Raw genomic sequence first — 87818 nt, 5'->3', positions numbered from 1 at the left:
GTTAAGATTCAGGTTGCGTTGGCGCGGGTGGGGGGGGGGTGGGGGGGGGGGGGGGGGGGGGTGGGGGGAAAACCCAAACCCCCCCCCCACGACCCACCCGCGCCGACGACTCGGATAGGTCCGTTCGGCCCGGAATTTCACCGACGAACGGACACTGCCGCCCGTCCCCCGGACGGGTAGTGTGCCGTGGCATGCATGAGGGGCAGATCGACCTCCTTCCGGGCGAACGGGTCATCTGGGCCGGGCAGCCGGTGCGCAGGCCCCTCTTCAATCCCGGTGACCGGTTCAACGTCCCCGTCGGACTGCTCTGGCTCGGTGGCGTCACGGCGTTCTTCGCCGCCAACCACGACACGGCGTTCCACATGGCCGCGTGGGTCGTGCTCACCGCCGCGGGCGTCTTCCATCTCGCCGGCAGGCCCCTGATCCGCTACCTCAGGCTTGCTTCGACGACGTACGCCGTCACGGACGGCAGGGTCATCGCGACCAGTTCGCTCGTCCGCCGCAAGGAGGAGTCCGCGGCGCTGGCCGGACTGGCGGATCCCGTCGTCACGCCCGGGCCGGGCAAGACCGGGACGATCACCTTCGGCAGGCTCGGCGTGCTGGCGTGGGCGTCGGCGAACTTCGGCGCGGGTACCGGGAAGGACCGCGAGCCGCCGGTCATCCTCGTGGGTGTCAGCGACGTGGCGAAAGTGCGCGAGAAGCTCGCGAAAGCCGTCGACGAGGCACGACAGCGCCAGGGATCGATGGCCGGAGAATGACCCGACTGTGTGCTATACAACCGTGCGGCTGATGTTACCGGCCGGTACACTCGGGCGGTCGTCCAGCGCCGGAGGTGCACCGTGCCCTATCCCACGGACCGTGAACGGGACCGCCCCTGGGTGATGCGGACCTACGCGGGCCACTCGTCCGCGGCCGCGTCCAACGAGCTGTACCGCCGTAACCTCGCGAAGGGGCAGACCGGCCTCTCGGTCGCCTTCGATCTGCCGACGCAGACCGGCTACGACCCGGATCACCAGCTGTCCAAGGGCGAGGTCGGCAAGGTCGGCGTCCCGGTTTCGCATATCGGCGACATGCGGCGCCTCTTCGACGGCATCCCGCTCGCCGAGGCCAACACCTCGATGACGATCAACGCGCCCGCCATGTGGCTGCTGGCGCTCTACGTCTCCGTCGCGCGCGAGCAGGCCGAAGCCGAGGGCCGTGACGTGGACGAGGTGCTGGCCAAGCTCACCGGCACCACGCAGAACGACATCATCAAGGAATACCTCTCCCGAGGTACCTACATCTTCCCGCCGGGCCCGAGTCTCCGCCTGATCACCGACATGATCGCGTGGACCGTGCACCACGTGCCGAAGTGGAACCCGATCAACATCTGCAGCTATCACCTGCAGGAGGCCGGCGCGACGCCGACGCAAGAGGTCGCGTACGCGTTGTGCACCGCCATCGCCGTCCTCGACGCGGTCCGCGACTCCGGGCAGGTCGAGCAGGCCGACATGGCCAAGGTGGTCGCGCGGATCTCGTTCTTCGTCAACGCCGGTGTGCGGTTCGTCGAAGAGATGTCGAAGATGCGCGCGTTCACCGCGCTCTGGGACGAGATCACCCGGGATCGTTACGGCGTCACGGATCCCAAGGCGCGACGGCTGCGCTACGGCGTGCAGGTCAACTCGCTGGGCCTGACCGAGGCGCAGCCCGAGAACAACGTCCAGCGCATCGTGCTGGAGATGCTCGCGGTCTCGCTTTCCCGCGGCGCCAGGGCGCGCGCGATCCAGCTGCCCGCGTGGAACGAGGCGCTCGGCCTGCCCCGGCCGTGGGATCAGCAGTGGGCGCTGCGGATGCAGCAGGTGCTCGCGTTCGAGACCGACCTGCTCGAGTACGAGGACATCTTCGACGGCTCGCACGTCATCCAGGCCAAGGTCGACGAGATCATGGCCGGCGCGCGCGAGGAGATCGCGCGCGTGCAGGATCTCGGCGGCGCCGTCGCGGCCGTCGAGAGCGGCTACATGAAGTCCCAGCTCGTCGCCTCGCTCGCGGAGTACCGGCGCGGTATGGAGAACGGCGAACGGATCCTGGTCGGGGTCAACAAGTTCGAGACCACCGAGCCTTCGCCGCTGCAGGCCGAAGGGGCCAAGGCGATCGAAACGATCGACCCCGCCGTCGAGAAGCAGGCCGTCACCGCGATCGAGGAATGGCGGACGCAGCGCGACAACGCGGCCGCCGAGTCGGCGCTGGAGAAGCTGAAGGCCATCGCGAAGACGTCGGAGAACCTGTTCGAGGCCACGATCGACTGTGCCCGCGCCGGGGTGACCACCGGCGAATGGTCGGGCGCGCTGCGCGAGGTGTTCGGCGAATACCGCGCTCCCACCGGGGTTTCCGCGTCGGCGGCCGCGGGTGAGGGCAACGAGGAGATCCGCCGGGTCCGTGAACGGGTCAAGGCGACGAACACCGAGATCGGCGAGCGGCTGCGGATCCTGGTCGGCAAACCCGGCCTAGACGGGCACTCGAACGGCGCCGAGCAGGTGGCCGTGCGGGCGCGCGACGTCGGTTTCGAGGTGGTGTACCAGGGCATCCGGCTCACCCCGGAGCAGATCGTCGCGGCCGCCGTCCAGGAGGGCGTGCACGTCGTCGGGCTTTCGGTGCTCTCTGGTTCGCATCTCGAGGTCGTGCCGCAGGTCGTGGACGGTTTGCGGGCCGCGGGCGCGGGCGACATCCCGGTCATCGTCGGCGGCATCATCCCGCCGGACGACGAGAAGCTCCTGCTGGAGCGGGGGATCGCGAAAGTGTTCACGCCGAAGGACTACGAACTCACCGACATCATGGACGGAATTGTCAGATTGGTGCGGGAGCGCCACGGTCTGAGCACATAAGGTCACCGTAAATCTCGGTACCGTAACGGCAGGTGGTTCGTCACCCGCTCACACTGCCCGCGCCAAGGTACCCACCTACGTTTCGATTAAAACCGATTAATCGAAAAGAGGTGCCGCGATGGTGCACGGCGAGTGGTCGAGGCGGGAGTTCTTCCGGCGGTCAGCGGTTCTGGGCGCGGTGACGATCGGTGGTCCGGTGCTGCTGTCCGCGTGCACGTCCACGTCTTCCGGGGACGCGTTGCAGGCGGCCAAGGACGCGAAGAAGATCAGGATCGGTATCGCGAACGAAGCGCCGTACGGTTTCACGGACCAGGGCGGCAGGGTCACCGGTGAGGCACCCGAGGTCGCCCGCGCCGTCTTCAAGGCCATGGGCATCGACAACGTGGACGCCGAAGCGGTCTCCTTCGACCAGCTGATCCCCGCGCTCAACGCCAGGAAGTACGACGTCGTCGCGGCGGGCATGAACATCAAGAAGGAACGCTGCGACGCGGCGGCCTTCTCGATCCCCGACTACTCGGCGCTGACCGCTTTGCTGGTACCCAAGGGGAACCCACAGCAGGTGCTGAAGTTCGAGGACATCGCGGCCAAGAAGGTCAAGGTCGCCGTGCTCTCGGCGGCCGTGGAGAAGGGGTACGCCACCGACTCCGGCGTCGCCGAGGACCAGATCGTCACCCTCGATTCGCAGGACAACATGCTCCGCGCGGTCACCGACGGCCGGGTCTACTGCGCCGCGCTCACCGACATCTCCCTCAAGGACGTCCTGGCGAAGAGCCCCGGCGCGGCCGCCGAAGTCACGCCAGGCTTCGACCCGATCAAGGACGGCAAACCGGTCGTGTCCGCCGGCGCCTTCGTCTTCCGCAAGGACGACGACCCGTTGCGTGAGGCGTTCAACGTCGAACTCAAGAAGCTGCAGGACAGCGGCGAATGGACCAGGATCGTGACACCGTTCGGGTTCTCGGCGGACAACCTGCCGAAGCCCGGTGTCACCACCGAGACACTCTGCGCGGTGTGACGGGGCGAACCACATGTCCTCGTCGGTATCGCATATCATCACGTCCGTCCTCAGTGGACTGACCGCGACCGTCACCGCGGCGCTCGGCGGGATCGCGCTCACCGTGGTGCTCTCGCTGGCCGCCGGGCTGGCGCTGAGATCCCCGTCCCGGCCGGTGCGGGGGATTTCCCGGGTCTACGTCGAGATCTTCCGCGGCACCTCGGAAGTCGTCCAGCTGTTCTGGCTCTACTTCGTGCTTCCGGTGCTGGTCGGACTCCAGCTGGTGCCGATGTTCGCCGGGATCCTGGTGCTGGGGCTCAACCACGGGGCCTACGGCGCGGAGATCGTCCGCGGCGCGGTGAATTCGGTCCCGCGCGCGCAGTTCGAGGGCGCCGTCGCGCTCAACCTGAGCCCGGCCCAGCGGATGCGGCGGGTGATCCTGCCGCAGGCGTTCGCGGAAATGCTGCCACCGTTCAACAATCTCTTCATCCAGTTGCTGAAGAGCACCGCACTGCTGTCGTTCATCGGGGTCCCGGAGATGGCCCGCCAAGGCGAACTGCTGCGGCCGGTGTTCAGTGCCGAGATCGGCTGGATCTACGGCACCGAACTCGTGCTCTACCTCCTGCTCGCGTTGCTGATCACGAGCGGGATGCGGCTGCTGGAACGGCTCGCCGCGCGGCGTCTCGGCCGGGCCCCGGCCAAGATGACGGCCACCGCGGGAGGTGTGTGATGGATTGGAGCTGGGAATCCGCCGCGAAATCGGTTCCCCTTCTGCTGGAAGGGCTTCTCGTCACCGTCGAGATCACCCTGCTGGCCTCGGTGGTCGCGTACGCGCTCGGCCTGGTGTTCGCGCTGATCCGCCGGACGGGGATTCCCGTGTTGTCCCAGGCGGTTCTGCTGTTCATCGAGTTCGTCCGCAGCACGCCCTTGCTGATCCAGGTGTTCGTGCTCTACTACGTGATCCAGCCGGTGGGCGGGATGACGTTGTCCCCGTTCACCACCGGTGTCATCGCGCTCGGCGTGCATTACGCGACGTATGCGGCCGAGGTCTACCGTGCCGGGATCGAGGCTGTCCCGAAAGGACAGTGGGAGGCCGCGACCGCGCTGAACCTCCCGAGGTCGCGGGTGTGGACCGCGGTCGTCCTGCCGCAGGCGGTGCCACGGGTGCTGCCCGCGCTCGGCAACTACACGATCTCGATGTTCAAGGAAACGCCGTTGCTGCTGGCGATCGGCGTCGTCGACGTCCTGGCGAGGGCGAAGGAGGTCGGCGCCGACACGTTCCGCGTCGTCGAGCCGTACACCCTGGCCGGGGTGCTGTTCCTGCTGGTGAGCCTGCCGGCTTCGATTCTGGTGAGAAGGTTGGAGCGACGTGCCGCCCACAGTTGATTCCCCGATGATCCGGTTCTCGCAGGTGGTCAAGTCCTACGGAGACCACGTCGTGCTGCGCGACCTCGATTTCACCGTCGCGCCAGGGGAGTTCGTCTCGCTGATCGGGCCGAGCGGGTCCGGGAAGACGACGATCCTGCGGCTGCTGATGACACTGGAGAAGGTCGACGGCGGCACCATCGAGGTCTGCGGCGACTATCTGAGCCATATGAAGCGCGGCGAGAAACTGGTACCCGCGGACGAGAAGTACCTGCGGGAGGCGCGCAAGCGGATCGGCATGGTGTTCCAGCAGTTCAACCTGTTCCCCAACATGAACGTGCTGCGCAACATCACCGAGGCGCCGATCCATTCGCTCGGCGTCGCCAGGGACGAGGCCGAGGCGCGGGCCGCCGAACTGCTGGAAATGGTGGGGCTCACGGACAAGAAGGACGCGCACCCCACCCGGCTTTCCGGTGGCCAGCAGCAGCGCGTCGCGATCGCCCGCGCGCTCGCGATGCGGCCGGACGTGCTGCTGCTGGACGAGGTGACGTCGGCGCTCGACCCGGAACTGGTCGCCGACGTCCTGCGCGTGCTGCGCGAGATCGCGACGTCCACCGACATCACGATCCTCTGTGTCACGCACGAAATGCAGTTCGCGCGGGACGTCTCGGACCGGGTGATGATGTTCGATCAGGGGCAGGTGCTGGAGGACGCCACGCCGGACAAGCTGTTCAACGACCCGGAGCACGACCGGACGCGGCGGTTCCTCAAGGCGGTCATCGACCGGGCGTGAGGCTCACGACCGCGTCGGTACAACTGGTCGTGAGTGGCGATTCGGGTTAGAACACGAATCGCCACTCACGACCAACTTGACCCAGTCCGGCCCGGCAGTCTCAAAGCCTCCCGAGGATCTCCTTCGTCGAGGTGACCGTGGCGAACCCGCCCCCGTGCAGGTTCGTCGCGGTCGCCTTGGAGAGCTCGTCCGCGGTCAGGACGCTGCCGTCCGGCCCGGCGAGGTCGAAGGTGAAGGTGGCGTCGAGCGCGAAAGTCACGTCGTAGCCGAGGTTCCCGCCGACGCGCGCGGTGGTCTCGCAGCAGAAGTTCGTCTGGATACCGGCGAGCACGAACGACGTGATGCCGCGCGTCTTCAGCCAGCCGTCGAGATCGACGTCGCCGTGGAAGGCCGAGTTGACCTTCTTGCCGAACACCAGGTCCGCGCGCACGCCGTCGAGTTCGGGCTTGAAGTGGTTGCCCTCCTGTCCCGGCTGGAGCGACGAGCCGGGTTTCACGGAGTCGTGGTGCACCAGCACGATCGGCAGCCCGCGCTCCTGGTAGGCGTCGACGAGCGCCTTGATGTTGGCTTCCGCGCCGGGGTTGTTGCGCGGGCCCCAGACGGGCTTGTCGAAGCCGCGCTGGACGTCGATCACGAGCAGGGCCTTGTTTTCAGTGGTCATGGCGTCGAGTTTCACGCGTTCCGCCGTCGTCGGGGAGTGGCAGAAGAAGCGCGATGCGGTACTTTCCTGCCATGCGAACCGTGGGTGTGCTCCTCCTGCCGGGCAGCCGGTCTTTCGATCTGGGTGTGATCGGCGAGGTCTGGGGCGTGGACCGGACCGACAGCGGTATCGGTCCCTTCGAGGTCCGGCTCTGCGCGTCCGGCCGCGGCTCGATCGCCGTCCATCCGTTCGGCCGGATCGAGGCCACCCATGGGCTGAGCGGGCTGGCGGGCTGTGATCTCGTCCTCGTGCCCGGCCGGGTTGACCCGCACGCCGGGGTGCCCGCGGCCGCCGTCGCCGCGCTGCGCAAGGCGCACCGGGCGGGGATCACCGTGGCGTCGCTGTGCTCCGGGGCCTTCACGCTGGCCGCGGCCGGGTTGCTCGACGGCCGCTCCGTCACCACGCACTGGCGGCTGCTGGACGATCTCGAAGCCGCCGCTCGCGACGCCGTCGTCCAGCGGGACGTCCTGTTCACCGACGAGGGCGACGTCCTGACCTCCGCCGGGGTGGTCGGCGGGCTGGATCTCTGCCTGCATCTGGTGCGCCGCGAGCACGGCGCCGAGGTCGCCGCCGCCCTCGCCCGGCGGCTGGTGATGCCGCCCGCGAGGGAAGGTGGCCAGCGGCAGTACGTCGACAACCCGTTGCCACCCAAGCCGTCGAGGCCGAGCGTGTCGTCCACAATGGACTGGGCGCTGGAGCGGATCGCCGACGACATCGGCGTCGACGACCTCGTCGGTCACGCCGGGCTGAGCGAGCGGACCTTCCATCGCGAGTTCGCGGCGGCCACCGGCGTGACACCGGGGCGGTGGCTGCGCGCGCAGCGGGTGCGGCTCGCGCGGCGGCTGCTGGAGACCACCGAGCTCCCGGTCGAGCGGGTCGCGCGGCGTTCCGGCCTCGGCACCGCCGCCAACCTGCGGCGAAGGCTCCGTGCCGACGTCGGTGTCGGGCCCGATTCGTATCGCCGGACGTTCCGGTCGGTTACCGTCGAAGCATGGCCGAGTACGAGCACATCCTCGTGAAGCGGGACGGCGACACCGTCACGATCACCATGAACCGCGCCGCGCGGCGGAACTCGCTGTCGGCGGACCACCTCGCCGAGCTCGTCGCGGCGTTCCGCGAGGCCGGGGACACCGACGCCACCGGGATCGTCCTGGCGGGCGCCGGGCCGGTGTTCTCGGCGGGACACGACTTCGGCGACGTCGCCGCGCGCGACCTGATGGGCGTGCGCGAGCTGCTGCGGCTGTGCACGGATCTGATGGGCACGATGCGGTCCGTCCCACAGGTCGTCGTCGCGCGGGTGCACGGGCTCGCGACCGCCGCGGGCTGCCAGCTGGTTGCCTCGTGCGACCTCGCCGTCGCCGCGGAGTCCGCCGGGTTCGCCCTTTCCGGTGGCAAGGGCGGCTGGTTCTGTCACACGCCCGCGGTGCCGGTGGCGCGCGCGATCGGGCGGAAACGCCTGATGGAGCTGGCGCTCACGGGCGACGTCGTCGATGCCGCGACCGCACTGGACTGGGGCCTGGTGAACCGCGTCGTGCCGGACGACTCGCTGGACGAGGCCGTCGCTTCGCTGCTCGGACGTGCGACGCGGGGGAGCCGGGCCAGCAAGGCGATGGGCAAGCAGACCCTCTACGCGCAGCTGGACCGGCCCGAGGCCGACGCCTACGCGCTGGCGCTGGAGGTGATGGCTTCGGCTTCGCAGCTGCCCGGTGCACGTGAGGGGATGGCGGCCTTCCTGGAGAAGCGTTCCCCGGTGTGGCCCGACTGAGCCACGCTGGGCGTGCCATGAAGGACGCTTTCATAGCAAAATTTGCTATGAAAGGCCCCTTCATGGCACGCGCGGGTGGGGGTCAGAGTCGCTCGCGCATGAGCAGAAGTGTGTAGGCGGCCAGCGTCTGTGAGTCGGTGATGTCGCCCGAAGCGATCATCTTCTCGAACTCCCCGCGCTCGAACCACGCCGTCCGCATGTCCTGCTCCTCGACCTCGCGCTGGGCTTCACCCTGCGTGAGATCGGTGGCGAGGAACACGTGCCCGCGCTGGCTCGAAAACCCGGGCGCGACGTCGGTCTTGCCGAGGTCGGCCATCGAGCCCGCGATCAGCCCGGTCTCCTCCCGCAGTTCGCGGGCGGCGAGTTCGAGCGGCGGGACGTCGGCCAGCTCGGGCGCGGTGCCCATCGGGAACTCCCAGCGCCGCATCCCGACCGGGTAGCGGAACTGTTCGACCAGGTGAAACCGGGCACCGTCGAACGGGATCACCACGGCACAGGTGGGTTTGTCGACGACGGCGTAGATCCCCTCGGAACCGTCGAGCCGCCGGATGGCGTCCTCGCGCAGGGTCATCCAGTTGTTCCGGTACACCTCGCGGGAGCTGACACGCTGAACGGGGTCCATGCGCACAGTATCGCCGTGCTTGTCCTACCCTCGCGGGGTGCGCCTTGTGATCGCTCGCTGCCAGGTCGACTACGCCGGCCGTCTGACCGCCCATCTGCCGATGGCCACCCGGCTGCTGCTCGTGAAGGCCGACGGCTCGGTGTCCGTGCATTCGGACGACCGCGCCTACAAGCCGCTGAACTGGATGAGCCCGCCGTGCTGGCTGATCGAGGACGGCAAGCTGTGGATCGTCGAGAACAAGCAGGGGGAGAAGCTCGTCATCACGATCGACGAGATCTTCCACGACCACCCCCAGGAACTCGGCGCGGAACCGGGACTGCAGAAGGACGGTGTCGAGGCGCACCTTCAGGAACTGCTCGCCGAGCACATCAAGACCCTCGGTGAGGGCTACACCCTGGTGCGGCGGGAGTTCCCGACCGCGATCGGGCCGGTCGACATCATGGCCCGCGACGCCGACGGGGCCAGTGTCGCCGTCGAGATCAAGCGGCGTGGCGAGATCGACGGCGTCGAGCAGCTGACGCGGTACCTGGAACTGCTCAACCGCGACCCGCTGCTGGCGCCGGTGCAGGGCGTCTTCGCGGCGCAGATCATCAAGCCGCAGGCGCGGGTGCTGGCCGAGGACCGGGGGATCCGGTGCCTCACGCTGGACTACGACGCGTTGCGCGGCATCGAATCGGACGAGTTCCGCCTCTTCTGAGTTTCGCGAGTAGTCCTCTGGATGCGGTAGTTGAACGCGCAACCACCGCATCCAGAGGACTACTCGCGTCGGCTCCTCGCGGCGAACAGCCGATATCGAATCGAGTCCTTCGATTTGTATCTGTATTCTTTCTCGCGCCACAGAATGCCCAAAAGGGCGGCGAGAAATTAACGAACTCGCGTTCTCCTGCAAAAGAACCAGCTATTTCTGTGCCATTCGGGTGAACGCCGGATTGCCCGGTCTCGCGCTGTGTCACACTCGATTTCCGCGAGGGTTATCGCCGACATACGGCGGTCGCGGGTGCAGGGGTGATGTGCCATGGCTGATTCTCGGAAGAACGTCGATCTCGTGCTGGAAGGCGGCGGCGTCAAAGGTATCGGGCTGCTGGGCGCGGTGCTGGAGTTGCACGAAGCCGGTTATTCGTTTCCCCGGATCGCCGGGACGAGCGCGGGCGCGATCGTCGCGACACTGGTCGCCGCGTATCAGAAGGCGGGCAAGGATCTCGGTGGTCTGGAAGCGGTGATGAACGACTTGGACTGCCGCCGTTTTCAGGATCAGTCCCTGCTCGACAAGGTCACCGGCCCGATCGGCGACGGCGTCGATCTGCTCCTGCACGACGGGATGCACTCCGGTGAGTATCTCACCGAATGGCTCACGCCGTTGCTGGAAGAGGTCGGAGTGCGCACCTTCGCCGATCTCGCCATCGAGGATCCCGAGGGTACTTTGCTTCCGTACCAACGGTATTCCCTCGTCGTCCACGTCAGTGACCTGACCCGTCGCGTGCTCGTCCGGTTGCCTTGGGACTATTCCCAGTACGGCCGCGATCCCGGTGCGGAGAAAATCGTCGACGCCGTCCGCGCGTCGATGTCGATCCCGCTCTATTTCCGGCCGGTGCAGTTCGACGTCCACCCCGAGGGGACCGTCACGTGGGTCGACGGCGGCCTGCTGTCGAACTTCCCGATCACCGTCTTCGACCGGACCGACGCGAAGAAGCCGAGGTGGCCGACCTGGGGCGTGAAGCTGTCCGGGGAACCCGCGGGCGGCAACGACAAACCGGTGAAGAGCGCGTTGCGGATCGCCATCGGTTCGCTCGAAACCCTGCTGTCGGACTGGAATCGTTACCGGTTGCACGAGGAAGGTGTGAACCGGCGGACGGTGTACGTCGACACGACCGGGGTTTCCGCCGTCGACTTCGGGCTCGGCGAAGAGGAGAAGAAGCGCCTCTTCGAAAGCGGGCGGGAGGCCGCGCGGCGGTTTCTGGAAAAGATTGTGCCGCAGTGAACTCGCCGGCGGTATTCCGGTGGGATGAGGGATAGGAGGATCCCATGCGTTATCGCCCGATCGGCAGCGACCCGGCGGACGGCCGCCTCGGCCGGTTCGTCCCGGACGACTGGCGCCACGTCGAGCGCTATCCGCTGACCGCGCTGGCCACCGAGGACCGGCCCACCCGGTCGCCGGTCGTCATCGGTGTCAACTGGTACAAGGAATTCGACGTACCGGAGAAGGACGAGAAGTCCGGCGAGTTCTTCGTCGCGAAAGGCGGAGCGAAATCGCTCACGAGGATCCGCGGCGGGCACTGCGTCTGCCTCGAACCCGGTGAATCGACCGACGGTGACACCCAGTACGCCTTCTACGACCAGGGCAAGGAAGGCGCCTGCGTCGGCTTTGGCTGGTCGCGCTGCATGACGATGTTCAACGGCGACCTGTACGCCGCGCGGTGGCTGTGGGACCAGTCGAAGCTCCGTGACGAATGGGGCGAGACCAACCCCGGCGACAACAACGGCACGTCCGTCCGCGCGGCGGCCGAGGTCCTGCTCGAACTGGGCCACGTCCCGTGGTCCGAGACCTACACGGACGACGACCACGTCAAGCGGGCCGCCTACACGCCCGACGTCAAGAACGGCATCCAGGCCTATCGCTGGGCGAAGACGGTCGACGAGGTGCACGAGGTCCTGGGCAACCCGCGTGCCGACGAACTCGGCGCCGTGCCGTTCCTCAACTCGTGGGGCTCGGGCTACCCGCACCGCACGTACCTGCCGGACGACGTCCTCGCCCGGTTGATCGAGGAGGACGGCGAAGTAAGCCTGCCCACGGACCGGTAAACCCCCACCGGTCACGGGAAAGGGCCGTTCCCGGCGGAAGCCCGGAGCGGCCCTTTTCGTGCTGCGTCCTAACGGTCGAAGGTGATCCCGGTCCGCACTCGCACCTCGGTTCCGGGACAGCCCGAGCCGGCGGGACGTTCCGCCGTGAACGTGTACCCCTGGTCGCTCGCCACGGGGAACTCGACGCGCACCAGGCTGTCGCGGGAGACGGCCTCGGCGGCCACCGCGCCGCCGACCGAGACGTGCCACCGCACCTCCGCCTCACAATCGGGCAGTTCGACGGACAGCATGCCGGTACCTCGTTTCGACGGCCGGTGGACTCCCGCGAACCGGGTCTCGACCTTCCCACCGGGAGCCAGTTCGTAGATGTGCATCGGTGCGCATAACGTCGCTTCGCCCGCGTTCGGGCACTCCTGCACCGTCCGGGGTGCGTCGCCACCCGCGACCGTGGTCCGCACGTGATCCGGCAAGGATGCCAGCACGAGCGCGATCACGCCGGCGGCGGCGAGAAACCCCGCTGCCGAGGTTGTCGTGGCCAGTACGGCGCGCACCCGCTGCCTGATGGTCTCGACCCGCTCCCGTGCGGCGGCTTCCACTCGCTCCAGCACCTCGGGTTTGTCCGTGGCCGCGGAGATGAGCAGCGCGAGATCGCGGGTCGTCCCCTTGGTGGCCCGGTATGCCAGCCAGGCCGCGATGACCGCCAGCAAGGCGCTGACGATGCCCGCGATCCAGGACGCGCGCTCGACAAGGGTCCAGTCCATCGAGGCAGCCAACCGGACTCGCCGCGGCGCCGGGACGGCAGTTCTGCCGATAAGCGGACAGGAATTGTCAGGAACTGTCCCGAAACAGACACGTCAGGGCGGTCGCCGCCCACCCGTACTGCCGCTCCTGAATCCATGCAGTATGGTCCGCGATTGACGCGATACCGGCGTTTCTCGTGGACATTTTCACTATGGAGGTGGGTCGGTTGCACGTGCTGGCCGATGCGAACCTGCGGCTCGACGCAAGTCCGATCGACTACGTCCTGCTCGCCTTCTATTTCGCACTGGTGCTCGGCATCGGGTACATGGCGCGAAGGTCGGTCTCGAGCAGCCTCGACTTCTTCCTCTCCGGCCGCTCGCTGCCCGCCTGGGTCACCGGTCTCGCCTTCATCTCGGCGAACCTCGGCGCGGTCGAGATCATGGGCATGTCGGCCAACGGCGTGCTCTACGGCCTGCCGACGGTCCACTACTTCTGGATCGGCGCGATCCCGGCGATGCTGTTCCTCGGCATCGTGATGATGCCGTTCTACTACGGTTCGAAGGTCCGCAGTGTCCCGGAGTTCATGCTCCGCCGGTTCGGCAAACCCGCCCACCTGGTCAACGGCATCAGCTTCGCGAGCGCGCAGATCCTCATCGCGGGCGCGAACCTGTTCCTGCTCGCCAGCGTGGTGAACCTCCTGCTCGGCTGGCCGCTGTGGGTGTCGATCATCGTCGCGGCCGCGGTCGTGCTCTCCTACACCGCGCTCGGCGGCCTCTCCGCCGCGATCTACAACGAGGTGCTGCAGTTCTTCGTGATCGTCGCGGCGCTGCTGCCGCTGACCATCGTCGGCCTGGTGAAGGTCGGCGGGTGGCAGGGCCTTGTCGACAAGGTCACCGCGAGCCCCGGCGGCGAAGCGCAGCTGCACTCGTGGCCGGGTGACAACCTCACCGGCTTCGGCAACAGCTTCCTGTCGGTCCTCGGTCTCGTCTTCGGTCTCGGTTTCGTGCTGTCCTTCGGTTACTGGACCACGAACTTCGTCGAGGTCCAGCGCGCGATGGCGTCGAAGAGCATGTCGGCCGCGCGGCGGACGCCGATCATCGGCGCCTTCCCGAAGATGCTGATCCCGTTCATCGTGATCATCCCCGGCATGATCGCCGCGGTCACCGTTTCCGAGTACGTCCAGGACAAGCAGGTCCTGCTCGACGGCGGCGACGCGCCGAGCGGCGTGACCGCGAACAACGCCATCCTGCTGTTGATGCGCGACCTGCTGCCCAACGGCATGCTCGGGGTCGCGCTCGCCGGTCTGCTCGCCTCGTTCATGGCCGGGATGGCCGCGAACCTGAGCTCGTTCAACACCGTGTTCACCTACGACATCTGGCAGTCGTACGTGAAGAAGAACGAGTCGGACGGCTACTACCTCCGGCTCGGCCGCCTGGTCACCGCCATCGGCACCGTGCTCGCGATCGGCACCGCGTTCATCGCGTCGAACTCCGGGAACATCCTGACCTATCTGCAGGATCTGTTCTCCTTCTTCAACGCGCCGCTGTTCGCCACCTTCATCCTCGGCATGTTCTGGAAGCGGATGACGCCGACGGCGGGCTGGGTGGGCCTGGTGTCCGGTACCGCCTCCGCGATCACCGTGTGGCTGCTGTCGCAGGCCGGAGTCCTCGGGCTCACCGGGCAGGGCATCAGCTTCGTGGCCGCCGGTACCGCGTTCGTCGTCGACATCGCGGTCAGCGTCGGGGTCTCGCTCGCCACCGCGCCGAAGCCGGAGGCCCAGCTGGTCGGCCTCGTCTACTCCCTCACCCCGAAGGAGTCGCTGAAGCACGACGAGACCGGCGACGACGCGGGCTGGTACCGCAAGCCGGGACTGCTCGCGGGCATCGTGCTGATCCTGACCATCGTGCTCAACATCATCTTCTAGGAGGCCGGAGATGGCTGCGTCGCAAGCTCCCAAGAAGGCCGGCGTCTTCGACATCCGGCTGATCATCGCGCTGCTCATCGGCGGCTACGGGCTGGTGCTCACGATCATGGGGCTTTGGTTCACCACCGACGAGGAGCTGACCAAGGCCGCCGACGTCAACATCAACCTGTGGGCGGGCATCGGCATGCTGGTGTTCGCGGCGCTGTTCGTGCTGTGGGCGAAGCTGCGGCCCATCGTGGTGCCGCCCAGCACCGAGGACGGGGAATAGCCGGGTTGTCCGGACACCGGCGAGGGGCTCCGGCTACCGTGCACTTCGTGCTGTTCAACGCTCGACGTCGCCGGATCGCGTCCGTGCTGGCCATGGTGGCCGCGCTCGGCGCGGTGTCGGCCTGCGGTCAGAACCTCGGCAAGTCCAACTTCGCCCGCACCACCGTCGCCGCCGAACCCGGCTCCGGTAACGGCTCGGTGCCCGACGGGGACATCAACGATCCGGCGGTCACCCCCGCGGTGCTGCGCACGATCGACCCGTGCGGGCTGGTGAGCAAGGAAGTCATGGGCGGCCTCGGCACGCCGGAGGACCCGACGGCGAACCTCAGCTCGTTCGGCACCTGCCGGGCGAAGGCCGTGGACGCCGGCGGCAAGGCACTCACGGTCAGGGTCGAGATCGGCGCGTCGATCTACTCCTCGATCAACGGCGTCACCGTTTCGGCGGTCGACGGGCTGCCGCAGATCGAGCGCAAGGACAAGGACGGAAAGACCTGCGACGTCGGCATCATGACCCTGCGCAAGCCCGAGCGCGGGATCAACTTCTCGGTCACCTACGACGGCGGCGACCCGTGCGCGACAGGCCGTGCGGTGGCCGCGAAGGCCGTGAAGAGCCTGCACGCGTCACCGGCGAAGTACCCGGCCGTCGCGGGCACGCTCACCGGTGTCGATCCGTGCACCGCCGCCGACACCGCCGTCCTCAACGAGGTGGTGCCGCACGGCGCCGCCACGCTGAACTCCTTCCACTTCTGTGACTGGACACCGGGCTCCAATCCGCGGATCTCGATCGGCTTCCGCCGCGCCCTGCCGCCGGCGGAACGCGACGGGAACAAGAAGATCGACATCGACGGCGTCGCCGTGTACCAGAAGGTCGGCAGCGGCAGCGACGCCGAGTGCAAGCTCGAGTGGCAGCACAAACCGTGGGCGGACGACGAGGTCGAAATCGTCAGCGTCAACTACAAGAACTACGACGAGAAGAAGGACGAAGCGGCGTCGTGCGGCAAGGCGGCCAAGGTCGCCAAATCGGTGATCTCCAAGCTGCCGAAGCCCTGACGCTGGCGGCATCCGGCCGGGCGAGGTAGGAAGGGGACACCCCACCCGCCGACGGCCGGAGGCCACCCGTGAAGAAGATCATCAACGACCCGAAGACGGTGGTCGCGGAATCCCTGCGCGGCCTCGCCGCGGCGCACGCGGACGTCCTGCGCGTGGAGGACGACCCGGCGCTCGTGGTGCGGGTGGACGCGCCCGTGGCGGGCAAGGTCGCGGTGATCTCCGGCGGCGGCTCCGGGCACGAACCGCTGCACGGTGGCTTCGTCGGGCAGGGCATGCTCGCGGCCGCCGTCCCGGGCGCGGTGTTCACCTCGCCGACGCCGGACGCCGTGGAGGCCGCGGTCAAGGCCACCACCGGGGACGCGGGCGCGTTGCTGATCGTGAAGAACTACACCGGCGATGTGCTCAACTTCGAGACCGCCGCGGAACTCGCCGCCGCCGAAGGGCTGGACGTGCGCAGCGTGGTGATCGACGACGACGTCGCGGTCAAGGACTCCACCTACACCGCCGGCCGTCGCGGGGTCGGCGGCACGGTACTGCTGGAGAAGATCACCGGTGCCGCCGCCGAACGAGGCGACTCGCTCGACGCGGTGGAGGCCTTGGCGCGCAAGGTGATCGGCCAGGTCCGGTCGATCGGGGTCGCGCTCACCGCGCCGACCGTGCCGCACGCGGGCGAGCCGAGTTTCGACCTCGCCGACGACGAAATCGAGTTCGGCATCGGCATCCACGGCGAACCCGGTATCGAACGGACCGCCGTGATGACGGCCGACGAACTCGTCGCGCGCATGGTCGAAGCGGTGGTCACGGATCTGCCCTTCGCCGAGGGCGACAAGGTCCTGCTGTTCACGAACTCGATGGGCGGGACCCCGCTGGTCGAGCTGTACCTGGCCCACGGGATCGCCGAGCGGCTGCTGGCCGAGCGTGGGATCGTGGTCGAACGGCGGCTGGTGGGGCCGTACATCACCAGCCTCGAGATGCAGGGGATGAGCCTGACGTTGCTGAAACTGGACGACGAGCTGACCGAGTTGTGGGACGCGCCGGTGAACACCCCGGCCCTGAGGTGGGGAGTCTGATGGCCTGCACCGCCGAGACGCTCGCCGCCGCCTTGCGGGCGGCGGCCGTGGTGATCGCCGAGCATCGGGTCGAGCTGATCGAACTCGACCGCGCGATCGGCGACGCCGACCACGGCGAGAACATGGACCGGGGGTTCACCGCCATCGTGTCCGCTTTGGACACCGCCGTCCCCGAAACCCCCGCCGCGGTCGCGAAGCTCGCCGCCACGACGCTGATCTCGAAGGTCGGCGGCGCGGCTGGACCGTTGTACGGCACGGCTTTCCTGCGCGCGTCGGTCAAGCTGGGCGACGCGGCCGAAGTGGACGGTCCGCTGCTCGTCGAGGTCCTGCGCGCGGCACTCGAAGGGGTGCAGGCGCGAGGCAAGGCCGTCGGGGGAGACGCGACCATGGTCGACGCCCTGATCCCCGCCGTCTCCGCCGCCGAGGAAGCCTCCGGATCCGGCATCGCGGAGATCCTGTCCGCGGCGGCGGACGCCGCGGACAAGGGCGCCGAGTCCACTGTGGAGCTCGTGCCGCGCAAGGGCAGGGCCTCGTACCTCGGCGAGCGGGCGGTCGGGCATATGGATCCCGGTGCCCGTTCGACGGCGCTACTGCTGCGCGCGTTCGCGGAGGCCGCCAAGTGAGCGTCGGAATCGTGCTCGTCTCCCACAGCGCCAAACTCGCCGAAGGGCTCGCGGAACTCGCCGCGCAGATGGCGCCGGACGTCACCATCGCGGCGGCGGGCGGCCTGGCCGACGGCGGGATCGGCACGGATTACGACGAGGTCGTCGCCGCGACACAGCGCGCCGAGTCGGGATCGGGCGTCGTCCTGCTGTACGACCTGGGCAGCGCGCAGATGACCGCGGAACTGGCCGTCGAATCGCTCGCCGATCCGTCGGCCGCGGTCGTCGTGGACGCGCCGCTGGTCGAAGGCGCGATCGCCGCCGCCGTCGCGGCGCAGGGCGGGGCGGACCGCAAGGCCGTCGCCGAAGCGGCCGCGGCGGCGGGCGCGCCACCGGACCTGACGTTCGACGAAGGTACGCAGGACGGCGAGAGCAGTGTCGAACTCACGCTGCGGAACGACGTCGGACTGCACGCGCGGCCCGCCGCGGTCCTGGTCCGCAGTATCGCGGGGCTGGACGCGCAGGTCACCGTGCGGCTCGGCGACGAGACCGCGGACGCCAACAGCGTGCTCGCGCTGATGGCGCTCGGCGCTCGTCAGGGTGACCGGATCGAGGTCCGGGCGAAGGGGGCGCAGGCCGAGGAAGCGCTCGCCAAGGTCAAAGATCTCGTGGACCAGAACTTCGGCGAGTGAGCTGACGTCTCATGCCGTGAAGGCCTCCTTGCCTACTCTGAGGGTAGGGAAGGAGGCCTTCACGGCATGTGGGGCCGCAAAATGTCCGCCTCGGCCTTCGTCCGCGAGTGACACTTACTCGATTCGGAGGGTGACAGCCGCTGCTTTCCGCGCCCTGGCATGGCACGATCGGAGAAACTACCAGCGAGTAACCTCCGGAGGCCGGTTGTGGCGCGGGAAATCTCGAGTGTGGGAGTCATCGGTCTCGGCACCATGGGTGCCGGGATCGCCGAGGTGCTCGCGCGGAGCGACGTGTCCGTCGTCGCGGTGGAGATCGACGACGACGGCGTTCAGCGTGGCCGGGGCCATCTGGAGCATTCGACCGAACGGGCGGTGACCGGCGGCAAACTCGACGCCGACGGCCGGAGCGCGCTGCTGGACCGGATCCGATACACCACGTCGCTGACCGAACTGTCCGATGTGGACCTGGTGATCGAGGCGATCCCGGAGAACCTCGAAGCGAAATCCGACGTGTTCGCCCAGCTGGACAAGATCACCGGCCCGGACACGATCTTCGTCTCGAACACCTCCTCCTTGTCGATCACCGAGATCGGCGTGCACACCGCGCGGCCGGGCAAGGTCGTCGGGATGCACTTCTTCAACCCGGCGCCGATCCTCAAGCTGGTCGAGATCGTCCGCACCGTCGTCACCGAACCCGAGGTGGTCACCGACGTCGTCGCGTTCGCCGAACGCCTCGGCAAGACCCCGGTGGTGATCGGCGACCGCGCCGGGTTCATCGCCAACGCCCTGCTCTTCGGGTACCTCAACCACGCCGTGCGGATGTACGAGCAGCGCTACGCCACGCGCGAGGATCTCGACGCGGCGATGCGGTTCGGCTGCGGGTATCCCATGGGGCCCTTGGCTTTGCTCGACCTCATCGGGCTGGACACCGCGTACGAGATCCTCGACACGATGTACCACCAGTCGCGCAACCGGCTGCACGCGCCGGCGCCGCTGCTGAAGCAGATGATCACCGCCGGACTGCTCGGCCGGAAGACCGGCCGGGGTTTCTACACCTACGACGAGCCCGATTCGCCGACGGTGACCGACGCGGTCACGAAGTCCACAGTGGACAGCGTGGCGCCTCGTGAGGTGCGCAAGGTCGGCGTCGTAGGGACCGGGACCATGGCGACGGGCATCGTCGAGGTGTTCGCGAAACGCGGTTACGAGGTCATCCTGCGGGCGCGGAGCGCGGAGAAGGCCGCGGCGTCGGTCGCGCGGGTGAAGAAGTCGCTGGACAAGGCCGTCGTCAAGGGCAAGTTGTCCGAGGAGGACGCCGCCGCCGCGCTGGGCCGGATCTCGCCGGCGGTGGAGCTCGAGGAACTGGCCGACGTCGACCTCGTGGTCGAGGCGGTGGCCGAAGACCTGGCCGTCAAGCAGGCGGTCTTCGCCGCGCTCGACGATGTCGTGAAACCGGGCGCGGTCCTGGCGACGACCACGTCGTCCCTGCCGGTCATCGAATGCGCGGCCGCCACCTCGCGGCCTTCGGACGTGGTCGGCGTGCACTTCTTCAATCCGGCGCCGGTGATGAAACTCGTCGAGGTCGTCTCGACCATCGCCACCGCGCCCGACGTGATCGCGACGGTCGACGCCGTCTGCGCGGCCGTGGGCAAGCACCCCGTGCACTGCGGCGACCGGGCCGGGTTCATCGTCAACGCGCTGCTGTTCCCGTACCTGAACGACGCGGTGAAGATGCTCGAGGCGCACTACGCGGAAGCCGACGACATCGACACCGCGATGAAGGTGGGTTGCGGCCTGCCGATGGGCCCGTTCGAACTGCTCGACGTCGTCGGGCTGGACGTCTCCCTGGCGATCCAGCGGACTCTGTTCAACGAGTTCCGCGAAGAGGGCTTCGCGCCCGCGCCGCTGCTGGAACACCTCGTGACCGCCGGACGGCTCGGCCGGAAGACCGGAAAGGGGTTCAAGGACTACTCGGCCCGGTAACTTGGTGGCATGCCGGTTTCCTCGGGGGTCAGGAAGCGGATCAAGGAGCTCCTCGATCCGGACGACGAGATCCACTACGTGTTCCCGGCCGACATCCTCGGCAGTACCAATCCCAGCGTGTTCTTCGCGGTGACCCGCAAGACGATCACGGTCCTCACCACCGGGTACCTGAGCCGGAAGACCCCGAAACGGGTGGTCGCGACGACACTGCGGAATCACCGGATCGGACCGGTCGACACGTCGACCGTCCCGTGGTTCAAGTTCAACGGCGTCGACTACGAGATCGACGACGAGTACATCTCCGTCGTGCACGCCGCCGATGCCGAGATCATGCAGGCAAAACCTGAAGATCCGCTCCCGGACCTCTAAGCTCCCGGGAGTGCGTCAGCTCACCTACGACGGGGTGCCCATCCCCGGTCTGAACGACCTGGTCCGGACGGCCATCCGGCTGCATCCCGCGCCGGGAGTCCCCGGTCCGGACGAAAGCCACTTCGGCGGCCCGCTGCTCTGGCCGTCGGACGAGCCGTGGCCGGAGTGCCCGGTGACCTGGCCGCCCGACCCGGACGCGTCCGACGACGCGTGGACGGGCGGGCATCCGCTCGACGAGCCGGTCCCGGCGATGGTCGTCGCGGCGCAGTTCTTCCGCGACGACTTCCCGGAGCTGCCCTTCCCGGAGGGCACCGACGTCCTGCAGATCCTGTTCTGCCCGATGGACCACGACAGCCCGCACCAGCAGGGGCCCGCGGTCCGGCTGGTCTGGCGTGACGCGGGCGAGGTGCGGGACATCGCGGACCCGCCTCCGGCCCCCGAGAACGCCGAAGCCGCCTACGTGCCGGATCCCTGCGTTTTCGAACCGTGCTCGATCGACGAGCTGCCCCGGCTCTGCGACTTCCCGGCGGAGACCCGCGCCGCGCTCGGCATTCCCGAGGGCGCGGGCGACGACCCGGAGGGCTGGCCGGAGCTGGACCAGTACTCGAAGATCGGCGGCTGGACCGCCTGGGACGCGACCGATCGGCACGAGCTGGGCTGCCGGGAGTGCGGCGCCGACCTGCGCCAGACGATCGCGCTGGCCTCGGAGGAGCACGAGGTCGGCTGCGGATGCGAGGTCGCCGAGGGCGAGGCGGCGGGCTGGTCCTTTCACCGCCAGGGGGTGCTGAACGTCTTCACGTGCCCGACCGACGTCACGCATCCCTTCAAGGTCCGGATCGATTAGCCGGGCGGTAGCAAAGGTCCCCCGCTCCAGTGCTGGAAGACCAGGTTCGTGTGCACCCGGGCGACCTCGTCGCGGGCGGTCAGTTCGTCGAGCACCAGCCGTTGCAGCTCGGTCGCCGAAGCGGTGGCGACGTGCGCGAGGAAGTCGTCCGGGCCGGTCAGGTGGTAGACGGCGCGGACCTCGGGCAGGGCGAGCAGATGCTCGACGAACGAATCGACCAGCGCGCGCCGGTGCGGACGGACCTGCACGAACAGGAGCGCTTCGAGCGGGCGGCCGAGCTTGGCCGCGTCCACCTCGGCGCGCTGGCCGATGATCACCCCGAGCTCGCGCAGCCGGTTGACGCGATCGAGACAGGTCGAGGGCGCGACGCCGACTTCGGCCGCCAGATCCTTGTTCGAGATCCGGGCGTCGTTCTGCAAGAGCCGCAGAATTCGAAGATCAACCGTACTCAGTTCGACGGAATCCGACATCGGCGAATGATATCCGAGGATATTGCGGACGATCCGAAGAAAATCGCACTATCTGGGGTATGACCGCAACGCTGCGCACCCGAGCCGTTCACGCCGGCCGTGACGATCTCACGGACCTCGGCGTCCACGCCGCTCCGCTCGACCTGTCCACGACCTACCCGTCGCGGGACAGCGTCGAGGAGGCGGGCCGCATCGACGAATTCGCCGCCTCGGGATCACTGTCCGGGCTCCCGGTCTACGGGCGGCTGAGCAACCCGACCGTCGAACGCTTCGAGAAGGCGCTGGCCGAACTCGAAGGATTCGACGACGCCGTCGCGTTCGCCACCGGCATGGCCGCGGTCTCGGCGTCGCTGCTCGCCGCCGTCGCGCAGGGCAAACGGCATGTCGTCGCCGTCCGGCCTGTCTACGGCTGCACCGATCACATGCTCACGTCCGGTCTGCTCGGCACCGAGGTGACCTGGGCCGATCCGGAAGGCGTCGCGTCGGCGCTGCGGCCCGACACCGGGTTGGTGCTGCTCGAAACCCCCGCGAACCCGACCCTGCGCGAGGTCGACATCGCCGAGATCGTGCGTGCCGCGGGCGAGGTCCCGGTGCTGGTCGACAACACCTTCGCGACTCCCGTGCTCCAGCGGCCGGGGCGGCACGGTGCCCGATTCGTCCTGCACAGCGCGACCAAGTTCCTCGGCGGGCACGGCGACGTCATGGGCGGCGTGGTCGCTTGCAGTGCCGAAGACGCGGGGATGCTGCGGCAGATCCGCTTCGCCACCGGAGGCGTGCTGCACCCGCTCGCCGGGTACATGCTGCTTCGCGGCCTCTCGACTCTTCCGCTGCGCGTCAACGCCGCGTCCGCGACGGCCGCCGAACTCGTCGAGCGGCTTCGCGGCCACGCGAACGTGAGTGCCGTGCACTACCCGGCCGTCGGTGGTCCGTTGATCGCGTTCGAGGTCGAGGGCGATCCGCACGCGCTCATCGGCGCGGTCCGGCTGATCACCCCGGCCGTCAGCCTCGGCAGTGTGGATTCGCTCATCCAGCATCCCGCCTCGATCAGCCACCGGATCGTCGCCGAGGCCGACCGGCGCGGCGCGGGGGTCACCGACCGGCTCATCCGCATGTCGGTGGGACTGGAGGACGTCGAGGACCTGTGGCACGACCTGGATCAGGCCCTCAAGTCTTGCTGAATTCTGCGATCGTCATCACCGGGATGTCGACAAATCGTCCGGCCTGGCTAACCTGGTCGGGTGAAAGATCTGGTCTCGTCCTGGGTGGAATCTTCGGCTCGTAGCACGCTTTCCCGGCTGCACCAGCAGATCGGTGTGGCCGGGCTCGCCGCGGCGGCGGCCGTGCCCGGGCTGTCGGCCGTCTTCGATCAGCACTCCGCCGCGGTGCGGGACATCCTCGCGGCGGGGGTCGAAGGTTCGGCGGCGGTCGCCGGGGTCGTCCTTCTCGCCGGCTACACGCGCGGGCTGCTCGACGAGGCGAAGGCCAAGGGGTGGACGTTCCGCATCCCGGCCGATCTGCCCGCCTGGACCACCAGCGACTGGATGACCGCGCGGCTGGTCGGCGTGTGTTCGCTGGCCGCCTCGATGGACGACCGGCGGACCCAGCCGACCGGGAACGGGTAGGGCGGCCGGACGCCCCACCCGCTCCCGTGGAAGGTCAGCGGTACTCCGGCGGAGGGGGCATGTTTCCACCGGGGGGCCGCTGGCCGGGATCCTGGTGCTGGGGCATCTGACCCTGGCTGGGCGGGAACTGCTGGTGCTGAGTCGGCGCGTTCGGGTTCGCGGCGTGATGCCCGGCGGACACCGGCTGGTGGACCGTCGTCCGCTCGGCAGGCACCTCACCCGAGCGGCCGGCGTCCTCGCGACCGCGCTGGTAGGCCTCGGCCTGCGCCTTCGCGGCGGGGATCTCCGCCTCGGCCCGGCCGAGCCAGGTCTCCCAGCGCTGCTGCATCGGCTTGATGAGACCACCACCGACACCGACGACGGCGATCCCGCCGACCGTGGCGAGCACGGTGATCAGCACCGGCATCGTGACCGCGGTGGCCACGCCGATCTGGTTCAGCGCGGCGATCGCGCCGAGGCCCCAGATGAACACCGAGGCGATGGTGGCGAGCACCTTGCCGTAGGAGACACCGCCGAGGGCGTTGCCGATCAGGTCCTTGACCGCCTTGGCGACCGCGCCGGCGATCACCATGATGACGATCGCGACGATGGCGCGCGGCAGCCACGCGACGATGTCGTTGAGCAGCGCGCTCACCGGGTTCGGACCGAACACGCCGAACGCGAACTGCAGGGCGATCAGCAGGATCGCGTAGTAGACGATCTTGCTGATTATGCTCGACGCGTCGAACTGGCTGCGCGCGAGCATCTGCTTGAAGCCCCCGCGTTCGAGGAGCCGGTTGAACCCGACCTTCTCGAGCACCATGCTCACGGCCTTCGAGAGCGCCTTGGCGATCAGCCAGCCGATGAACAGGATGACCAGGAACGCGAGCAGTTTCGGGACGAAGGTGGCGACCGAACTCCAGGCGCTCGACACGCCCTGACCGAAGTCGACGGCCGCCAGTGCTGATGTGGCCACTGGACTTTCTCCCTTCCCACCACTGGAGCTTCCAGACTGGTGGGAAGGGGGTACCCGCCGTTCGGGCGATCACACGTTGCGCCACCCGAACGGGTGGGTCAACTGCAGCAGCCGCCTCCGCAGCAACCGCCTCCACCTGCGGGAACAGGGGCGGGACCGGAGGCCGACCCGGTCAGCGCGACGGTCGTCAGCAGTTTGACGGTGTCCTGGTGGCCCTCCGGGCACGGCGCGGGCGCACCGGACTCGCTCATCGGCCGCAGCAGTTCGAAGGTTCCGGCGCATTCGCGGCAGCGGTAGGCGTAAGTCGGCATGCCGGCATTATCCCATCTCCTTCCGGCCTCCGGGATGGCAAGCTGGCCGGGTGGAACTGCCTGTCGCGGCGCATGTGCCGCACCTCGGCCAAGTCGTCCCGTCCGTGCTCTCCGCCCTCGGCGCCGACGGGTTCGTGAACTCCCTGAGCCTGGCGGAGGCGTCCAGTGCCTGCGTCCTGCTCATCGACGGTCTCGGCTGGGAACTGCTGGCCGAGCACGCCGCCGACGCGCCCGTGCTCACCCAGCTGGCGAAGTCGCCGCTGCGGGTCGGTTTCCCGGCGACGACGGCGGCCGGTCTCGGCGCGATCGGCACCGGGCTGGCGTCGGGGGAGCACGGACTGGTCGGCTACAGCTTCGAGGTGCCGGGCACCGGCGTCCTGAACGCGCTGCGCTGGAGCAGTCATGTGGACGGCGGCGATCTCCGCGGCGCGCTGCCGCCGCGCGAGGTGCAGCCGCTGCCGACGACGTTCGAACGCGCGGCGGCCGCCGGGATCACGACGAGCGTGGTGTCTTCGGCGAAGTTCGCCGACACCGCGCTCACCCGCGCGACGCAGTCCGGTGCGCGTTACGTGGGTGTCCACGCGCTCGGCGACCTCGCCGCCTGTGTCCTGCACTGCCTCGAAACGCGGCCGGCGTTCTGCTGGGGCTACCACAGCGAACTCGACATGCTCGGCCACATCTACGGGCCGGGTTCGGCGCCGTGGCGGATGCAGCTGCGGCAGGTCGACAGGCTGGTGGAGTCCATTGTGGACGGATTGTCACCCGGTGCGCTCCTCGCCGTCGTGGCCGACCACGGCATGGTGACGGTCGAGGGTGCGCTCGACATCGACGAGACCCCCGCGCTGCTCGGCGGCGTCCGGGCGATCGGGGGCGAGGTCCGGGCACGGCACGTCTACAGCGAACCGGGTGCGGAGGCCGACGTCCTGGCCGCCTGGAGCGAGGTCATCGGTGACCGGGCGTGGATCCTCCCGCGCGACGAGGCCATCGAGGCGGGCTGGTTCGGGCCCGTCTCCGACCGGGTGCGCCCGCGTATCGGCGACGTGGTCGTGGCGTCGAAGGGACGGTTCGGGCTCGTGCGGGAACTGGCCGAGGCCGTCGAGTCCTCCTTGGTCGGCCAGCACGGCTCGCTGACCCCGGCCGAACAACTCGTCCCGTTGGTCCTCGCGCGCCGTTGACCCGCATTTGGTCCTCTGAATGCGGTAGTTGCACACGCAAGGACCGCATTCAGAGGACCAAATGCGTCAGGCGGGCTTCCTGGCCGAGAACTTCACGGAGCGCTTGGGCACGTGGTCGACCTTGATGTCGGTGAACCCGGCGTCGGTGAGCCGGGGCCAGAGCGAAACCGGGTCGAGGGCGTTCATCGTGTCGCCGATGTGGAGCAGCCGGAACGGCAGACTCTCCAGGCTGTCGATCGCGCGCAGAACGCCGCCGGGGCGGAGCACGCGGAACGCCTCGGCGAAGATCGCGTCCTGCAACGCCGTCGTCGGCACGTGGTGCAGCATCGTGAAACAGACGACCGCCGAGAACTCGCCGTCCTCGAAGGGCAACGCCGCTCCGTCGCCCTGGACGATCCGCACCCGGCCGTCGAACTCCCGTTTGAGGAGGTCCGCCGACGCTTCGTCGATCTCGACGGCCGTGAGCCGGGGAACGAGCCCGACGAGCGCGCGCGTGGTCGCGCCGAAGCCCGGGCCGATCTCCAGTACGGAGTCGCCGAGGTCGAAGCCGGCGACGTTGCCCGGCATCTCGTGGGCGACGGCCTGCGCCCACAGCGCGGAACTGCAGAGTTTGCGGTGCACCAGGTTCATCGGCATGAACCCGAAGCTAGCCGTGACCGGTAGGCGATAGGCTGCCAAGTGATGTCGCAAATCGGACTCCTGCCACCGATGTCGACGGCGATGGTGCTCGGCGAGATGGATCTGCCCGCGGGCACCTGGCTCCCATGGCACGAGCACGACGGCCACCAGCTCGCCTGGGCGGCCCGGGGGATCTTGAGCGTGAACGTCGGTGAGCGGCACTGGGTGCTGCCGCCGACACGGGCGCTCTGGATCCCGGCAGGTGTCGTCCACCGAACCGGCGCCACCGCGCAAACCGTGCTGCGGGGGATCTACGCCGCCCGGGACCGCTGCCCGGTGCGCTGGCCCGAACCGACGCTCGTCGCCGTCCGCCCGCTGCTGCGGGAACTGCTGGAGCACCTCGGCGCCGCCGACCTCGGCGACGACGCGCGCCGCCGGGCCGAGGCCGTCGCCTTCGATCTGCTCGAACCGGTGGACGTCGTGCCGATCACCGTGCCGATGCCGTCGGACGGACGTGCGCTGACCGTCGCGCGAGCGGTGATCGCCGATCCGGCGGACCGCCGCGGCCTCGCGGACTTCGCCCGCGACGCGGGCGCGAGCGAACGCACGCTCGCGCGCCTGTTCCTCACCGAATGCCGTACGACGTTCGGCGCGTGGCGCGTGCAGGCACGGCTGCGCGCGTCCTTGCCGCTGCTGGCCGAGGGCATGCCGCTGACCGCGGTCTCCCGCCGGATCGGCTACTCCTCGCCGAGCGCGTTCGTCGCCGCCTTCCGCCGCGCGGTCGGTGTGACGCCGGGCGCTTACTTCGGCGGCTGACCGTGGCGTGATCCGCCTTCAGTCACGCGAGATCCGCCTTCAGTCACGCATGATCCGGCGGACGACACGCGTGATCGGATGGACGGCAACCCGCGGCACGGGGATCTCCGCGTGTCGTCCCGCTGATCACGCGAAACCGCCGCGCGCTCCGTATCCAACGTCGAGCGAGCGGGATCACACGGCACCTCGCCGTATACCGTTTCGGCGTGCCACGACGTAACCGGCCCGAACGCGGTGGACGCCCCGACCTCGGCGCGTCGACCGGCTGGGCGCGCTCCGAATCCGCCGCCGACGGCGACTGGCTGGTACGCACCGTGCCCGGCGCACACGCCACCAAGGACTATCGCTGCCCCGGTTGCGATCACGAGATCCGGCAGGGAACCCCGCATGTGGTCGCCTGGCCCGCCGACGACACCGGCGGGGTCGCCGACCGCCGCCATTGGCACAAGGCGTGCTGGGGCGCGCGGTCCCGCCGCCGCCCGGGCCGCTGGTGATTCAGCGCCGCAGGTGCAGTGAAGGTTCGCCCGCGAATTCCTCCTCCGTGTGGATCGTGAAACCGAGCCGCTCGGCGACCCGGATCGAAGGTTTGTTGGACACCATGATGTTGGCGATCACCGGCACGTCGGGGATTTCCCGCTCCGCCCATGCGACGACGGCGGCCGCCATCTCCGTGGCGTAGCCCTTGCCCCAGGTGAACGGCCAGAAGCGGTACGCGAGGTTCAGCACGCGCTCGCCGTTCCATTCGTGATACCGGACGCCGCCGAAGCCGAAGATCGTCTCCGGATCGTCCAAAGCGGACACCGTGAGATAGCCGAACCCGTGCTCGGCCCATTGCTTCATCCAGGCGTCGTAAAGCTCGTTCGCACCGTCGACGGTGTGCGGCTCCGGGTTGAACCTGTTCGTCTCCGGATCGGCCTGCAGCGCGACGATGTTCTCGCGATCCGCCTCGCGCAGCCTCCGCAGCAGCAGCCTCTCCGTCTTGATCTCTGTCAGCACGGATCTGACGGTAGCGCCAGGGTGCGACAGAATTGCCGCCATGAACGCTCTCCCGCTGGTCCTGCTGCACGCCTTCCCCGTCGACGCCCGTATGTGGGACGCGGTCCGCGCGCCGCTCTCGGAACGCCTGCGGCTGATCACGCCCGACCAGCGCGGCCTCGGCCGCAGTCCGCTGCCCGAGACCGACCGGGAGCCGGATCTGGCCGACGCCGCGCGCGACGTCGTGGCACTGCTCGACCGGCTCGGCCTCGACAAGGTCGTCCTCGGCGGCTGCTCGATGGGCGGCTACCTGACGATGGCGGTGCTGCGCCTGGCGCCGGAACGGGTGGGCGGCCTCGTGTTCATCGACACGAAGGCGACGGCCGACACTCCCGAGGCCGTGCGGACCCGGCACGATGTCGCGGCCAGGGTGGAAGCGGAAGGCACCGGCTGGATGCCCGAGGCCGTCACACCCGGATTGCTCGCCGAAAAGGCCCGTCCGGAGGTGGCAGAACGACTTCGCGAACTGATCACGACGCAGCCGCCGTCCGGTGTCGCGTGGGCGGCGCGCGCGATGGCGGCGCGGCCCGATTCGCTCGAAACGCTGCGCTCGGCGGACGTGCCGGCGCTGGTCGTGGTCGGCGAAGAGGACGGCCTGACTCCGCCGGAGGAAGCGAACATCCTGGTGGAAACGCTGCCGGACGCGACCTTGGTCGTGCTTCCCGAGGCCGGGCATCTGACACCGCTGGAGGATCCGGCCGGAGTCGTCGAAGCGATCTTGGGCTGGTACCCCGCTTAAGAAACGTTTCCCTCGCCCCTTCCAAGGTATAGCGGACCCCGGGGCTTGCGGCAAGCCCCCATTCCCGGTCCACAATTCGTGCCTTCACGTTTTGCCGAAGGGGGATTCCCATGCGTGTACTCCTGTCCACTATCGGGACGAGGGGTGAGGTGCAGCCACTGGCGGCCTTGGCGGTGCGATTGCGGGAACTCGGCCAGGAAGTCCGGCTTTGCGCACCGCCCGATTTCCGTCACTGGGCCGAAGGCCTTGGGATCTCTTTCGCTTCGCTGGGGCCGGAACTCCGGTCGACCGCGAAGCCGGATTCCGCCATGACCAAGGCGATGGCCACACCCGAGGGGCGGCGCGCGATGGCCGAGGCCATGGTCGTCGGCCAATTCGAGACGATGCCGGAGGTGGCCGAAGACTGCGACGCCGTCGTCGCGGGAATGGCCTTGAACATCGCCGCCCATTCGGTGGCCGAGCGAAAAGGAATTCCCTATTTCTTCACCGCATACTGCCCGATAACGCTGCCTTCATTGCACCATCGTCCGCCCGTTTTCGCGGGATGGGCGCCGGAGAATCCCGACGCCGCCATCCCGGCCTTGTGGGCCGACGACGCGCGACGATGGAACGAGCACTGGGGCGGGGTGCTGAACGCGCAGCGGAAAATGCTCGGTCTCCCGCCCGTCGACGACGTCCGCGGGCATGTCTTCACCGAGCGTCCGTGGCTGGCCGCCGATCCGGTGCTGGCGCCGTGGCGGGGACCGTCGGCGCTCGACGTGCACCAGACCGGCGCCTGGATCCTGCCTGACCACAGTCCGTTGTCCCCGGAACTGGAGGCGTTCCTCGACGACGGCGAGCCCCCGGTCTACTTCGGATTCGGGAGTATCCGCGCCCCTGAGGAGATCGCGAAGGCGATGATCGAATCGGCGAGGGCGCACGGGCGGCGGGCGATCGTGTTCCGCGGCTGGACCGAGCTGGCGCCGATCGACGACGAACCCGACTGCCTCGCCATCGGGGACGTCAACCAGCAGGCGCTCTTCCCGCGGGTCGCGGCGGTCGTGCATCACGGCGGTGCCGGTACGACGACGGCGGCGATCCGGGCCGGGGTGCCGCAGGTGCTCGTCCCGCAGATGTTCGATCAGCCGTACTTCGCGCGGCGCGTCGGGGAACTCGGGCTGGGGACGTCGATCACCGGGGAGCCCTCCGCCGAAGCGCTGACCCTCGCTCTGGGCGAGGTGCTGCGCCCCGGCGTCGCCTCGCGGGCGCGTCAGGTCGGCGGTGAGGTGCGGACGGACGGCGTCGACGTGGCGGCGAAACTCCTGATGGACGCCGTCTGACCCCCTGCATTTAGTCCTCTGAATGCGGTAGTTCGCATCGCCAACGACCGCATCGAGAGGACTAATTGCGGGAGAAGTAGCGCTCCAGGGCGGCTTCTGCCTCCGGTAGCCGCTCCGGGAACCGCCGCGCGATCACGAACCGCCAGGGGACCTCGAACAACCGCCGCAACGCGATGAACGGCTCCAGCGACGAGGGCGCCACATCGGCCGGGTACGCGTCCAACGTCGCGTGCCCGGCCTCCGCGAAGAGCACGCCGAGGTCCCAGCCGAGCGGCCCGCGCCAGGTGTCCTCGAAGTCGAGCCAGCACGGCCCGGCCGCCGTCGCGACGACGTTCCCCCGATGGGCGTCACCGTGCAACGGACGCGCCGCGGTGTCCGGCAGCGCGGCCGCCACCCGTTCGAGTTCGTCGTACAACCGGGGCGCCGCCCCGCCCATGAGGGCACCATGCCGGTCCAGCAACGTCCGGAGCTCGCGGACGGGCCCGAGTTCGGGCAGTTCACCGGGGTAGTCCGCGAGCGCGTCGTGCACCCGGGCGAGCGAAAGCGCGACCTCGTGCGGCGACAGCGTGTGCCCCGGCTCGTGCGGCGTGTAGTGCCAGAGAGTGACCGGGAGGCCGTCGGCGAAATGCGGTCCTGCCGGGGGATCCGTGGTGGGTGAGACGACGAGCACACCACGTTCCGTGAGGTACTCCGACAGCTCGACGTCGCGTCTGAGCCAGTCCTCGGGCGAGGACCGCGCGAGGCGCGTCGTGCCGGGCACCCGCGCCACCACCGGACCCAGTCTCACCAGCACGTTCGACTTGAAATGCAGGACATCGGGGGCGCCGGTCGGGAGCCCGTACCGGGCACCGACGGCGACCGCCGCGGCCACTCCCGCGCGGGTGTGTTCGTCGGTCACGGCGCGATCTTGCCAGCCGGTGCGCGCGACTGTCGGTAGTGAGGGCTACGATCCCCACTAGCCGCCGGAGTGGGTCCCGAACCCGCCCGGCGACCGCAAATTGACCACCACAAGGTTTGAGTGTTGGAGGCAGGAGTGACGGCCGTAGCCCCCAAGCCGATCGCCACGCGCCCGTATCCCGCGCGCGAGTCGGTTAAGGGTTCGTACCTGCTGCGGTTGTTCCGCACGACGGACCACAAGCAAATCGGCATCATGTACCTGGTCACGTCGTTCGCCTTCTTCATGGTGGGCGGCGCGATGGCGATGCTGATCCGCTCCGAGCTGGCGCGTCCCGGGCAGCAGTTCCTTTCGCAGGAGCAGTACAACCAGCTGTTCACCATGCACGGCACGATCATGCTGCTGCTGTACGCGACGCCGATCCTCTTCGGTTTCGCGAACTTCATCCTGCCGCTGCAGATCGGTTCGCCCGACGTCGCCTTCCCGCGGCTGAACGCGTTCTCGTACTGGCTGTACCTCTTCGGCGGCCTGATCGTGATGTCCGGCTTCCTGACCCCGGGTGGCGCCGCCGACTTCGGCTGGTTCGCCTACACCCCGCTGTCGGACGCCATCCACTCGCCCGGTGTCGGTGCCGACCTGTGGATCTCCGGTCTGGTCGTGTCCGGTCTCGGCACCATCCTCGGTGGCGTCAACATGATCACCACGGTGGTCTGCCTGCGCGCCCCCGGTATGACGATGTACCGGATGCCGATCTTCACCTGGAACATCCTGGTCACCAGCATCCTGATCCTGCTGGCGTTCCCGATCCTGACCGCGGCCCTGATGGGCCTGCTGGCGGACCGGCATCTCGGGGCGCACGTGTTCGACCCCGCGAACGGCGGCGTGATCCTCTGGCAGCACCTGTTCTGGTTCTTCGGCCATCCAGAGGTCTACATCGTCGCGCTACCGTTCTTCGGGATCGTGTCGGAGATCTTCCCGGTCTTCAGCCGCAAGCCGATCTTCGGGTACAAGGGCCTGGTCTGGGCGACGCTGGCGATCGCCGCGCTGTCGGTGGCCGTGTGGGCGCACCACATGTACGCGACCGGCGCCGTGCTGCTGCCGTTCTTCTCCTTCATGACCTTCCTGATCGCGGTCCCGACCGGCGTGAAGTTCTTCAACTGGATCGGCACGATGTGGAAGGGCCAGCTGTCCTTCGAGACGCCGATGATCTTCTCGATGGGCTTCATCGTCACGTTCCTCTTCGGCGGTCTGACCGGCATCATGCTGGCCGCGCCGGCGATCGACTTCCACGTGTCCGACAGCTACTTCGTCGTCGCGCACTTCCACTACGTGCTCTACGGTACGATCGTGTTCGCCACGTTCGCCGGGATCTACTTCTGGTTCCCGAAGATCACCGGCCGCATGATGGACGAGAAGCTCGGCAAGTGGCACTTCTGGACCACGTTCATCGGCTTCCACGCCACGTTCCTGGTGCAGCACTGGCTCGGCGCCGAAGGCATGCCGCGCCGGTACGCGGACTACCTGCAGTCCGACGGGTTCACCACGCTGAACACGATCTCCACGATCGGCGCGTACATCCTCGGTGCCTCGACGCTGCCGTTCATCTGGAACGTCTTCAAGAGCTACCGGTACGGCGAGATCGTCACGGTGGACGACCCGTGGGGCTACGGCAACTCGCTCGAATGGGCGACGTCCTGCCCGCCGCCGCGGCACAACTTCACCGAGCTGCCGCGGATCCGGTCCGAGCGTCCGGCGTTCGAGCTGCATTACCCGCATATGGTGGAGCGCATCCACAAGGAGGGTGAGATCGGCTTCTTCGGGAAGCAGAAGGTCAACACCCACCGGGCGCCGTCCCAGGTGCTCACCGAGGCGGCCATGCCGGGTGATCACTCCAAGGACAACTCCAGCGAGAAGTGACCCGATAAGCGGAAACGGCGCGTGCCTTGCCTCACACAGGGGCAAGGCACGCGCCTTTTTTTGCTTTGGCTGAGGGAGACTGACCCCCGTGACGCAGACACCAGTTCTCATCACCACCACCGGTCCCGACAAGCCGGGTGTGTCCTCGGTGCTGTTCGCCGTGCTGTCGCGCCACGACGTCGACGTCCTCGACGTCGAGCAGGTCGTCATCCGCGGCCAGCTGGTGCTCGGTGTGCTCGCCGGCGTGTACCGCGACCCCGAGGGCCTGCAGGAGTACGTCGAGCAGGCGATGGCCTCGGTCGGGATGCAGGTCGACGTGAAGATCGGCTCGGCCATCGGCGCCGACCCGTTCGCCATCGGCCAGAAGGACTCGACGCATGTCCTTCTGATGCTCGGCCGCCCGGTGACCGCGCGGGCGTTCTCCGACGTCGCGCGCCGTCTCGCCGCGCTGGACGTCAACATCGACTCGATCCGCAGCGTCGCCGACTATCCGGTCACTGGGCTGGAGCTGTACGCCTCGCTCGCCCAGGACACTCCGGAGGCCGACGCCGCGCTGCGCACCGCGCTGGCGGACGCCGCTGTCGAGGCCGGGATCGACATCTCGGTCGAGCGGGCCGGGCTCGCCCGCCGCGCCAAGCGCCTGGTCGTCTTCGACGTCGATTCCACGCTCATCCAGGGCGAGGTCATCGAGATGCTCGGCGCGCACGCCGGCGTCGAACCGCAGGTCCGCGAGATCACCGAGGCCGCGATGCGCGGCGAGCTGAACTTCGGCGAGTCGCTGGAGCGCCGGGTCGCGCTGCTGGAGGGGCTTCCGGAGACGGTGCTGGACGAGGTCGCCGCGTCCATCGAGCTCACCCCGGGCGCGCGCACGACCATCCGCACGCTGAAGCGGATGGGCTTCCGCTGCGGGGTCGTCTCCGGCGGCTTCACCAAGATCATCAAGTCCCTCGTGGACGACCTCGGCCTCGACTTCGCCGCCGCGAACGAACTCGAAGTGGTCGACGGCAAGCTCACCGGCCGGGTGGTCGGGGACATCGTCGACCGCGCGGGCAAGGCGACGGCGCTGCGCCGGTTCGCCGAGGAGTACGAGATCTCGCTGGAGCAGTGCGTCGCCGTCGGTGACGGGGCGAACGACATCGACATGCTTTCGGTCGCCGGGATGGGGGTCGCCTTCAACGCGAAGCCCGCGCTGCGCGAGGTCGCCGACACCGCGCTTTCCCACCCATATCTCGACGCCGTGCTGTTCCTGCTCGGGGTCACCAGGGCCGAGATCGAGGCGGCCGACGCGGCCGACGGTCTCGAACTTTCCCGGCCATGAGCGTCCTGGAGCCGCTGGCCGCGCGCTACGCGTTCTGGCTGGGGCTGCCCGCCGAGGATACGGTGGACACCTCCGACGAGGATCCCGCCGAGGTCCGGGCCATGCCGGTGATCCTGCGGATGGAACGGGCAGAACCGCCGTCGCGGACCGCCCTGCTGGAGGCCGCCGCGGCGGCCGCGGTCGCGGTCTGTCTCGACGAACGTGCCGAGCCCGAGGGCGAATGGCACGATCCGCTCAAGGCGTGGGTCGACGGCCGGATCCGCAAGGTCGCCCGGCGGGCGCGCGGTGCGCACTGGCGGGCGGTCCAGGAACTGCCGGGGATCACGGTCGAGGTCGACGGCGCCGAGGCGCGGGCCTTGCTTCCCTGCCGCGTCGTCGAGACGCCCAAGGAGGTCTCGCGGTTGCAGATCTCCGGGAGCGAACTCCCGGCCGACGAGCCGAGGCCCGCGCCGGACGGTGTCCCGCGGCTGCTGCTGAACCCCGAGGTCTCGATGACCGTCGGCAAGGGTTCGGCCCAGGTCGGGCACGCGACGATGATCCTCGCGTCACTGCTGGACGAGGCCGAACGGGCGGCCTGGGCCGGGACCGGGTTCCGGTGCTCGGTGCGGACCCCGCCGGTCGCGACCTGGAAGGCGCTTTGCCCGGTCGAGGACCCCGAAGGTTCGTGGCGCCGTGACGGCGTCGTCGCGGTCCGGGACGCCGGGTTCACCGAAGTCGATCCCGGAACAGTCACGGTCATAGCCCAAAGGGCTTAGCCTCCTATACTCCCCGCATGGGTGACCGGCTGATCGCCGGGCGCTATCGCTTGGAGGAGCGGATCGGCGCCGGGGGCATGGGTGTGGTCTGGCGTGCCACCGATCTGGACCTCGGCCGGGTCGTCGCCCTCAAACGCTCACAGGCCGGGGACAGCGGCCAGATCCGGCGCGAGGCACGGATCGGCGCGGGCCTGCATCACCCGAACGTCGTCACCGTCTTCGACGCCGTGATCGACGGTGACGATCGCTGGCTCGTCATGGAGTACCTGCCCTCGCGCAGCCTCGCCGACGTCATCGACGCCGACGGGCCGCTGCCACCCGGCAAGGTGGCCAAGATCGGGGTCCAGCTCGCCGCGGCGCTCGCGGCGATGCACGAGAAGGGCATGGTCCACCGCGACCTCAAACCGGGCAACGTCCTGGTGGCCGACGACGGTACGGCCAAACTCACCGACCTCGGCATCGCGCAGTGGGCGGAGGTGACCCGCACCGGCGGCGGCCTCGACGTCGGGACGCCCGGCTACGTCGCGCCGGAGATGGCCGAGGGACGGCAGGCGGGTGCCGCGGCGGACGTGTTCTCGCTGGGCGCGACACTGTTCGCCGCCGTCGAGGGCACGTCGGTGTGGGGAGACGCGAGCGTCGGTCCGTTCGTCCAGCTCCGGCGGGCGACGTCGTACACGCTGGAACCGATCCGCCGGGCGGGACCGCTGGCGCCCGCGCTGATGGAACTGCTGCGGCGCAAACCCGCCGGGCGGCCGGACGCCGTCCGCGCCGCCGAGCTGCTGTCCGAGGTCGCGGACGTCGCCGTACCCGTGCGGACGCGACGTTTCCGGGTGACCAAGCGCGCCATCGCGATCGCGGCCGTCGCGGCGGTCCTGATGCTGACCGGGGGCCTGCTCTACGCCACGAGAGAACCCGCGTCGATCGCGGCGGGCCCGCCGTCCGAACTGGTCGGAGACCGGCGGACGGCGGATCCTTGTGCGCTCGTGGACCCGTCCGTGCTGAACCATCTTGGGACCCCTGAACTGGACAGCGCCACCGGCAACTTCAACGCCTGCGGCGTCCTCCTGCGCCTGAGCCCCGACAAGGAGGACATCGTCGACATCCGGCTCGAACTGACGACGCCGACGTCGCCGTTGCTGGACAAGCCGATGCCAGGGCGGCTGATCGTGCGCGAGATCCCGAGCGACTCCGAAGACAAGTGCGCACGGGGTATCCCGCTGCCGGACGGCAACCAGGTATGGGTGCACGCCCGGCACATCCGGAATTGGCACGCGCAACTCTGCGACTACGTCGATCCGGTGGCCACGCACGCGGTGAGCGTGCTGAACCGGGAGCCGGTCGAACGGCGTCCCGCTCCCTTTCCCGCCGGTTCGCTCGGGAGTCTCGACGCCTGCGCGCTGGGCGGGGATCTGCCCCAGGCGATCGTCGGCGGTCCGGCCGCGCCTAATCCGGTGTTCGGCAACTGGGAGTGCTCCTGGAACCATCGCGAGACCGAGGTGACGGTCCGGTTCGAGCGGGAGTGGGCACCGTTCGAGGACGACGGCAGACGGGTCGCTCTCGGATCGCGGGAGGCCTTCGTCGAGGTCTCGGCCGAGTGGAAGGCTTGTCAGGCCGAGATTCCGCACCGGACCTTCGCCGGCAACGGTCGTGCCATGATCGAGACGGTGGAGATCTACGTCGCGGACAAGGTCAAGCAGCCGCAGGAGATGTGCCCGGCCGCGGAACGGCTGGCCGGCGAGATCGCCCCCAGGCTGCCGCCACTCTGAAAGAGAAAGACCAGGCCGCGTCCTGCCGACGTCGATGGCGGACGCGGGTCCGCCTACGGACACTGAAAGGGAAAACCGTGTCTTTGGAAGTCCAGCGCGACGGTGAGCACCGCTTCATCGGCCGCAACGAACGCGGTGCCGAGGTCGTGATCGGCCGCAAGGGCGCCGAGGGCGCCTTCTCGCCCGCCGAACTGCTGCAGATCGCGGCGGCGGGCTGCTCGGCCGTCACCGCCGAGAACCTCATCACGCGCCGGATCGGGGAGGACTCGAAGTTCCGGGTCGGCGTGACGGCGGACCAGCGGGAAGGCGCTTCGGAGCTCGACGCCGTCCATGTGGCTTTCGACGTCGACGTGTCCTCGCTCGCTGCTGAGGAGCGCGAGGCGCTCGCGGGGGCGGTGGACCGCGCCATCGAGAGGCTGTGCACGGTGAGCCGGACGTTGAAGAAGGGCATCCCGGTCACGGAGAGCTTCCCGGTCGAGTAAGCCCTCCGGATGCTATGAAAGGTCCTTTCCTTGCAAATTTTGCAAGGAAAGGACCTTTCATAGCACTTGGCTCAGTGTTTGGCCGGGTGGCCTTCGGCGCTCCAGACCACGTACGCCTCGTCGGCGTCGGTGGTCATGGCCTCGATGAACTTCTCGTTGTCGAAGCCGGGCAGCGTCTGCAACCGCTCGATCAGCGCGTCGGCGGCCGGGTCGCCGCTGGGGATCGCGGTGCCCTTCCCGTCGGCGCCGGCGAGCATGAAGAAGACGTCTTCCTTCCACGGGCCTTCAGGGATCACTCTGACCACCACCGCGGACAGCTCGGACCACGTGACGGCTTCCTCGCTTCCGTCCGCGAGCTGGCGCCGCACTCCGGTGTCATCGACGCTGACGGTCCGGGATTGTGCGTTGGGCGACTCGTGGGACAACCGGTTCTCCCTGTCTTCGGCGTTCCGTTAACGGTACTCGGCCGTGTTCCAGGCCACTCAGGCCGGGGCGGCGGCGTCGAGGCGGCGCAGCGCGTCGCGGGCGACCTTCGGATCCATGGTCGGCCAGAACGGCGGCAGCGAGGCGCGCAGGAATCCGCCGTAGCGGGCGGTGGCCAGCCGCGAATCAAGGATCGCCACGACGCCGCGGTCGCTGACCGAGCGGTGCAGCCGTCCGGTGCCCTGTGCGAGCAGCAGCGCCGCGTGCGTGGCCGCGACGGTGAGGAAACCGTTGCCGCCTCTGGCTTCCACGGCTCGCTGCCGGGCCGAGGAGACCGGGTCGTCCGGGCGGGGGAACGGGATCCTGTCGACCACCACGAGCTGGAGCGACGGGCCGGGCACGTCGACGCCCTGCCACAGCGAAAGCGTGCCGAACAGGCAGGTGCGCGCGTCCTCGGAGAACTTCTGCACCAGCAGGCCGGTGGCGTCGTCACCCTGGCAGAGGATCGGCAGGTCGAGCCGCTCCCGCATCTCCTCGGTGGCCTGCTTCGCCGCGCGCATCGAGGAGAACAGGCCGAGTGTGCGCCCGCCCGCGGCCTCGATCAGCTCGGCCAGCTCGTCCATGGTCGAGGGCTGCAAGCCGTCCCTGCCCGGCGGCGGCAGATGCTTGGCCAGGTAGAGGATTCCGTTGCGTTTGTGGTCGAACGGGGAGCCGACGTCGAGGCCCGTCCACTTCGGGCCGTCGACGTCGTCGCTGTCGGCGGGGGCGGCCTTGTCCGTCGCCGCGCCCGGTGCCTTCTCGACCCTGGCGCCGCCGGGCGGGAGACCCCATTGGCGGGCCATGGTGTCGAACGTGCCGCCCAGGGTCAGCGTCGCCGAGGTGAGGACGGTCGTGTGCTGGTTGAAGACCCGCTCCCGCAGCAGACCGGCGACACCCAGCGGAGCGACCTTCAGCGCGGGCGGGCGAGGGTTCGTGGAGAAGCGGTCCCCGGTCAGCCAGACGACGTCGCGCTGATGCGCCTTGTCGTCGTCGAAGGCCTCGAGCAGCCGGACCGCGGTGTCGTGGACCTCTTCGAGCAGCGACCGCGCCAGCTTGCGGGCCGTGGCCTCGTCGACGTCCTCCTTGCGGTCCTTGCCGAGCGCGGTGAGGCAGCGATGCGCGGCGTCGCGGACCGCGGGGATCGCGCCGGTGAGGGCCTGCGGCAGCGAATCCATGCGGCCGGACGGCAGGTCGTCGAGGATCAGGGCCAGCCCGTCGCTCGCCTCCAGCAACTGGTCGGCCACCTCGTCGTCGACCAGTTTCCCGCAGCGCCGGGCGGCGGCGGAGACCATGCCGCTGGTCAGCTCTCCGGTCGCCACGGACGTCACGCGGTCCACGAGGTCGTGCGCCTCGTCGATGATCACCAGGTCGTGCTCGGGGAGCACCTGGTAGCCCTGCAGCGCGTCGATCGCCAGCAGCGCGTGGTTGGTGACGACGACGTCGGCCTTGCCCGCCTCGGCGCGGGACCGCTCGGCGAAGCAGTCCGTGCCGATGGGGCAGCGCGACGCGCCCAGACATTCCTTGGCCGTGACCGACACCTGGCGCCACGCCTGGTCCGAGACACCGGGGACCAGCTCGTCGCGGTCACCGGTTTCGGTGTCGGACGACCATTCCCGCAGCCGCGTGACCTCCTTGCCGAGCCGGGAGACGGCGAACGGGTCGAACAACTGCTGATCCTCCGGCTCGTCCGGGGCGCCGGAATCGAGCCGGTGGAGGCAGAGGTAGTTACGGCGGCCCTTGAGGATCGCGAAGGTGGGCTCGCGGCCGAGGGGCTTCTTCAGCGCCTTCGCCAGCCGGGGGAGGTCCCTGTCGACCAGCTGGCGCTGCAAGGCGATGGTGGCCGTGGAGACCACGACCGTGGCCTCCTTCTCGACCGCGTGCCGGATCGCGGGAACGAGATAGGCCAACGACTTCCCGGTACCCGTGCCCGCCTGGACGGCCAGGTGCTCGCCGGTGCGGATGGCGCGGCCCACGGCGTCCGCCATCTTGACCTGGCCCTCGCGCTCGGCACCGCCCACGGACTCGACCGCGTGGGTCAGGAGTTCGAGGACACCGGGGAAATCAGCACGGGAGGGCACGGGACAAGACGATAGCCGGGGGCACCGTCAAGATCGTCCGCCCCGTGCAATGAAAGGTCCCTTCCTTGCAAATTTTGCGAGGAAGGGACCTTTCATTGCAGCTCGTGGGGCTATGAAAGGACCGGTCACGACTCCTTGCGGCCGTGCTTGTCTTCAAGGAGAGGCGAGACCAGCGCCCAGGTGCCCGGAAGCAGCGCGGCCGCGACGGCGATCTTCAGCGCGTCACCGATCAGGAACGGCACGACACCCTTTTCGAGCGCGGTCGACAGGCCGAAGCCGGTCGACGCCATCAGCCACGGCACGCCGACCGAGTAGATGGCGAGGTTGCCCAGCACCATCGTCCCCGCCGTGCGCAGCGGCGTGCGGTCCCCGCCGCGGCCGGCGAGCGCGCCGACCAGCGCGCCCGCGAGCACGAAGCCGACGATGTAGCCGGCGCTTGCGCCGAACAGGCCGGAAGAACCGTTCTGGAACCAGCCGAATCCGGCCGCGCCGACGGCGAGGTACAGCGCCATCGACAGCGCGCCGCGCTTCCAGCCGAGCGCGGCGCCGACCAGCAGGGCGGCGAACGTCTGGCCGGTCATCGGCACCGGGGAGCCGGGCACCGGGATCAGGATCTGCGCGGCCGCGCCGGTCAGGGCGGCACCACCGGCGACCAGGACCGCGTCACGGACCAGTGCGCCGGGAACGAGGTCGGCGAGAACCGGACGGGTGCCGGTCACAGACAGCGAAGACACTCAGACCTCCTATGAGTACACGAATGTGAACCGAGGTTAACGTCAGAAGACGGGTCGCGGACCGAATGTCGGCCACCTCACGGTCATCGCGCGTCCACTCGTCCGGGTGGCATGACCCTGCACGGGACCGGTGGTTGGTGGAGGCTGCCGGACATGAGGAAACCCGTTTCGAGGCTGTTGTCGGTGACGATGCTGACCGGGGCGCTGGTGGCGGGAGGTCCGGCGGTCGCGTCGGCCGGGCCCGCCCCCGCGACGGCGGCCGCGTCGGTCGGATCGCTCGACGTGGAGATCGGCGACGAGCACGTGGTCACGGGCGAACTCGCGCCGTGCGACGTCGACGGTCCCTTGACCGCGAAGACCCAGGGCGGCGTCGTCGGCGACTTCGCCCGGTTCAGCGGGGGTGAGTCGCGCTGCGGCCGGAACGGCGAGGTGGCCGTCGGCGAGGCGGCCGGGCGGCGGTTCGAGACCACCCTGCTCAAGCGGTTCGGCGGTCCGGTGATCAAGGTTCGCACGTTCATGGCGAAGTGCAGCACCACCGAGGACGGCAGCCTCGGCTACATCGAGTTCGGCGACGTCACCGGGTTCACTCTGCCGGAGAACATCCCGCAGAACTACCGGCTGACCATCGCGGGCGGCAAGGGCGGGACGGCGCTGGCGTCGCTCACGGTCAACGAGACCGTCACGCCGACGCCGCCCGACGGGAGCCTCGTGACGCACATGCTGCACATCAAGCTGTTCCCGCAGGGCGGCGGTCCGGCGAAGGGCGACATCTACCTCGGGACCGCGCGCTGCGACCCGTACGGCAAGAAGAAGCCCTAAGCCGCATTTCGTCCTCTGGATGCGGTCCTTGCACACGCAAGTACCGCATCCAGAGGACGAAATGCGTCTAGGTGCGCGAGACGTACTTCGCGGCCGCCGCGACGAACTCACTCGCGCGGGTCGCCAGATCTGTCAGCGACCCTTTCGAGGTGAGCGCGTCACCGACCAGCGGCGTGGCGGCCGCGACGGCGATCGAGCCCGACTCGAGGTACTTCGCGACGTCGGCCAGGTGCACGCCGCCCGTCGGCACCAGCGGGATGTCCGGCATCGGCGCCCGGACCGCCCGCAGGTAGGCGATCCCGCCGACGGCCGCGATCGGGAAGACCTTCACCGCCGCCGCGCCGAGACGCCACGCCTGGTCGATCTCGGTCGGGGTCAGCGCGCCGCAGATCACCGGCAGCCCGCGTTCGTGCGCGCGCTCCATGACCAGCGGGTTCACCGTCGGCGTGACCAGGAAGGTCGCGCCGGCGTCCGCCGATTTGTCCACATCGGACACCTCGCGCACGCTGCCGGCGCCGATATGCGCGTCGTCGCCGAGCTTCTTGCGGATGGTCGCGATGGCGTCCGTGGCGCCCGGCGTGGTCAACGCCGCTTCGAGCACTCGCACGCCCGCCGCGTGCAGCACCGTGGCGGCGTCGGCGAACCGGCTCGCTTCCGCGGCCCGCAAGATCGCGACGAGCCGGTTTTCGATCAGGGTGTCCTGGAGGTCGTGCTGGATCATGCGGCCGGGACCGGCGCCTTTCCGGTGTAGGTCACGCCCGCCTCGTCGAAGTCCTTGAGCGCGGCGTCAACGGTCGGCTGCGAGCCGCCGACCGTGAGGTCAAGCAGCACCCGGACCTTGAAACCGGCCTTCGCCGCGTCGAGCGCCGTCGCGCGGACGCAGAAGTCGGTCGCTATGCCGACGACGTCGACCTCGGTGACGTCGTGCTCCTTCAGCCACGCGTCGAGCGTCTTGCCGTCGCGCGCGTTGCCTTCGAAGCCGGAGTACGCGGCGGTGTACTCGCCCTTGGAGAAGACCTCGCTGATCGGGACCACGTCGAGCGCGGGGTGGAACGACGCGCCGGAAGTGCCCGCGACGCAGTGACGCGGCCAGCTGTCCTTGAAGTCCGGTGTCTCGCTGAAGTGATCGCCCGGGTCGATGTGGTAGTCGCGAGTGGCGACGACGTGCGCGTAACCGCCTTCCGCGGCCTGCTTGGAGATCGCTTCGGCGGCGGCGGCGCCGCCGGGCAGGCCGAGCGACCCGCCTTCGCAGAAGTCGTTCTGCACATCGACCACGATCAAGGCGGTCCCCATGTGTTGCTCCTGAGTTCTCTTCAGACGAATACGGTCGGGATGGCGGGCTCCCCGTGCGAGAGCTTGAGGCCTTCCCACGGAAGGCTCACCAGCGCCCGCCGAAGCCGCTGGCGCGCGTCGTCCAGCGTGGGCAAATCATCCACCGTCCGGCCGTCCCGGACCAGCGGAATCTGCAATTCGTGGTCGTTCGGTCCCTGTTCCGGGACCTGCGAGGCGGCCGTCCAGATCACCTCTTCGACGGCGGTGCCGGTCTCGCGGTGCCGTCGCAGCGCGGATTTCCGGCCGCCGCGGGATTCCTTGTGCGCGCTGCGCTTGGCGACCGGCCTGCCGTCCACCTCGACGAGCTTGTAGACCATCCCCGCGGTCGGCGCGCCGGAACCGGTGACGACCGAGGTCCCGACGCCATACGCGTCGACGGGTTCCGCGCGCAACGCCGCGATGGCGTGCTCGTCGAGGTCGCCCGACACCACGATGCGGGTGTCCTTGGCGCCGAGAGCGTCCAGCTGCTCGCGGGCCTTGCGCGCCAGCGGGCCCACGTCGCCGGAGTCGATGCGGATCGCGCCCAGTTCGGTCCCGGCCACCCGGACGGCCGTTTCGATGCCCTTGGTGATGTCGTAGGTGTCCACCAGGAGCGTGGTGTCGGTGCCCATCTTGTCCACCTGCGCGCGGAACGCCTGTTCCTCGCTGTCGTGCAGCAACATGAAGGCGTGCGCGACGGTGCCCCGCGTCGGGATCCCGTAGCGGCGGCCGGCTTCGAGGTTGGAGGTCGTGGCGAAGCCGGCGAGGTACGCGGCCCGCGCGGCGGAGACGGCGGCGTACTCGTGCGTGCGGCGGCCACCCATCTCGATGATCGGCCTGCCGTGCGCGGCACCGGACATCCGCGCCGCGGCGGACGCGATCGCGCTGTCGTGGTTGAGGATCGAGAGGATCAGCGTCTCCAGCACGACGGCCTCGCCGAAGGAGCCGGTGACGGTCAGGATCGGGGAACCGGGGAAGTAGAGCTCGCCCTCGGGGTAACCGTCGATGTTCCCCGAGAAGGAGTAGTCCGCGAGCCACGAAAGGGTGGCGTCGTCGACGACGGCCGTCGCTTCCAGCTGGCTCAGCTCGGCGTCGGTGAACCGGAAGTCGGCGATCGCGTCGAGGACCCGCCCGGTACCCGCGACGACGCCGTAGCGGCGGCCGTCGGGCAGACGACGTGCGAAGACCTCGAAGACGCACGGCCGGTCCGCCGTCCCGTCGGACAGGGCGCTGGCCAGCATGGTCAGCTCGTAGTGGTCGGTGAGCAGCGCGGTGCTGGCGCCAGTGGCCGCCTCGGGGAAACCCATGGCATCAGCCTATTCACCCACATGGCCGGACCTGCCAGCCCATACCGGAACGGGCCCGTGACACCATGGAGTGCATGTCCACGCCTGTCGCATCCGAGCAGACGCAGGTTGATCCACAGGGAGTAGAGGTCGTCTCTGAGGACAAACCCTGGCGGACGGTCGTCTGGAACGATCCGGTGAACCTCATGTCGTACGTGACGTACGTGTTCCAGAAGCTGTTCGGTTACAGCCGGGACCACGCGACGAAGCTGATGCTCGACGTGCACCAGAAGGGCAAGGCGATCGTGTCGTCCGGTTCCAAGGAGAAGGTGGAGACCGACGTCGCGAAACTCCACGCGGCCGGCCTCTGGGCCACCATGGAGCAGCCTTCATGAACGGATGGCGCCGCAAGGGCGACACCATCGTCGCGGGGTTCGAGCAGCAGGAGGCCGCGGTGCTGCGGGGCCTGGTCAGCCAGCTGGAGGACATGCTCACCGCGCGCGCCGAAGAGGCGCCGCAGGACGAGTTGGCCGAACTGACCGGCATCCGGATGGGCCCGACCGAATCGCCGGACGACCCGGTCCTGTCCCGGCTGCTGCCGGACTTCCACAAGCTGGACCCGGACAACCCGACCCGCGAGGACATCGACTCGGCCGCCGCGATGCGGTCGATCCACGAGCCCGAGCTCCTGGACAAGAAGGTCGGCGTCGCCAAGATCGTGCTGGACACCCTGCCGCGTGACGGCGGGAACGTCCGGCTGACCTTCGAGCAGGCCGACGCGTGGCTGGGCGCGCTCAACGACGTCCGGCTGGCGCTGGGCACCGCGCTCGACGTCACCGAGGACATGCCCGACGAGTTGCCCGAGGACGATCCCCGCGCGCCGCATCTCGGCGTCTACCACTGGCTGACCTGGGTGCAGGAGACCCTCATCCAGTCGCTGACGTCATGATCACCGACGTCCCGGGGGTGCTGGTCGGGCATCACGAGCGGGTCGGCGACGGCTGGGCGACCGGGACGACGGTCGTGCTGGTCCCCGGCGGCGCGGTCGGGGCCGTCGACCAGCGCGGCGGCGCGCCCGGAACGCGCGAGACCAACCTGCTGGAGCCGGAGAACCTGGTCCAGCACGTCAACGCGATCTGCCTGTCCGGCGGGAGCGCGTACGGCCTGGCCGCCGCGGACGGCGTCATGCGCTGGCTCGCCGAGCGGAACCTGGGCATCCCGGTGGGAACCGAACCGCACGAGGTGGTGCCGATCGTGCCCGCCGCGGTGCTGTTCGACCTGCCGCGCAGCGAGTGGGGCAACCGTCCGGACGCCTCCTTCGGTTATGCGGCCTGCGAAGCGGCCGTCGGGGGTCCGGTCGCGCTCGGGACCGTCGGTGCGGGCGCAGGGGCGAAGGCGGGATCACTCAAAGGCGGGATCGGGACGGCCTCGGAGAAGGTCGGGGAGTTCACCGTCGGCGTCGTCGCCGCCGTGAACGCCGCCGGCGAGGCCGTGGATCTCTCGACGGGGCGCGCGTACGCGGCGGACCACGAGGTCGACGGCGAGTTCGGCGTCCGCTGGCCCGATCGGCCTGGTGACGTCGAGGCGAAGGCGGCGGGGCTCAACACGACCATCGGCGTGGTCGCGGTCGACGCGGCGCTGTCCAAGGCGGAGGCGCGGCGGCTCGCGGTGGCCGCGCAAGACGGTCTCGCCAGGGCCGTGCGGCCCGCGCACACGATGTTCGACGGCGACACGGTGTTCGCGCTGGCGACCGGCGATCGGGAACTCCCCGGCGGCGCGGGTCCCGTCGCGGCGGCGCGGCGCGCGTTGGTGCTGGACACACTGTGCTCGGCGGCCGCGCGGGTCTTCGGGCGCGCGATGGTGCACGGCGTGCTTTCGGCCACTTCGGCGGGGGACATGCGCGCGTACCGCGACGTCTGGCCCGAAGCGTTCTCCTGACCACGCGTTTCGTCCTCTGGATGCGGTCCTTGCGTGTGCAAGGACCGCATCCAGAGGACCAAACGCGGGTATGAGTGGCGGCGATCTCAGAGTGTGGACCGGCCCCGTCCAGCACCTAAGATGGGCGACGTGCTCCGGATCCGCCGTGAACTCGTCGACGAGATCGTCGCCCATGCCCGTCGTGACCATCCCGACGAGGCGTGCGGGGTGATCGCCGGTCCCGAGGGATCGGACAGCCCCGAGCGGTACATCCCCATGTTGAACGCGGCGCGCTCGCCGACGTTCTACGAATTCGACTCGGGTGATCTGCTCAAGCTCTACCGCGAGATGGACGCCAACGACGAGGTGCCCGTCGTCATCTACCACTCGCACACCGCGACTGACGCCTATCCGTCCCGAACCGATGTCTCGTACGCCTCGGAACCCGACGCGCACTACGTGCTCGTTTCCACCAAGGACCCCGATTCGCACCAGTTCCGGTCGTACCGGATCGTGGACGGGGAGATCACCGAGGAGCCCGTCGAGATCATCGGCTGAACCCGGGCCTGGGAATAACCCGGCCCGAACAGAACGTCTGCGTTGCAGAGAACCCACCGGAGGTAGAAAACCATGGCCGTGACCGTGTCCATCCCGACCATCCTGCGTACGCACACCGACGGCGAGAAGTCCGTCGAGGCGACCGGCAAGACCGTGCTCGAGGTGATCGACGACATCGAGACCCGCCACGGCGGCCTCAAGGCCCGCCTGGTCAAGGAAGAGAAGCTGCACCGCTTCGTCAACGTCTACGTCAACGACGAGGACGTCCGTTTCTCCGGCGGGCTCGAGGCCGAGGTCAAGGACGGCGACACCCTGACCATCCTGCCCGCCGTGGCCGGTGGCTGATCGATGGCTCGCTTCGAGTCGCTGCTCGACGCGCTCGGCGGCACGCCGCTGGTCGGCCTTCCCCGGCTTTCGCCCACCCATGACGTGCGGTTGTGGGCGAAGCTGGAGGACCGCAACCCGACCGGTTCGATCAAGGACCGCCCCGCGCTGGCGATGATCGAGGCCGCCGAACGCGAAGGCACGCTCCGGCGCGGCTCCACGATCCTGGAGCCGACGTCGGGCAACACCGGGATCGCGCTCGCGATGGCCGCGAAGCTCAAGGGCTACGGCCTGGTGTGCGTGATGCCGGAGAACACCTCGACCGAGCGCAAGCAGCTGCTGCAGGCGTACGGCGCGCGGATCGTCTTCTCCCCGGCCGCCGGCGGGTCCAACGAGGCCGTGCGCCGGGCGAAGGAACTGGCCGAGGCCAACCCGGACTGGGTGATGCTCTACCAGTACGGCAACCCGGCCAACGCCGACGCGCACTACCGCGGCACCGGGCCCGAACTGCTCAAGGACCTGCCGACCCTGACGCATTTCGTCGGCGGTCTCGGCACCACCGGCACCCTGGTCGGTGTCGGGCGCTACCTGCACGAGGTGAAGCCGGACGTGCAGATCATCGCGGCCGAACCACGCTACGGCGAGCTGGTGTACGGCCTGCGGAACCTCGACGAAGGTTTCGTGCCGGAGCTCTACGACGCGAGCGTGCTCAACGGCCGGTACTCCGTCGGCGCGTACGACGCGCTTCGCCGGACCCGCGAGCTGCTGGAGCACGAAGGCATCTTCGCGGGGATCTCGACGGGTGCCGTGCTGCACGCGGCGCTGGCCGTCGCCGAGAAGGCCGCCGCCGCGGGGAAGCCCGCCGATGTGGCCTTCGTGGTCGCTGACGCGGGGTGGAAGTACCTCTCGACGGGCGCGTACTCCGGCTCGCTCGACGAAGCGGCCGAAAGGCTCGACGGGCAGCTCTGGGCCTGATCCGCGTCACCCTGGCCTCGTGAGTGGTAAGGACGGTCAGGGCCAAGGGTGTCTCAGGCACCTAGTGAATGTGGCGGCATTGGTCGTGAGTCCGTGAAGGCCTCCTTCCCTACCCTGAAGGTAGGGAAGGAGGCCTTCACGGACACCAGAACGCCGGCAACGGCACGTTAAGGCTGGCCCAGGTCCCCTCGTGAGTGGCAAGGACGGTTAGAACCGTCCTTACCACTCACGAGACCCAGCGCAAGGGCGACGCTGGCACGATGGCGGGTATGAAGGTCATCGGGTTGCTGGGCGGGATGAGCTGGGAATCGTCGGCCGAGTACTACCGGCTGGTCAACGAACGCGTCCGCGAGTTGCGCGGCGGGTATCACTCCGCGCGCACCGTGTTGTACTCCGTGGACTTCGCCGAGATCGAAGCGATGCAGGCCGAAGGCCGCTGGGACGACGCCGGGCGGGAACTGAACCGCGCAGCCCTCACGCTCGAAGCCGCCGGAGCGGACTTCGTCGTCCTCTGCACCAACACGATGCACAAGGTCGCCGACCAGCTCGTCGACGGCCTGGGCGTGCCGCTCCTGCACCTCGCCGACACCACGGCGACCGCGATCAAGGCCGCGGGCGTCGGGCGTGTCGGGCTCCTGGGCACCGGTTTCACCATGGCCCAGCCGTTCTACCGCGAACGCCTCGCCGCGCACGGCCTCGACGTGCTCGTGCCCGGCGAAGAGGATCGCAAGACGGTGCACGGGGTCATCTACGACGAACTCGTCCACGGCGTCGTCACCGAAGACTCCCGTGAGCGGTACCGCGAGGTCATCGCGAGGCTCGTCGAGGAGGGCGCGGAGGGCGTCATCTACGGCTGTACGGAGATCGAGCTGCTCGTCGGCCCCGAGGACAGCCCGGTGCCCACCTTCCCCACCACCAGGCTGCATGCCGAAGCGGCCGTGGACTACGCGCTGGGCAAGGCCTCACTCCCTCCCGCGGTGTGACGTTCGTGCTGGGCGACGGCCTGCCGCCACAGCCTGTCCTGTTCCTCACCGGTGAAACCGCCGCGCGGCACGCCGAAGACGTCCTCGATCGCCGCCCACCACTCGGCCGGTGATTCCAGCACGGTCTTGCCGCCCGGCAGACCGCTCAAGGTCAGCGCGCGCAGCGAATCCACTCCCTCCGCGTCGCGCCGCTGCACCACCAGCGTGCGGACGAAACCGGAATCCTCGGACGTGGACAGCTCGACGTGCTTCTCGGCGAAGTCGGCCATCACGGCCGCCTCCGGCGCGAAATCCATCCCGACGAAACTGCCCTGCGGATCGTGATCGAGCCGCCAGCCGCCGGGAGTGACCTCCGAGAGCCGTATACGGAACACCAGCGGCCCCTGTTTGTACTCGCCCTCACGCAGCGGGAGCGGCTCGTGGACGCCGTCACCGAGCCCGACGTCGACCAGCCAGCCGGCGTCGGGTTCCTCCGGCAGCCCGGTCACCGTCAGCGCCAGGTGGTTGAGGTGGATCCCGGACCGCGCGCCCGCCATCTGTGCCCCGCTCGGATGCCGGGTGACCTGGTAGCCGAGCGCCCGCAGCAGTGCCGAGAACGCGCCGTTGAGGTGATAGCAGTAGCCGCCGCGGCCGGCGGCGATCCGGCCGAACGACACCGCCGGGTCCAGGGACGTCACCCGGCCCAGCTGGACCTCGAAATCCTCGTATGGCACCCGCTCCACATGGGCCGCGTGCAGCCGGAAGAGCGCGTCGCGGCTCGGCGGCTCGTGCTCGAGGCCGAGTCGCGCGAGGTAGGCGGGCACGTCGACGTGCTCGGAAGAAGGAATCCCCATGTGATCGACCGTAACGGCGCCCACCGACAAATCAGGGTTCTCACGGAGGCGATCTCGCCGTTCGCCGTCGTAGCCTGTGGAGGTGACCACTTTGCCTCCCCTGCCGGCCCCGGCGAGCGAGCCGTCCGGTACGGATCCGGCCAAACGCGTCCTGCCGCCGAACCCGAGGGCCGCGGCGATCGTCGCACTGGCCTTCACCGTGCTGCTCTACCTGGTCGAGCTGGTCGACGTCGTGCTGCCCGCCGACCTCGACCAGGGCGGCATCCTCGCCCGTGACCTCTCCGGGCTCGACGGCGTGCTCTGGGCGCCGTTGCTGCACGCGGGCTGGGGGCATCTGTTCTCCAACACCGTCCCGGTGCTGGTGTTCGCCTTCCTCGCGATGTCCGCGGGCATCGGCCGGTGGGTGCTGGTCACCGCGATCATCTGGGTGCTTTCCGGCGTCGGTGTCTGGCTGATCTCGCCGGGCGGCACGGTGACCGTCGGAGCGTCCGGCGTCGCCTTCGGCTGGCTCGCGTTCCTGCTGGTCCGAGGCATTTTCAACCGCGCTGTCGGGCAGATCCTGGTGGCCGTGGTGCTGCTCGGCATCTGGAGCGGGATGCTCTGGGGACTGCTGCCGGGTGATCCGAACGTCTCGTGGCAAGGTCACCTGTTCGGTGCGCTGTCCGGGGTCTTCGCGGCCTGGTTGATGGCGCGGGTGGACAGGTCCCAAGCCAGGAAAGCGACCGGTCCCGGTAGCCTCGCCGTGTGACCAAGCCGAGCGCCGACGCCCCCATCGGCGTCTTCGATTCCGGAGTGGGCGGGCTCACCGTCGCCAGGGCGATCCTGGAACAGCTGCCCGGTGAGCAGTTGCGCTACGTCGGCGACACCGCCCGCAACCCGTACGGTCCGCTACCCATCGCCACCGCGCGCCAGTACGCGCTGGAAGCGCTGGACGACATCGTCGAAGGCGGGGTGAAGGCACTGGTCATCGCCTGCAACACCGCCTCCGCCGCCTGCCTTCGCGACGCGAGGGAGCGCTACGACGTCCCCGTGATCGAGGTCGTCCTCCCGGCCGCGCGCCGGGCCGTGTCCGCGACGCGCTCCGGCCGCATCGGCGTGATCGGCACCGAGGGCACCGTGCGGTCGCGCGCCTACGACGACGCCTTCACCGCCGCGCAGGATGTCGAGATCACCAGCGTCGCGTGCCCGCGGTTCGTGGACTTCGTCGAACGCGGGATCACCACCGGGCGCCAGGTGCTCGGGCTCGCACAGGGCTATCTCGAACCACTGCTGGACGCGCAGGTCGACACGCTGGTCATGGGCTGCACGCACTACCCGTTGCTGTCCGGGGTGCTGCAGATCGTCATGGGCCAGGACGTCACGCTGGTGTCCAGCGCCGAGGAGACCGCGCGTGACCTCGTGCGCGTCCTCACCGAGGCCGACCTCCTCGCCGAGCGCGACACCCCGCCGCGGCACGAGTTCGTCGCCACCGGATCCGCCGAGCCGTTCACCAGACTCGCTCAGCGGTTCATGGGCTTCGCTCCGGGTGTGCTGGCTCCCACCAGCGCCTAAATCGCCGATTCCGTGCTTAAGGTGTCACAGTGCGTCTCACGATCCTCGGCTGCTCCGGCAGCATCCCCGGGCCCAACGCCGCCGCGTCCGGCTACCTGATCGAGGCGGACGGGTTCGTCCTGGGGCTCGAACTCGGCAACGGGACGCTCGCCAGGCTTCAGGCGCTGCGCGACCCGTTCGACCTGGACGCGCTGATCCTGTCGCACCTGCACCCCGATCACTGCGCCGACGTCAGCGCGCTCACCGTGCTGCGGCGCTACCACCCCGCGCTGCCGTACCCGGCTAGGCCGCGGCGGCTGCCGGTGTACGGGCCGTCGGACGTGCGGGAGCGGCTCACTTACGCGTACGCGGCGAACGAGGACGAGCGGGCGACCACCGATCTCTCGGACGTCTTCGCCTTCGACGTCCTGCGGGCCGAGCCCATGAAGATCGGGCCGTTCGAGGTCACCGCGGTCCCGGTCGACCATCCGACCCCGGCCTTCGGCCTGCGGTTCGCGCACGGCGGCAAGACCCTCGCCTACACCGGGGACACCGGCGTCTGCGACACCCTGGCCGATCTCGCGGGCGGCGTCGACGTCCTGCTGTCCGAAGCGTCGTGGACCGACTCGCCCGACCGGCCCGCCGGCGTCCACCTGTCCGGCAAGGAAGCGGGGGAGCTGGGACGCAAGGCCGGGGTCGGGCGGCTGCTGCTCACCCACGTCGCGCCCTGGACCGACCGCGACGCGGTCCTCGCCGAGGCGGCCGTCGCGTTCCCCGCGGCCGAGCTGGTCGAGCAGGGCGCCGTCTACGACCTCTGACGCGGGGTTCTAGAGTGGCTGCCGTGGCGAGAAAAGACGGCAGGAACGACGACCAGCTTCGCGACATCAAGATCACCCGTGGCTTCCAGCGGTGGCCCGCGGGTTCGGTGTTGATCGAATTCGGCGACACCCGGGTGCTGTGCGCGGCGAGCGTCACCGAAGGCGTCCCCCGCTGGCGGGCCGGTTCCGGCCTCGGCTGGGTCACCGCCGAGTACGCGATGCTGCCGTCGGCGACCAACACCCGCAGCGACCGCGAATCCATCAAGGGCCGCGTCGGCGGCCGCACCCACGAGATCTCCCGGCTGATCGGCCGGTCCCTGCGCGCCTGCATCGACCTGGCGGCGCTGGGGGAGAACACGATCGTCATCGACTGCGACGTCATCCAGGCCGACGGCGGCACCCGCACGGCCGCGGTGACCGGCGGCTACGTCGCGCTCGCCGACGCTGTCACCTGGCTCGGCGCGGCTGGCCGCCTCGCCGACCCGCAGCCCCTTTCGGCTTCGGTCGCCGCGGTGAGCGTGGGGGTCGTCGACGGCCGCGTGCGCCTCGACCTGCCCTACGAAGAGGACTCGCGCGCGGAGGTCGACATGAACGTCGTCGCCACCGACGCCGGGACCATGATCGAGGTGCAGGGCACCGGTGAGGGCGCCACCTTCGCCCGGTCCACTTTGGACAGCATGCTGGACATGGCCCTCGCGGGTTGCGAGGAGCTGACCCGTCTCCAGACCGAAGCCCTCGCGTTGCCGTATCCCGGCGAGCTTCCCGAGCCGCGTCCGGACAAGAAGAAGGGCGCGAAGTGACCAAGCTGCTCCTCGCCACCCGCAACGCGAAGAAGCTCGGCGAACTCCGGCGCATCCTGGTCGCCGAAGGGATCGAGGGCGTCGAGGTCATCGGCCTCGCCGACGTCCCCGAGTTCCCCGAAGCACCCGAAACCGCTCCGGACTTCGAAGGCAACGCGCTCGCGAAGGCCCAGGACGCGGCCGCCGCGACCGGTCTCCCGGCCATCGCCGACGATTCGGGTATCACCGTCGACGCGCTCAACGGCATGCCGGGCGTGTTCTCGGCACGCTGGTCGGGAAAGCACGGCGACGACGAGGCGAACCTGGATCTCGTGCTGGCGCAGCTGTCCGACACCCCCGACGAGCGCATGGGCGCCGCCTTCGTCTGCGCGGCCGCGCTGGTCGTCCCCGGCGGCGACGAAACCGTGGTGCGCGGGGAATGGCGCGGCTCGCTGATCCGGGAACGTCGTGGTGCCAACGGATTCGGGTACGACCCGATCTTCGTGCCCGAGGGTGAGACTCGGACTTCCGCGGAGCTGGAACCGTCCGAAAAGGACGAAGCTTCGCATCGGGGTAAGGCGTTGCGCGCGTTGGTGGGAGAGCTGAGGAAGCTGGCCGGCTGACCGTCAGAGGATCCGCACGTTGGGCCCGAGTTCGTCGAGTCCGGTTATGCGGGCTTTCGGTCGTGCGACGAGAGTGATGTCGAGGTCCGCCAACGGCCTGACGTCCACCGCGCCCCCCTTGTCGTCGGCGTAGATGAGGACGTCCTTCAGCGTGGGGTGCGAGGCGAGTGGGCCGAGGTCGCCCAGAGCGCAGTACGAGAGATGAAGCGACGTCAGTGGAATTCCGGCCAGCGGGGTCAAATCCGTCATGTCGACGGCGGTCACCGACAGGTAGGTCAGGCCGGGGAACGTCTCGGCGATCAACCGTGCGGTGATTCCGGTCTTCACTTCGCTGTGCAGGCTCAACATGTCGATTCCGGGAATCGGCGGTGTGGCGGCGAGTGCGCGACGAGAACACTCCCACAGACTGAGCGTGGTCAGTGAGGTCATCGCGGTGAGGGCTTCGAGACTTGCGACTGACTGCAGGTGATCGAGCGTCAGGCTACGCACCTGCGTCAGGCGGCTGAATGCTTCCAGCCCGCGCCACGGCGTGGACCGGAAGAGGGTCAGCTCTTCGAGTGCCGCCAAGGAACTCAGGGCTTGCAGCCCGGTGTACTTCTTGGCGAAGTGCAAGCTGACCGCCGTCAGCGCCGGGTGGTCGGTCAACGAGGTCACGTCCACAGCGGCGTTTTCGTTGAAGTCCAGGTCGACTACCTGAAGAGCGGGGACGTCCGCGAGCAGGCCGAGATCGGACTGTTTCTCGGAGCCGGGGAGTCTTACGGACAAGGCGTCAAGATGGCGAAGCCTTCCCGTGTACGGCACCAGCCTGCCGGCATTGACTTCGAACTCGCCGTTCCACAAAGGCGAATCGGCCAGCACTTCGTCGGCGAAGCGTTCCGGATCGAAGTATTGCCAAGCCTCACTGAGCTGCTTTTGGACCTTCTCCCGACCGTCTTGGGCGTAGCTGCGCAGAAGCGGCAGGGCGTCGTCGTCCGCGGTGAGCGTGGCCGCCCGGACGGCCGCGGCCGCCGCCGCCTCGCTGAGCCCGTCGGTGTTTTCCGGGAGATAGCGCAAAAGCCGGGGTCCGACAGAGGCGAGAGACTGGGTTTCCCGAAGGTCTCGTGGTGGGACGAGATGCTCTCGGATGACCTGTTCGACTCGTTCGATCACGGCCGGATCGACGTTGCTGACCGTCTCCAGGCAGGCCGCCGCGAGCAGCCGCAAGCGACGGGTGTGCCGCTGTTCCGCGTCGGCACGATCGAGGATTTCGGTGAGCAGCTTGTCGGCCTGATGGTGTTTGGCGTGACCGCAGGCCATGATCACGGTCTCTCGCCAAGTGTCCCGATGCGCGTTCGCGATCAAGGTGTCCAGATAGCGTGCTTCGGTGGCCTCGTTCGCGGCGAGAAACTCCTGGAAGGTCCGGTGCACGAAGTCCACCCGGCCGTTCACCGGCTCCCGCAGCACACCGCTGCGTTCGAGGAGATGGTTCAGTACTTCTTCGGCGTCGTAGTCGACGTGCGGGATCCAGCGCAGCCGATAGGCGATGTGCTCCAGGACCTCGTCCTTCGGCAGCTCGACCTTGCCACTGGAGGTGAGCCGCCAGGCGAGATGCCCGAGCAGGATCTGTTTCTGCTGTTCGGTGAGCAGGACGGTGATGCTGCGCGCGGTGTCGCGCAAGTGCAGCAGCATCGACAACGCCTTGCGATACAGGTCCATCCGGTCGCGCGGCAGTTCCGAACGGTGCGCCCAGTTCAACGCGCACAGCATCGAGCAGAGCAACGGGCTCGAAGCCAGTGTGCGCAGATGTGGCCGGTTGCTCAATTGGCTCAGCAGCCGTCGCCGGGCTTCGTCGAGATCCTCTTCGGGACGGACCGAAACCGCCGCCTCGTACCATTTGTCGACGAGCGCGTGGATGTCGTTGGCGCTCATCGGTTCCAGCAGAACGGAGCCGAAGCCTTCCTGGTACAGCCACCGCTGATCGGCCGCTGCGCTCCGGGAGGTGACGACGAAACGTGCTTCCGGATAGGTCAGCCCGAGTTCGTGGAGCCAGTCCTTGACCTTGCGGCGGCGGGGAGGTTCGACCTCGTCGACGCCGTCGACCAGGATCATCGCCTTTCCGCTTCGCAGCACGCGGTCCGCCCAGTTCGCAGGTGCCCGTCCGGCGAGCGTGGGGGCGGCGTGAGTCACGAAGTGTTCGGCGCCGGGGAGTTCGCCGGAGGCGAAGCTCCGCAGCCGGATCGGGAACGGGACGAATCCGTTCCACGAAGCCAGCTTCCCGGTGAAACGCCCGCCCGCCGCGCTGATCGCGAGCCAGTTCAGCAGAGTGGTCTTGCCGGAACCCGCTTCGCCTCGGACCAGTGTCCGATGCTCCTCACCGATCGCGCTTTCCGCCCGCATGGTCGTCCCGTCACGGCGGGCGGGGTGCTTCTCGAACCAGTCTTTCGGCCGGTCGTCGCCGCGCGATCTTTCCGAAGACACGGAAAGGCTGAGGTAGGCGACCGTCAGCGGCAGCGTCGGCTGGTCGTCCTTGGTCAACCCGAGCAGATCGAGCTTGTCCAGTTTCCGTGCGAGCAGGCTCAGGTACTCCTCCCTGAACTCCGCGTCGTGGTCGGTTCCCGCAGGAGCGGTGAGGCTCGTCTTCGGGACCCGCGCGAGGAGTTGGTCCAGCTGGTCCGATTGCCGGGTCAGCCGTCCCAAGATCTCGGCGAGCGTCGTCGGCTGGAACGACGGCAGGTGCCGCACCACCATCACCAGGTGGCGGCAAGACTGATCCAGTGCCAGCTCGTACAGATCCGCCGCCCGCCCGGCGAGCAGGGCCGAGCGAGCGGGAAACTGTTCGCGGACGCGCCGGGCCAGGAGTTCCGGGTCGGCGTCGTCCGCCAGGAGGGCTTCATCGGAGAGATCGACCCTGCCGAGCGTGTCCTCGACCGCGAGGAACGCCGCGGTGATCTCGTTCTCGGGCAGCGTCGAGAACCGTGCGACGAGGACCGGTTTCAGCTCTTCGGCCACTTGGAGGCCGATCGTCTCCACCAGATTCTCGAGCTTGCGTTGTTCCAGCGGCCCTTTGAGTTCGTCCGCCGCCAGTTCGGCGAGGCTGGACTCGCGTTCGGTCTTCTTCCGCCGTCGTTGCAGCCACGACTTCGCCGCGTGCGTGGCGATACTGCCGCCCAGTTTGAGTGCGGGTCCCTCCAGCCCCGTCATCGTCAGGACGCCAGGGAGAGGTCCCGCAGCAGCTTCGCGACGTGGCCGGTCGCGCGCACGTTGTACTGCGCCACGGCGATCTTGCCCTCGGGGTCGACGACGAACGTCGAGCGGATGACGCCTTCGTAGACCCTGCCGTAGTTCTTCTTCTCGCCGAAGGCGCTGTACGCCTTGAGGACGGTCTTCTCCGTGTCGGACAGCAGCGGGAAGGTCAGCCCCTCCGCCTCGACGAACTTCGCGAGCTTCGCGGGCTTGTCGGGCGAGATGCCGAGCACCTGGTAGCCGGCGTCGTTGAGTTGCGCGAGGCTGTCCCGGAAGTCGCATGCCTGCTTCGTGCAGCCCGGCGTGCCGGCGTTCGGGTAGAAGTACACGACGACCGAATTGCCGCGGAAGTCGCTGAGCTTGACGTCGTTGCCCTCGCTGTCGGGGAGGGTGAAGTCGGGCGCTTTGTCGCCGGGGGAAAGTCGCTGCTCGGTCATGACGCACACGGTAGCGAATCGGCGGCGTCAGACCTTTCCGCAGTACTTCGCGGCGACAGGCTCCGAAGGGCTGGGCCGCACCTGAAGGCGCAGCCTCACCGGCCTGTCCGGAACGGCGAAGGCGAGGTTGAGCTGGACCGACCGGCCGGGCGCCACGTCCTTGCCCGCGTCCGCGATGCCGTTGTACCCCTGCACGGGGTCGACGACCTGTTTGACCGCGGCGGTCTCTCCGTCGACCTCGCCCGTGACGGACAGGCCGGAGAGCCGGTAGGTGCCCTCGCCCGCGTTCGTCACCTCGATGCCGAAGGCCACCGCGCGCGGGCTCTGCGGGTACGCGGACGCGCTGGGACGGAACGCTTTCGGCGCGGAAACGGAGATCGTGACCCCGGTCGCGAACCGGTGCGGGGCGCCGAAGGCGAGGTCGCCTTCCGCGTGCGTCGCGGCCAGGCCCTGCGCCGGAGTGTCCGCGCCGAGTACGGCGGCCCCTTTTTCCGGTGCCGGAACCCCGCACGCGGCCGCCAGCAGCAACGAGCAGGCGGCGATCAAGAGCTTCGGGGTGCGCGGGGGCGCCATGTGGGGTTACTCCAGTCGGCGGTGCGGGTGGGCCGTTCGAGGTAGGTATTAGTGCCGAAGAGTCCAGAGTGACGGTCTTCCGGAGCCGAGAGGAGCGGCGAGGCCGGGTTGACGCGCACCTGGTGTACAGCCGTGGCCGATCCGTGACCGGAAGGACACGACTAGTGACAGTCGTCACCTCGGTGGCACATCGCCGAGGGGTCAGACGGCGAAGGCGAAGAACAGGATGAAGATCGCCAGTCCGGACACCCAAGCCACGATCAGCCAGCCGAAATCGCGCATCGGATCGACCGCCCGGCTTTCTTCGCCCGGGACGTAGACGCCGCGCTCTTCGAACCAGTCGGCCCATCGGGTCAGCCAGCGAATGGGGCTTCGAGACGCCATGTCGTCACAGTACGGGTATGGATGGGCCGCGTCAGCCAAGGAGTGGCCGCCCAAAAGGGCGAATCGGGCGCATCAGCTATCGCCCACTAGGCCCTTTTGCCCAAGTTGTACACCCGTCAGGCTGTAACGATGGCGCTGGGAATAGATATCTACAGTCGCTTTCAATCGGTTACCAATTGGCAGGCTGTCAAGGATCACGGCGTGACCTTCGTCTTCGTCAAGCTCACCGACGGCGGTGGCCTGCCGAACGGCGGGCGCAACACCGGCGACGCGCTGGTGGCGGGCGCGAGATCCGTGGGAATCCCGGTGGGCGGCTATCACTACGCTCAGGCGAGCCCCTCGCCCGAGGCGCAGGCCGACGTGTTCATCGCGGAGGTCCGGCGGCTCGGGGCGACCGGCTGCGTCCCGATGCTCGACCTCGAGGACCACCCGCCGGGTTCGGGGGCACCGAACATCCCCGACGGGCGTAAGCGGGACTTCTCGATCAGGTTCTGCGACCGCGTGGCCGGACACGGGTTCCGCCCCGGGATCTACATGAACAACTCACTCGCCAAGATGCTGCGCCCCGACCAGTTCGACGTACGGGACCTCGTCATCTGGATCGCGCGCTACGTGGCCAAACCCGATGCCGCGGCGGGCCGCTACGACGTGCACCAGTACTCGGACGCCGGTCATATCCCCGGCATCCGCGCGAGCAGTGTCGACCTCAACGAGTCCTACACGAACGCCCACTTGACCGGCGGCGGCGCCGCCCCGAAACGGAAGGCGACGACAGAACTCATGGAACGCAGGACCATTCCCGCCAGCAAGGACACCACGTCGGTGCGGCTGCTGCTTTCGGGCAGCGAAACGGCCGCGATCATCGTGCGGCCGCGTATCGACGGCGACGGCATCTCCGAAGCGCCCGTGTGGCAGGGCAACATCTACGCCTGGGGCAGCGACAAGGTCGGTGTCGGCGGGAATCCCACGCAGACACCCGGATTCGACCCGAAGACCGTTTCGCACCGGCGGTACCACCTGCCGGGCGCGGTGTGGGCCGACTTCGAGTACAGCTCGACCGCGGACTTCGAGATCGACATCGTCGGCTGAGCCCGGAAGTCCGTGAAGGCCTCCTTCACTACCTTGAGGGTAGGGAAGGAGGCCTTCACGGACTTCCGGCCGCCCTCACTGATCCGCGCTCATGGCCTCCCGATCCGACGCCGGGAGCCAGTGCCGCTCCGGATCGAAGGGCCGGTAAGCGGAGCGGACGTGCTCGATCAGCAGCCGCAGCGTGGGGTGCCGGTTCTCGTGCCGCCACAGCAGGGAGAACGGGTACACCGGCGTCGGGTCGACGAGCGGGATCTGGACGACGTCCGGATGCCAGGGCACGTGCATCTTCGCGCCGACGAAACCCAGCCTGTCCTTCGACTCGCTCAGCACCTCGATGTGGTGTTCGAGCCCGAAGTTCGGGCCGTCGGTGTCGACCAGGATGCCGAACTCCGGGCACAGTTCCTGCCAGAACTCCGCCCATTCGCTGGCCCGTGCGTTGTAGGGCATCCACGCCGTCAGGCCGTCGAGTTCCGCCATCGCGACCCGGCGCCGACGTGCGAGTGGATGCCGCCGTCCGACCAGCAGGTTCGCCGGTTCCAGGTAGGCGGGCGTGCGGCCGATCCCCGGGGACGGCACGGTGCTGACGCGGGCGAAGGCGGCATCGACGGACTCGGGCAGCAGGGACCGGCGCAGCGCGCCCAGCCCGGGCGTGACGAGCTCCAGTTCGTCGTCGTGGTCGGCGTGGAAGGCCCGGATGACCTCCATGGTCGCCAGCCGCGTGCCGAGGACGTCGACGCGCAGCGCCCGCCGCCTGCCGTGGAGGCGCTCGACGGCCTGGTCCGCGAGGCTGATCAACGTACGGGCGTGCTTGAGGAACTCCTCGCCGTCTTCGGTCGGCTCGGCCCCGCCGCGCGTCCGCGACAGCAGTCGTACGCCGAGATCCGACTCGAGTTTCGCGACGCGTTTGGAGATCGCCTGCTGGCTGACCTCCAGCCGGATCGCCGCCTCGCCGAAGTACCGGTCATCGGCCACCGCGACGAACGCGCGCACCGCGCCCAGGTCCAGCTCCATTGTGCACTCCCTACAACTTCTGGTTGTCGCTGGTCGCGTGTCGCTTGTTGGACAACACCGGCGACGCTTGGGTCCAATCGCCGCGTCGGACCGGAATCGTACAACCGTGGGGAGTGGCCGGTGGACTCCTTCGTGCACCTGCACGTTCATACCGAGTACTCGATGCTCGACGGCGCGGCCAAGATCGCGCCCCTGTTCGCGGAGGCCCAGCGGCTCGGCATGCCCGCGGTGGGCATGACCGACCACGGGAACATGTACGGCGCGGACGAGTTCTACCGGCAGTCCGTCCAGGCGGGGCTCAAACCGGTGATCGGCATCGAGGCCTACGTCGCGCCCGAGTCCCGTTTCCACAGGAAACCGGTGTTCTGGGGACGGCGTGGCGACGGCGGCGACGTCTCCGGTGGCGGCGCCTACACGCATATGACCATGCTTGCGGAGAACGCGACCGGGTTGCGGAACCTGTTCAAGCTGTCCTCGCTGGCCAGCCTGGAGGGCTACTACCGCAAACCCCGGATGGACCGGGAGCTCCTCGCCCGGCATCACGAAGGCATCATCGCCACCACTGGATGCCCGTCCGGCGAGGTGCAGACCAGGCTCCGGCTCGGGCAGCCCGGCGAGGCGATCCAGGCGGCGTCGGACTACCGCGACATCTTCGGCGCGGACGACTTCTTCCTCGAGTTGATGGACCACGGGCTCCCGATCGAGCGGTCCGTGCGGGACGGGCTGCTGGACATCGGGCGCAGACTCGGGCTGAAACCCTTGGCCACCAACGATTCGCATTACGTCACGCGGGGTCAGGCGTCCGCGCATTCGGCGTTGCTGTGCGTCCAGTCCGGCAAGACCCTCGACGATCCCGGCCGGTTCAAGTTCGACGGCGACGGCTACTACCTCAAATCCGCGGAGGAGATGCGGGAGTACTGGGACACGGAAGTGCCGGGAGCGGCGGATTCCACGCTGCTCATCGCCGAACGGATCCAGCCCTACGACGACGTCTACCGGCACGTCGACCGCATGCCGGTCTTCGAGGTTCCCGACGGACACGACGAGGAGTCCTGGCTGCGCGAGGAGGTCGCGGCCGGGCTTCGCCGCCGTCTGCCGGACGGTGTCCCGGAGGCGTACCTCGCCCGCGCCGACTTCGAGATCGGTGTGATCGCCGACAAGGGTTTCCCGGCGTACTTCCTGATCACCGCCGACCTGATGAACCACGCCCGCCGCGTCGGGATCCGGGTCGGGCCCGGCCGCGGTTCGGCGGCGGGCTCGCTCGTGGCGTACGCGCTCGGCATCACCAATCTGGACCCGATCGACCTCGGGCTGCTCTTCGAGCGGTTCCTCAATCCCGAGCGGGTCTCCATGCCGGATATCGACATGGACTTCGACGACCGGCGTCGCGGCGAGATGATCAGGTACGCCACCGAAGAGTACGGTGCCGAGCACGTCGCCCAGGTGATCACCTTCGGCACCATCAAGACGAAGGCGGCCATCAAGGACTCCGCTCGTGTCCACTATGGACAGAGTGGGTACGCGATCGCGGACCGGATCTCCAAAGCGCTCCCGCCGCCCGTCGCGGCGAAGGACATCCCGCTCGCCGGGATCGTCGAGCCGGACCACGAGCGGTACGCCGAGGCGGCGGAGGTCCGCGCGCTGCTGGAAGGCGACGGCGAGGCGGCCAAGATCTTCGAGACCGCGCGCGGGCTCGAAGGCCTGATCCGCAACGCCGGCGTCCACGCCTGCGCCGTCATCATGTCGAGTGAACCGCTGCTCGACGCGATCCCGTTGTGGCGGAGGGACGACGGCGCGGTCATCACCGGCTGGGACTATCCGTCGTGCGAGGCCATCGGCCTGCTGAAAATGGACTTCCTCGGCCTGCGGAACCTCACCGTCATCGGCGACGCGCTCGACAACATCAAGGCCAACCGCGGCGAGGAGATCGATCTCGACACGCTCGGCGTAGACGATCCGGCGACCTACGAACTGCTCGCCCGCGGCGACAGTCTCGGCGTCTTCCAGCTCGACGGCGGCGCGATGCGGGATCTGCTGCGCAGGCTGAGGCCGACCGGTTTCGGCGACATCATCGCGGTGAACGCGTTGTACCGGCCGGGTCCGATCGCGATGAACACGCACAACAACTACGCGGACCGCAAGAACGGCAGGCAGCCGATCGAGTCGATCCATCCCGAACTGGCCGGGCCGCTGCGCGAGATCCTGGCCGAGACGCACGGCCTGATCGTGTACCAGGAACAGATCATGCGGATCGCGCGTGACGTCGCGGGATATTCCATGGGCCGGGCCGACGTGCTGCGCAAGGCGATGGGCAAGAAGAAGAAAGAGGTACTGGAGAAGGAGTTCGAGGGTTTCCGCGATGGCATGGTCGCCAACGGCTTCTCGCGCGAGGCCGTGCAGGCACTCTGGGACGCGATCCTGCCGTTCGCCGGCTACGCGTTCAACAAGTCCCACGCCGCCGGCTACGGCCTGGTCGGCTACTGGACCGCTCATCTGAAGGCGAACTACCCGGCCGAGTACATGGCGGGGTTGCTGACTTCGGTGGGGGACAACAAGGACAAGTCGGCGGTCTACCTGTCGGAATGCCGTCGGCTGGGGATCAAGGTGCTGCCGCCGGACGTCAACGAATCGGGGCTCCGGTTCTCCGCGGTGGGGGACGCGATCCGGTTCGGGCTGGGCGCGGTGCGCAACGTCGGCGCGAACGTCGTCGACTCGATCATCAGGACCCGGCGGGAGAAGGGGAAGTACGCGTCGTTCACCGACTTCCTCGACAAGTCGGAACTGGTGGCCTGCAACAAACGCGTCATCGAATCCCTGGCCAAGGCCGGCGCGTTCGACTCGCTGGGGCATACGCGGCTCTCGATCCAGCGGGTGCACGAGGACGTGGTGGACGCCGTGGTGCCGTTGAAGCGCAAGCAGGCGATGGGCCAGTTCGACCTCTTCGGCCCGGGCGAGGAGAGCGACGAGGGCACCTCGCCGCTCGCGCACCTCAAGCTCGGCGTCGAGGAGTGGCCGCGTAAGGAACTGCTCGCGCACGAACGGGAAATGCTCGGCCTGTACGTGTCCGCGCATCCGCTCGACGGGGCGGAACGCGTGCTGCGCGGTCACGCGCCCCGGCCGATCGCGGCGATCCTCGACAACCCGCCGCGCGAGGGGGAACTGGTCGTCGCCGGGCTCATCACGTCGCTGGAGCGGCGGGTGAACAAGAAGGGCGAGCCGTGGGCGATCTGCACGATCGAGGACCTCGACGCGGCGCTCGAAGTGCTGTTCTTTCCCAAGGCGTATGCGCTGTTCGCGGCGGATCTCGCCGAGGACAACGCCGTCCGCGTCAGCGGGCGGGTGAACTGGCGGGAGGACAAGATGTCCGTGTTCGGCGGCGGTCTCGTGCCGCTCGATCTTTCCGCGGCGGAGGATGGGGAACCGCCGCTGACCCTGCACGCGACCGCCCAGCGACTGACCGAGGACGCGGTCCTCGAACTGAAGCGGACTTTGCTGGCGCACAAAGGACGAACACCGGTCCGGGTGAAACTCTCCGAGACGGTGTACGCCCTCGACGACTACCCGGTCGCCGTCAGTTCGATGCTCCTTGGCGAGCTGAAGTCCATCCCCGGCATCACACCGAGCTGCGCCGCAGCAACCTGAGCTGTCCGATCTCCGACACGTTCTTCATCAGTTCGGAGTTCACCCAGGCGACTGTGTGGGCGAAGGTCAGCCCGGCCTCCTCGCCCCACGGATAGGCGGAGGGCGCGTCGAGATCGGCGTCGGTCAAGCGATCCAAGACGGCCAGCCATTCTTCGTGAAGCCCGCGCAGCCATTCGACGGTGGATTCTTCACCGGGCCAGGTGATCTCCTCGCGCTCGCGCGGAGTCCGCCCGTTCGCGTGATCCAGCGCGACACTCCACCACCAGCCGATATGCCAGGTGAGCCAGGCGATCGTGGGGACCGGGATGGGGTCGGGTTCGGTGTCGGCCCAGTCGGGAGTGCCGTCCGGCCGGATCGTCCAGCAAAGCGCCGACGGCTTCCAACGGAAGTCCGCCGGTTCGAGGTCGGCGAGGTGGTATTCGAACAACGACCAGGTCAGATCGAACTGCCAGCGCGACAGTTCGGTACGCGATGCGGACACCCGCGGGATCCTTCCTCCGGGACAGGGCGGCCGCAACCGGTTTACCGTGCGGGCATGACTACTCATGTCGCGCGGCTGAACGGCCGGACGGCGACCGCCGAAGAGCTGGCGCAGCTCGCCTTCGCCGGTTTCGCGCACTTCACGGCCATGCAGGTGCGTGACGGCCGCGTGCGCGGTCTCGACCTGCATTTGGACCGGCTCCGGACCGCCTCGCTGGAGCTGTTCGGCGACGCCCTGCCCGACGACCGGATCCGTTCGTACGTGCGCGAGGCGCTGGAGCCCGGCCCAGCCGATGTCTCCCTCACCGTGACGATCCACCAGCCCGGGGAGCTCGAAGTCCTGGTGCGCACCCGGCCGCCGGCGTCCGGTCCGGCGGGGCCGCTGGCGCTGACGGCCGTCGGCCACGAGCGCGTCCTCCCGTCCATCAAGCACACCGGCGAGATGGCGAAGACGTACTTCCGGCGGCGGGCCATCGGCGAAGGGTTCGACGACGCGGCGTTCGTCGACCGCCGGGGAAGGCTGAGCGAGGCGACGATCTGGAACCTCGCGTTCTGGGACGGCGATACGGTGGTGTGGCCCGACGCCGGCCTGCTACGGGGAACGACGATGGGCATCGTCCAGCGGCGGCTGGGCGCACTCGGCGTGCCGCAACGGGTCCAGGAGGTCACGATCGCCGGCCTGCCGGCGCTCGCGGGCGCGGTGGTCATGAACTCGTGGACGCCGGGGATCGCGGTGCGCCGGATCGGCGCGGCGCCGCTGCCCTCCGCCCCGGCGTTCGTCGCGGCACTGCACCAGGCTTACGAATCCGAACCTCTCACGCGACCTTGAAGGGAAGACGCCGATGAAAATCCTCGTGGTCGGTGCCACCGGGACGATCGGGACCGCGGTCACCGAAGCGCTCACCGCGCGCGGCCACACCGTGCTCCCCGCGTCCCGCTCCAGTGAGATCAAGGTGGACGTCGAGCAGCCCGCCACGTTCGACGCGCTCTTCGGCGCCGAGCCGGGGATCGAGCACGTCGTGTGCTGTGCGGGGAGCGGCTCGCTGGTGCCGGTCGACGACGGCACCGACGAAGAGTTCACCCAAGGGCTGCGAGGAAAACTGCTCGGGCAGGTGTTCCTGCTGCGGCGCGCGATCCCGCGTCTGCCGGACGGCGGCTCGATCACCTTGACCGCAGGCCGGATCCCGGAGACGTTGCGTGGCAGCGCTTTCGGCGTCCTGACCAACGCCGGTCTCGAAGCGTTCGTCGCCGCGGCTGCGCGCGAACTGCCGCGCGACCTCCGGGTCAACGCCGTCAGTCCCGGCTGGGTGAGCGAAACCCTCGCCGCACTCGGCGAACAGGATGGCGGCACCCCGGCGGCCGACGTCGCGCGGAGCTACGTCGAGGCCGTGGAGAACGCGGACCTTACCGGACGCACGTTGGTGCCGTAAGTCGCTTGACCCCGCTGCCACAGTGGACAGTCGTGACGATCCATGACAAGGACAGACAGGAATTCCTCCGGCTGGCCGGGCTCGCGACGCCGATGGCGCTGCGGGTCGCCGTGACCTTGGGACTACCGGACCGGTTGTCCGGGCACGGCGCGGCCGTCGACGAGCTGGCGGCGGAGCTGGGCCAATCCCCGCTCGCGCTCGATCTGCTGCTGGGGCACCTGGTCACCCTCGGCGTCCTCGAACGGACATCGACCGGTTACCGCACCACCGACTACGGAGCGAAACTCCGCGCCGACGCCGGGAACGGTCTGGCCGGGCTCCTGGACATGAACGCCGCCGGCGGGCGGGGCGAGCTGGCGTTCATCGAACTCGCGCACAGCGTAGCCACCGGCCAGGCGGGGTACGTCCGCCGCTACGGCAAGGACTTCTGGACCGATCTCGCCGAGCAGCCCCAGCTCCGGGAGACGTTCGACCGGCAGATGACCCAGCGGTTCCTGACGCAGGTGCCGAGGCTCGTCTCCGGGTTCGACTGGTCCCGGTTCGGCACGCTCGTCGACGTCGGCGGAGGCCACGGCAGCCTGCTGGCCGCGATCCTGAAGGCCAACCCCTCGATGCGCGGCCATCTCGTCGACCTCGCGCCGACCGCCGCGGCCGCGGAACAGGAACTGCGCGCGCAGGGCCTCGAAGACCGCGTCGAGGTCACCGCGGGCAGCTTCTTCGACCCGCTCCCGGCCGGCGCGGACGCCTACCTGCTCTCCGACATCCTCCACGACTGGGACGACGAGCACGCCCAGCACATCCTGGCCCGCTGTGCCGAGGCGGCCGAGCCCGGAGGCCGGGTCCTCGTCATCGAGGCGGTCGGCGGGATCGGGGCGCAGACCGAGTGGGACCTGGTGATGCTCGTGCTCTACGGCGGCCGCGAGCGGCGCCTCGACGAACTTCGCGAGCTCGCCGCCGCGCACGGACTGGTCTTCGACTCCATCACCACGCTGACCGAGGAGCGAAGTCTGCTGGAGTTCCATCGCGAAGATATTCCTTGACAAGAATATTCGGCTGCGTGAATACTTCTGGGCATGGAGCAGATCGCAGCAGCACTGGGAGACGGGGCGAGGCGGCGCATCGTCGAGCTTCTCGCCGAGCGGCCCCGGTCCGTCGGTGAGCTCGCCGAGCTGACCGGCCTGCGGCAGCCGCAGACCACCAAGCACCTGCAGACCCTCGCCCGCGCCGGCCTCGTGACGGTTTTCCCGCTGGGCCAGCGTCGGGTCTATGCGGCCGAAGCGGGCCCGCTGAAGGAATTCGAAGGGCGGCTGCGGGCGCTGATCGCGACCATCGAGGCGAACGAGGGCGAGCGAGATGTCCTCACGCGCTATCAGGCCGCGATCTCCGCGGACGCCGTCTCCGCGAAGCAGGACCGGTGGGGGGACGGGCGGGCGTTCTCGTTCGACCGTCTGCTCGCCGCTTCGCCGGACGCAGTCTGGCGGTATTGGACCGAGCCCGCGCTGCTCGCGTCCTGGTGGGCGCCGCCTTCGATGACCGTCACCGACTGCGTCATCGAGCCGCGGGCCGGGGGCCGGGCCGTGCTCGACTACCGCGACGCGGAAGGGCGATACCGCTCCGCGGGCGAGGTCCGCGCCGCGACCGAACCCGAACACCTCGAATTCGACCTCTCGGTACTGGACGCCAAGGGGGACGTCTTCTTCACCGGTCACTACGACCTGGAGTTCACCGAGGCGCCGGGCGGGACCCGGCTCCGGCTCGATCTGCGCATCACCGAAACGACCGTCGAGGCGGTCCCCTTCATCGCCGGGATCGAAACCGGCTGGGGTCAGGTGCTCGACAACCTCGCAGCTCGGCTCACTCACGAAAAGGACTGAACGACATGACGAATCCGACCGGCCGCCGCGTCACCGCGAACATCAGCCTCACCCTCGACGGCCACTACAGCGGCCCCGGCGGACCCGGCGACATGGGCGCGATCGTTTCGTACGCCACCACCGACGTCGCCCGCGCTCACCTCGCTCGCATCCACGAGAAGGCGACCACCGCGGTGCTCGGCAGGCTGAACGCCGAAGGATTTCTGGGCTTCTGGCCCACCATCGCCGCCGACGAGAACGCCGACCCGCGCGACCGCGCCTACGCGAAGTGGCTGGTGGACGCCGAAAAAGTCGTCTTCTCGAAGACGTTGACCGAAGCGCCGTGGGACCGCGCCCGCGTCGTGAACGCCCCGGCCGCCGACGTCATCGCCGGCCTGAAGGCGAACGGGGAAGGCGACATCCTGGTCAACAGCAGCGCCAGCGTCATCAAGGCCCTGCTCGCGGACGACCTGATCGACCGGCTGTACCTGATGATCTGCCCCGAGATCACCGGCGGCGGGCAGCGGCTGTTCGTCGACGGTCTGCCCGCCTCGAAGTGGGCGCTCGCTTACCGGGAGGCCGGGGAACTGGGGGAGATGGCGCTGGTTTACGACCGGGTGCGCTGAGCGGCGTCGAGTTCGAGGATCGCGCTCGCGACTTCTGACGGGAACAGTGTCGACCAGGCGATCTCGCCGGGCGCCGGTTCCATCGCCGCCAGCTCGGACGACTCGGGTTGCCAATCGTCCTTTGTGACGCCGGGAACGCAGTCGAGGAGCCGGGCGAAGATCTTTGGATCCGGGATTCCATCGGCGATGATCGCCAGGTAGGCCTCGTGGGCGTCATCGACGCGGACGAGTGCCTTGATGCGATGGTTCTGGAACTCGGCTACCACGAGCTTTCCACTGGTGAGCGACATGGCGATGAGATGGACCACCAACTGCTTCATCTCGCGTCGCCAGGCGACCGCTTGCTCCGCGCTGAGGCGCTTCCAGTCCCATTCGACAGGGAGGAGATGCGTGGTCGAAACGGTCTTGCCGTCAGTGCACTCGCGCCTGATCGACTCGTAGAAGTCGCGTTGCGGACTGTCGGCTTGGCGATGGCCGGCCGCGCCGATCCACCAGCCTCCGACTTCACTCGGGAGTTCCTCCGGCAGGTCGTCGTCCTGCGATCGGGTTACGACCGCCCGGCGATCTCTGGTCTTGACCTTGAACCACACGCGGTCGTTCAGGGACAAGATTCGCTGGGCGCCGCCGGCGTTCCGGCAAGGAAAGGCTGAGATCGGCAAGGCATCTCTTGGTCGGACGGTCGCCGATTGTGACCTGGGCCATGATCAAATACTAGTGAGCGGCCTCGTGTGGAGATCGACCGCTAGGGCGCCAAGCTACTTCGGCATGCCGCCGAGTTCATCGAGTTCGTCACCGCTCAATCCGGTCATCAAGGAGATGGCGGCAGAGTCGGAGCCGTTGAGCTGTCCGAGGGCGGCTTTGATGCCGGCGTTGATTTCGTCGCGGTGTGCGTCGATGTACTCGCGTACGGCCGCATCGACGATGTCCTTCTTCGAGCGCGACATGAAGTGAGCCGCGTGGGACACGAGTTCATCGGTCGCGGCGTCGACTTTGATCGGCGCGGTCGCTGCGGCCATGGCAGACCGTCCTCCGGTAGTCCCGATCGCCGGTCAGCTACTTGAGAGAGATGGACGTGAAGACCAACGACGGCGTCGGGCAAGGCGATGCAGTGCGGTGAGGCGCCGAACTCGGGTCACGGTCTTCGTCACCACGCCGCTAGTCCTGCCGCCTGTTGCCGAAAAACGGCGATGCGCCCCGACGTCGGAAGCGGGCCGTCGATCAATCCGGTCCCAGCTGCGAGTTCGCGAATCACGCTCGCGTGGTCTGTCGATCGTCCGGCGGCTCGGCTTCGATAGCGGTGCCAAGGCTCTCGCTATCGGCAGGCGAGCTGAAGCCGGATTCAGTCCAAGTAAGATTTGATCTTACTTCGGCGAGGCCCGAGTTCGAGCGATCTGGCACCTCTGGTCAGGGCGTTGTGCATGGTTCGAGACGCCGTCGCGTCACCCCGGGCAGGCTGTGATGTCAGCCGTCTTCGCCAAATCCATGTCGATCTCAGGATGCAACCCCGCCACTCGGCTGGTTGCTGTGAGGGGTGGGCCCGGAGAGACTCGAACTCTCACTGGCACGGACCTAAACCGTGTGCCTCTGCCAATTGGGCTACGGGCCCCCAGTGCTGCCCCGAAATCGTAGCGTGCGACACGATCGGCGTTTCTCGGCGTGGCCGGTGCCACCGCGCGGGGTGGCGTCCTCTAACGTGGGCTTCCAGCAAGTCCGTCGCGGCGAGGAGGACACGTGGCTCGCGATCCCGAGACCATCGAGCGTGAGATCGAGCAGGCCAGGAACGCGCTGGTCGCCACGCTCGACCAGCTGGGCACGAAGGCGAACCCCGCGAAGCTGGTGGATTCCGCGAAGACCGGTCTGCGCGCGAAGCTGGACGAGCCCAAGGTGAAGTACCCGCTCATCGGCGGGGCGGTGCTGATCGGCGTGCTGCTGATCCGCAAACTCCTGAAGTAGGTCTCAGGAGGTCTGAGCCGCCTTGGCGGGTGTCTTGGCAGGCTCGGACTTCTCCTTGGACTTCGCCTCGTCGACGGCCTTCGGGAGTTCCTTGCCCTGCGGCACCGGGGGCTTGCCGCCGGTCTTCTCCTTGGCTTTGCCGTTCGCCGGCGGAGGAACCTCGAGTGGTTCGATCTCCGGAAGCGTGAGCCTCGCCGTCATGTAGGCGGCGGTGAACTCGAGGGCGCTGCCGTTGAGCAGGTGCACCACCGTCGAATGTTCCGGCGGGGACAGTTTCTCGACCAGCTGGTCGGCCCGGTCCCGTGCCGCGATGATGCCCGGCGCACGACCGGTCAGTTCCTTGCCGGAGCCGCTGACCGTTATCTTCCAGTCGTCGTCCTCCTGGACGTACGACGCGGTGATCGGTTCGGTCATCCGCCTCACCCCTCTCCTCGCGAGCAAGCGTCACTCAATGGACTTCGTCACGCCGCCGTCATGACGCCACTTTCGAGTGGTGGCGCCCCCTCCTGACGGAAGCCGCGACTGTCCATCAGACTTTCTACAGTGTCATCGATACAGTAGGACAACTCTGTGTCACAAGACACTGGCGGCAATGTGCTCTGAGTGACGACCGAATGGCCTAATGCACGAGCATCTTCACAGTCGTTTCAGCGGGCCCGCGCGGACAGGCCTGACCAGAGGACATCCATGGCGTATCCGGTCGCGGTTTCGGGGCTGACGTCCTCGTGTCGTTCGCACCAGATCGCGAGCCGCTCGCACGCGCCGACGACGAACTCCGCGGACGCCTCGGCACGGAGGTCGTCTCCCGCGTCGAAGTAGTCACCCATCAGTGCGGCGATCAGGTCGGTCTGCTGGCGCCGGGTCTGCTCGATCTCGTCGGCGGCGCCGGTCCCGATCAGTGCCATCTCGTGGCGGAGCAGCGACCAGGCCTGCCGTCGTTCCCGGATGAAGACGAAGAAGGCGAGCAGCCCGCGCCGCAGCGCGTCCTCGGCGGAGGTCGCGCCGACGGTCGCCCGTTCGGTGACCTCGCGCAGCGCCGCCCGCGACTGCTGGATGCAGGCCAGCAGCAGCCCCTCTTTCGAGTTGAAGTACTCGTAGAGCATCGGCTTGGAGACCCCGACGCGTTCCGCGATGTCGTCCATCGAGGCCGCGCTGTAGCCGCGTTCGGCGAAGACCTCTTCGGCGATTTCGATCATCTGCCGCATCCGCTCTGCTCGTGGCATGCGTTTGCGCTTCGCCGTCGTCACCTCAACACTCTACCGAAGGTAACCTACTTCGAGTAAGGTGAACTCCCGGTAACAGGTAAAACGAACGAGAGGCCGGGGTCATGGGCAACCGCACCGAGACCGGTGTCGTCATCGTCGGGACCGGCTTCTCCGGGCTGGGCATGGCCATTCAGCTGCGCAAAGAGGGCCGCGAGGACTTCGTCATCCTGGAGAAGGCCGACGACGTGGGCGGCACGTGGCGGGACAACACCTACCCCGGCTGCGCCTGCGACATCCCCTCGCATATGTACTCGTTCTCGTTCGAGCAGAACCCCGGCTGGTCCCGCGCGTACTCGCCGCAGCCGGAGATCTGGCAGTACATGCGCGACGTCGCCGCGAAGTACGACCTGCACCGCTTCATCCGCTTCGGCCAGGAGATGACCGGCGCCCGCTGGGACGCGGACGAGAACCGCTGGCACGTCGCCTCGAAGTCGGGGGACGAGTTCGTCGCTCCCGCGCTGGTCGCCGGGGTCGGCGCGCTGCATCTGCCGCAGATCCCGAAGCTGCCCGGCATCGAGCGTTTCCAAGGCCGCGCCTTCCACTCCGCGCGGTGGGAACACGACTACGACCTCACCGGCAAACGCGTCGCCGTGGTCGGCACCGGCGCGAGCGCGATCCAGTTCGTGCCTCGGATCGCGAAGGACGTCGCCAAGCTGACGCTCTTCCAGCGGACGCCGCCGTGGATCATGCCGAAGCCGGACCGCGAGATGCCGGAAGCGCTCCGGAAGACGTTCAGCTCGGTGCCGCTGCTGCAGCGTGCCTTCCGCAACGTCCTCTACTGGGGTCTCGAAGCCCGCGCGATCGGCTTCAACGGGCAGCCGTGGGTGATGAAGATCGGCCAGCGCATCGCGAAGCGCAACATCCACAAGAGCGTCAAGGACCCGGAGCTGCGCCGTAAGCTGACGCCGGACTACACCATGGGCTGCAAGCGGGTCCTGGTCTCCAACGACTACTACCCGGCGCTCGCGCGGGACAACGTCGACGTCGTCACCGACGGCGTGAAGGAGGTCCGCGAGCACAGCGTCGTCGACGGCGCCGGTGTCGAGCACGAGGTCGACGCGATCATCTACGGCACCGGATTCCACGTCACCGACGCCTTCGACGACCTGGAGATCATCGGCCGCGACGGGCGCAACCTCGGCAAGGAGTGGGCGACCGAGGGGATGCGGACGTATCAGGGGATCACCGTGTCCGGGTTCCCGAACCTGTTCTTCCTGCTCGGGCCGAACACCGGGCTGGGGCACAACTCCGTGGTGTTCATGATCGAAGCGCAGATCTCCTACGTCGCGCAGGCGCTGCGGCTCGCGCGTGGCAAGGCGCTCGACCCGCGGCCGGAGGCGCAGGAGCGCTTCAACGGCGAGATCCAGCGCAAACTCGCCAAGGGCATCTGGACCCAGGGCGGCTGCAAGAGCTGGTACCTCGACGCGAAGGGCGTCAACCGCACGATCTGGCCGGGCTTCACCTGGCGGTACTGGCTCGACACCCGCAAGGTTCGCCGCGAGGACTACGAACTGCTCGGCTGAGCCGGGAAGAGGGAGGGTCCGTGAAAGCCAAGATGGGGGGCATGGCCTTCACGGACCGCGGAACGCCGCGCTCATGAGGGGTTGAGCCGGCGAAGCCTTCCGATGAGATCGACGGTGGGGATGCCGCAAAGCTCGGCCATCCGTTCCAGCGCCGCGAGATCGAGATGGACCTCGGCGGAGCCGTTGTCACTCGACCGCTTGAGCCGGTCGTCCGCCCACCGCCGCAGGGGGAGCAGTTCCTCCTGCTCGTCCTTGATCACCTGGCGCAGGTCGATCCGGACCCGGCCCGGTTCGTCCACGAACACCCGGCGATGCACCTTGGCCAGCAGATCCTGTGGCAGTTCGTCCATCGCGACGCACAGTTCGACCAGCCGCACCACGGAACAGTGCCGGGTGCCCAGCTCGTAGGTCGCCAGCGTCTGGAGCGAGATCTCGCTCTGCAGATGCTGGTTCAGTTCCTTGCGTGTCCAGCCACGTTTACGGCGGAGCTTGCGGAGCTCGTCTCCGAGTATCCGCTGATAGCTCTCAGCGTCGATCAGCACTCCCCATCTCCTGCCTTGCCAACCTTCTCCGCCGCCCGCCCCGTGTGACAAAACCGGGGACGAGCGCGCTCACGTGTATGAAAGTCGGCAGGGTCGCCGCTCTTACGCGGTTTCGGGGGTGCTTTTCCTATCGATTTCCGCTCGCTGGGCCGAATGGGTGAAGGAAAGGTGGCTGGAGGGCCGTTTCGGTGGCCTTCGGCGTGCTCCCGAGCGTGTCAGTGCTGCCCGCCGCCCGCCGCCTGACGCGGCGGTGGCTTCGCGACACACGTCCGGACAAGGGGCTCGCCAAAGCCACGCCGGCGGGTGGTGAAGGCCTCCTTCCCTACCCTGAAGGTAGGGAAGGAGGCCTTCACCACCCGCTCGCCTGTTGTCAGTTGACGCAGGGCACGCCTTCGGCGGTGATCGGCTTCTCGTCGGACTGCTCGGGCGGGGGTGCGGCGGCCGACGAACCGGCGGCGTTCTGCGAGGAGCCGGAGCCCTCGGCACCGCTCGGCGCCTTGAAGTCCGAGCCGAGGAAGACCATCACGTGCCCGGCCTCGACGCTCTTGTCCTCCTGGACGGTCGGGTTGCCGCCGAGCGCGTCGGCGACCGCCTGGCCCGCGGCCTTCTCGCCCTTGGCGACCCAGACCACCGTCTTCTTGCGCGCGCTCGCGGTGGCCGTGTCGCCCGCGGTGAAGCCCTTGTCGACGAGCTGCTTCAGCACCGACGAGGCCAGCCCGTCCCGGTTCGTCGAGTTGCGGACGTCGACCGTGGTCGCCTTGTTGGGCGACTCGGCGGGCGGCGCCTGCTGCTGTTCGCCCGGCTGCGGGCCCGCGAGCCCCTGGACGAAGTTCTTCACCTGCTTCGGATCGACCTGGATGGCGACGCCGTCGTTCGGGGTCTTGTACTCGATGTTGACGATCGGGATCGTCCGGAACTCGAGCTGGCCGCCGGTCAGGCTCTTCATCTGCTGCGCGAAGCCGAAGACGTCCCAGTTCTGGTTGAGCACCACCGACTTCTTGATGGCCGTGATCAGGTCGTTGAGCTTGCCGGGGTTCGCGAGCGTGCCCGTCGACAGCACCTTCCGCGCCATCCCGGCCATGAACACCTGCTGCCGGACGACGCGGTCGAGGTCGCCGCGCGGCAGCCCGTGCCGCTGCCGGACGAAGCCGAGCGCCTCGACGCCGGAGATGGTGTGTGGGCCCTTGGAGAACTTCGCGCCGGAGAACTGGTCGTTGACGTCGTTGTTGAGGCAGACGTCGACCCCGCCGATGGCCTGCGTGATCTCGCTGAAGCCCAGCAGGTTGATGGCGGCGTAGTTGTCGATGGTCGAGCCGGTCAGCTGCTCGACCGTCTTGATCAGGGTCTTCGCCCCGGCCTCGTTGGCCTTCTGGTCGAGTTCCTTCGGGTCGGAGACGCCGTTCTCCTGCTGCTTCTTGCGCTCGTCGAGCATCGCGCGGGCGTAGGCCGAGTTGATCTTGTGCTTCCCGTAGCCGCCGGGGATGTCGACGTAGGAGTCGCGCGGCAGCGAGATCGCGACGGCCTTGGAGCCGTCGTTCGGGATGTGCACGAAGATCAGCGAGTCGGTGTTCAGCTCGCCGTCCGCCTGCCCGGCGCGCAGCTGGGCCAGGACTTCCTTGGACAGCGGGTTGCCCTGTGCGTCCGTGCGGCTGTCGAGGCCGACCAGCAGGATGTCGCGGGCGCCGTCGGCGGGCTTCTCGCCCTCGTCCGCGCCGATGCCGACGTTCGCGAAGGTCAGGCCGTCCATCGCGGCCCACGCGTACCCGGTCAGGCCCATCACCAGCAGCGAGACCAGCCCGAGAGCGATCTTGGGGCCGCGGAACGACCGCCGGCGCGGTGCCGGGCGCCGGGGCGGCATGCCCGCGGCCTGACGGGCGGGCGCCGGGCGGGCTCCACGGGGCGGGGCCGGTCGGGAAGGAACGCGTCCGGGCGCGTCCTGCCTAGGCCGGGCGGGACGTCGATCCCCATGCCCATTCCGAGGCGGGTACTCCACGCGGTCTGCTCCTTCTGGTCGTTACCGGTTCGACGGTCTCTTCAAGGGACGCATGGTGCCTGTTGCGGGTTGTCGCAGGATTACACATCCCCCCGAAGATGTGGCACGCACCACCGGTTTCCTCGTAATGGTACGGAGAATGCCTGGTCAGCGCCGTATGGATCAGGGGAGGACACGCCGGGCCGCGCGGGCCGGGACCAGCGTGGCGGCCGCCGCGAGCATCGCGACGACGATCGTCGCGACCGGCAGCGCGACGGACGCGGCGCTCACCTGCTTCCCATCGAGGGCGGTCATCAAGGGCGGCGCGCACGCGACCGCGCAGACGAGCCAGGTCCCGGTCATCCGGCTGGTGCCGTTCCGCACGGTATGCAGCAGGTACACCCCGAGCAGCAGGTTGACCAGGCTCTGGACCGGGCCGAACCGGATCCCGAGGAGGTCGGCGTCGGCGGACGCGCCACCGAAACGGGTCAGGGCGAACCCGAACACGCCGAGCATCGCGTACGCCATCCCGACCGTGGCCGCCGCGCGGCAGAAGACCATGGCCCGCAGGCCCGGCTCGTCGACCGTCCGCTGTTGCGGCCCCGAATGCCGCTCGAACCACCAGAAGACGAGCACGGCGGGCACGGCCAGCAGCGCCATCGCGAGCAGGACCCTCGGGCGCGCCAGCCAGCTGAGCCCGTCCACGAACGGCCCCGGCAGGTAGACGACCGCCACGAGCAGCAGCATCGCGGACAGGAAGCCGAGGTACAGGCTCATCGGGGCGCGCAGCACGAGGCGCGCGGTGGCGGCGACCGCGGGACGGCCGCCGAGCCGGGCCAGCGGCCGCGCGAGCAGGCCGAGGAGCGCGAGCTGCACCAGGCCGAGCAAGAGCACTCCCCACGGCGGACCCGACAGGGCCGCCGGGGCGCCGGGCCCGCCGAGCAGCATCGGCCCTTCGCCGCGGACGGCGACCGCGAGACCCAGCCCGGCCGCGCCGGTGAACGCCGTCACCACGAGGGCGGCACGCGGCAGGCGGACGCCGTCGGCGTGGGCGAACGCCAGTTGCTGGACGAACAGGGCGAGGAACAACGTCTCCGCGTAGCGCGGGACGGCCGAACCGGACCACTGCGCGGCGGCCTCGCTCGCCAAGGTCAAGGCCAGTAGCCCGGCGACGGAGGCGGTCCGCGTCCGGCGATACAGCGTCAGCAGCGCCGGCGCGAGGACGACGGTCAGCAGGAAGACCCCGAGCAGCCAGAGCGGATGCAGCGCGATCCGCATGACGGTGGCGTTCGTGCCCGTCGGGATCCCCAGTACCTCCAGCGCGAGGGGCACGACCAGCGCGACGACAGCGAAGATCAGCGCCGGGCGCAGCAACGGGCTCGCGCGGTCGGCGAGGTACTGCGGGTAGCGGCCGCCGGTCGCGCGGATCGACCGCCAGCCGGCCTCGTTGATCCGGCCGACCGCGAAGAAGATGAGCGGGCAGAGCTGGGCGAGCCAGGTGAACGGCCACAACGACCGCTCCGGCGCCCCCGCCCAGTGCGCGAGCGCGACGGCGGATTCGCCGAGCAGCATGAGGACGACACCGGTGACCCCGAGCAACGCCCACCGGCCGACCGGGACGACCGGCCGCGGCTCGGCCGGGAGCGTGACGGCGGCCCGGCGGTTGCGAACCCAGCCGCGCAGCCGGAACACCAGCAGGGCGCCGATCACCAGCACGCCGACGATCATCGGGCCGAGCGGGTCGCCGACCGGCGGCCCCCAGCGCTGATGCCAGGAGTTGAGCACGAGACCGGCCGTATAGAGGGAGGCGACGACGTCGCAGGTGCCGCGCGAGTCCATCGGGTTGAGGACGCAGGCGTTGTGCATGTCCGCCGAGAGCCGGTCGTCGAGCGAGGCCCTGGCCTCCTGCCCGAGCGGGTGCCCCTTGCGTTCGGCGTAGCGGAGGATGTCGTAGCCCAGGTCGTGCGCCTTGCAGGGGACCGCGTAGTCCCACTTGGTGTTGTCGTCGCCCCAGGGCGCCGAGCATCCACCGTCGGTGTGGACGGCGCGCACGGTGCCGTCGCGTGCCGTCATCACCCCCGGGGTGATCCCGCTGACCGCGGTGAAGTCGGCGGGCAGTGCGGCGATCGCGTTCTCGACCGGGCCCGGCCGCACCAGCGCGTCGACCGCGTTCTGCGCGGCGAGGATGTCACCCGTCGGTGGCCCCTGGTCCGGCGGCGAGGCGGGCCGTGACGCGATGAGCCCGAAGCCGAACACCAGCACGGTGACCAGCAGCAACCAGCCCGAAGTCGACCACGGCCGCCGGATCCGGGCAGGACGAGCGGCGGCTTCGGCTGTCGCTGGCATGGCGTCCAGGGTGCCATCCGCCGATCAAGGCCGACATCCGGATAACCCCCGGGGTTTCTTGGGCGGTCCCCTGATGGCGTGACCGGCCGAACGCGTTTAGTCCTCTGAATGCTCGTCTTCGGTGGGCGGTGGAGGAGCGGGCCGGTCCACGTCCTGGGCGAAGCGCACCTGGTTGCGGCCGTTCTCCTTGGCCACGTAGACGGCGGCGTCGGAGGCGTGCAGGAGTTCCTCCAGGGATTCACCGTGACGAGGGAACAAGGCCGCCCCGATCGAGGCGGTGCGGCCCGAGATGGTCACCCGGCTGCCCCTTTTGTCGGTAGTCACTATATGCAGTTCGGCGATAGCACTGCGCACTCGCTCGGCGGCGAGTTTGGCCGCCGTTTCGTCGATATCCGGCAGGAGTACGAGGAATTCCTCGCCGCCGAAGCGGCCGATGACGTCGGCGGGCCGGGTGACCTCGTCCAATTTCCGTGCCACATCGCGGAGGACGTCGTCGCCCGCCGGATGTCCATATGTGTCGTTAATCCACTTGAAGTGGTCGAGATCAATCATCAGAAGGGCCAGGTTGTCGTCCGATCGGGCAGTCCTTCCAAGCGCCCGATCGGCCGACTCCGACCATCCGCGCATGTTGAGAACGCCGGTTTTCGGGTCCGTCCGCGCGTCGTTTTGCAGTTGGTCGATCTCGGCGAGGCGATTGAACACCACCGTCACCACGGCCATCACGATCACCATCGGTGGCATGATCAACAGCAGTACCGCGGTGACCGCGCCGAGGCCGATCGTGATGGCCTCCAGCAGGTTGTCCGCCGCGTTGCCGAGCACTGTGGAGATCGACGGCCGCTTCGGCGAGCCGAGCGCGAGGATGCCGCCGATGTAGGCGATCTGCACCGCTTCGAAGACCATTCCGGTGACGATCAGGACACCGAACTCGCCGAGGGTGTCCCAGCCGGAGATCCTGCCCCATTCATGCGGCCCGAACGCGGCGAAGGTGAGCGACGCCAGTGTCACCGAAACGCCGTGGGTGACCGACGAGAACACGAAGTTGTGCGCGGGACGGCGGGCGATGAACCAATGCTGGATCCGGACGATCGCGATGATGGAAAGCGTGAGCGAAAGTGGCAGGATCACCGCGGCGGGAAATGTCCAGACCGCCGTGAGGTCGATGAGGACGGTGCGGCTTCGGTCGCGCCGTCTTTCTTCTTGCCGCTGGGTGAGCTGAATATGTGCCGTGGCGCCGACAGCGAGAACCGCGAAACGAACCCAGTCTATTCTTCCCGGATTAGTGGAATTCATCGTCGCGACGACCATGATCGCGATTCCGATGGCCTCCATCGCGAAAAGGAACGCGATGAATCGCTTCGGCCGCTGCCACAGCGCCCACGCCCTGGGATCGTAGGGATGGCGTTCCGGCGGCCCGGTCCGGTCACCTTCCGGACTCGCCTGCCCGCGTTCGGTCACCGGTACACCGCTCTGGGCGGCGGGTGTCGCCGTCGCGTCGTCAAGGTCGCCGGTGCCGTCACCGTGCTGGCGGCGGTCACCGGTCTCGGCTGGCAATTGCTACCTCTTTTCCGCGCGGACGGCACGGCTGAGTAATCTCACCGGTACCGACTGATACACCGTTCGTATTCCACGGCCGGTATCATCCCATCGCATCGGTTGTCCTACACAGGCAAGGGTGCCCGCGAACACGGACCGGAGGTGCCAATCGTGTCCCGTGATTTCTGATCTTGGCAACTGAATGTTTTTCGAGACGTGACGCGGAAGGGGTGACGGATAGTGTCCAGTCGTGACTTCTGAGCCCGGACAAGGTATTAGTTCGCAGCAACGAGGTGGCCGGGAGGTGTGTGACCGTGTCGAGCCGTGACTTCTGATCAGAAGCCGTTTCTTTTCACTGAGGTGCCGAAGCAGTGTCGTGTCGAGATTTCCGAGTACGAACCCGCCGGGCGGCCGTGCCGCCCCAGGGGTCGTCCAGTGTGGATTCCTCATGACAGCAGCGGTTCCGGGCTGGATCCGTTGATGTGTCCCCAGCTGAGTGCGACCAGTACGGCCAGCAGCAGGCCGACCACGCCCGCCAGCGCGATGGCCGAGGTCGCCGACCCGAGCCGATCGGCGGCGAACCCGCCGAGTCCCGCCCCTATTCCTTGAGCCACCCGCAACCCCGTGCGGTACACCCCACCCGCACCGCCCCTGAGTTCGTTCGGGACCCACGTGATGAACGTGGCGCTCACCGTGATCAGGTACGCCCCCGCGGCACCCGCCGCCGCCAGCAGGAGCAACGCCGGGATCAGCCCGGGTTCGAGCGCGAAGGCGATCAGGGCGACCATCGGTAGTGCCGCCAGCACGCCGAGCAGCTTTCGCCGCTGTTCCGCCGAGACGAACCGGGACAGCAGGAACGCGCCGATGACGAAGCCCAGCGGATCGGCGGCCAGCAGCCAGCCGACGGCCTGTTTCCCCACGCCCAGCTCCGCGGCGAGCGGCGCGGCCAGCCCCTCGGGGACGACGGCCAGGCCGACCAGCCACGAGAACCAGACCAGCACCCGCAGGTGACGGTTGCCGAAAACCTGCCTCACCGCGCCGAACCAGCTGCCGTTGCCGTCGGACGCCGCCGCCCGCCGGGAGACCGAGAAGCGGACCACGGCCGCGCTCAGCAGGAACGTCGCGGCGTCCAGCGCCAGTGCCCAGCTCGCCCCGACCTGAGACACCAGCAGGCCGCCGCCCGCCAGGCCGAGCAGCATGGCGGTGTTGGTCGAGATGCCCCTGATGTCCTGGCTCTTGAGATAGAGGTCGTCGTCGGTGAACACCTCGCGGGTCAGCGCGTTCTGCGCCGCGTTGCCGGGAGCGTTCACGAGCCGCGCCAGCACCACCAGCCCGCACAGCAGGGCGAGCGGGGTGCCGGGGATCGCCATGATCGCGATCAGCACGCCTTGGATCAGGGACGAGACGACGAGGACGGTGCGCCTCGGGTACCGATCGGCCAGCTGGGAGAGGCCGAGACCGCCGGCCAGCGCGGGCAGGAAGGTGAGGGAGTAGACCACCGCAGAAAGCAGTGCGGAGCCTGTCCGGTCGTAGACGAGGATCGCCAGCGCGACGATGGTGAGCTGGTCCCCGATGAGGGACTGCACCTCGGCGAGCCAGAGTGCGCGGAACTCGCGGTTCGCCAGGGCGGCGGTCATCCGCGGCGCCGCGTTCGTCTTCACTGCGTGACCACCTCCCCCCGATCGGGTGAACTTACGTCCCTCGCATTCTTGCCTGCCGTGTTACGCGGTCGCTGAGGGAGTCACAGTTTTCGTCCCGCCGGACAACGTTCAGTATGCCTCCGGCTACAGGGAGACCAACAGAAGACCGCTGAATCCTTCGCCTGTTGAGCTGATCGGGCTACGCCGTCTGACCGGTGGGTGACGTCGGCTGACTCGCCCGCGGGTATCTGCGCGCCGATCGCCCCGCCCTCGCTCGGCGCAGCCGGGCCGCCGTTCGCCGCCGCCGGCGTTCCGGTTGGGCCGAATGGTCCAACACTGAGTAGAGACCGGTCTGGAGGCGGAGGCCGGCTGGGTCAAAGGGGTGAAGGCGATGAACGGGTTGCTCGAAGACAAGGCCGTCGTCGTGACCGGGGCGGGGCGAGGCCTCGGCGAGGCGTTCGCGGTGCACGTCGCGAGGGCGGGCGGGGCCGTCGTGGTCAACGACATCGACGCCGAACTGGCCGAACGGACGACGGAGAACATCCGCCGGTTCGGGGGCAGGGCGGTCGCCAGCGGGCACAGCGTCGCGGATCCGAAGCAGGCACAGGAGATCGTCGACCTGTGCCTCGCCGAGTTCGGCGCGATCGACGGGCTGGTCAACAACGCGGGCCTGAACTACGAGGCGCTTCCGTGGGAGGACGACGTCGAGCAGGCCCGCGAACTGATCGAGGTGAACGTCCTCGGCGTCATGTACACCGGGCTCGCCGCGATCAAGGCGATGGTGGCGCGGGGCAAGCCGGGCTCGATCGTCAACATCTCTTCGGGGGCGTCGCTCGGGCAGCGCAAGCTCGGCGTGTACGCCGCCAGCAAGGGCGCCGTAGCTTCGCTGACCTACTCGTGGGCGCTCGACCTGGAGGAGAGCGGGATCCGGGTGAACGCGGTCTGCCCGCTCGCGCATACCCGAATGGTGTGGAAATCCGAACGGTCGCTGCGGGCCTGCCCGCCGGACCGGACGCCGTCGCGGATCGCGCCCGTCGTGCTCTTCCTGCTCGGCTCCGGATCCGACGGGATCACCGGGCAGATGATCCGCTGCAACGGGCCGCAGCTGCACGTCATGGGGCAGCCGTATCTGAAGCAGCCCATCCTCGAGCGGCCGGTGTGGGACACCGAGACCGTGCAGCGCGCCTTCGACGAGGTCTTCAGCGCGCACCTGGAGAACTACGGCCTCGAAAAGCGTGTCCCGCCCCGGCTGCGCAAGTGGACGGAGTCGACCCGGACGGCCTGATCACGCGAGTCGGCCGCTGCCCTGAGACTTAGCCGACGACGAACGGCAGCTTCGCGGCCAGGTCGCCTAGTTCGGCCTTCTCGGCGTCCGTCGGCTGACGGCGGCCGGTGCCGACCAGCAGCGCGTCCGTGTCGGAGAACGACGCCGGGAGCGTTTCGCCGGTGCGCTGCTCCAGGATCTGCCGTGTCCTGGCGAGGCTGTCGGCGGCGGGGCCGTCGAGGTGCGGAAGATGCGCGACCAGGTCGAGGTGGTGCAGCGTCCACTCCAGGACGTACGCGGAGAGGAAGTCCCCCGCGGTCAGGACGATGTCGCGGGTGGCTACCCGCGTCGCCGGGTCGGCCAGGCCGGCGGCGCGGCCCGCGGCGGAGCCGACGTCGTCGAGGTGGAACTTGAGCAGCCGCGGCTCTTGGTAGGCGGCGGCGAGCCGCACGATCAGTGCGTCGAGGTCGTCCTCGCCGGTGGGCGGCTTCTCGGCGACCTCCCAGTAGGTGACCGCGTCGCGCGTGGGTTCCGTCTCGGCGGGAGTGGCGAGGGTGATCAGGACGTCCTGGGCGTCGATCACCAGGTGACACACCAGGTCCTGCACCAGCCAGCCGGCGCAGCCGGACGGTTTGGCGAAGTCTTCGTCGGGGGTTTCGGCGACGGCGCTGAGGAGCGCCGCCCAGGAGCGGGAGAAGAGATCCACGGCGGCAAGTTAGCAGCGGTCGCTCGCCGGTCGCGACTCCTTCGCCCCGTGCTCGAAGCCGTAAGACGCGTGCTCGAACTCGTAACTCGCGTGCTTGAAGACGTAACTCGCGAGGTACGGCTCCAGACACGCGAGTTACGGCTTCAAGCACGCGTCTTACGGCTTACGTGCGTCAGGAACCGGCGGCGGGTGCGGGTTCCGGAGCGGCCGCGTACAGGTCCGCGATCGTCGGCGCGTACCGGTCGTTGATGATCCGCCGCTTCAGCTTCAAGGTCGGGGTCACCTCGCCGCTTTCCGGCGTCCACGCCTTGGGGATCACGTGGTACCGCTTGATCTGCTCGATCCTGGCCAGCCGCGCGTTCGCCGCCTCGACGGCCTTCTCGATCTCCGCGCGGACCTCCGCGTTGTCGGCGAGCGATTCGCCTTCCGCCGGCTGGATGCCGTTCGCGGTCGCCCAGCCCGGCGCGATCTCGTCGTCGATGACGATCAGCGCCGTGACGTACGGCCGTTTCTCGCCGATCGCGACGGCCTGCCCGATCAGCGGGTGTTCCTTCAGGAGACCTTCGATCTTCGTCGGGGCGATGTTCTTGCCGCTCGAAGTGATGATCAGTTCCTTCTTGCGGTCGGTGATCGTGACGAAGCCGCGTTCGTCGATCGTCCCGATGTCGCCGGTGGCGAGCCAGCCGTCGGCGTCGACGTCCGGGTTGATCGTGCCGTCCGCCTGCAGGTAGCCGAGGAACACGATCGCGCCGCGGACGAGGAGTTCGCCGTCCTCGGCGACCTTCACCTCGATGCCTTCCAGCGGACGGCCGACCGAACCGGCCTTGAACGCCGACGGCGTGTTCGAGGTGACCGCGCCGGTGGTCTCGGACAGCCCCCAGACCTCCTGGATCTCGACGCCGAGCCCGGCGATGAAGTACAGGATCTCCACCGGCAGCGCGGCGGCACCGCTGGAGGCGACCTCGATCTGGTCGAGGCCCAGCATCGCCCGCACCGGCGCGAGCGCGGCCGCGTCGGTCCGCGCGATCTTTTCGGCGAGTTCCGGCGGCACCTCCTTGCCGTCACTGCGCAGTTTGTAGCCCTGCTGCAGCAGTTCGTTCGCGGCGATCAGGCCGTTCCGCTTGTCCTCCGGCAGCGAGCCGAGCAGGTTCTTGAGGCCGGCCACCATCTTTTCCCACACCCGCGGGACGCCGAAGAAGCTCTTCGGGTGCACCTGGCCCAGCGCGCCGACGACGCCCGTCGGGTCGGCGACGGTGTGCACGTGCCCGGCCCACACGATCGGCATGTAGATCGACAGTTCTCGTTCGGCGATATGGGCGAGCGGCAGGTACGCGATGTTCGTGGCGTGCATCGGCGAGTCGTGCAGTTTCTGCACGGCGACGGCCTGGTAGATCGCGTTGCGGTGCGACAGCACGACACCCTTGGGGTCGCCGGTGGTGCCGGAGGTGTAGATCATCGACAGCGGATCGTCCGGGGTGATCGCGGACCACGCGGTCTCGAACGCCTGCGGGTCCGCCGCGTGCGCTTCGGCGCCGGCCGCGCGCAGCTCGGCGAACGACAGGAACCGTTCGTCGTCCTTGGGGACCACGGACGCGTCGAGCAGGACGACGTGCCGCAGCGCGGGCAGGTCGTCAAGGACCTGCGACCAGCGGCCGAGTTCGTCGGCACCGGCGAGGACGACGACGCCGGCGGCGCTGTGCCGGGCGACGAACCCGATCTGCTCCGGGCTGAGCGTCGCGTACGCGGTGCAGGGGATCGCGCCGAGATGGGCCGCGGCGAGATCGGCGATCAGGTGGTCCGGACTGCTCGGCGCCATGATCAGCATCCGGTCGCGGACGCCGAGCCCGAGGCCGGCGAGTCCTCGGGAAACCTCCGCGATGGCGGTGCGGAATTCGGCCCAGTTCAGGGTCGGCTTGCCCTCGATGTCGAGTGACGTGACCGCCGGCAGGTCACCGAACTCCTGGGCGTTGCGGTGAAGCAGGGCGGGGATGGTCTGGCCTTCGATCTGCTCGGCGACGGTCGGCTGGGTGGTCAACGCTGGCCTCCTCGATGCTGCCTGATCAGGCACACTGTAAGGGCTGCCGGCAGTGCTGGATAGAGAATCGCGGCCACGGTCGTGCTCCGCGAAATGTCCACCTTTCCCGTTTTCACCGCGTCAGTCCCGCACCAGGAGGAGCCTCGACGATGACCGGTTCGGCACGCGAGTTGATCGACGCGGTCCAGGCGGAGCTGGCGCCCCGCGACGACGAGAACAGGCTCATCCCGTTGGTCGAGGCGGGTGAGGCGCCGCGCGAGGTCTTCGCCGCGATCGCCGCGGAGGAGTACCGGATCGTCCGTAGTGACTGGCGCAGTTTCCTCCATCTCGCGTCGCGTTCCCAGGAGCAGCGGGCACGGGAGTTCTTCACGGCGTTGGCCTCCGGCGAGGGGCTGGCGCTCGGCAAGCTGGCGGCGCTCGCCGAGGAGTCGCCCGGCTTCGAGCCGCGCGCGGGATGCCAGGCGTACCCGGCGTTCGTCGCCTGGCTCGCGCTCAACGGCGAACCGGCGGACGTCATCGTGGCGATCGTCGCCAACTTCGCCGCCTTCGGCCGTTACTGTGCCGCGATCGCCGCCGCGATGCGCGAGCGGTACGGCTTCGACGACGAGGCCTGCGCCTTCTTCGACTTCTTCGGCACGCCGTCGCCGGAGCTCGAGGACCTGGCTGTCCAAGCGGTGCAGACCGCGCTCGACGCCGGTGATCTGTCCGAAAAGGACGCTCGGACCCACGCGCGGCTGTTCCAGGCGTACGAGCTGGACTTCTGGAACACTCTCGCCGACGATGGTCGCCGTGACTGACCTCGTAGCCGAGGCCGCGGCGCTGGACGCGGCCGATCCCTTGGCGCACAAGCGAAACGACTTCGACCTCGACGCGGACGTCGCCTATTTCGACGGCAACTCGCTGGGGGCCCCGCCGAAGCACGTGGCCGGACGCGTCGCCGCGGTCGTCCGCGAGCAGTGGGGCGGGCGGCTCATCCGATCCTGGTCGGAGGGCTGGTGGGAGGCTCCGGTGCGGGTCGGTGAACGGATCGCGCCGCTGGTGGGCGCCGCGCCGGGGCAGCTCGTCGTGGCGGATTCGACCAGCGTGAACCTGTTCAAGGCGCTGGTCGCCGCCACCCGTCTCCAGACCGGCCGCGACGAGATCCTCGTCGACGCGGACACCTTCCCGACCGACGGCTACATCGCCGACGAGGTCGCCCGGCTGACCGGGCGCACGGTGCGCCGGGTCGTCGCCGAGGACATGCCCGCCCAGGCCGGCGAACGGACGGCCGTCGCGCTGATCAACCACGTCGACTACGTCACCGGGCGCGCCCACGACATGGCCGGGCTGACCGCGGCGCTCCACCGCGCCGGGGCACTGGCGCTCTGGGACCTCTGTCACAGCGTCGGCGCGCTGCCGGTCGAGCTCGACGCGGCGGGCGTGGATCTCGCCGTCGGCTGCACCTACAAATTCCTCAACGGTGGCCCCGGCTCGCCCGCTTTCCTTTATGTGGCAAAGAAATGGCTGGACCGGTTCGAGCAGCCGCTGGCGGGCTGGGCCGGCGACCGCGACCCGTTCGCGATGCGGGGCGCGTACGAGGCGGACGCGGGTATCGCGCGAGGCCGCGCGGGCACGCCGGACATCCTTTCGCTGCTGGCACTGGACGCGGCCCTCGACGTCTGGGACGGCGTGGACCGCGGGCTGCTCCGGGAGAAGGGCCTCGCGCTCGGCGAGTTCTTCTTCCGGTGCGCCGACGAACTCCTCGACGGCGCGACTATCCCGACCCCGCGCGGTGAAGACCGCGGCCACCAGATCTCGGTCGTCGACGACGACGCGGCCAAGACGATGGCGGCCTTGATCGACCGCGGCGTGATCGGCGACTTCCGGCCGCCCAACGTGCTGAGGTTCGGGCTGGCGCCGCTCTACACGACCTACGGCGAGGTGCTTCGCGCCGTGACGACGCTGCGGGACCTCCGGAGCTGAGCAGGTATTTCGAGCATTTTCGAAGGCTCCGGTCTGTCTTCCGGATGACACTGGCGGTGGCGAAAAGGGTGAACGTCATTCGGGAATCCGTGGCAAATAGGTGATCACCTCGCCCCGGCGGGGGAGAACGCGCGATCTTTCGCGAATCCGCTGTTAATCTCGATATTCGCTCGCCGCGTGTGTGACGTAGATCCTTCCCTTGTGGCGTAAGGAAAACCCGCGTCGCCCGTCTTACCGGCGAGGCGCGGGCCGCGGCGCCGGGAGAAGGAGGGGACCATGTCGTTCACCTATGTCGCCGTCGCCGTGTCCGGTGCCGCCTCCGGTTTTCTGCTCAACGAATTCGGTACCCGGTATCCGGTCGAGACCGCTCTCGTCGTGATCCTCGTCTGCGGGGCGGCGACCTTGTGCTGGGCGGGCGCCCGGATCCTTCGCGACGCCTCCGGGAGGGTCGACGCGCTCCTCGACGACGAGCTCGGCGGTTCCCGCGAAGATCATTTCGCCGAATCGACGGCAATGGGCGGCGGGAATTCTCGATTTCGTGGCGCGAAGGGCGTTACGACAGCGTTGCTCCGCGGTGATGTCGTTCGCAAACCGAACGGTATGTGAAGCTCTGGTCCGAAAGCGTGAGCGAGGTCACGGCGTGTAGTTTTCGTGGACTTTCCGGCT

The 87818-nt window shown here is 68.7% G+C and carries 91 protein-coding genes and 1 tRNA gene; 58 read left to right on the top strand and 34 right to left on the bottom strand.

Going from position 1 to position 87818, the window contains the following annotated elements; genetic code table 11:
* The first annotated feature begins 191 nt into the window (after positions 1–191).
* The 6 genes from AC069I_RS24325 (at position 192) to ehuA (ending at position 6010) form a co-directional block, all read left to right on the top strand.
* Positions 192–758, top strand: coding sequence for a YdbT family protein (locus AC069I_RS24325; RefSeq protein WP_478231821.1), 567 nt, complete (start codon positions 192–194; stop codon positions 756–758).
* A gap of 81 nt (positions 759–839) precedes the next feature.
* Complete coding sequence (locus AC069I_RS24320) at positions 840–2861, top strand: protein meaA (RefSeq protein ID WP_478266458.1); 2022 nt, start codon at positions 840–842, stop codon at positions 2859–2861.
* Positions 2862–2979: 118 nt separating this feature from the next.
* Positions 2980–3873 (top strand): ectoine/hydroxyectoine ABC transporter substrate-binding protein EhuB, encoded by an 894-nt coding sequence (ehuB, locus tag AC069I_RS24315; protein WP_478231819.1) that lies wholly within the window; start codon positions 2980–2982, stop codon positions 3871–3873.
* 13 nt (positions 3874–3886) lie between these two features.
* Positions 3887–4582, top strand: a complete 696-nt coding sequence (gene ehuC, locus AC069I_RS24310) for an ectoine/hydroxyectoine ABC transporter permease subunit EhuC (RefSeq protein ID WP_478228584.1) — start codon at positions 3887–3889, stop codon at positions 4580–4582.
* Positions 4582–5238, top strand: coding sequence for an ectoine/hydroxyectoine ABC transporter permease subunit EhuD (gene ehuD, locus AC069I_RS24305; RefSeq protein ID WP_478228585.1), 657 nt, complete (start codon positions 4582–4584; stop codon positions 5236–5238). The genes ehuC and ehuD overlap by 1 nt, the downstream gene beginning before the upstream one ends.
* A 7-nt stretch (positions 5239–5245) precedes the next feature.
* Positions 5246–6010 (top strand): ectoine/hydroxyectoine ABC transporter ATP-binding protein EhuA, encoded by a 765-nt coding sequence (gene ehuA, locus AC069I_RS24300; RefSeq protein WP_340688750.1) that lies wholly within the window; start codon positions 5246–5248, stop codon positions 6008–6010.
* Between the two features lie 100 nt (positions 6011–6110).
* Here the strand turns inward: ehuA and AC069I_RS24295 are convergent, their stop codons facing one another.
* Positions 6111–6671, bottom strand: coding sequence for a cysteine hydrolase family protein (locus tag AC069I_RS24295; RefSeq protein ID WP_478228586.1), 561 nt, complete (start codon positions 6669–6671; stop codon positions 6111–6113).
* Between the two features lie 71 nt (positions 6672–6742).
* Between AC069I_RS24295 and AC069I_RS24290 the strand changes: the two genes are divergently transcribed.
* Positions 6743–7729: a GlxA family transcriptional regulator gene (locus AC069I_RS24290; RefSeq protein WP_478266457.1), complete on the top strand. Its 987-nt coding sequence runs from the start codon at positions 6743–6745 to the stop codon at positions 7727–7729.
* Complete coding sequence (locus AC069I_RS24285; protein WP_478266456.1) at positions 7702–8475, top strand: enoyl-CoA hydratase-related protein; 774 nt, start codon at positions 7702–7704, stop codon at positions 8473–8475. Before AC069I_RS24290 ends, AC069I_RS24285 begins: the two co-directional genes overlap by 28 nt.
* 82 nt (positions 8476–8557) lie before the next feature.
* Here AC069I_RS24285 and AC069I_RS24280 read toward each other — a convergent pair whose 3' ends face one another.
* Positions 8558–9097 (bottom strand): NUDIX domain-containing protein, encoded by a 540-nt coding sequence (locus tag AC069I_RS24280; protein ID WP_478228589.1) that lies wholly within the window; start codon positions 9095–9097, stop codon positions 8558–8560.
* A gap of 37 nt (positions 9098–9134) precedes the next feature.
* On the opposite strand from AC069I_RS24280, the gene nucS reads away from it, so the two are divergent.
* From nucS to AC069I_RS24265, 3 genes are all read left to right on the top strand, one after another.
* Complete coding sequence (gene nucS, locus AC069I_RS24275) at positions 9135–9794, top strand: endonuclease NucS (RefSeq protein WP_340683735.1); 660 nt, start codon at positions 9135–9137, stop codon at positions 9792–9794.
* Positions 9795–10112: 318 nt separating this feature from the next.
* The gene (locus tag AC069I_RS24270; RefSeq protein WP_478228590.1) at positions 10113–11075 is read left to right on the top strand and encodes a patatin-like phospholipase family protein; all 963 of its coding nucleotides are present in this window, start codon (positions 10113–10115) and stop codon (positions 11073–11075) included.
* Between the two features lie 44 nt (positions 11076–11119).
* Complete coding sequence (locus tag AC069I_RS24265; RefSeq protein WP_478228591.1) at positions 11120–11896, top strand: hypothetical protein; 777 nt, start codon at positions 11120–11122, stop codon at positions 11894–11896.
* A 68-nt stretch (positions 11897–11964) separates the two neighbouring features.
* On the opposite strand, the gene AC069I_RS24260 is transcribed toward AC069I_RS24265, so the two are convergent.
* Complete coding sequence (locus AC069I_RS24260; protein ID WP_478228592.1) at positions 11965–12657, bottom strand: hypothetical protein; 693 nt, start codon at positions 12655–12657, stop codon at positions 11965–11967.
* Positions 12658–12863: 206 nt separating this feature from the next.
* On the opposite strand from AC069I_RS24260, the gene AC069I_RS24255 reads away from it, so the two are divergent.
* The 9 genes from AC069I_RS24255 (at position 12864) to AC069I_RS24215 (ending at position 21438) form a co-directional block, all read left to right on the top strand.
* A complete protein-coding gene (locus AC069I_RS24255; RefSeq protein WP_478228682.1) occupies positions 12864–14561 on the top strand; it encodes a sodium:solute symporter family protein in 1698 nt (565 codons plus the stop codon).
* A gap of 10 nt (positions 14562–14571) precedes the next feature.
* Positions 14572–14829 (top strand): hypothetical protein, encoded by a 258-nt coding sequence (locus AC069I_RS24250; RefSeq protein ID WP_478228593.1) that lies wholly within the window; start codon positions 14572–14574, stop codon positions 14827–14829.
* A gap of 47 nt (positions 14830–14876) precedes the next feature.
* Positions 14877–15878, top strand: a complete 1002-nt coding sequence (locus AC069I_RS24245; protein WP_478228594.1) for a DUF3558 domain-containing protein — start codon at positions 14877–14879, stop codon at positions 15876–15878.
* A 68-nt stretch (positions 15879–15946) separates the two neighbouring features.
* Positions 15947–16948, top strand: coding sequence for a dihydroxyacetone kinase subunit DhaK (dhaK, locus tag AC069I_RS24240; RefSeq protein ID WP_478228595.1), 1002 nt, complete (start codon positions 15947–15949; stop codon positions 16946–16948).
* Positions 16948–17571, top strand: a complete 624-nt coding sequence (gene dhaL, locus AC069I_RS24235) for a dihydroxyacetone kinase subunit DhaL (protein ID WP_478228596.1) — start codon at positions 16948–16950, stop codon at positions 17569–17571. The genes dhaK and dhaL overlap by 1 nt, the downstream gene beginning before the upstream one ends.
* On the top strand, positions 17568–18242 hold the full coding sequence (gene dhaM, locus AC069I_RS24230) for a dihydroxyacetone kinase phosphoryl donor subunit DhaM (protein ID WP_478266455.1): 675 nt from the start codon (positions 17568–17570) through the stop codon (positions 18240–18242). The genes dhaL and dhaM overlap by 4 nt, the downstream gene beginning before the upstream one ends.
* 207 nt (positions 18243–18449) lie before the next feature.
* Positions 18450–20225 carry a 3-hydroxyacyl-CoA dehydrogenase family protein gene (locus tag AC069I_RS24225; RefSeq protein WP_478266454.1) on the top strand — a complete coding sequence of 592 codons (1776 nt, stop codon included), beginning with the start codon at positions 18450–18452 and terminating at the stop codon, positions 20223–20225.
* Between the two features lie 9 nt (positions 20226–20234).
* Positions 20235–20594 (top strand): hypothetical protein, encoded by a 360-nt coding sequence (locus AC069I_RS24220; protein WP_478266453.1) that lies wholly within the window; start codon positions 20235–20237, stop codon positions 20592–20594.
* A 10-nt stretch (positions 20595–20604) separates the two neighbouring features.
* Positions 20605–21438 (top strand): YwqG family protein, encoded by an 834-nt coding sequence (locus tag AC069I_RS24215; RefSeq protein ID WP_478231811.1) that lies wholly within the window; start codon positions 20605–20607, stop codon positions 21436–21438.
* On the opposite strand, the gene AC069I_RS24210 is transcribed toward AC069I_RS24215, so the two are convergent.
* Positions 21435–21908, bottom strand: a complete 474-nt coding sequence (locus AC069I_RS24210) for an Lrp/AsnC family transcriptional regulator (RefSeq protein WP_016336815.1) — start codon at positions 21906–21908, stop codon at positions 21435–21437. The two genes, AC069I_RS24215 and AC069I_RS24210, sit on opposite strands and share 4 nt — an antisense overlap.
* A gap of 59 nt (positions 21909–21967) precedes the next feature.
* Here AC069I_RS24210 and AC069I_RS24205 point away from each other — a divergent pair, with 59 nt between their 5' ends.
* Both AC069I_RS24205 and AC069I_RS24200 read left to right on the top strand, forming a co-directional pair.
* Positions 21968–23086 carry a trans-sulfuration enzyme family protein gene (locus AC069I_RS24205; protein ID WP_478266452.1) on the top strand — a complete coding sequence of 373 codons (1119 nt, stop codon included), beginning with the start codon at positions 21968–21970 and terminating at the stop codon, positions 23084–23086.
* Between the two features lie 60 nt (positions 23087–23146).
* Positions 23147–23530, top strand: a complete 384-nt coding sequence (locus AC069I_RS24200; RefSeq protein WP_478231810.1) for a DUF6401 family natural product biosynthesis protein — start codon at positions 23147–23149, stop codon at positions 23528–23530.
* 34 nt (positions 23531–23564) lie between these two features.
* Here AC069I_RS24200 and AC069I_RS24195 read toward each other — a convergent pair whose 3' ends face one another.
* Positions 23565–24485, bottom strand: coding sequence for a mechanosensitive ion channel family protein (locus AC069I_RS24195; RefSeq protein WP_478266451.1), 921 nt, complete (start codon positions 24483–24485; stop codon positions 23565–23567).
* A 98-nt stretch (positions 24486–24583) separates the two neighbouring features.
* Complete coding sequence (locus AC069I_RS24190) at positions 24584–24796, bottom strand: FmdB family zinc ribbon protein (RefSeq protein WP_038508997.1); 213 nt, start codon at positions 24794–24796, stop codon at positions 24584–24586.
* Between the two features lie 50 nt (positions 24797–24846).
* On the opposite strand from AC069I_RS24190, the gene AC069I_RS24185 reads away from it, so the two are divergent.
* Positions 24847–25971, top strand: a complete 1125-nt coding sequence (locus AC069I_RS24185) for an alkaline phosphatase family protein (protein WP_478266450.1) — start codon at positions 24847–24849, stop codon at positions 25969–25971.
* Positions 25972–26037: 66 nt separating this feature from the next.
* Here AC069I_RS24185 and AC069I_RS24180 read toward each other — a convergent pair whose 3' ends face one another.
* Positions 26038–26601 carry a class I SAM-dependent methyltransferase gene (locus AC069I_RS24180; protein ID WP_478266493.1) on the bottom strand — a complete coding sequence of 188 codons (564 nt, stop codon included), beginning with the start codon at positions 26599–26601 and terminating at the stop codon, positions 26038–26040.
* A 51-nt stretch (positions 26602–26652) separates the two neighbouring features.
* Here AC069I_RS24180 and AC069I_RS24175 point away from each other — a divergent pair, with 51 nt between their 5' ends.
* Together AC069I_RS24175 and AC069I_RS24170 are read left to right on the top strand one after the other, a co-directional pair.
* Positions 26653–27405, top strand: coding sequence for an AraC family transcriptional regulator (locus AC069I_RS24175; RefSeq protein ID WP_478228604.1), 753 nt, complete (start codon positions 26653–26655; stop codon positions 27403–27405).
* 206 nt (positions 27406–27611) lie between these two features.
* Positions 27612–27899: a hypothetical protein gene (locus tag AC069I_RS24170; RefSeq protein ID WP_478266449.1), complete on the top strand. Its 288-nt coding sequence runs from the start codon at positions 27612–27614 to the stop codon at positions 27897–27899.
* Position 27900: 1 nt separating this feature from the next.
* On the opposite strand, the gene AC069I_RS24165 is transcribed toward AC069I_RS24170, so the two are convergent.
* Positions 27901–28443 (bottom strand): GNAT family N-acetyltransferase, encoded by a 543-nt coding sequence (locus AC069I_RS24165; RefSeq protein WP_478266448.1) that lies wholly within the window; start codon positions 28441–28443, stop codon positions 27901–27903.
* Here AC069I_RS24165 and AC069I_RS24160 point away from each other — a divergent pair.
* Together AC069I_RS24160 and AC069I_RS24155 are read left to right on the top strand one after the other, a co-directional pair.
* Positions 28442–29179, top strand: coding sequence for an alpha/beta fold hydrolase (locus tag AC069I_RS24160; protein ID WP_478266447.1), 738 nt, complete (start codon positions 28442–28444; stop codon positions 29177–29179). The two genes, AC069I_RS24165 and AC069I_RS24160, sit on opposite strands and share 2 nt — an antisense overlap.
* A 110-nt stretch (positions 29180–29289) precedes the next feature.
* Positions 29290–30498 carry a glycosyltransferase gene (locus AC069I_RS24155; protein WP_478266446.1) on the top strand — a complete coding sequence of 403 codons (1209 nt, stop codon included), beginning with the start codon at positions 29290–29292 and terminating at the stop codon, positions 30496–30498.
* A gap of 61 nt (positions 30499–30559) precedes the next feature.
* On the opposite strand, the gene AC069I_RS24150 is transcribed toward AC069I_RS24155, so the two are convergent.
* Complete coding sequence (locus tag AC069I_RS24150; protein WP_478266445.1) at positions 30560–31396, bottom strand: phosphotransferase; 837 nt, start codon at positions 31394–31396, stop codon at positions 30560–30562.
* A 135-nt stretch (positions 31397–31531) separates the two neighbouring features.
* Here AC069I_RS24150 and ctaD point away from each other — a divergent pair, with 135 nt between their 5' ends.
* The 5 genes from ctaD (at position 31532) to AC069I_RS24125 (ending at position 37631) form a co-directional block, all read left to right on the top strand.
* Positions 31532–33310, top strand: coding sequence for an aa3-type cytochrome oxidase subunit I (gene ctaD, locus AC069I_RS24145; RefSeq protein WP_034308844.1), 1779 nt, complete (start codon positions 31532–31534; stop codon positions 33308–33310).
* Between the two features lie 88 nt (positions 33311–33398).
* Complete coding sequence (serB, locus tag AC069I_RS24140) at positions 33399–34628, top strand: phosphoserine phosphatase SerB (protein WP_125689643.1); 1230 nt, start codon at positions 33399–33401, stop codon at positions 34626–34628.
* A complete protein-coding gene (locus AC069I_RS24135) occupies positions 34625–35383 on the top strand; it encodes a peptidyl-tRNA hydrolase (protein ID WP_478266444.1) in 759 nt (252 codons plus the stop codon). Before serB ends, AC069I_RS24135 begins: the two co-directional genes overlap by 4 nt.
* Before the next feature lie 17 nt (positions 35384–35400).
* Positions 35401–37149, top strand: coding sequence for a serine/threonine-protein kinase (locus AC069I_RS24130; RefSeq protein WP_478266443.1), 1749 nt, complete (start codon positions 35401–35403; stop codon positions 37147–37149).
* Between the two features lie 77 nt (positions 37150–37226).
* Positions 37227–37631, top strand: a complete 405-nt coding sequence (locus tag AC069I_RS24125; protein WP_478266442.1) for an OsmC family protein — start codon at positions 37227–37229, stop codon at positions 37629–37631.
* Positions 37632–37702: 71 nt separating this feature from the next.
* On the opposite strand, the gene AC069I_RS24120 is transcribed toward AC069I_RS24125, so the two are convergent.
* From AC069I_RS24120 to AC069I_RS24110, 3 genes are all read right to left on the bottom strand, one after another.
* Positions 37703–38056 carry a hypothetical protein gene (locus AC069I_RS24120; protein WP_126732697.1) on the bottom strand — a complete coding sequence of 118 codons (354 nt, stop codon included), beginning with the start codon at positions 38054–38056 and terminating at the stop codon, positions 37703–37705.
* A gap of 57 nt (positions 38057–38113) precedes the next feature.
* The gene (locus tag AC069I_RS24115; protein WP_478228613.1) at positions 38114–40171 is read right to left on the bottom strand and encodes an ATP-dependent DNA helicase; all 2058 of its coding nucleotides are present in this window, start codon (positions 40169–40171) and stop codon (positions 38114–38116) included.
* Positions 40172–40296: 125 nt separating this feature from the next.
* Positions 40297–40905 carry a biotin transporter BioY gene (locus tag AC069I_RS24110; RefSeq protein ID WP_478228614.1) on the bottom strand — a complete coding sequence of 203 codons (609 nt, stop codon included), beginning with the start codon at positions 40903–40905 and terminating at the stop codon, positions 40297–40299.
* Positions 40906–41058: 153 nt separating this feature from the next.
* Here AC069I_RS24110 and AC069I_RS24105 point away from each other — a divergent pair, with 153 nt between their 5' ends.
* A complete protein-coding gene (locus tag AC069I_RS24105; RefSeq protein ID WP_478228615.1) occupies positions 41059–41724 on the top strand; it encodes a choice-of-anchor P family protein in 666 nt (221 codons plus the stop codon).
* Positions 41725–41791: 67 nt separating this feature from the next.
* Here AC069I_RS24105 and AC069I_RS24100 read toward each other — a convergent pair whose 3' ends face one another.
* Genes AC069I_RS24100 through AC069I_RS24090 form a run of 3 tightly spaced genes read right to left on the bottom strand, consistent with a single transcriptional unit; the run spans position 41792 to position 44342 of the window.
* On the bottom strand, positions 41792–42445 hold the full coding sequence (locus tag AC069I_RS24100) for a bifunctional 4-hydroxy-2-oxoglutarate aldolase/2-dehydro-3-deoxy-phosphogluconate aldolase (RefSeq protein ID WP_478228616.1): 654 nt from the start codon (positions 42443–42445) through the stop codon (positions 41792–41794).
* Entirely contained in the window at positions 42442–43017 is a 576-nt protein-coding gene (locus AC069I_RS24095; protein WP_007028267.1) for a nicotinamidase, read from the bottom strand. Before AC069I_RS24095 ends, AC069I_RS24100 begins: the two co-directional genes overlap by 4 nt.
* Before the next feature lie 20 nt (positions 43018–43037).
* Positions 43038–44342, bottom strand: a complete 1305-nt coding sequence (locus AC069I_RS24090; RefSeq protein ID WP_340683703.1) for a nicotinate phosphoribosyltransferase — start codon at positions 44340–44342, stop codon at positions 43038–43040.
* 74 nt (positions 44343–44416) lie between these two features.
* Between AC069I_RS24090 and clpS the strand changes: the two genes are divergently transcribed.
* The 7 genes from clpS (at position 44417) to AC069I_RS24055 (ending at position 49078) form a co-directional block, all read left to right on the top strand.
* Positions 44417–44716: an ATP-dependent Clp protease adapter ClpS gene (gene clpS, locus AC069I_RS24085; RefSeq protein WP_005165655.1), complete on the top strand. Its 300-nt coding sequence runs from the start codon at positions 44417–44419 to the stop codon at positions 44714–44716.
* Positions 44713–45270: a DUF2017 domain-containing protein gene (locus AC069I_RS24080; protein ID WP_034308812.1), complete on the top strand. Its 558-nt coding sequence runs from the start codon at positions 44713–44715 to the stop codon at positions 45268–45270. Before clpS ends, AC069I_RS24080 begins: the two co-directional genes overlap by 4 nt.
* The gene (locus AC069I_RS24075) at positions 45267–46259 is read left to right on the top strand and encodes a P1 family peptidase (RefSeq protein ID WP_478228617.1); all 993 of its coding nucleotides are present in this window, start codon (positions 45267–45269) and stop codon (positions 46257–46259) included. Before AC069I_RS24080 ends, AC069I_RS24075 begins: the two co-directional genes overlap by 4 nt.
* 120 nt (positions 46260–46379) lie before the next feature.
* Complete coding sequence (locus AC069I_RS24070) at positions 46380–46796, top strand: M67 family metallopeptidase (protein ID WP_016336788.1); 417 nt, start codon at positions 46380–46382, stop codon at positions 46794–46796.
* A gap of 72 nt (positions 46797–46868) precedes the next feature.
* The gene (locus AC069I_RS24065; protein ID WP_478266441.1) at positions 46869–47141 is read left to right on the top strand and encodes a MoaD/ThiS family protein; all 273 of its coding nucleotides are present in this window, start codon (positions 46869–46871) and stop codon (positions 47139–47141) included.
* A 3-nt stretch (positions 47142–47144) separates the two neighbouring features.
* Complete coding sequence (locus AC069I_RS24060; protein WP_340683700.1) at positions 47145–48095, top strand: PLP-dependent cysteine synthase family protein; 951 nt, start codon at positions 47145–47147, stop codon at positions 48093–48095.
* Between the two features lie 269 nt (positions 48096–48364).
* Positions 48365–49078, top strand: a complete 714-nt coding sequence (locus AC069I_RS24055) for an aspartate/glutamate racemase family protein (protein ID WP_478266492.1) — start codon at positions 48365–48367, stop codon at positions 49076–49078.
* Here the strand turns inward: AC069I_RS24055 and AC069I_RS24050 are convergent.
* Positions 49039–49911: an arylamine N-acetyltransferase family protein gene (locus AC069I_RS24050; protein WP_478228618.1), complete on the bottom strand. Its 873-nt coding sequence runs from the start codon at positions 49909–49911 to the stop codon at positions 49039–49041. The genes AC069I_RS24055 and AC069I_RS24050 overlap by 40 nt on opposite strands.
* Before the next feature lie 82 nt (positions 49912–49993).
* Between AC069I_RS24050 and AC069I_RS24045 the strand changes: the two genes are divergently transcribed.
* Genes AC069I_RS24045 through rdgB form a run of 5 tightly spaced genes read left to right on the top strand, consistent with a single transcriptional unit; the run spans position 49994 to position 53661 of the window.
* Complete coding sequence (locus AC069I_RS24045; RefSeq protein ID WP_478228619.1) at positions 49994–50659, top strand: rhomboid family intramembrane serine protease; 666 nt, start codon at positions 49994–49996, stop codon at positions 50657–50659.
* Entirely contained in the window at positions 50656–51462 is an 807-nt protein-coding gene (gene murI / locus AC069I_RS24040) for a glutamate racemase (protein WP_340683698.1), read from the top strand. Before AC069I_RS24045 ends, murI begins: the two co-directional genes overlap by 4 nt.
* A gap of 29 nt (positions 51463–51491) precedes the next feature.
* Positions 51492–52259, top strand: a complete 768-nt coding sequence (locus tag AC069I_RS24035) for an MBL fold metallo-hydrolase (RefSeq protein WP_478228620.1) — start codon at positions 51492–51494, stop codon at positions 52257–52259.
* A 23-nt stretch (positions 52260–52282) separates the two neighbouring features.
* A complete protein-coding gene (rph, locus tag AC069I_RS24030) occupies positions 52283–53059 on the top strand; it encodes a ribonuclease PH (protein ID WP_478266440.1) in 777 nt (258 codons plus the stop codon).
* The gene (gene rdgB, locus AC069I_RS24025) at positions 53056–53661 is read left to right on the top strand and encodes an RdgB/HAM1 family non-canonical purine NTP pyrophosphatase (protein WP_478266439.1); all 606 of its coding nucleotides are present in this window, start codon (positions 53056–53058) and stop codon (positions 53659–53661) included. The genes rph and rdgB overlap by 4 nt, the downstream gene beginning before the upstream one ends.
* A gap of 3 nt (positions 53662–53664) precedes the next feature.
* On the opposite strand, the gene AC069I_RS24020 is transcribed toward rdgB, so the two are convergent.
* The 4 genes from AC069I_RS24020 to AC069I_RS24005 form a co-directional block, all read right to left on the bottom strand.
* A complete protein-coding gene (locus tag AC069I_RS24020) occupies positions 53665–56841 on the bottom strand; it encodes an NACHT domain-containing protein (protein WP_478266438.1) in 3177 nt (1058 codons plus the stop codon).
* Between the two features lie 2 nt (positions 56842–56843).
* Positions 56844–57320, bottom strand: a complete 477-nt coding sequence (gene bcp / locus AC069I_RS24015) for a thioredoxin-dependent thiol peroxidase (RefSeq protein ID WP_478228623.1) — start codon at positions 57318–57320, stop codon at positions 56844–56846.
* A 27-nt stretch (positions 57321–57347) separates the two neighbouring features.
* Positions 57348–57893, bottom strand: a complete 546-nt coding sequence (locus AC069I_RS24010) for a hypothetical protein (RefSeq protein ID WP_340683692.1) — start codon at positions 57891–57893, stop codon at positions 57348–57350.
* A 201-nt stretch (positions 57894–58094) separates the two neighbouring features.
* Positions 58095–58277, bottom strand: coding sequence for a hypothetical protein (locus AC069I_RS24005; protein ID WP_034308775.1), 183 nt, complete (start codon positions 58275–58277; stop codon positions 58095–58097).
* Positions 58278–58406: 129 nt separating this feature from the next.
* Here AC069I_RS24005 and AC069I_RS24000 point away from each other — a divergent pair, with 129 nt between their 5' ends.
* Entirely contained in the window at positions 58407–59366 is a 960-nt protein-coding gene (locus AC069I_RS24000; RefSeq protein WP_478266437.1) for a glycoside hydrolase family 25 protein, read from the top strand.
* 75 nt (positions 59367–59441) lie between these two features.
* On the opposite strand, the gene AC069I_RS23995 is transcribed toward AC069I_RS24000, so the two are convergent.
* Complete coding sequence (locus tag AC069I_RS23995; RefSeq protein WP_478231795.1) at positions 59442–60377, bottom strand: LysR family transcriptional regulator; 936 nt, start codon at positions 60375–60377, stop codon at positions 59442–59444.
* Between the two features lie 120 nt (positions 60378–60497).
* Between AC069I_RS23995 and dnaE the strand changes: the two genes are divergently transcribed.
* Complete coding sequence (dnaE, locus tag AC069I_RS23990) at positions 60498–64019, top strand: DNA polymerase III subunit alpha (RefSeq protein WP_478266436.1); 3522 nt, start codon at positions 60498–60500, stop codon at positions 64017–64019.
* On the opposite strand, the gene AC069I_RS23985 is transcribed toward dnaE, so the two are convergent.
* Positions 63991–64500, bottom strand: coding sequence for a DinB family protein (locus tag AC069I_RS23985; protein ID WP_478228628.1), 510 nt, complete (start codon positions 64498–64500; stop codon positions 63991–63993). The genes dnaE and AC069I_RS23985 overlap by 29 nt on opposite strands.
* 54 nt (positions 64501–64554) lie before the next feature.
* Here AC069I_RS23985 and AC069I_RS23980 point away from each other — a divergent pair, with 54 nt between their 5' ends.
* The 5 genes from AC069I_RS23980 to AC069I_RS23960 are packed head-to-tail and all read left to right on the top strand — an operon-like array spanning position 64555 to position 68408.
* Positions 64555–65328 carry an aminotransferase class IV family protein gene (locus tag AC069I_RS23980; RefSeq protein WP_478266435.1) on the top strand — a complete coding sequence of 258 codons (774 nt, stop codon included), beginning with the start codon at positions 64555–64557 and terminating at the stop codon, positions 65326–65328.
* 13 nt (positions 65329–65341) lie between these two features.
* Positions 65342–65929 carry a short chain dehydrogenase gene (locus tag AC069I_RS23975; RefSeq protein ID WP_478266434.1) on the top strand — a complete coding sequence of 196 codons (588 nt, stop codon included), beginning with the start codon at positions 65342–65344 and terminating at the stop codon, positions 65927–65929.
* A 32-nt stretch (positions 65930–65961) separates the two neighbouring features.
* Positions 65962–66969 (top strand): methyltransferase, encoded by a 1008-nt coding sequence (locus tag AC069I_RS23970; protein WP_478266433.1) that lies wholly within the window; start codon positions 65962–65964, stop codon positions 66967–66969.
* 33 nt (positions 66970–67002) lie between these two features.
* The gene (locus AC069I_RS23965) at positions 67003–67803 is read left to right on the top strand and encodes a metalloregulator ArsR/SmtB family transcription factor (protein WP_478266432.1); all 801 of its coding nucleotides are present in this window, start codon (positions 67003–67005) and stop codon (positions 67801–67803) included.
* A gap of 5 nt (positions 67804–67808) precedes the next feature.
* Positions 67809–68408: a dihydrofolate reductase family protein gene (locus AC069I_RS23960; RefSeq protein WP_478228633.1), complete on the top strand. Its 600-nt coding sequence runs from the start codon at positions 67809–67811 to the stop codon at positions 68406–68408.
* On the opposite strand, the gene AC069I_RS23955 is transcribed toward AC069I_RS23960, so the two are convergent.
* The 3 genes from AC069I_RS23955 to AC069I_RS23945 all read right to left on the bottom strand — a co-directional run bounded on the left by AC069I_RS23955 (position 68390) and on the right by AC069I_RS23945 (position 70014).
* The gene (locus AC069I_RS23955) at positions 68390–69016 is read right to left on the bottom strand and encodes a hypothetical protein (RefSeq protein WP_478266431.1); all 627 of its coding nucleotides are present in this window, start codon (positions 69014–69016) and stop codon (positions 68390–68392) included. The genes AC069I_RS23960 and AC069I_RS23955 overlap by 19 nt on opposite strands.
* A gap of 147 nt (positions 69017–69163) precedes the next feature.
* On the bottom strand, positions 69164–69424 hold the full coding sequence (locus AC069I_RS23950) for a hypothetical protein (RefSeq protein WP_478228635.1): 261 nt from the start codon (positions 69422–69424) through the stop codon (positions 69164–69166).
* 516 nt (positions 69425–69940) lie between these two features.
* Positions 69941–70014 (bottom strand) — tRNA-Leu (locus AC069I_RS23945).
* A 125-nt stretch (positions 70015–70139) separates the two neighbouring features.
* Between AC069I_RS23945 and AC069I_RS23940 the strand changes: the two genes are divergently transcribed.
* Positions 70140–70361: a DUF3618 domain-containing protein gene (locus AC069I_RS23940; RefSeq protein WP_005165704.1), complete on the top strand. Its 222-nt coding sequence runs from the start codon at positions 70140–70142 to the stop codon at positions 70359–70361.
* Positions 70362–70364: 3 nt separating this feature from the next.
* On the opposite strand, the gene AC069I_RS23935 is transcribed toward AC069I_RS23940, so the two are convergent.
* Both AC069I_RS23935 and AC069I_RS23930 read right to left on the bottom strand, forming a co-directional pair.
* Positions 70365–70775, bottom strand: a complete 411-nt coding sequence (locus AC069I_RS23935) for a hypothetical protein (RefSeq protein ID WP_199745356.1) — start codon at positions 70773–70775, stop codon at positions 70365–70367.
* A 233-nt stretch (positions 70776–71008) separates the two neighbouring features.
* Positions 71009–71566 (bottom strand): TetR/AcrR family transcriptional regulator, encoded by a 558-nt coding sequence (locus tag AC069I_RS23930; RefSeq protein WP_192744090.1) that lies wholly within the window; start codon positions 71564–71566, stop codon positions 71009–71011.
* A 122-nt stretch (positions 71567–71688) separates the two neighbouring features.
* Here AC069I_RS23930 and AC069I_RS23925 point away from each other — a divergent pair, with 122 nt between their 5' ends.
* A complete protein-coding gene (locus AC069I_RS23925; protein ID WP_478266430.1) occupies positions 71689–73149 on the top strand; it encodes a flavin-containing monooxygenase in 1461 nt (486 codons plus the stop codon).
* A gap of 71 nt (positions 73150–73220) precedes the next feature.
* Here AC069I_RS23925 and AC069I_RS23920 read toward each other — a convergent pair whose 3' ends face one another.
* The 5 genes from AC069I_RS23920 to AC069I_RS23900 all read right to left on the bottom strand — a co-directional run bounded on the left by AC069I_RS23920 (position 73221) and on the right by AC069I_RS23900 (position 81206).
* Positions 73221–73691: a helix-turn-helix domain-containing protein gene (locus tag AC069I_RS23920; protein ID WP_478228637.1), complete on the bottom strand. Its 471-nt coding sequence runs from the start codon at positions 73689–73691 to the stop codon at positions 73221–73223.
* 370 nt (positions 73692–74061) lie between these two features.
* Entirely contained in the window at positions 74062–75684 is a 1623-nt protein-coding gene (locus AC069I_RS23915) for an LCP family protein (protein WP_478266429.1), read from the bottom strand.
* A gap of 162 nt (positions 75685–75846) precedes the next feature.
* Positions 75847–78009 carry a phospholipase A2 gene (locus AC069I_RS23910; protein WP_478228639.1) on the bottom strand — a complete coding sequence of 721 codons (2163 nt, stop codon included), beginning with the start codon at positions 78007–78009 and terminating at the stop codon, positions 75847–75849.
* A 96-nt stretch (positions 78010–78105) separates the two neighbouring features.
* Positions 78106–79563 carry a GGDEF domain-containing protein gene (locus AC069I_RS23905; RefSeq protein ID WP_478228640.1) on the bottom strand — a complete coding sequence of 486 codons (1458 nt, stop codon included), beginning with the start codon at positions 79561–79563 and terminating at the stop codon, positions 78106–78108.
* A gap of 428 nt (positions 79564–79991) precedes the next feature.
* The gene (locus AC069I_RS23900) at positions 79992–81206 is read right to left on the bottom strand and encodes an MFS transporter (protein ID WP_478228641.1); all 1215 of its coding nucleotides are present in this window, start codon (positions 81204–81206) and stop codon (positions 79992–79994) included.
* A 370-nt stretch (positions 81207–81576) separates the two neighbouring features.
* Between AC069I_RS23900 and AC069I_RS23895 the strand changes: the two genes are divergently transcribed.
* Complete coding sequence (locus tag AC069I_RS23895; RefSeq protein ID WP_478228642.1) at positions 81577–82470, top strand: SDR family NAD(P)-dependent oxidoreductase; 894 nt, start codon at positions 81577–81579, stop codon at positions 82468–82470.
* A gap of 28 nt (positions 82471–82498) precedes the next feature.
* On the opposite strand, the gene AC069I_RS23890 is transcribed toward AC069I_RS23895, so the two are convergent.
* Together AC069I_RS23890 and AC069I_RS23885 are read right to left on the bottom strand one after the other, a co-directional pair.
* Complete coding sequence (locus AC069I_RS23890) at positions 82499–83155, bottom strand: maleylpyruvate isomerase N-terminal domain-containing protein (RefSeq protein WP_478266428.1); 657 nt, start codon at positions 83153–83155, stop codon at positions 82499–82501.
* Positions 83156–83327: 172 nt separating this feature from the next.
* A complete protein-coding gene (locus tag AC069I_RS23885; protein WP_478228644.1) occupies positions 83328–85190 on the bottom strand; it encodes an AMP-dependent synthetase/ligase in 1863 nt (620 codons plus the stop codon).
* 149 nt (positions 85191–85339) lie between these two features.
* Here AC069I_RS23885 and AC069I_RS23880 point away from each other — a divergent pair, with 149 nt between their 5' ends.
* The 3 genes from AC069I_RS23880 (at position 85340) to AC069I_RS23870 (ending at position 87758) form a co-directional block, all read left to right on the top strand.
* Positions 85340–85987: a transcriptional regulator gene (locus AC069I_RS23880; protein ID WP_478228645.1), complete on the top strand. Its 648-nt coding sequence runs from the start codon at positions 85340–85342 to the stop codon at positions 85985–85987.
* On the top strand, positions 85971–87152 hold the full coding sequence (locus AC069I_RS23875; RefSeq protein WP_478266427.1) for a kynureninase: 1182 nt from the start codon (positions 85971–85973) through the stop codon (positions 87150–87152). Before AC069I_RS23880 ends, AC069I_RS23875 begins: the two co-directional genes overlap by 17 nt.
* Positions 87153–87428: 276 nt before the next feature.
* The gene (locus tag AC069I_RS23870; protein ID WP_478266426.1) at positions 87429–87758 is read left to right on the top strand and encodes a hypothetical protein; all 330 of its coding nucleotides are present in this window, start codon (positions 87429–87431) and stop codon (positions 87756–87758) included.
* Positions 87759–87818: the final 60 nt, after the last annotated feature.

This window comes from Amycolatopsis sp. NPDC043885 (genome assembly GCF_056435685.1).
Note: the sequence above shows the minus strand (reverse complement) of the source record. Positions and strands in the feature narration are given on the sequence as shown.

Excerpts from the sequence above, each read along its gene's own strand:
- AC069I_RS24075 (WP_478228617.1), top strand. The coding sequence starts at position 45,267 with ATGATCACCGACGTCCCGGGGGTGCTGGTCGGGCATCACGAGCGGGTC.
- AC069I_RS23870 (WP_478266426.1), top strand. The coding sequence starts at position 87,429 with ATGTCGTTCACCTATGTCGCCGTCGCCGTGTCCGGTGCCGCCTCCGGT.
- AC069I_RS24055 (WP_478266492.1), top strand. The coding sequence starts at position 48,365 with ATGAAGGTCATCGGGTTGCTGGGCGGGATGAGCTGGGAATCGTCGGCC.
- ehuC (WP_478228584.1), top strand. The coding sequence starts at position 3,887 with ATGTCCTCGTCGGTATCGCATATCATCACGTCCGTCCTCAGTGGACTG.
- AC069I_RS24105 (WP_478228615.1), top strand. The coding sequence starts at position 41,059 with ATGAGGAAACCCGTTTCGAGGCTGTTGTCGGTGACGATGCTGACCGGG.
- AC069I_RS24175 (WP_478228604.1), top strand. The coding sequence starts at position 26,653 with ATGTCGCAAATCGGACTCCTGCCACCGATGTCGACGGCGATGGTGCTC.
- AC069I_RS24010 (WP_340683692.1), bottom strand. The coding sequence starts at position 57,893 with ATGGCGCCCCCGCGCACCCCGAAGCTCTTGATCGCCGCCTGCTCGTTG.
- ehuB (WP_478231819.1), top strand. The coding sequence starts at position 2,980 with ATGGTGCACGGCGAGTGGTCGAGGCGGGAGTTCTTCCGGCGGTCAGCG.
- AC069I_RS24205 (WP_478266452.1), top strand. The coding sequence starts at position 21,968 with ATGACCGCAACGCTGCGCACCCGAGCCGTTCACGCCGGCCGTGACGAT.
- AC069I_RS24295 (WP_478228586.1), bottom strand. The coding sequence starts at position 6,671 with ATGACCACTGAAAACAAGGCCCTGCTCGTGATCGACGTCCAGCGCGGC.
- AC069I_RS24060 (WP_340683700.1), top strand. The coding sequence starts at position 47,145 with ATGGCTCGCTTCGAGTCGCTGCTCGACGCGCTCGGCGGCACGCCGCTG.
- AC069I_RS23930 (WP_192744090.1), bottom strand. The coding sequence starts at position 71,566 with ATGCGGCAGATGATCGAAATCGCCGAAGAGGTCTTCGCCGAACGCGGC.
- AC069I_RS24065 (WP_478266441.1), top strand. The coding sequence starts at position 46,869 with ATGGCCGTGACCGTGTCCATCCCGACCATCCTGCGTACGCACACCGAC.
- AC069I_RS23875 (WP_478266427.1), top strand. The coding sequence starts at position 85,971 with ATGGTCGCCGTGACTGACCTCGTAGCCGAGGCCGCGGCGCTGGACGCG.
- AC069I_RS23895 (WP_478228642.1), top strand. The coding sequence starts at position 81,577 with ATGAACGGGTTGCTCGAAGACAAGGCCGTCGTCGTGACCGGGGCGGGG.
- AC069I_RS24220 (WP_478266453.1), top strand. The coding sequence starts at position 20,235 with ATGCCGGTTTCCTCGGGGGTCAGGAAGCGGATCAAGGAGCTCCTCGAT.
- AC069I_RS24210 (WP_016336815.1), bottom strand. The coding sequence starts at position 21,908 with ATGTCGGATTCCGTCGAACTGAGTACGGTTGATCTTCGAATTCTGCGG.
- bcp (WP_478228623.1), bottom strand. The coding sequence starts at position 57,320 with ATGACCGAGCAGCGACTTTCCCCCGGCGACAAAGCGCCCGACTTCACC.
- AC069I_RS23995 (WP_478231795.1), bottom strand. The coding sequence starts at position 60,377 with ATGGAGCTGGACCTGGGCGCGGTGCGCGCGTTCGTCGCGGTGGCCGAT.
- AC069I_RS24095 (WP_007028267.1), bottom strand. The coding sequence starts at position 43,017 with ATGGGGACCGCCTTGATCGTGGTCGATGTGCAGAACGACTTCTGCGAA.
- AC069I_RS24265 (WP_478228591.1), top strand. The coding sequence starts at position 11,120 with ATGCGTTATCGCCCGATCGGCAGCGACCCGGCGGACGGCCGCCTCGGC.
- AC069I_RS23960 (WP_478228633.1), top strand. The coding sequence starts at position 67,809 with ATGACGAATCCGACCGGCCGCCGCGTCACCGCGAACATCAGCCTCACC.
- AC069I_RS23910 (WP_478228639.1), bottom strand. The coding sequence starts at position 78,009 with ATGCCAGCGACAGCCGAAGCCGCCGCTCGTCCTGCCCGGATCCGGCGG.
- AC069I_RS24100 (WP_478228616.1), bottom strand. The coding sequence starts at position 42,445 with ATGATCCAGCACGACCTCCAGGACACCCTGATCGAAAACCGGCTCGTC.
- AC069I_RS23925 (WP_478266430.1), top strand. The coding sequence starts at position 71,689 with ATGGGCAACCGCACCGAGACCGGTGTCGTCATCGTCGGGACCGGCTTC.
- ehuA (WP_340688750.1), top strand. The coding sequence starts at position 5,246 with ATGATCCGGTTCTCGCAGGTGGTCAAGTCCTACGGAGACCACGTCGTG.
- ehuD (WP_478228585.1), top strand. The coding sequence starts at position 4,582 with ATGGATTGGAGCTGGGAATCCGCCGCGAAATCGGTTCCCCTTCTGCTG.
- AC069I_RS24290 (WP_478266457.1), top strand. The coding sequence starts at position 6,743 with ATGCGAACCGTGGGTGTGCTCCTCCTGCCGGGCAGCCGGTCTTTCGAT.
- AC069I_RS24160 (WP_478266447.1), top strand. The coding sequence starts at position 28,442 with ATGAACGCTCTCCCGCTGGTCCTGCTGCACGCCTTCCCCGTCGACGCC.
- AC069I_RS24285 (WP_478266456.1), top strand. The coding sequence starts at position 7,702 with ATGGCCGAGTACGAGCACATCCTCGTGAAGCGGGACGGCGACACCGTC.
- AC069I_RS23935 (WP_199745356.1), bottom strand. The coding sequence starts at position 70,775 with ATGACCGAACCGATCACCGCGTCGTACGTCCAGGAGGACGACGACTGG.
- AC069I_RS24050 (WP_478228618.1), bottom strand. The coding sequence starts at position 49,911 with ATGGGGATTCCTTCTTCCGAGCACGTCGACGTGCCCGCCTACCTCGCG.
- AC069I_RS24270 (WP_478228590.1), top strand. The coding sequence starts at position 10,113 with ATGGCTGATTCTCGGAAGAACGTCGATCTCGTGCTGGAAGGCGGCGGC.
- AC069I_RS24080 (WP_034308812.1), top strand. The coding sequence starts at position 44,713 with ATGAACGGATGGCGCCGCAAGGGCGACACCATCGTCGCGGGGTTCGAG.
- AC069I_RS24190 (WP_038508997.1), bottom strand. The coding sequence starts at position 24,796 with ATGCCGACTTACGCCTACCGCTGCCGCGAATGCGCCGGAACCTTCGAA.
- AC069I_RS23880 (WP_478228645.1), top strand. The coding sequence starts at position 85,340 with ATGACCGGTTCGGCACGCGAGTTGATCGACGCGGTCCAGGCGGAGCTG.
- AC069I_RS24180 (WP_478266493.1), bottom strand. The coding sequence starts at position 26,601 with ATGAACCTGGTGCACCGCAAACTCTGCAGTTCCGCGCTGTGGGCGCAG.
- AC069I_RS24130 (WP_478266443.1), top strand. The coding sequence starts at position 35,401 with ATGGGTGACCGGCTGATCGCCGGGCGCTATCGCTTGGAGGAGCGGATC.
- AC069I_RS23980 (WP_478266435.1), top strand. The coding sequence starts at position 64,555 with ATGACTACTCATGTCGCGCGGCTGAACGGCCGGACGGCGACCGCCGAA.
- AC069I_RS24250 (WP_478228593.1), top strand. The coding sequence starts at position 14,572 with ATGGCTGCGTCGCAAGCTCCCAAGAAGGCCGGCGTCTTCGACATCCGG.
- AC069I_RS24090 (WP_340683703.1), bottom strand. The coding sequence starts at position 44,342 with ATGGGTTTCCCCGAGGCGGCCACTGGCGCCAGCACCGCGCTGCTCACC.
- AC069I_RS24260 (WP_478228592.1), bottom strand. The coding sequence starts at position 12,657 with ATGGACTGGACCCTTGTCGAGCGCGCGTCCTGGATCGCGGGCATCGTC.
- AC069I_RS23975 (WP_478266434.1), top strand. The coding sequence starts at position 65,342 with ATGAAAATCCTCGTGGTCGGTGCCACCGGGACGATCGGGACCGCGGTC.
- AC069I_RS24000 (WP_478266437.1), top strand. The coding sequence starts at position 58,407 with ATGGCGCTGGGAATAGATATCTACAGTCGCTTTCAATCGGTTACCAAT.
- AC069I_RS24155 (WP_478266446.1), top strand. The coding sequence starts at position 29,290 with ATGCGTGTACTCCTGTCCACTATCGGGACGAGGGGTGAGGTGCAGCCA.
- AC069I_RS23950 (WP_478228635.1), bottom strand. The coding sequence starts at position 69,424 with ATGGCCGCAGCGACCGCGCCGATCAAAGTCGACGCCGCGACCGATGAA.
- AC069I_RS24020 (WP_478266438.1), bottom strand. The coding sequence starts at position 56,841 with ATGACGGGGCTGGAGGGACCCGCACTCAAACTGGGCGGCAGTATCGCC.
- dhaL (WP_478228596.1), top strand. The coding sequence starts at position 16,948 with ATGGCCTGCACCGCCGAGACGCTCGCCGCCGCCTTGCGGGCGGCGGCC.
- AC069I_RS24280 (WP_478228589.1), bottom strand. The coding sequence starts at position 9,097 with ATGGACCCCGTTCAGCGTGTCAGCTCCCGCGAGGTGTACCGGAACAAC.
- clpS (WP_005165655.1), top strand. The coding sequence starts at position 44,417 with ATGTCCACGCCTGTCGCATCCGAGCAGACGCAGGTTGATCCACAGGGA.
- AC069I_RS23965 (WP_478266432.1), top strand. The coding sequence starts at position 67,003 with ATGGAGCAGATCGCAGCAGCACTGGGAGACGGGGCGAGGCGGCGCATC.
- AC069I_RS24165 (WP_478266448.1), bottom strand. The coding sequence starts at position 28,443 with ATGGCGGCAATTCTGTCGCACCCTGGCGCTACCGTCAGATCCGTGCTG.
- AC069I_RS24005 (WP_034308775.1), bottom strand. The coding sequence starts at position 58,277 with ATGGCGTCTCGAAGCCCCATTCGCTGGCTGACCCGATGGGCCGACTGG.
- AC069I_RS24325 (WP_478231821.1), top strand. The coding sequence starts at position 192 with ATGCATGAGGGGCAGATCGACCTCCTTCCGGGCGAACGGGTCATCTGG.
- AC069I_RS24135 (WP_478266444.1), top strand. The coding sequence starts at position 34,625 with ATGAGCGTCCTGGAGCCGCTGGCCGCGCGCTACGCGTTCTGGCTGGGG.
- AC069I_RS24070 (WP_016336788.1), top strand. The coding sequence starts at position 46,380 with ATGGGCGACGTGCTCCGGATCCGCCGTGAACTCGTCGACGAGATCGTC.